General features: G+C 39.1%; 110 protein-coding genes and 1 tRNA gene (2 of these 111 running past the window's edge). 38 read left to right on the top strand and 73 right to left on the bottom strand.

Going from position 1 to position 115,343, the window contains the following annotated elements; translation table 11 throughout:
- The 7 genes from ACQK2H_RS03670 to ACQK2H_RS03640 all read right to left on the bottom strand — a co-directional run.
- Positions 1-976: the start of a response regulator gene (locus ACQK2H_RS03670; protein WP_425390118.1), read on the bottom strand. 1,364 nt of this gene lie to the left of the window's left edge; 976 of the gene's 2,340 nt are visible here — the first part of the coding sequence; its start codon is at positions 974-976; its stop codon lies beyond the left edge, outside the window.
- Between the two features lie 17 nt (positions 977-993).
- Positions 994-1,992, bottom strand: coding sequence for a bifunctional heptose 7-phosphate kinase/heptose 1-phosphate adenyltransferase (locus ACQK2H_RS03665; RefSeq protein WP_425390117.1), 999 nt, complete (start codon positions 1,990-1,992; stop codon positions 994-996).
- Between the two features lies 1 nt (position 1,993).
- Positions 1,994-3,190, bottom strand: coding sequence for a pyridoxal phosphate-dependent aminotransferase (locus tag ACQK2H_RS03660; RefSeq protein ID WP_425390116.1), 1,197 nt, complete (start codon positions 3,188-3,190; stop codon positions 1,994-1,996).
- Between the two features lie 85 nt (positions 3,191-3,275).
- Positions 3,276-4,487, bottom strand: a complete 1,212-nt coding sequence (gene porV / locus ACQK2H_RS03655) for a type IX secretion system outer membrane channel protein PorV (protein ID WP_425390115.1) — start codon at positions 4,485-4,487, stop codon at positions 3,276-3,278.
- A 100-nt stretch (positions 4,488-4,587) separates the two neighbouring features.
- A complete protein-coding gene (gene porU, locus ACQK2H_RS03650) occupies positions 4,588-7,914 on the bottom strand; it encodes a type IX secretion system sortase PorU (RefSeq protein ID WP_425390114.1) in 3,327 nt (1,108 codons plus the stop codon).
- A gap of 34 nt (positions 7,915-7,948) precedes the next feature.
- Complete coding sequence (gene pssA, locus ACQK2H_RS03645; protein WP_425390113.1) at positions 7,949-8,605, bottom strand: CDP-diacylglycerol--serine O-phosphatidyltransferase; 657 nt, start codon at positions 8,603-8,605, stop codon at positions 7,949-7,951.
- Positions 8,606-8,615: 10 nt separating this feature from the next.
- A complete protein-coding gene (locus ACQK2H_RS03640) occupies positions 8,616-9,254 on the bottom strand; it encodes an MBL fold metallo-hydrolase (protein ID WP_425390112.1) in 639 nt (212 codons plus the stop codon).
- Positions 9,255-9,293: 39 nt separating this feature from the next.
- Between ACQK2H_RS03640 and ACQK2H_RS03635 the strand changes: the two genes are divergently transcribed.
- The 3 genes from ACQK2H_RS03635 to ACQK2H_RS03625 are packed head-to-tail and all read left to right on the top strand — an operon-like array spanning position 9,294 to position 14,432.
- On the top strand, positions 9,294-10,334 hold the full coding sequence (locus tag ACQK2H_RS03635; protein ID WP_425390111.1) for an NAD(P)/FAD-dependent oxidoreductase: 1,041 nt from the start codon (positions 9,294-9,296) through the stop codon (positions 10,332-10,334).
- A complete protein-coding gene (locus ACQK2H_RS03630; protein ID WP_425390110.1) occupies positions 10,315-13,533 on the top strand; it encodes a translocation protein TolB in 3,219 nt (1,072 codons plus the stop codon). Before ACQK2H_RS03635 ends, ACQK2H_RS03630 begins: the two co-directional genes overlap by 20 nt.
- 23 nt (positions 13,534-13,556) lie before the next feature.
- Complete coding sequence (locus ACQK2H_RS03625) at positions 13,557-14,432, top strand: YicC/YloC family endoribonuclease (protein WP_425390109.1); 876 nt, start codon at positions 13,557-13,559, stop codon at positions 14,430-14,432.
- Positions 14,433-14,513: 81 nt separating this feature from the next.
- Here the strand turns inward: ACQK2H_RS03625 and ACQK2H_RS03620 are convergent, their stop codons facing one another.
- Positions 14,514-15,032 carry a DUF2911 domain-containing protein gene (locus tag ACQK2H_RS03620; protein ID WP_425390108.1) on the bottom strand — a complete coding sequence of 173 codons (519 nt, stop codon included), beginning with the start codon at positions 15,030-15,032 and terminating at the stop codon, positions 14,514-14,516.
- 239 nt (positions 15,033-15,271) lie between these two features.
- On the opposite strand from ACQK2H_RS03620, the gene ACQK2H_RS03615 reads away from it, so the two are divergent.
- From ACQK2H_RS03615 to ACQK2H_RS03605, 3 genes are all read left to right on the top strand, one after another.
- Positions 15,272-15,835 (top strand): hypothetical protein, encoded by a 564-nt coding sequence (locus ACQK2H_RS03615; RefSeq protein WP_425390107.1) that lies wholly within the window; start codon positions 15,272-15,274, stop codon positions 15,833-15,835.
- Positions 15,832-16,158, top strand: coding sequence for a nucleotide pyrophosphohydrolase (locus tag ACQK2H_RS03610; RefSeq protein ID WP_425390106.1), 327 nt, complete (start codon positions 15,832-15,834; stop codon positions 16,156-16,158). Before ACQK2H_RS03615 ends, ACQK2H_RS03610 begins: the two co-directional genes overlap by 4 nt.
- A 138-nt stretch (positions 16,159-16,296) precedes the next feature.
- On the top strand, positions 16,297-16,836 hold the full coding sequence (locus ACQK2H_RS03605; RefSeq protein ID WP_425390105.1) for a TlpA family protein disulfide reductase: 540 nt from the start codon (positions 16,297-16,299) through the stop codon (positions 16,834-16,836).
- Positions 16,837-17,000: 164 nt separating this feature from the next.
- On the opposite strand, the gene ACQK2H_RS03600 is transcribed toward ACQK2H_RS03605, so the two are convergent.
- The 13 genes from ACQK2H_RS03600 to ACQK2H_RS03540 all read right to left on the bottom strand — a co-directional run bounded on the left by ACQK2H_RS03600 (position 17,001) and on the right by ACQK2H_RS03540 (position 26,665).
- Complete coding sequence (locus ACQK2H_RS03600; protein ID WP_425390104.1) at positions 17,001-17,207, bottom strand: hypothetical protein; 207 nt, start codon at positions 17,205-17,207, stop codon at positions 17,001-17,003.
- A gap of 37 nt (positions 17,208-17,244) precedes the next feature.
- Positions 17,245-17,946, bottom strand: a complete 702-nt coding sequence (locus tag ACQK2H_RS03595) for a 2-phosphosulfolactate phosphatase (RefSeq protein WP_425390103.1) — start codon at positions 17,944-17,946, stop codon at positions 17,245-17,247.
- Positions 17,943-18,266: a type II toxin-antitoxin system PemK/MazF family toxin gene (locus tag ACQK2H_RS03590; protein ID WP_425390102.1), complete on the bottom strand. Its 324-nt coding sequence runs from the start codon at positions 18,264-18,266 to the stop codon at positions 17,943-17,945. The genes ACQK2H_RS03595 and ACQK2H_RS03590 overlap by 4 nt, the downstream gene beginning before the upstream one ends.
- On the bottom strand, positions 18,263-18,646 hold the full coding sequence (locus tag ACQK2H_RS03585; RefSeq protein ID WP_425390101.1) for a hypothetical protein: 384 nt from the start codon (positions 18,644-18,646) through the stop codon (positions 18,263-18,265). Before ACQK2H_RS03585 ends, ACQK2H_RS03590 begins: the two co-directional genes overlap by 4 nt.
- 61 nt (positions 18,647-18,707) lie before the next feature.
- Positions 18,708-19,790, bottom strand: coding sequence for a glycine cleavage system aminomethyltransferase GcvT (gene gcvT / locus ACQK2H_RS03580; protein ID WP_425390100.1), 1,083 nt, complete (start codon positions 19,788-19,790; stop codon positions 18,708-18,710).
- Between the two features lie 24 nt (positions 19,791-19,814).
- The gene (locus ACQK2H_RS03575; protein WP_425390099.1) at positions 19,815-20,264 is read right to left on the bottom strand and encodes an RES family NAD+ phosphorylase; all 450 of its coding nucleotides are present in this window, start codon (positions 20,262-20,264) and stop codon (positions 19,815-19,817) included.
- Positions 20,264-20,713 (bottom strand): antitoxin Xre/MbcA/ParS toxin-binding domain-containing protein, encoded by a 450-nt coding sequence (locus tag ACQK2H_RS03570; protein ID WP_425390098.1) that lies wholly within the window; start codon positions 20,711-20,713, stop codon positions 20,264-20,266. The genes ACQK2H_RS03575 and ACQK2H_RS03570 overlap by 1 nt, the downstream gene beginning before the upstream one ends.
- 33 nt (positions 20,714-20,746) lie before the next feature.
- Positions 20,747-21,523: an exodeoxyribonuclease III gene (locus tag ACQK2H_RS03565; RefSeq protein ID WP_425390097.1), complete on the bottom strand. Its 777-nt coding sequence runs from the start codon at positions 21,521-21,523 to the stop codon at positions 20,747-20,749.
- A gap of 73 nt (positions 21,524-21,596) precedes the next feature.
- Positions 21,597-21,929, bottom strand: coding sequence for a tRNA-binding protein (locus ACQK2H_RS03560; protein WP_349565303.1), 333 nt, complete (start codon positions 21,927-21,929; stop codon positions 21,597-21,599).
- A complete protein-coding gene (locus tag ACQK2H_RS03555) occupies positions 21,926-22,561 on the bottom strand; it encodes a hypothetical protein (RefSeq protein ID WP_425390096.1) in 636 nt (211 codons plus the stop codon). The genes ACQK2H_RS03560 and ACQK2H_RS03555 overlap by 4 nt, the downstream gene beginning before the upstream one ends.
- 70 nt (positions 22,562-22,631) lie before the next feature.
- Positions 22,632-23,504 carry an RNA polymerase sigma factor RpoD/SigA gene (locus ACQK2H_RS03550; RefSeq protein WP_348280047.1) on the bottom strand — a complete coding sequence of 291 codons (873 nt, stop codon included), beginning with the start codon at positions 23,502-23,504 and terminating at the stop codon, positions 22,632-22,634.
- A 194-nt stretch (positions 23,505-23,698) separates the two neighbouring features.
- Entirely contained in the window at positions 23,699-26,332 is a 2,634-nt protein-coding gene (locus ACQK2H_RS03545) for an FtsX-like permease family protein (protein WP_425390095.1), read from the bottom strand.
- Positions 26,333-26,335: 3 nt separating this feature from the next.
- Positions 26,336-26,665: a PadR family transcriptional regulator gene (locus ACQK2H_RS03540; RefSeq protein ID WP_425390094.1), complete on the bottom strand. Its 330-nt coding sequence runs from the start codon at positions 26,663-26,665 to the stop codon at positions 26,336-26,338.
- A gap of 249 nt (positions 26,666-26,914) precedes the next feature.
- Here ACQK2H_RS03540 and ACQK2H_RS03535 point away from each other — a divergent pair, with 249 nt between their 5' ends.
- Positions 26,915-27,259 carry a helix-turn-helix transcriptional regulator gene (locus ACQK2H_RS03535; RefSeq protein WP_425390093.1) on the top strand — a complete coding sequence of 115 codons (345 nt, stop codon included), beginning with the start codon at positions 26,915-26,917 and terminating at the stop codon, positions 27,257-27,259.
- On the top strand, positions 27,256-29,865 hold the full coding sequence (locus tag ACQK2H_RS03530; RefSeq protein WP_425390092.1) for an ABC transporter permease: 2,610 nt from the start codon (positions 27,256-27,258) through the stop codon (positions 29,863-29,865). The genes ACQK2H_RS03535 and ACQK2H_RS03530 overlap by 4 nt, the downstream gene beginning before the upstream one ends.
- Positions 29,866-30,124: 259 nt before the next feature.
- Here ACQK2H_RS03530 and ACQK2H_RS03525 read toward each other — a convergent pair whose 3' ends face one another.
- Both ACQK2H_RS03525 and ACQK2H_RS03520 read right to left on the bottom strand, forming a co-directional pair.
- Positions 30,125-30,499 carry a hypothetical protein gene (locus ACQK2H_RS03525; protein ID WP_425390091.1) on the bottom strand — a complete coding sequence of 125 codons (375 nt, stop codon included), beginning with the start codon at positions 30,497-30,499 and terminating at the stop codon, positions 30,125-30,127.
- Positions 30,500-30,504: 5 nt separating this feature from the next.
- The gene (locus ACQK2H_RS03520) at positions 30,505-31,149 is read right to left on the bottom strand and encodes a DUF6503 family protein (RefSeq protein WP_425390090.1); all 645 of its coding nucleotides are present in this window, start codon (positions 31,147-31,149) and stop codon (positions 30,505-30,507) included.
- Positions 31,150-31,328: 179 nt separating this feature from the next.
- Here ACQK2H_RS03520 and ACQK2H_RS03515 point away from each other — a divergent pair, with 179 nt between their 5' ends.
- Positions 31,329-31,688 (top strand): hypothetical protein, encoded by a 360-nt coding sequence (locus ACQK2H_RS03515; protein WP_425390089.1) that lies wholly within the window; start codon positions 31,329-31,331, stop codon positions 31,686-31,688.
- Here the strand turns inward: ACQK2H_RS03515 and ACQK2H_RS03510 are convergent.
- On the bottom strand, positions 31,669-32,889 hold the full coding sequence (locus ACQK2H_RS03510; RefSeq protein WP_425390088.1) for a TCR/Tet family MFS transporter: 1,221 nt from the start codon (positions 32,887-32,889) through the stop codon (positions 31,669-31,671). The two genes, ACQK2H_RS03515 and ACQK2H_RS03510, sit on opposite strands and share 20 nt — an antisense overlap.
- Positions 32,890-32,944: 55 nt before the next feature.
- Positions 32,945-34,255 (bottom strand): MATE family efflux transporter, encoded by a 1,311-nt coding sequence (locus tag ACQK2H_RS03505; protein ID WP_425390087.1) that lies wholly within the window; start codon positions 34,253-34,255, stop codon positions 32,945-32,947.
- Between the two features lie 57 nt (positions 34,256-34,312).
- On the opposite strand from ACQK2H_RS03505, the gene ACQK2H_RS03500 reads away from it, so the two are divergent.
- Complete coding sequence (locus tag ACQK2H_RS03500; protein ID WP_425390086.1) at positions 34,313-35,143, top strand: polysaccharide deacetylase family protein; 831 nt, start codon at positions 34,313-34,315, stop codon at positions 35,141-35,143.
- Here ACQK2H_RS03500 and ACQK2H_RS03495 read toward each other — a convergent pair.
- The 4 genes from ACQK2H_RS03495 to ACQK2H_RS03480 are packed head-to-tail and all read right to left on the bottom strand — an operon-like array spanning position 35,133 to position 37,153.
- On the bottom strand, positions 35,133-35,678 hold the full coding sequence (locus ACQK2H_RS03495; RefSeq protein WP_425390085.1) for an NUDIX domain-containing protein: 546 nt from the start codon (positions 35,676-35,678) through the stop codon (positions 35,133-35,135). The two genes, ACQK2H_RS03500 and ACQK2H_RS03495, sit on opposite strands and share 11 nt — an antisense overlap.
- A 1-nt stretch (position 35,679) precedes the next feature.
- Positions 35,680-35,931: a type II toxin-antitoxin system BrnA family antitoxin gene (gene brnA, locus ACQK2H_RS03490; RefSeq protein ID WP_425390084.1), complete on the bottom strand. Its 252-nt coding sequence runs from the start codon at positions 35,929-35,931 to the stop codon at positions 35,680-35,682.
- Positions 35,894-36,169, bottom strand: a complete 276-nt coding sequence (locus tag ACQK2H_RS03485; RefSeq protein WP_425390083.1) for a BrnT family toxin — start codon at positions 36,167-36,169, stop codon at positions 35,894-35,896. Before ACQK2H_RS03485 ends, brnA begins: the two co-directional genes overlap by 38 nt.
- Before the next feature lie 48 nt (positions 36,170-36,217).
- Positions 36,218-37,153: a hypothetical protein gene (locus tag ACQK2H_RS03480; RefSeq protein ID WP_425390082.1), complete on the bottom strand. Its 936-nt coding sequence runs from the start codon at positions 37,151-37,153 to the stop codon at positions 36,218-36,220.
- A 61-nt stretch (positions 37,154-37,214) separates the two neighbouring features.
- Between ACQK2H_RS03480 and ACQK2H_RS03475 the strand changes: the two genes are divergently transcribed.
- From ACQK2H_RS03475 to ACQK2H_RS03465, 3 genes are all read left to right on the top strand, one after another.
- Positions 37,215-39,086, top strand: a complete 1,872-nt coding sequence (locus tag ACQK2H_RS03475; RefSeq protein ID WP_425390081.1) for an ABC-F family ATP-binding cassette domain-containing protein — start codon at positions 37,215-37,217, stop codon at positions 39,084-39,086.
- Between the two features lie 229 nt (positions 39,087-39,315).
- Entirely contained in the window at positions 39,316-41,538 is a 2,223-nt protein-coding gene (locus tag ACQK2H_RS03470; RefSeq protein ID WP_425390080.1) for a TonB-dependent receptor, read from the top strand.
- A 67-nt stretch (positions 41,539-41,605) separates the two neighbouring features.
- On the top strand, positions 41,606-41,884 hold the full coding sequence (locus ACQK2H_RS03465; RefSeq protein WP_425390079.1) for a hypothetical protein: 279 nt from the start codon (positions 41,606-41,608) through the stop codon (positions 41,882-41,884).
- Between the two features lie 3 nt (positions 41,885-41,887).
- Here ACQK2H_RS03465 and ACQK2H_RS03460 read toward each other — a convergent pair whose 3' ends face one another.
- From ACQK2H_RS03460 to ACQK2H_RS03450, 3 genes are all read right to left on the bottom strand, one after another.
- Entirely contained in the window at positions 41,888-42,877 is a 990-nt protein-coding gene (locus ACQK2H_RS03460; protein WP_425390078.1) for an aldo/keto reductase, read from the bottom strand.
- 1 nt (position 42,878) lies between these two features.
- Positions 42,879-43,439: a hypothetical protein gene (locus tag ACQK2H_RS03455; RefSeq protein WP_425390077.1), complete on the bottom strand. Its 561-nt coding sequence runs from the start codon at positions 43,437-43,439 to the stop codon at positions 42,879-42,881.
- A 70-nt stretch (positions 43,440-43,509) separates the two neighbouring features.
- On the bottom strand, positions 43,510-45,339 hold the full coding sequence (locus tag ACQK2H_RS03450) for a YfbK domain-containing protein (protein ID WP_425390076.1): 1,830 nt from the start codon (positions 45,337-45,339) through the stop codon (positions 43,510-43,512).
- Positions 45,340-45,686: 347 nt separating this feature from the next.
- Here ACQK2H_RS03450 and ACQK2H_RS03445 point away from each other — a divergent pair, with 347 nt between their 5' ends.
- The 3 genes from ACQK2H_RS03445 (at position 45,687) to ACQK2H_RS03435 (ending at position 47,864) form a co-directional block, all read left to right on the top strand.
- Entirely contained in the window at positions 45,687-46,004 is a 318-nt protein-coding gene (locus tag ACQK2H_RS03445; protein WP_425390075.1) for a GIY-YIG nuclease family protein, read from the top strand.
- A 239-nt stretch (positions 46,005-46,243) separates the two neighbouring features.
- Positions 46,244-46,807, top strand: a complete 564-nt coding sequence (locus tag ACQK2H_RS03440) for an RNA polymerase sigma factor (RefSeq protein WP_425390074.1) — start codon at positions 46,244-46,246, stop codon at positions 46,805-46,807.
- Positions 46,794-47,864, top strand: a complete 1,071-nt coding sequence (locus tag ACQK2H_RS03435; RefSeq protein ID WP_425390073.1) for an energy transducer TonB — start codon at positions 46,794-46,796, stop codon at positions 47,862-47,864. The genes ACQK2H_RS03440 and ACQK2H_RS03435 overlap by 14 nt, the downstream gene beginning before the upstream one ends.
- Here ACQK2H_RS03435 and prmC read toward each other — a convergent pair.
- On the bottom strand, positions 47,854-48,690 hold the full coding sequence (gene prmC, locus ACQK2H_RS03430; RefSeq protein WP_425390072.1) for a peptide chain release factor N(5)-glutamine methyltransferase: 837 nt from the start codon (positions 48,688-48,690) through the stop codon (positions 47,854-47,856). The two genes, ACQK2H_RS03435 and prmC, sit on opposite strands and share 11 nt — an antisense overlap.
- 23 nt (positions 48,691-48,713) lie before the next feature.
- Here prmC and ribD point away from each other — a divergent pair, with 23 nt between their 5' ends.
- From ribD to ACQK2H_RS03390, 8 genes are all read left to right on the top strand, one after another.
- Positions 48,714-49,739, top strand: a complete 1,026-nt coding sequence (gene ribD / locus ACQK2H_RS03425) for a bifunctional diaminohydroxyphosphoribosylaminopyrimidine deaminase/5-amino-6-(5-phosphoribosylamino)uracil reductase RibD (RefSeq protein ID WP_425390071.1) — start codon at positions 48,714-48,716, stop codon at positions 49,737-49,739.
- Positions 49,732-50,208 carry a GAF domain-containing protein gene (locus tag ACQK2H_RS03420; protein ID WP_425390070.1) on the top strand — a complete coding sequence of 159 codons (477 nt, stop codon included), beginning with the start codon at positions 49,732-49,734 and terminating at the stop codon, positions 50,206-50,208. Before ribD ends, ACQK2H_RS03420 begins: the two co-directional genes overlap by 8 nt.
- 171 nt (positions 50,209-50,379) lie before the next feature.
- Positions 50,380-52,320, top strand: coding sequence for a GAF domain-containing SpoIIE family protein phosphatase (locus ACQK2H_RS03415; RefSeq protein ID WP_425390069.1), 1,941 nt, complete (start codon positions 50,380-50,382; stop codon positions 52,318-52,320).
- A 6-nt stretch (positions 52,321-52,326) separates the two neighbouring features.
- Positions 52,327-52,671 (top strand): STAS domain-containing protein, encoded by a 345-nt coding sequence (locus ACQK2H_RS03410; RefSeq protein ID WP_425390068.1) that lies wholly within the window; start codon positions 52,327-52,329, stop codon positions 52,669-52,671.
- Positions 52,661-53,071, top strand: a complete 411-nt coding sequence (locus tag ACQK2H_RS03405) for an ATP-binding protein (protein WP_425390067.1) — start codon at positions 52,661-52,663, stop codon at positions 53,069-53,071. The genes ACQK2H_RS03410 and ACQK2H_RS03405 overlap by 11 nt, the downstream gene beginning before the upstream one ends.
- Positions 53,072-53,923, top strand: a complete 852-nt coding sequence (locus ACQK2H_RS03400; protein ID WP_425390066.1) for a peptidyl-prolyl cis-trans isomerase — start codon at positions 53,072-53,074, stop codon at positions 53,921-53,923.
- Positions 53,877-55,226 (top strand): peptidylprolyl isomerase, encoded by a 1,350-nt coding sequence (locus ACQK2H_RS03395; RefSeq protein WP_425390065.1) that lies wholly within the window; start codon positions 53,877-53,879, stop codon positions 55,224-55,226. The genes ACQK2H_RS03400 and ACQK2H_RS03395 overlap by 47 nt, the downstream gene beginning before the upstream one ends.
- 41 nt (positions 55,227-55,267) lie before the next feature.
- Positions 55,268-56,230, top strand: a complete 963-nt coding sequence (locus ACQK2H_RS03390) for an AAA family ATPase (protein ID WP_425390064.1) — start codon at positions 55,268-55,270, stop codon at positions 56,228-56,230.
- Here the strand turns inward: ACQK2H_RS03390 and pheS are convergent.
- From pheS to ACQK2H_RS03250, 28 genes are all read right to left on the bottom strand, one after another.
- Complete coding sequence (pheS, locus tag ACQK2H_RS03385) at positions 56,227-57,237, bottom strand: phenylalanine--tRNA ligase subunit alpha (RefSeq protein ID WP_425393123.1); 1,011 nt, start codon at positions 57,235-57,237, stop codon at positions 56,227-56,229. The two genes, ACQK2H_RS03390 and pheS, sit on opposite strands and share 4 nt — an antisense overlap.
- 34 nt (positions 57,238-57,271) lie before the next feature.
- Positions 57,272-58,360, bottom strand: coding sequence for an MraY family glycosyltransferase (locus tag ACQK2H_RS03380; protein ID WP_425390063.1), 1,089 nt, complete (start codon positions 58,358-58,360; stop codon positions 57,272-57,274).
- Between the two features lie 122 nt (positions 58,361-58,482).
- Positions 58,483-59,490 (bottom strand): UDP-glucose 4-epimerase GalE, encoded by a 1,008-nt coding sequence (galE, locus tag ACQK2H_RS03375; RefSeq protein WP_425390062.1) that lies wholly within the window; start codon positions 59,488-59,490, stop codon positions 58,483-58,485.
- 753 nt (positions 59,491-60,243) lie between these two features.
- The gene (locus ACQK2H_RS03370; RefSeq protein WP_425390061.1) at positions 60,244-61,614 is read right to left on the bottom strand and encodes an undecaprenyl-phosphate glucose phosphotransferase; all 1,371 of its coding nucleotides are present in this window, start codon (positions 61,612-61,614) and stop codon (positions 60,244-60,246) included.
- Positions 61,615-61,618: 4 nt separating this feature from the next.
- Positions 61,619-61,966 (bottom strand): cupin domain-containing protein, encoded by a 348-nt coding sequence (locus ACQK2H_RS03365; protein ID WP_425390060.1) that lies wholly within the window; start codon positions 61,964-61,966, stop codon positions 61,619-61,621.
- On the bottom strand, positions 61,959-62,936 hold the full coding sequence (locus tag ACQK2H_RS03360; protein ID WP_425390059.1) for an NAD-dependent epimerase/dehydratase family protein: 978 nt from the start codon (positions 62,934-62,936) through the stop codon (positions 61,959-61,961). The genes ACQK2H_RS03365 and ACQK2H_RS03360 overlap by 8 nt, the downstream gene beginning before the upstream one ends.
- Before the next feature lie 2 nt (positions 62,937-62,938).
- Positions 62,939-63,697 carry a WecB/TagA/CpsF family glycosyltransferase gene (locus ACQK2H_RS03355; RefSeq protein ID WP_425390058.1) on the bottom strand — a complete coding sequence of 253 codons (759 nt, stop codon included), beginning with the start codon at positions 63,695-63,697 and terminating at the stop codon, positions 62,939-62,941.
- Positions 63,684-64,793 carry a glycosyltransferase family 4 protein gene (locus ACQK2H_RS03350; protein ID WP_425390057.1) on the bottom strand — a complete coding sequence of 370 codons (1,110 nt, stop codon included), beginning with the start codon at positions 64,791-64,793 and terminating at the stop codon, positions 63,684-63,686. Before ACQK2H_RS03350 ends, ACQK2H_RS03355 begins: the two co-directional genes overlap by 14 nt.
- Positions 64,780-66,093, bottom strand: coding sequence for an O-antigen ligase family protein (locus ACQK2H_RS03345; protein ID WP_425390056.1), 1,314 nt, complete (start codon positions 66,091-66,093; stop codon positions 64,780-64,782). Before ACQK2H_RS03345 ends, ACQK2H_RS03350 begins: the two co-directional genes overlap by 14 nt.
- Positions 66,094-66,098: 5 nt before the next feature.
- Positions 66,099-66,923, bottom strand: a complete 825-nt coding sequence (locus ACQK2H_RS03340) for a CDP-alcohol phosphatidyltransferase family protein (RefSeq protein WP_425390055.1) — start codon at positions 66,921-66,923, stop codon at positions 66,099-66,101.
- Positions 66,920-68,344, bottom strand: coding sequence for a flippase (locus ACQK2H_RS03335; RefSeq protein WP_425390054.1), 1,425 nt, complete (start codon positions 68,342-68,344; stop codon positions 66,920-66,922). The genes ACQK2H_RS03340 and ACQK2H_RS03335 overlap by 4 nt, the downstream gene beginning before the upstream one ends.
- A complete protein-coding gene (locus ACQK2H_RS03330) occupies positions 68,344-69,549 on the bottom strand; it encodes a CDP-glycerol glycerophosphotransferase family protein (RefSeq protein WP_425390053.1) in 1,206 nt (401 codons plus the stop codon). Before ACQK2H_RS03330 ends, ACQK2H_RS03335 begins: the two co-directional genes overlap by 1 nt.
- 24 nt (positions 69,550-69,573) lie before the next feature.
- Positions 69,574-70,287, bottom strand: a complete 714-nt coding sequence (locus ACQK2H_RS03325) for an NTP transferase domain-containing protein (RefSeq protein WP_425390052.1) — start codon at positions 70,285-70,287, stop codon at positions 69,574-69,576.
- Positions 70,284-71,366 carry an iron-containing alcohol dehydrogenase family protein gene (locus ACQK2H_RS03320; protein WP_425390051.1) on the bottom strand — a complete coding sequence of 361 codons (1,083 nt, stop codon included), beginning with the start codon at positions 71,364-71,366 and terminating at the stop codon, positions 70,284-70,286. The genes ACQK2H_RS03325 and ACQK2H_RS03320 overlap by 4 nt, the downstream gene beginning before the upstream one ends.
- Positions 71,363-72,886 carry a xylulokinase gene (locus ACQK2H_RS03315; protein WP_425390050.1) on the bottom strand — a complete coding sequence of 508 codons (1,524 nt, stop codon included), beginning with the start codon at positions 72,884-72,886 and terminating at the stop codon, positions 71,363-71,365. Before ACQK2H_RS03315 ends, ACQK2H_RS03320 begins: the two co-directional genes overlap by 4 nt.
- A 3-nt stretch (positions 72,887-72,889) precedes the next feature.
- Positions 72,890-73,714, bottom strand: coding sequence for a class II fructose-bisphosphate aldolase (locus ACQK2H_RS03310; RefSeq protein ID WP_425390049.1), 825 nt, complete (start codon positions 73,712-73,714; stop codon positions 72,890-72,892).
- 20 nt (positions 73,715-73,734) lie between these two features.
- A complete protein-coding gene (locus tag ACQK2H_RS03305) occupies positions 73,735-74,826 on the bottom strand; it encodes a Wzz/FepE/Etk N-terminal domain-containing protein (RefSeq protein WP_425390048.1) in 1,092 nt (363 codons plus the stop codon).
- Positions 74,826-77,270, bottom strand: coding sequence for an SLBB domain-containing protein (locus tag ACQK2H_RS03300; protein ID WP_425390047.1), 2,445 nt, complete (start codon positions 77,268-77,270; stop codon positions 74,826-74,828). The genes ACQK2H_RS03305 and ACQK2H_RS03300 overlap by 1 nt, the downstream gene beginning before the upstream one ends.
- 273 nt (positions 77,271-77,543) lie before the next feature.
- Positions 77,544-78,311: a 3'(2'),5'-bisphosphate nucleotidase CysQ gene (gene cysQ, locus ACQK2H_RS03295; RefSeq protein ID WP_425390046.1), complete on the bottom strand. Its 768-nt coding sequence runs from the start codon at positions 78,309-78,311 to the stop codon at positions 77,544-77,546.
- On the bottom strand, positions 78,308-79,549 hold the full coding sequence (gene cysN, locus ACQK2H_RS03290) for a sulfate adenylyltransferase subunit CysN (RefSeq protein ID WP_425393122.1): 1,242 nt from the start codon (positions 79,547-79,549) through the stop codon (positions 78,308-78,310). Before cysN ends, cysQ begins: the two co-directional genes overlap by 4 nt.
- A gap of 267 nt (positions 79,550-79,816) precedes the next feature.
- Positions 79,817-80,722 carry a sulfate adenylyltransferase subunit CysD gene (gene cysD / locus ACQK2H_RS03285; RefSeq protein WP_425390045.1) on the bottom strand — a complete coding sequence of 302 codons (906 nt, stop codon included), beginning with the start codon at positions 80,720-80,722 and terminating at the stop codon, positions 79,817-79,819.
- A complete protein-coding gene (gene cysC, locus ACQK2H_RS03280; RefSeq protein WP_425390044.1) occupies positions 80,719-81,321 on the bottom strand; it encodes an adenylyl-sulfate kinase in 603 nt (200 codons plus the stop codon). Before cysC ends, cysD begins: the two co-directional genes overlap by 4 nt.
- Complete coding sequence (locus ACQK2H_RS03275) at positions 81,308-82,561, bottom strand: nucleotide sugar dehydrogenase (protein WP_425390043.1); 1,254 nt, start codon at positions 82,559-82,561, stop codon at positions 81,308-81,310. Before ACQK2H_RS03275 ends, cysC begins: the two co-directional genes overlap by 14 nt.
- 104 nt (positions 82,562-82,665) lie before the next feature.
- A complete protein-coding gene (locus ACQK2H_RS03270) occupies positions 82,666-83,610 on the bottom strand; it encodes a UDP-glucuronic acid decarboxylase family protein (RefSeq protein WP_425390042.1) in 945 nt (314 codons plus the stop codon).
- Entirely contained in the window at positions 83,611-84,162 is a 552-nt protein-coding gene (gene rfbC / locus ACQK2H_RS03265) for a dTDP-4-dehydrorhamnose 3,5-epimerase (RefSeq protein ID WP_425390041.1), read from the bottom strand.
- Positions 84,159-85,022 (bottom strand): glucose-1-phosphate thymidylyltransferase RfbA, encoded by an 864-nt coding sequence (rfbA, locus tag ACQK2H_RS03260; RefSeq protein ID WP_425390040.1) that lies wholly within the window; start codon positions 85,020-85,022, stop codon positions 84,159-84,161. The genes rfbC and rfbA overlap by 4 nt, the downstream gene beginning before the upstream one ends.
- Positions 85,023-85,025: 3 nt before the next feature.
- Positions 85,026-86,075: a dTDP-glucose 4,6-dehydratase gene (gene rfbB, locus ACQK2H_RS03255; protein ID WP_425390039.1), complete on the bottom strand. Its 1,050-nt coding sequence runs from the start codon at positions 86,073-86,075 to the stop codon at positions 85,026-85,028.
- 10 nt (positions 86,076-86,085) lie between these two features.
- Entirely contained in the window at positions 86,086-87,033 is a 948-nt protein-coding gene (locus tag ACQK2H_RS03250; protein WP_425390038.1) for an SDR family oxidoreductase, read from the bottom strand.
- Positions 87,034-87,150: 117 nt separating this feature from the next.
- On the opposite strand from ACQK2H_RS03250, the gene ACQK2H_RS03245 reads away from it, so the two are divergent.
- The 9 genes from ACQK2H_RS03245 to ACQK2H_RS03205 all read left to right on the top strand — a co-directional run bounded on the left by ACQK2H_RS03245 (position 87,151) and on the right by ACQK2H_RS03205 (position 93,805).
- Positions 87,151-87,801 (top strand): heme exporter protein CcmB, encoded by a 651-nt coding sequence (locus ACQK2H_RS03245; RefSeq protein WP_425390037.1) that lies wholly within the window; start codon positions 87,151-87,153, stop codon positions 87,799-87,801.
- Between the two features lie 11 nt (positions 87,802-87,812).
- Complete coding sequence (ccsA, locus tag ACQK2H_RS03240) at positions 87,813-88,475, top strand: cytochrome c biogenesis protein CcsA (protein WP_425393121.1); 663 nt, start codon at positions 87,813-87,815, stop codon at positions 88,473-88,475.
- Positions 88,468-88,686, top strand: coding sequence for a CcmD family protein (locus tag ACQK2H_RS03235; protein ID WP_425390036.1), 219 nt, complete (start codon positions 88,468-88,470; stop codon positions 88,684-88,686). Before ccsA ends, ACQK2H_RS03235 begins: the two co-directional genes overlap by 8 nt.
- A 6-nt stretch (positions 88,687-88,692) precedes the next feature.
- Complete coding sequence (locus tag ACQK2H_RS03230) at positions 88,693-88,878, top strand: GxxExxY protein (RefSeq protein WP_425390035.1); 186 nt, start codon at positions 88,693-88,695, stop codon at positions 88,876-88,878.
- Positions 88,875-89,183 (top strand): GxxExxY protein, encoded by a 309-nt coding sequence (locus ACQK2H_RS03225; protein WP_425390034.1) that lies wholly within the window; start codon positions 88,875-88,877, stop codon positions 89,181-89,183. The genes ACQK2H_RS03230 and ACQK2H_RS03225 overlap by 4 nt, the downstream gene beginning before the upstream one ends.
- Positions 89,184-89,259: 76 nt before the next feature.
- Positions 89,260-89,667 carry a cytochrome c maturation protein CcmE gene (locus ACQK2H_RS03220; RefSeq protein ID WP_425390033.1) on the top strand — a complete coding sequence of 136 codons (408 nt, stop codon included), beginning with the start codon at positions 89,260-89,262 and terminating at the stop codon, positions 89,665-89,667.
- A gap of 25 nt (positions 89,668-89,692) precedes the next feature.
- On the top strand, positions 89,693-92,188 hold the full coding sequence (locus ACQK2H_RS03215) for a heme lyase CcmF/NrfE family subunit (RefSeq protein WP_425390032.1): 2,496 nt from the start codon (positions 89,693-89,695) through the stop codon (positions 92,186-92,188).
- Between the two features lie 43 nt (positions 92,189-92,231).
- Positions 92,232-92,957, top strand: coding sequence for a Rossmann-like and DUF2520 domain-containing protein (locus ACQK2H_RS03210; RefSeq protein WP_425390031.1), 726 nt, complete (start codon positions 92,232-92,234; stop codon positions 92,955-92,957).
- Positions 92,954-93,805, top strand: coding sequence for a geranylgeranylglycerol-phosphate geranylgeranyltransferase (locus ACQK2H_RS03205; RefSeq protein ID WP_425390030.1), 852 nt, complete (start codon positions 92,954-92,956; stop codon positions 93,803-93,805). Before ACQK2H_RS03210 ends, ACQK2H_RS03205 begins: the two co-directional genes overlap by 4 nt.
- Here ACQK2H_RS03205 and ACQK2H_RS03200 read toward each other — a convergent pair.
- The 7 genes from ACQK2H_RS03200 to ACQK2H_RS03170 all read right to left on the bottom strand — a co-directional run bounded on the left by ACQK2H_RS03200 (position 93,802) and on the right by ACQK2H_RS03170 (position 100,730).
- Entirely contained in the window at positions 93,802-94,314 is a 513-nt protein-coding gene (locus tag ACQK2H_RS03200) for a DUF456 domain-containing protein (protein WP_425390029.1), read from the bottom strand. The two genes, ACQK2H_RS03205 and ACQK2H_RS03200, sit on opposite strands and share 4 nt — an antisense overlap.
- Positions 94,314-94,892: a GNAT family N-acetyltransferase gene (locus ACQK2H_RS03195; RefSeq protein WP_425390028.1), complete on the bottom strand. Its 579-nt coding sequence runs from the start codon at positions 94,890-94,892 to the stop codon at positions 94,314-94,316. The genes ACQK2H_RS03200 and ACQK2H_RS03195 overlap by 1 nt, the downstream gene beginning before the upstream one ends.
- Positions 94,889-96,052, bottom strand: coding sequence for an AIR synthase related protein (locus ACQK2H_RS03190; RefSeq protein WP_425390027.1), 1,164 nt, complete (start codon positions 96,050-96,052; stop codon positions 94,889-94,891). Before ACQK2H_RS03190 ends, ACQK2H_RS03195 begins: the two co-directional genes overlap by 4 nt.
- Before the next feature lie 30 nt (positions 96,053-96,082).
- Positions 96,083-98,062, bottom strand: a complete 1,980-nt coding sequence (locus tag ACQK2H_RS03185) for an OmpA family protein (RefSeq protein WP_425390026.1) — start codon at positions 98,060-98,062, stop codon at positions 96,083-96,085.
- 79 nt (positions 98,063-98,141) lie between these two features.
- Positions 98,142-98,627 (bottom strand): hypothetical protein, encoded by a 486-nt coding sequence (locus tag ACQK2H_RS03180; RefSeq protein WP_425390025.1) that lies wholly within the window; start codon positions 98,625-98,627, stop codon positions 98,142-98,144.
- Position 98,628: 1 nt separating this feature from the next.
- Entirely contained in the window at positions 98,629-99,423 is a 795-nt protein-coding gene (locus ACQK2H_RS03175; RefSeq protein ID WP_425390024.1) for a (Fe-S)-binding protein, read from the bottom strand.
- Positions 99,420-100,730 (bottom strand): 4Fe-4S dicluster domain-containing protein, encoded by a 1,311-nt coding sequence (locus ACQK2H_RS03170; RefSeq protein ID WP_425390023.1) that lies wholly within the window; start codon positions 100,728-100,730, stop codon positions 99,420-99,422. The genes ACQK2H_RS03175 and ACQK2H_RS03170 overlap by 4 nt, the downstream gene beginning before the upstream one ends.
- An 82-nt stretch (positions 100,731-100,812) precedes the next feature.
- On the opposite strand from ACQK2H_RS03170, the gene ACQK2H_RS03165 reads away from it, so the two are divergent.
- From ACQK2H_RS03165 to ACQK2H_RS03155, 3 genes are all read left to right on the top strand, one after another.
- Positions 100,813-100,885: transfer RNA gene (locus ACQK2H_RS03165), tRNA-Phe, on the top strand.
- Between the two features lie 538 nt (positions 100,886-101,423).
- Positions 101,424-102,017: a TetR/AcrR family transcriptional regulator gene (locus tag ACQK2H_RS03160; RefSeq protein ID WP_425390022.1), complete on the top strand. Its 594-nt coding sequence runs from the start codon at positions 101,424-101,426 to the stop codon at positions 102,015-102,017.
- Between the two features lie 40 nt (positions 102,018-102,057).
- On the top strand, positions 102,058-102,957 hold the full coding sequence (locus ACQK2H_RS03155) for an alpha/beta fold hydrolase (RefSeq protein WP_425390021.1): 900 nt from the start codon (positions 102,058-102,060) through the stop codon (positions 102,955-102,957).
- Here ACQK2H_RS03155 and ACQK2H_RS03150 read toward each other — a convergent pair whose 3' ends face one another.
- From ACQK2H_RS03150 to ACQK2H_RS03135, 4 genes are all read right to left on the bottom strand, one after another.
- The gene (locus ACQK2H_RS03150) at positions 102,958-103,701 is read right to left on the bottom strand and encodes a pseudouridine synthase (protein ID WP_425390020.1); all 744 of its coding nucleotides are present in this window, start codon (positions 103,699-103,701) and stop codon (positions 102,958-102,960) included.
- Between the two features lie 19 nt (positions 103,702-103,720).
- The gene (gene scpB / locus ACQK2H_RS03145; RefSeq protein ID WP_425390019.1) at positions 103,721-104,284 is read right to left on the bottom strand and encodes an SMC-Scp complex subunit ScpB; all 564 of its coding nucleotides are present in this window, start codon (positions 104,282-104,284) and stop codon (positions 103,721-103,723) included.
- Positions 104,284-104,661, bottom strand: coding sequence for a TraR/DksA family transcriptional regulator (locus ACQK2H_RS03140; protein ID WP_425390018.1), 378 nt, complete (start codon positions 104,659-104,661; stop codon positions 104,284-104,286). Before ACQK2H_RS03140 ends, scpB begins: the two co-directional genes overlap by 1 nt.
- A 99-nt stretch (positions 104,662-104,760) precedes the next feature.
- The gene (locus ACQK2H_RS03135; protein WP_425390017.1) at positions 104,761-112,032 is read right to left on the bottom strand and encodes a lamin tail domain-containing protein; all 7,272 of its coding nucleotides are present in this window, start codon (positions 112,030-112,032) and stop codon (positions 104,761-104,763) included.
- Between the two features lie 55 nt (positions 112,033-112,087).
- Here ACQK2H_RS03135 and ACQK2H_RS03130 point away from each other — a divergent pair, with 55 nt between their 5' ends.
- Positions 112,088-113,080, top strand: coding sequence for an aspartate-semialdehyde dehydrogenase (locus ACQK2H_RS03130; protein WP_425390016.1), 993 nt, complete (start codon positions 112,088-112,090; stop codon positions 113,078-113,080).
- Positions 113,081-113,088: 8 nt separating this feature from the next.
- On the top strand, positions 113,089-114,282 hold the full coding sequence (locus ACQK2H_RS03125; protein WP_425390015.1) for a THUMP-like domain-containing protein: 1,194 nt from the start codon (positions 113,089-113,091) through the stop codon (positions 114,280-114,282).
- On the opposite strand, the gene ACQK2H_RS03120 is transcribed toward ACQK2H_RS03125, so the two are convergent.
- A protein-coding gene (locus ACQK2H_RS03120) for a tetratricopeptide repeat-containing sensor histidine kinase (RefSeq protein ID WP_425390014.1) crosses the window boundary here: on the bottom strand, positions 114,263-115,343 show its 3' portion. The gene runs 725 nt beyond the window's last position; only the last 1,081 of its 1,806 coding nucleotides appear in the window; its start codon lies off the right edge, out of view; the stop codon is at positions 114,263-114,265. The two genes, ACQK2H_RS03125 and ACQK2H_RS03120, sit on opposite strands and share 20 nt — an antisense overlap.

The raw sequence follows: 115,343 nt of genomic DNA, 5'->3' as shown, positions 1-115,343 counted from the left end.
AAATCGCAACGATTACAAGGATAAAAAATGGCTCTACCAATTTTGTAAATACGACTGTCGGGGCAAAAAGAGATAAAAGTGAGAAGATGGCCGATATGACTGAAAACCCTAGCAGTATGGTCTTTTTACTGTCTTCGGGATACAGTAGATAGCTGTAAATCGTGAAAATCCCACATGGTATAAATAGCGCCAGGTATTCTGCCCTGATGATCAGATCCCATGACATATTTGGATAAAGCGCGTGAATGGCGTACTCTCCACTACCGATCATTCGATAGCTGAATGTCAGACAAAACAATGCGAAAAAAAGCACTGAACGCTCATGCTGGCCGAACATGAAAAGACCTAGAAAAAACAGGCCTCCCATGATTAAACTTCCACTTAAGAGAAAGTCATAACTAAAGTCGAAATCTCTTTTGGCATTTAACACTTTCCGATCTCCGATCATGATAGGCTCACGTACTCCCCCTTTGGTATGCCGGAAGTTTGAAACCTGTATGATTAACTCAATGGAATTTTGAAATCGTGCAACCGGAATCACTTGTGGCATCCAGTCCGGAACCGATGTTTCGAGTGATTTTCCGACTTTTCCATTTTTTCCTATCTCAAACCCATCATAGTAGAGCAGGTATGCATTGTAGGACTCTCCCAATGATATTGCTAACTGTGGAATCTTGGGCGGTAGAATCACCTTCACCCTGTAAGTAGCGTATCCTTGTGCAGTAAGCTCCTGCCCATTTCGTGTGATGCCTCCATTCCACAGTTTTGGAAACCGGTAATAATCTTTCACATAGAAATCGACCGAGTCAGGGGTAACAAGCTCTTTCCAATAGAATTCCCATTCACCATTTAAGGCAACTGCATTGTTTTTTAAATCAACTTTGGATAGATCAATGACTCCATCAATTACTTCTTGAGCTGAAGTATTGAATAGAGTAGAAAGAAAAATGGTCAGGAATATTAGAGTCTTTTTCATGGCTGACAACAGCCAAATTAAAGATATTTTTTGAGTATAGGATTCTCTTTTGCTTCCTGAAACAATTTTTCCTTATCAATAGGTACTACTCCTGGTAATTCGCAGACCATACCTCCCCCGATATTGGCCATTTCAGCAATGAATTCCAATGGTAGCCCTAATGTCAAGCAAAGGCCGGCAATACTAATCACAGTATCTCCTGCACCCAATACTTCCACAATTTGTCTTGGGTGTGAATTGAGTTTTCCGGATTCTTTTCCAGAATCATAAAAAATACCATTCTTAGATAGCGTTATGAAATAATTATCCGCAGCAACATTTTCTTTTAACTGACCGGCAGCATTAGCGAGTTGCTTTTCATCAAGTGCGTCAAATTCAATATCCAGACCATCCTGCAGGTCAGCAACATTTACTTTGAATAATGATACCCCCTGGTATTTGGTGAAATTTCTTCGTTTTGGATCTACTGCAATAGGAATGTTTTTGCTCTTAGCTAATTTAATCGTCTCTTCAATTACTTCAGGATTTATCGTTCCTTTATCGTAATCTTCGAATATTACTAAATCACACTCATCAAGTAGATTTTTAATGTGATGAAGTAATGACTTTTGATCCAAATCAATCAATGGATGTACATCTTCATTATCCACACGGATCAAGTGTTGCAATCCAGAAGTGATCCTTAGCTTGGTTGTAGTTATTCGGTTCTGACTCCTAATAATTCCTTTGTTAGGCATGTTTTCATACTCCAGGAGCTGCTCAAAAGCTTCTCCATCAGGATCATCACCAACCACCGAACATAGGATAGGCGTGGCACCAAGTGCACGTAAGTTCATTGCCACATTGGCAGCACCTCCCAACCGGCTTTCCTTTTTCTCAAGTGCCAACACCGGTACCGGAGCTTCTTTGGATATTTTACTTGCCTTTCCGCGCATGTAGTAGTCAATAACTACATCTCCTACTACAAGTACCGTCTTATCTTTAAAACCTTCAAATACCTCTTCAATTGATTTCATATCAAGATAATTTAGCAAGAGAAACGGTTATTTGAGCAATCGCTTTCTTCAAATCTTCTTCGGAAGCTGCGTAAGAAAGTCTTAAGCATTCCGGGTCACCGAATGCTTCACCTGTAACCAATGAAACCTGCGCGTCTTCCAATAAGAACATACATAAATCGTTGACAGTATTAATCTTTATATCACCATGTGACATTCCGAGATAATGCCTCACATTCGGAAAGAAATAAAATGCTCCCTGAGGCATGTTCACTTCAAATCCAGGAATTTCTTTAAGGAGGTTATAAACCAAAGATCTTCTTTTCTCATAAGCTTTCGCCATTTCATTAGACGGCTCCATTGGTCCATTAAGCGCACTTAGAGCAGCACGCTGTGCGATCGAGCTATTCGCAGAAGTATATTGCCCTTGCATCTTGCTGGCAGCTTTTGCAATCCACTGAGGAGCACCAATATAACCCACTCTCCATCCCGTCATGGCGTACCCTTTCGAGAAACCATTTACAGTAACCGTACGGTCAATCATTCCATCAATCGTACCGATGCTCTCATGTTTTTCCCCGAAGTTTATTAACTCATATATCTCATCAGAGATGATCGTAATATCTTCTCTTTCTTTAAGCACACTTGCGATTGCCTCTAGCTCTGTTCGCGTAAAAACAGATCCTGTCGGGTTGCATGGTGAAGAAAAGATGATCGCTTTGGTTTTATCTGTGATGGCCTCTTTGATCTGATTCGCAGTGGCTTTAAAATCATTTTCGATCGTACCACGCACGAAGACAGGTGTGCCTTCGGCTAAAAGAATCATGGCAGAGTAGCTTACCCAGTATGGGGTAAGCACAATCACTTCGTCTCCAGGATTGAGTAATGCCATGAATACATTCGCAATGGATTGTTTTGCTCCATTAGAAACCACAATTTGATCCGGAGCATATTTCAAGCCATTATCCCTCTCGAATTTCTCAGAAATTGCTCTTCTCAAATCGAGGTAGCCATTAACCGGAGGATACGCAAAATACTCTTCAGTTTTTATTGCCTCTATGGCTCCATCCTGGATATGCTTGGGAGTTTTGAAATCCGGCTCACCTAAACTCAGGCTAATTACTTCAATACCCTTTTCCTTCATTTCTCTAGCCTTTGCCGCCATGGCAAGTGTTGCAGATTCAGGAATGCTTTTAATACGTTTTGAGAGTGCGTTCATTGTGAATGATTTTATGCCGCAAAAATAGAAAGAAGAGTCAACTAAAGGAGTCAACTCTTCTTTTTAAAGCTTTTTGAAAAATTAGTTATTCGCCGTTTTCACCAGCGCCTTTATCCAGGTTGAAAAGCAGAGAAATTCTAAGTGTATCTGCTAAAGGGTGATTTTGGCCTTGAGGGATTAAGTAAGAAAAGTCAAAACCAAAAATCTGATACCTAAACCCGGCACCAACGGTGAAATATTTTCTGTCGCCTTTATTTTCATGCTCTGAAAAATAGCCGGCACGCGCTGCAAAAATATCTCTGTACCAATATTCAGCTCCGACAGAGTAAGTCAACTCTTGTATTTCTTCTCTAAACCCGCGTGGTGCATCGCTAAATGATCCAAACGTACCTGATAATAATGGACGGTCCGGATCTTTTCCTTTTGCTATAACCGGATCTCCGTTGCTATTGGTTACCACATTTCCATCTTCATCTGTTTCATAAATGGGCGGAGAAGGCACCATTAACTTATTAATATCAAATGCCAGTGTAATTGTATTGTATGGATCCAGATTCGTTTTAAATGCGGAACCCAATCTGAAATTAGCCGGTATAAAATTTTCATTGATATCTGAACTATACGTAATCTTTTGGCCAATATTGGAAATATGTGCACCTAGAGAAAGCTCAGAATTCTTGCCAGAAAGCATGAAAGGCTTTGTGTAATACCATCCCAGGTCAACAGCAACACTCGTACCAGCTTTGGCGTCTGGTGCTCCTGTGATATTACCTGCAAGATTTGACCAAATGAATCGTAAAGTAACTCCCACTCCCATATTTTCAGAGAGCTTTCTGGAATATGTCCCGTCAACTGCCAACTCACTTGGGTTTTCAACTCCGTTAGGGTTTGCAAACTCATCATAAAGTGCAATTTCTCCCAAATCAAAATATCTGAAAGAAGCGCCGAAAGTCTGAGTCTGATCGATTTTCTTGTAGAATGACAGATAGTTGAGTGACATATCATCAACGATATTTCCTAACCATGGCGAATATGAAAATGCAAATCCCATATCCGTATCAATAAATGCATACTTGGCATTATTCCAGTGTGCACTGTTTGCATCGGGGGAAGTAGCAACACCTACATCACCCATCGCTGAGGCTCTACTGTCCGGCGCAAAACCTAAGAATGGAACTGCCACAGTAATTGGATTTCTTAAACTATCCTGTCCTGAAATAAATGAAGACTGTCCAAATGAAAGAACAGATACCAAAACAAGAAGAACGGTTAGAATCTTCTTAATAAATTGACTCATTCGTATGTTGTTATAAAAGGATGCCAAACTTAACATTATCAGGTGAATACAGGTTAAAAAATTAGATAAAAGTGGTGATTTTCAATGACTACTAACCATTTCAGTTTACTATAACGAGCTTTTGATTGATTTCTTTTACCGCTCCGTCCAATTTGCTTCTAATAATCAATTTTCCAAAATATATCCCACGGATCAATGACCGGCCAGAGTTGGTTTGCGCATTCCATGGAATTTCAATCGTGCGCTGACTGTTTTCGAAAACATAAGCATTACTGCTGACCACCTCTCCTTTAGAACTAAAAACCATCACCGACACTTCCAGATCTTCTTCCTCACGATCATGCTCAAAAGAAAACACTGTAGACCCGACAACCGGATTGGGATAGACCAATGAATTGTATACAAACAGCGTTGGCTCATTGGTAACCTCAAATTCTATGGTTGCTTCAGAAGCATTGTTATAAACATCCCACACTTTTAATGTGGCTGTATATTTTCCAGACTCCAGGTCTTGCAAGGGATAAACAATTGTACCCTTTTTGTAGGAATTCTTATCAGAAATATAAAAGTCATTGAGGTTAATTACTTCTCCCTCAAATGTTAGCGTAACTCCCTGCACCACTCCTGCACTGGTTGTTGTAATCCCGCTTTCATCCTCCAATCGAGCGATTAATAACGGAGAATTTCCAACTACATCACCATTAATGAAAGTTGAGTCATTTAAATAGGCCTTAATGCCTGGAGGAGTATCATCAGCACCGGGCTTAGTATTAGTCCCTCCAATCACAAAATCTCTTGACGCTCCTCCTGCATCTTGATTACTCTCCTTATCCCAAGCGTATAAACTGATCTTACCTTTTAAGTTTTGATAGGAAATGTTCTTCGGAACAATGAATGAAAAAGAAAATTCACCTTGAGTGACTGTTGCTTCCCCGCGAAACAATGCATTGCTTCGAAGAGAATACGTGTATGGCGAGCTCTCCTGACCTAAGGTCTTAAAGGTTTGCTCTACATCAAAAATGGAAGCAAGCAAATTTCCACTGAAATCCTCCTTTAAATCTCCGTTTGATTCGATTCGTCCAGTAATAGTTATTTCTTCAAGCGCCTTTAATGTATCCGGCAGATCATTCAGAATAATGTCCAATCCCGGATAAGCAGGAATCATCATCGGATCTCCAAGTAATGTGAAGTTGCGATTGACGGCTCCTTCCAGTCCTTCATTTTTAGTTAATCGTATTACATCACCTAACCTAAGGTGTTTATTTGATTCCTTTCTAAAGATGTTTTCATGAAACGCCTGATTCAAGCTGAAATTAGTACTGGCGAAAACAGGCCTACTGGTTGTCAGCAAGGCTATTCCTCCTCCTCGCTCTAACAACAATAATTCTTCAGCTCCTGAAACTCCTATTGGATCATCATACCGACCAAACTCACAGGTAGCCGTTACAAAAATCGGAAGCTTGTCAAGATTGGTCATCTCTTCAATGTCTGCTTTTGTGAAAATCTCTTCTTCCATCCAAAGCCTTTCATTTCCATGACCTATGAAGTTAACAGCAAAGGTTCCATTCTTTATTCGGGTTTTTAGTGCAGATCTTGCTTGAGGTGACTTTTCAGAAGACCCTGTTCCTTCCTGCACAAAAGCATCCAGCAACACCTTATTGATCTTGTATTGAGCATAGGTTGTATCGATGAGCTGAGATAAATCTTCTACGTGGCGGGCATGGATATTTGCATCTCCATCATCAGCAACATACGTGATTTCTGATCTCCATTTGCCTAAGGTATTTGGGCTGGTGCTGTAATAAATGATCTTATCGACCATCGCGCTGGCTTCTTCCGGGCTTTTTGCAGGTAACCGACCTACACCTATTTCCATCGTGTGATCTCCGGCATTATTTTCAATCCATAACCCTTCATCTTCTCCAAAAAACGCATAATAATCATCGGATGAATAGCTATAAATAGGGTGAAAGCTTTGCCTTGATTCATAAGTGGGAACGTAGTTGGTATTTCTGTTTATTCGGTCTTTGTAATCGTAAGAGCAATCGCCGAAAAGCGTTAAATACTTTAGTGAGCCACCATTTTGATATACATACCTGGCATAGTCTCTGATTGCCGATACATCCTGTCTGCCTGAGGAAAATTCATTATAAACCTCAATGGTTGTCACTACACCAACCTGAAGGCCATCATGCTCCTGATGAAACTGTGCCAGTTGTTTAGCGGCATTTAAAAATTGAGGATGAGTGACGATAATTCCATCGAGACTGATGTTTCCTCGAATATTTTGATTTGGCACACTTCCAAAAACAAATGGTGTGGGAAAGTCACTACCATTAAAGACCACAAATTCCTCTATACTATTTGACTGGCTCTGAAAGGCGATGGAATTGCTTTCAACAAGGTAGTCTTGTTTGAATGCATTCACAGGATCAGTCACATTCCAGATAGTGGCTCCAATGGCATCATCAATTCTATATTTAATAAGCTCATTGGAATTTTCTTTCCACCTAAATGTGGTAGCAGAGTTATATAGCCTTAAGTTCCTTTTAAATGTGATCGTATAGAAGTCAATAAATCCTCGCTCTCCAGATGAGCTTCCATCAAAAAGCACCTGAAGATCAAAGGAGGATGCACTAGAAATAGTGAAAGTATCAGTCGCTTGTCTTGCCTTGATACTATAAGTAGTTCCAGGACCATCTGGTACAGATGCAATTGACAATGATCCAACCGAAGATCCATTGACATTGACATTAAAAATCCCTCCCTCTGATGATTGACTAACTGCACTTAGTGTAAGCGACAGATCTGATGAAATGCCATCAATGGCGTATGAGAAATTCTGAGATTCCCCAGAATTCATTGTCTGACCGTACCAGCCTCTCCCGGAAGAAATCAGGTTATTCACATCTTCTTCATAGATCAGAGCATCATCAAAAGATGAAACAGTCACTGATGGAACCCCATCAATACTCGGTTCAGATGAAATTCTTTTTCCTAGAGCACCATCAATCCGTAGAAAATAATAGGCAGTATCTGAGTAGATGTTCTTTTCATATTCAAAGCCGGCTTCCATCCACAATTCTTTATCCGGACCTACACCATAGAATAAAATGAAGTCACTTTGATCAAATGTGCCGTCTGATTCACCTGATATATAAATAGCATTTTCTAACAAATCAGAAGGTCTATCTTCGGAGTTTAACTGTGGCAAAACTCCTTCCACACCGTTTCCATAAAGCTTTACTTGTCGTGGGTCGAATGAAGATGGGACACCCAGCACATCCAATGTATTTCTATCGATTTTATACAAGCCACTTTCAGTGATGCCAATTTTATACCAGGATCCACTTGATAATACAGAAGACTGACCCAAAGTAATCTGGCTCCAAATCATGCATACAATCAAAATGAATTTTACTCTCATCGATATGATAAACGTCCTGCCCCTAACAAAAATTCTATGACCTACTTCTTGCGACAAAAGAAATGATTGAAACCACTATGTAAAATGGGATTAGAAATGGTATGAATGTCAACCTAAAGACGATTATTAATGTTAGAACCCCTATCAACAAAATCCACCTTTCCTCATTTCCCTTCCATGAAAATGCTTTGAATTTTAAGGCAATCAATCGTACTGGTGAAACCAAAAGGATGGCTGAAAAAACACAAATACTAATAAGGGTGTATTCGTATAATTCAAAAGGAACAAAAGTTAATGACGTAAGCATTATTGCATTTGCTGGTGTTGGCAATCCTTTGAAGCTGTCCGATTGTGAGTCATCGACATTAAATACCGCAAGACGCACTGCGGAAAACACTGCGATGATCAATGCTACCCAATAATAGTCAGAAGTATTGCTAAGCCATTGAAGCATGAAAAATGAAGGAAGCAGCCCAAACGAAACCAGATCAGAAAGTGAATCCAGTTGCTTCCCAATTTCCGACTGAACGTTCAAAATCCGGGCAGCAAATCCATCCAGGAAGTCAAATAGTCCGGCAACCGCCACAAAATAAAATGCCTCCGGCATTTGATTGGTAATGGTATAATAAATACCTACGCATCCAATTACAAGGTTTAGGCAAGTCAGAATATTAGGAATCTGCTTTTTCATGCGTGTTTAATCATCCTTTTACAAATGGATTATGCGTCTTTTCATGTCCGATAGTAGTTGCTGGCCCATGACCAGGGAGCACTTCTACTTCATCCGGTAGTGTATAAACTTTATCCTGAATGTTTCTAAGCAAATCGTCATGATTGCCACCAGGTAAATCCGTTCTTCCAATACTTTCCCTAAACAGTACATCACCACCAATGATCACTCTTTCTTCTTCAATATAAAACATCAAATGTCCCGGAGAATGTCCCGGTACTTCTATCATCTTCATTGTGATTTCATCCAACTCAAGGTTTTGCCCTCCAATTAAATACTCATCCACTTCAGCATGTCGATAACCGGCCATTCCCCACTGCGGTGCATAAGCCGGAACCGAATCAAAAACTTCTTTTTCGTTTTTGGGAATTTTCAGGGGTACTTTATACTCCAATTTTAAGGCATCATTTCCAAGTACATGATCAATGTGGCAATGCGTATTAATGATTGCATCCACTTTCAAATCGTTCATGTGGATGTATTCTTTTAACTCTGCTATCTCATAATCTTCATAGCATCCCGGATCAAAAATCAAACAGTTTCCACTCTTGCTGGAGAGTACATATGTATTTTCATAGAAAGGGTTGAATACAAAAGATTTTATCTTCATCTGTTTAGTTTTATGTCCTTTTGAAAACGCAAAAGTAAAGTGGGATTAACAAAGGCAGACTATTTGATTGTGGGACAAGGGTTAGCAGGCACCTGGTTAGCGCATGAAATGCTAAACCGTGACCTTAAAGTGATCATCTTCGACGAAGATAAAGATGAAACGTCTTCCAAAAGAGCTGCCGGAATCTACAATCCAATTACAGGCAGGAAAATGGTGAAAACCTGGAGGGCTGACCAGTTGTTTCCTACTCTTGAAAACATGTACTCTCAATTAGAAAAAAAACTCAACCAGGCTTTTCTCCATAAAACCCCCATCTACCGTCCATTTAAATCTATAGAAGATCAAAATGACTGGGAAGTGAAAAGAGGAAACGAGATATATGATGAGTATATCAAGGAAATTCCTACCAACTCTATTGGTTATCAAAATATAGCAGATCCTTATGGAGGTATCATTCTAAACCATTCAGGATATGTAGATATTCCCACAATGCTTAAATCAAGTAAAACATTATTTGTGGATAAGGGAATATATCGTGGTGAGGTGTTTGTTTATGAGGAGATGGAACTCAATGCAGATTCTGTAAATTATCAGGGTATAGAAGCTAAAAAAGTGATTTTCTGCGAAGGAGTAAGTGACAATCCTTTCTGGGATTTGCCCTTTAAACCTGTCAGAGGTGAGATTATGGATATCGCCTGCGAATGGACTTCTGATCATATCATCAATCAAGGTGTATTCATGATCCCAAAAGGAGATAAATTTACAGTTGGCTCAACATATGATCATAACAATCTTACGTTTGAGCCACAGGAGTCTGGGATTAAGTCATTAGAGGAACGTTTAAAAAAGTTGTATTCAGGTTCATATAAAATACTGGATAAAAGAGCTGGTGTTCGACCGGCTACTCACGATAGAAAACCATATATTGGCTTTCATTCGAAGCATAAAACATTAGGAATTTTTAATGGTTTTGGCACGAAAGGTGTTTCTTTAACACCACATTTTGCGAAGCATTTCGTAGATGTATTGCTTGATCAAGACGAATTGGATGAAGAAGTAGATGTTCAAAGGGTTAATTAAATACATATTTCCACTTTTTATATTGGTTAATGTGGCATTTGGCCAGCATTACACGACTCCCTTTGGTCAAAATCGTATCCAGTATAAGAATTTTGATTGGTACTATTACAGCACTAATAACTTTGAAATTTATTACTATCCGGGAGGTCAGGAGTATGCACTAGAGGCGATTAATTTTTTAGAAGACGAGTTTGTGGAGCTTACTGATAAGCTTGGCTATGCTCCCTACAGTAAAACCAAAATTTTCATTTACAACTCTATCCATGACCTTCAGCAAAGCAATGTTGGCATTGATGGTGCGGTTTATACTATCGGTGGGCGAACAGAATTTGTAAAACTTCAATTAGAAGTAGCCTATCCGGGTCAAGCACATAAATTCAAAGAAGACCTAATTTATAAACTCTCTAGCACGCTCATCAACGATATGATGTATGGTGGAAGCCTTGCAGAGATTTTTCAAAACAGCTATTTATTAACACTTCCTGATTGGTTTATAGATGGAGCTGCCAGGTATCTTGCATATGGTTGGTCTAGGGAAATGGACGACTATTTGCGTGACTACATGGGCAGGAAAAAAATTAAAAAACTCAAACGAATTGATGGTGAATCTGCCTCTATCGTCGGACATAGTATTTGGAATTACATAGCTGTCAAATACGGTGAGGGCAATATTTCTAACATATTGAACCTGACTAGGATCATCAGAAAAGAGGAAAATAGTATTGCAAATACACTAGGCGTATCTTTTAAAAACTTCCTGAATGACTGGAAAAATTATTACCTCCTACAGAAAGTAGAAGTAGAAGAAAACTATATCAGTACCGGCGAAGAGCGACTATTAAAAGATATTAATAACTCAAAAGATCTCATTACCAGCACCATCAGCTTCAATAAAGATGCTGATAAGGTGGCTTATGCCATGCTAAAGAACGGAAAATATCAAGTGTATGTAACCGACCTGAATTCCGGAAAAACAAACAAAATTACCACAGGTGGTTACCGAATAAATGGCCAGGATGTTGACACTCATCTGCCACTGCTTGACTGGCAAGATGAATACACTCTCGGTGTGATTCTCTTTAAGAGAGGGTTTTTATATTTAAATACTTTCAATGTTGAAACCGGGGAAAAAGGACAGAAACCATTAACTCGTTTTCGACAAATCGAGAGCTTTTCCTTTAATGACAATGGAAGGCTTGCAGTTGTATCAGGTGACATTGATGGTCAGAATGATATCTTCCTCATTGCGATGAATCGAAATGCACTTCGTAGAATCACACGAGACACTTATGACGACTTAGATCCAACTTTTGTACCCGGAACTGCTGCAATCGTATTCAGCTCCAACAGAGTAAGTGATTCGGTTAATGTATCCGATGTGCCGCTTGAAACTCTTGATGAAAATTTCAACCTTTTTGTTTATGATCTGGACACCACCACAACGAATTTTTACAGATTGACCAACACGTATGGTGAAGACAGAAAGCCATACGTTAAGAACATAAATGAAATCTATTACATAAGCGATCAGCAGGGAATATCTAATCTTTATCGGTACGATTTATATGATTCGATTACCACACAGGTCACAAACTTTGATGGCAGTATCATTAGTTATGATTTGCATTTCGATCCCGATCGGTTGACATACATTATGCTTAACGAAGGAGAGAAAAGGGTGTACCTTGATACCCTCACCAACCTTACGAGCAGCCAGTTTACAACAGAAACCCCACGAAAAAGAAGAGAAAATGCCATCAGAGTCGTTTCCAGGGTCTTAAAAAATGCGCAAAACCAACCCCCTCCTGAGGAGGAAGAAGCCAAAGACGAAATAGACACGGATGACTTTGTTTTTGAAGATGAGATAGAGCAAGACTCTACTGAGGAAGACAATCCAAACTGGATAGATACTGATAATTATGTCTTTGAAGACGAAGGAGAGTCAACCTTTGAGACTGAATCATTCTTCAGTAAATATCAAAGCTTCGAACAAGACAATGAGCGAATAGGACCCATCCCGTATAACCCTAAGTTCAATTTCAACAATGTAATCACTTCATTTCTGTGGGATCCATATCGGAATTTTATGATGTTCATGGAAACCGAAATAAACGATGTACTGGAGAATTATAAGATTAAGGGTGGTGCGCTTGTAAAAACTGATTTTCAACAAGGAGATTTATTTGCAGAATTTCAGTACCTCAAGTATTGGATGGACTTTAAAGCTCGAATTGATCGTAAAACCTATATTCTTGAAAATCAATCACTGGATGATGCCTTGAGACACAAATACAAACTCAATAGATTTAAGCTTACCGCTGCACTTCCAATCACCCACACTTTCAGAGTGGAAGCATCGCCATTCTACACTGAGACCTCTTTCACTAACCTGAATTATTTGAGTGTAACCGGTCAAGCTTCCGAACAAGCTGATAATAATCGTGAGAGATATATCGGCGGTAGCATTGCATTTGTTTTCGATAATGCCATCGAACGATCCTTCAATCTTTATCAAGGCACACGTGCATTATTGGAATTTACTTCTCATGCCAATACCACTAACTCAAATCTAAATTTCAGTAACATCCGTTTTGATTTTAGGCATTATCAAAAAATCCACAAAGAAATCACCTGGGCGAACCGTATTCTATATGGCAAACAATTAGGGCCGGCCAAGAAAGACTATATGCTCGGAGGAATGGATAACTGGCTGTTTGCCTCACAAGATATACAGGGAGAGCAGGATCCACTTTTCATTGGAAACAATCAGAATAATAGCGACATTCTATTCAACGAATTTGTCACCAACCTGAGGGGACTGGACTATAACGAAGCACACGGCTCGGATGTATTGGTTTTCAATAGTGAGCTTCGAGTACCTCTATTCCAGTATCTCACGAATGGCCCTATAAAGTCAAACTTCTTGAGAAACTTCCAGCTCATTAGTTTCTTCGACATTGGCTCTGTTTGGACAGGATCTCCACCTTTTAAAGACGGTAGACCAATAACAAGGAGATTTGAAAGAGGCCCATTTGAGGCTGAGATTGTCAAATTTCAAAATCCATGGCTTGGAGGATTCGGATACGGTCTAAGAACCGTACTTCTGGGTTATTATATCAAGTTTGATGTGGCTCATCCCTACCTTGATGGCGAAGTACAAGACAGAAGATATTATTTCACCTTAGGGCTCGATTTTTAACCCAAAGCGTACCTTTGCAGACTATGCAACAATCCATGACCGGGTATGGACGTGATGAACGTGCCAGCCAAAACCTATTGATTAAATCTGAAGTAAAAGCCTTAAATAGCAAGTTTTTAGATTTTTCTCCACGGATTCCCAAAGAGCTCTCAGACAGAGAGTCGGAAATCAGAAACATCATCACTGACCAGCTAAAACGAGGTAAAATCATGCTTACATTGGAACTGGAGGTGAGTGCTGACAGCATCCTTGATGTTCAGGTGGATGAGGCGCGCTTCAATGCCTATTACTCAAAATTTGCCCAGCTTGCCAAGGACGTGAAAGGAGATTCCTCGGACTTAGTCAAGCTAGCCTTGCAGGCACCTGAAGTAATTAAGCAACAAGAATTGGATCCGGAATCACTCCCATGGAAAGACATAAAATCAAGCCTGGAAAAGGCCATTTCGAAGTGCATTGCTTTCCGAAAACAAGAAGGGGAAGCTCTTACCACAAAGCTATCTGATTACATTTCTAATATCAGAAACGGTCTAAAAACGGTAGAGGATAATGATGCAGACAGATCAGAAAATATCCGAACCAGAATTCAGAAAAATCTAGATGAAATTAAAGACCGGGTTCAAGTTGACGAAAATCGATTGGAACAAGAACTAATTTTTTATTTGGAGCGACTGGATATTTCTGAAGAGAAAGTTCGACTGAAGCAGCACCTGGATTACTTTGATGAAGTAATCAAAAAGGAAGAATGTGCCGGGAAAAAGTTAGGCTTTATTTCTCAGGAAATTGGAAGGGAAATCAATACCATCGGGTCAAAAGCTAATCATGCTGAAATCCAACGTACAGTGGTGATGATGAAAGACGAATTGGAAAAAATCAAAGAGCAGATTTTGAATATTGTTTAATGAAAAGTGTCTCAAAAATCTCCACCGTTTCAAATCTATAGGAGACGGTTTATCGCTTTTGAGACACTTAACTATTTCTTATCAGCGAATTGAAAATTCTACCTTGGTTTGATCCCAGGCAAAGATCACATCGCCGCTATCCTCAATATCAATGGTAAACATTTCCACTACTTCATCAGTGGAAGCTGAATTTACTTTGACTCTTAACACGTCATCGGCTTCCTTGTATTCGTAAGCTCCCCATCCATCCCATTTTGTATTAAAAATAATCGTCCATTCATCTTTGCCAGGCACAGTGAACAATCCATATTTTCCTGCTGGTAATTTTTCACCTTCAACTTCCACATCTTTAGACACTTCGATCCAGGTTGTTTCGTTCGCTCCTGTTCGCCACACTTTTCCGTATTGCTCCAAACCACCAAAAATTTCACGACCCTTTTTAGAAGGTCTACTGTAATCGATAGTGATTTTAGTTCCATTTACCTCCTTAGAGACTTGAGCCGGAGGACTAGGGCGTTTGCTTTTATCTTTTTGTGCACTTCCTGAAAAGGCAATCAACAAACCAAAGGCAAACAATGATGCTACTCTTAATACTTTCATTTGGGTTTTTATTTAATGGTTAAAGTTTTCATTATGCTATAGTGTCTGTATTTCCACGTTAAAACTCAGGTTTTGTTCATTTAATGAATAACAATTGTTTGATTCGAGCATGACATGTCGGCATGAATACATCGATAAAAATCAATCGTCTGTGGAAGTGCAACACTATTCGTCACTAGAATTAATTAACTTTTCAATAAAGAAGTTGTTCTGCACCTTGAAATAACTAACCTAACATTATGAAAAAATTAGCTTTCCTATCACTGATAATCGTCCTGTTTTCATGTGGATCTGAAGTGAAAAAAGAAAATCGACCGCTTGTAAAAGCTATCGACTATAAAGTGAAACACATTGATCAAAACCACCGGGTAAGTATCATTGAAGATGATTTCGTTCAAGCTGACTCAGCATATAAAGTACGTGGCTATTTCAATGAAGGTAGACTAATGAAGCTGGTGGGCATTATTAAAACGCCTCACTTTGAGCGTGATGATTATTTCTATTTTGAAAATGAGCAACCTATTTTTTCCGGTCATATGATGAACTTTAGAGATGATCGTCTGGCTGAAGAGTTTAAATATTATTACCAGGATGGCAAGATTGTCGAAAGCTTATTCTGGAAAGACCATTACAAACCCGGCAAAAGATTTCCCCATGAGACATTCAAGGAGTTTGAGCCTAACATGGACAGCTTAATGCAGGAAGAAAAATCTCGTATGGCCTTTTTCCTCTCTAAGCTAGAAGAGGAGGGCTTTGAACTGAAGCATATCAACGAAAACCTGGAGGCTAATAGCAATCGATGACCATAGAAGAAGCGCAAAAGGTTGTTGACGAATGGATAAAAACGAAAGGAGTTCGCTACTTCAATGAGCTCACCAATATGGCTATTCTAACCGAAGAAGTAGGTGAGCTGGCTCGTTTAATGGCTCGTACCTATGGAGAGCAATCCTTCAAAGAATCAGACAAAAACAGAGACCTTGGCGATGAGATGGCAGACGTACTTTGGGTACTCATCTGTCTGGCCAATCAAACGGGTGTTGATTTGACTGAAGCACTCAAGAAAAATCTAGAAAAAAAGGATAGCCGAGATGGTAGCCGGCATCAGAAGAATGAGAAGTTGAAGTGAATTAGGGATAACCCTGACAGGTTTAACTGTCAATGAGGATCAAATATTCTAAAGGTAGTTTTATCCAAAATAGAGTCTATCAAGTTTCTGTTTTCTTAATCTTTAGAGATTAAGACCCTAAGTTATTATTTTGGAGAAATGAAAAAATCGTTTGTTTTAATCCTTTGTTTATTCATGCTTCTTCCTTCATATGGGCAATGCGAGGATGTTGCTATAACAGAGGATTTCGAAAAATTACCAAAGCAGATAATAGAGCATTTTCAAAAACACTCAATTTCCAATTTCAATTTTATCGATTCGGATGGAAACACATTCTCTATGGGTTCCATGGAAGGCAAGATTATAGCAATAAATTACTGGTCATTCAGCTGTAAGCCTTGTATTGATGAGATACCCAAGCTTAACCTAATCGTCGAAAAGTATAAGAGCAAAGTACATTTTCTTTCCATTTTACCACCAGGAAAATTCAACATTCAAAGTGAAAGTCTTCAGAAAAAAATTGAAGCTCTTTCGTTTGATTATCAACATGTAGCAATGACGGAATGCTTTAGTGATGTTTTTAAAGTACCTATGATTTTTCCAACCCACATTATTATTGGAAGAGATGGAAGATTCCTTGACTTATTTTTTGGTACTGACCTTGATAGACTAGAAAAGCAAATAGTCAATAATATTTAATTTTATCAGGAATCATAATATTTAAAATCTGAAAGAAAGATGCGATGTTGTGAAAAGAAATCCACAGAATTAGAAGCTAACCCTGACAGGTTTAACTGTCAATGAGCATTAAAAAAATCTTAAATACTGCTTCTAATAAGTAGAAAACCTGTCAGGGTTTCTGATCAGGATGCATCATAATATTCCCTAATCTTCCTCTTATCGCCATCTGGAATGTCAGGATCAGCCAACAATTGCCAGGCCTTTTGCCTTGTTTTGATATTATATTTAAGAAGTACGTTGTTTTCTTTTTCCCGCTTGCGGATGCGACGCGCCATGATGAAAATAGCAATCTGAATGACAGCAACTATGGCAAGAAGGATGTAGATCACAGAGATTGGCATCTCAAACTATACGAATTGAATCCACTTAAGATACCAACTCCCCTTCAATAAACTTAGGAACCACCTGATACTTGCTCTCCTCCATGCAAAATTCCAGGTCCTTCTCAATTCCGAAACCTTTTAGTCGCTCGGCATGACTTGATTGTAAGGCCAGAGCTAACAGGTTTTCATGATTAGCGATGAATAGCTGGTGTGCGAGTAAAGCAGAGTCTCCGATGGGTTCCATCTCCTCTGCGCACTCGTCTATCAGTGCCCCCGCAAAAAGGGTGTCTTCAAGGTTGGGAGTTCCTTTCCATCCTGCACAGTGAATCACCACTCCAATAGGTAATTGCAAAATGTATTCAGTCAGTGCCTCCAGGTTCAGGAAAGAACCAATTAAAATCGCATCAGCACCTTCTGATTTTAAAATAGCTTGTGAACCATTCGTTGTGGAGATAGCTACTCTTTTTCCTTTGACGCTATCTTCAAGGTATTCAAAGGGTGAGTTGCCCATATCAAAGCCTTCCACTTTCTGCCCCCCTCGTTCGCCAGCCATGAGATAGCCTTCTTTGCCTAGCGCTTTGCATTCCTCTACTTCTCCAACAGGTTTAATTGATTCTACACCATTGGCTAGTCCGGTGACAATACAGGAAGTAGCGCGAAAAATATCAACCACTACCACAATCTTACCTGAAAGGTCGTGTTGATGGATGAGGTCAGGGGTTAAGCAAACTTCGATGGTTTTCATTTGAAGAGATCTCTTAAGGTCTTTAAAAGTAGGTTTAGTTGAGTGTCAGAAAGACTTCCTATTTTTTCGATTGCCCTTTCTTCTCTCAGCGTTGCGATTCGCTCCACTCTGATTATCGATTCGACTCTCAATCCATTGTTTGGATTTGGTTTGATCAAAATTTCATAATCTCCTAATGCTTTTGGAACTACAGAGCTAATAGCACATAGAATAATATCATTGTACTTTTCAGTTCTATGGATGACCACTGATGGCCTTACTTTTTGAACATCTAAATCTGCAAAAGGAAATGGTACAAGAATCAAATCTCCCGGATTCATTTTTTAGGTAGATAATCTTGATAAATATCTTCTCGGGGATCGTTCCAAAAATCCCATTGAGTTAAATACCCAAAATCACGAATCATATCATCTTCATTTGATATTTGATGAATTTTTTCGATTATTTGATGGATAAGAATTTTTTGCTTCTCCTCAGTAAAATTCTTCAATGCATTTTTGAGGCTCTCAAAATCCATCGTTGTATTTACAGGCTGATAATCTTTTGAAGCTTCCTTGGCCAGGCTCTTAAGCTCACCTTGAGAAGATTCAAACTTGGAAGACCATTTTATCTCGTCCAACCAATTATCCACCCATTCTTTCTGTTGTGCTTTTGGAAGCTTTTCAAGCTCTTTTTTCAAGTCTTCGAATTCCTTAATCATACTTAAAAGTACGTAAATGTTTCAAAAATGATCCTTCTGTTCTTCAGAATCACACTTTCTGTCATTTCAAAAATGGAGGCTTCACCACCTTCGCTTTCAAGCTTTTATTTCGAACCTGCACATAGATTTCAGTATCCGGAGCACTGTGTTCTTTCGTCACATACCCCATGCCGATTCCAATGTTCATCGATGGCGCCATCGTACCAGAGGTCACCTTGCCTATTATATTTCCGTCAGCATCTGCAAGCTCATAATCGTGACGTGGAATTCCTCTATCGATCATTTCAAATCCAACCAACTTACAAGTCACGCCGGCCTCTTTTTGTGCTTTCAGATTTTCACTATTCACAAAATCCTTCGTGAACTTGGTCACCCATCCTAAGCCTGCTTCAAGTGGAGAAGTATCATCTGTGATGTCATTGCCATACAGGCAGAAGCCCTTTTCTAATCGTAGTGTATCCCTTGCGCCAAGCCCTATAGGTTTGATGTCAAACTCCTCACCTGCTTCAAAGATCTTATTCCAAACTTCTTCTGCATCCTCTTTATTAATGTACAATTCAAAACCACCGGAACCAGTGTAGCCTGTCGCTGAAATAATCATTTCTCTGCCGGCCAGTTTATCTTGTACAAATCGGTAAAATTTCACTTCTGAAAGATCAACATCAGTAAGTTTTTGAAGTGTTTCTACTGCTTTAGGCCCTTGAACAGCCAAAAGCACGATATCATCCGAGATGTTTTCCATATCAACACCCCACTTATCCTGGCTCTTGATCCAGTTCCAGTCTTTTTCTATGTTGGATGCATTTACCACCAGCATGTATTCCTCTTCACTCATTCGGTAGATCAATAGATCATCTACAATACCGCCTTTATCATTCGGCAGACATGAATACTGTGCTTGACCATCGACAATCTTAGAAGCGTCATTACTACTCACCCATTGGATCAGGTCCAAAGCATGCGGTCCTCGAAGCATGAATTCTCCCATATGAGAGACATCAAAAACACCGACTGACTCACGAACAGTTAAATGCTCTTCCTTGTCAGAAGAATACCGAACAGGCATGTTGTATCCTGCAAATGGCACCATCTTGCCACCAAGTTTTTCGTGCAGGTCATTTAAGGGGATTTTCTTTATATCCATACGATCTATTTTTCTCTATAAAAATTACTTAAGCCTGACATCAAAGTAAGCACTAAATGATTCTCTGTGTCGTACAATATGTTTAAAATTTGGATGCTCCGGGAAAAGTAAAAAATTATACTCCAGTGGAGAGAGTACGGATGGCACTTTCATTCCAAGAAACCCTTCTTTCATTATCTCTTTTGTAACGAAACTTAAGTTTCTTTCTCTTCCTACATCATTCCAATTGGCAGGAAGTTCATCTTTCCTCACCTCTTTTATTTCTGAAATATCATCCAACTCTATCACTTTCAAAATTCGCTTATCCGGCAAAAAAGTTGATGAAGCCAGGCATTCAAGTTTGGCTAAAGCAATGGATTCTGAACAATAAACTACCCACATGCCTGCCACATGCCATCTACCATCAAAATGAAGCGAGCCTATTGGCGGAAATTGCTTCTCATATTTTTCTTTTTCTATTCGATAAAGGAGCATCAGCCATAAATACCGTGTTCAATCCTTCCAATTGCCTGATAAAGCCTTCTCCTGCCTTGCTCGGTCTTCAGAAAAAAGCGAGGAAGCCTGTTTCCAAAATGTAAATTTTCTTGAGATAGCCAACGATTAAAATCCTCCAGCCCATTGAAAGCTTCCTTCCCCTTTTGATATAGCCGAAGCAGGGAAGATAATTTATCAATGGTCTTGAGTTCGAGCTTAGGCTCATTTCGTTTGCGGTAATAATTGGGCTTACTTATTTCTAAGATCTCCGCAATTTCTAATACTGGAAGATTCGTGATCTTGGGAATTTCATCCAGTATGTCTCCAGAAACAATTAAAGAATCAGATCCATCGAATTGAAGCAATTCTTCGATTACATCTCGCTTTCCATAGGAGAGTGCAGGTTCACTGGCCAGACTTAATACATCACTTTCTTCATATCGTCTCATATTATACTAATGTACGTATATTTTGATACGAAGTTACATGTTTATCTTTAATCCGACCGGACAATGATCCGACCCCATGTATTCATTATAAATGTGCGCTTCAGCCACTTGATCTTTGAGTTTTTCACTCACCAAAAAGTAATCAATACGCCAACCCACGTTTCTCTCCCTGGCTCGATACTTATAGTTCCACCAGGAGTATTTCACTTCATCCGGATGCTTCAATCTGAAAGTATCAATATAACCTTCATTCAAAAGTGACTCAAGACCATCAATTTCCGTCTGCGTATATCCGGAAGCCTTGTTATAATTCTCTTTTGCTCTTGCAATATCAATTTCCGTGTGGGCCACATTCAAATCCCCACAGATAACCACCGGCTTTTTCTCTTCTAGGCTGATGATGTATTCACGAAAAGCTTCATCCCATGACGATCTGTAGTCCAATCGTTTCATACCTTCTCCGGAATTGGGTGTGTAGACAGTCACCACGAAAAAACTTTCAAACTCAGCAGCGATCACACGGCCTTCCTGATCATGCTCTTCTATTCCCATATCGTAGAAAACCTCCAGCGGCTTTTCTTTAGATAAGATGGCTGTTCCTGAGTATCCTTTTCGTGCTTTCGAGGAGTTTACAGCAACTTCATATTGTGGCAAAAGCTGCAATGCTGTCTTCACATCTTCCGGCTGACCTTTGGTTTCCTGCAGGCACAACACATCCGGATCCATCTCCTTGACGTCCTTAATGAAATCTTTCTTAATCATGGCGCGAATGCCATTGACATTCCAGGAAATAAGGTGTGTTTGAGACATATAAATTAGAGGATTGTAGAATTATTGATTTAAGATTCAATTTGAGTGCGCAAAGAAACACCACACCCGTTCATTATCCAACCTTACATCCATTCATCACCTCACGTTGTGGTCGGAGTAGTACCACGTCATTCTGCTCATTGTAAATACCCATTACCAGGCATTCACTGATAAATGGCCCAATTTGTTTAGGTGGGAAGTTGACAACTGCTATGACTTGTTCTCCTTTCAGACGCTTCTTATTGTAAAGTGCAGTGATTTGGGCGGAACTTTTCTTGATACCAATTTCTGGCCCAAAATCTATTGTCAGAATGTAAGCCGGTTTGTGAGCTTCCGGGAACTCCTCGGCTTTTTTTATGGTACCAACACGCATGTCAATTTTTTCAAAATCATTCCAACTTATCATAATTGTCTATAAAGCTTTTTAAGGTTCTTATTTAATCGTTTGATGTGATGTTCATTCGTGATGTCCGCTCTTCGTTCTTCCAATATTTCAATTAGAGGCTGCAAATGATTCTCATTCAAAACCTCAATCAACCGTTCTGCATACTGTCCCAATTGGTTGGATGGCGCTTTCATCAGCTGTTCCTGAATTAGGAGAAACATATCGTCCTGAAATCGCCTATCATTATATAGTGTGATCATGATTCGATAACCATGATCCCTTGTCACTACCGTTCCCTCATCCATTGAATCAATAATTTTAGGAAGAGCATCGAAAAGTTTTTCTCTCTGTAAATGTGCAATGTGGGCCAACGCAATCATACTTCCAAAAATCACCCGGTTGACCGAGCTATTCAATTGACTAATAAGAAAAGATGCTTCATCGGAGAGTAAGGCTGGAGCTTGCTCACCCACATAAGCCAATGCCAAAATAGCATCTGATTGAGCTCTTTGCTTGGGCTTACTTTTTATGAAAGAAATCAGCTCTTTAACTTCTTTAGTGCCACCCGCATCTACAATCTGTTTAGCCACCAGCCTATTTGGCTCCTGGTCATTTCGATCTAAGGCAAATGCAAGTTGGTCCTGAATAGGCATTTTGAAATTTTAGGCAAAAAAAATCCTGACACGATGGTCAGGATTTAAATTTATGCTTTTCCCAGATTAATTAGCTTGCGCAGAATTCTTTAAGTCTTCTGTTTTTGCCCGGCTCTCTCAATTTCTGAAGTGCCTTTTCTCTGATCTGTCGTACTCTTTCTCTGGTAAGACCCATGGCATCACCAATCTCTTCAAGAGTGAATGGGTTGTCGCAACCAATTCCGAAGCTCATCATCACAACTTCTCTTTCTCGAGCAGTAAGTGTAGATAAAGCTCGCATCGTTTCAACCTTCAATGAGTCGTTGAAAACCAAGTTTCCGTCGGTAGGACCTGTGGTTACGTTTTCAAGAACATCAAGTAATGAACCACTCTCATCCTCACCGAAAGGTGCATCCATAGACATTTGCTTCACCTCGGCTCCAAGCGTATTTCTTACTTCACTTGGCTTCATGTCAAGGATGTCAGCCAATTCTTCTTCTGTCGGCTCACGCTCAAACTGCTGCTCCAGCTCTGCGTATGCTCTTCTGATCTGGTTGATAGCACCAGATTTGTTCATCGGTAGACGAACGATTCGAGACTGCTCAGCTAATGCCTGCATAATGGACTGTCGAATCCACCATACCGCATACGAGATGAATTTAAATCCTTTTGTTTCGTCAAATTTCTTTGCTGCTTTGATCAACCCAAGGTTTCCTTCATTGATCAAGTCATTTAGTGGTAAACTTCTGTTCTGGTACTGCTTTGCTACAGATACTACGAACCTCAAGTTTGCTTTTACGAGTTTTTCCAATGCAAGATCATCGCCCTCTTTGATGCGCTTGGCAAGCGTCACCTCCTCATCCGGAGTAATCATTGGAACATTACTTACCTCAGTAAAATATTTTTCCAGGGTGTGGCTCTCTCTCCTGTTAGTAATTGACTGGGTAATCTTTAACTGTCGCATATTATCTCTTTAAAAACTAATTTGTTATGGGTATAAAAAAGCAATCTGCAAAGATAGCCTTTGACAGACATAATTTGCAATAATCAACTTCTTAATATACGACAAAACAACCAGAAATGGTATGTGTTAGTTTCCTATTCGCTGATTTTATCGACGAAATACACAAAAAATACCTTTCCAACTCACAGCTAAATTTATTCGTATCGAATGGACTGAACCGGATTGGCCTTAGCTATCTTATAAATCCTTGCCAAAACTGTTGTAAATGAAATAATGAGAACAAGTACAAATGCAATCACAAACAGATCCACACTCATATTGATTCTGTAAGCAAAATCAGCCAGCCAATCACCAAATAACCACCACGAAACTGGTGCAGCTATGATCAAAGAAATGATGAGCAGAATTAAATAGTCTTTAAGGATCAGAGTGGTAATGTTTTGAACATTCGCTCCCATCACTTTTCGTATTCCTATTTCCTTGGTCTTTCGCTCAACTGTGAAATTGATCAAACCAAATAACCCAAAAGCAGAAATGATAATTGAAACAATGGATGCAATTAAAATAATAGTACTCCTACTTTCCTCAGCTTCATAAAAACGCTCCCACTGCTGATCAAGAAAATTAATTTCAGCCGGCGTGTTCGGATCAAACGTTGCGTTGACTTCCTCGACATGTGCTATTGTCTCTTTCGGATTTTGAGCATACTTAATGGTGAAATAATCTATTGATCGAATGTGATTGTTCCAATGGGTAATTACCACCGGACCAATAGCTTCATAAAGTGATTCAAAATGAAAGTTTTCTACAACGCCCTTGATTCTCATTTTCACTGAATCATTATCCGACATTACCCACACACTTTCACCAATTGGTTGTTCCAGGTTTAGGGTTTTTACTGCCTCTTCGTTGATGAGGATATACAAACTATCTGATTGATCTGCTCCTGTGAAATTCTCCCCATCCAACAGATTGATATCATAGGTATCCAACCAATACTTATCTACAGCATAATGACTGAACTCCATGGCATCATCCGTCAAATTCTTGCACACATTGGCAATCGGAATATTTTTCCATTCTCCAGGTACCCGAGATGAAGTAGAAGCATTAATGACATTCGGATTATTCTTAATCCCTTCTACGATGTTTTTGAAATTACTTCGAGCTGCTCCAGAGTTGATGTCAAGCACAATCAAGTTTTGATTGGTGAAACCCAGGTCTTTTGACTGTACATAATTGAGTTGTCGATAAATCACTAAAGACCCAATGATGAGGAAGATGGATAGTGCATACTGAATCCCTACCAATCCTTTTCTAAGCAGATCTCCCTTACCTGAAAATGCGTTTTTCATGACAAGGAGTGAACGTTTTAGTTGCGAATAATACAGTGCAGGAAGCAATGCCGAAATGATCCATATAATAAGGATACTAATCACATGATAGAAAATGAAGTCAGTGGAGAACAGCAGTCCAATCCCAAAATCTTTGTTGGCAATCTGCAAGAAGAATGGAAACAGAACCATTATCAATAGCAGAGCAAGGACATAACTCAGGATTACGGTCAGGAATGTTTCAAAAAATAACTGTCCAAACAGGTGCTTATTTGTAGCACCATTGATCTTTCGCATACTTGCTTCCAGAGTTCGCTTGAGTGCCTGCACAGAGGAAAGGTTCACATAATTTAATGCTGCAATGAATATCACCAATATCCCCATGATTAGAATCATTGAAACGAATTCCCGATCACTGTAAGGAATTGCCAACAATGGTGCCGGACCACCATTTTCTACATGTGTTGATCCTAAATGCAGATCTGTTAGGGGGTGTAAATAAAAATCATAGTCATTTAGCGTTTCTTCATCAATGTATTTGCTCAGAAAATCATCTTTTGATTGATAAATGTCGGCTGGTGTCACTCCATCTTTTAATAGCACCCATGTCTGCATAAACTGAGTATCCCAATCACTCAAAAAAACCTGCCAGTTTTCATGCATCTGAGGTGGATCGAGGACATAAATTTCCTTGAACTGATAGCTTGAATTACGTGGCATATAATCCATGATCGCTATGACCTCACTGGGGCCAAAACGAGACTCATCAACGACCTCACCTACGGCATCTTTTTTGCCGAAAAGCGTCATTGCCACATCTTCTGTAATAACTAAACCAGCAGAGCCTTCAAATTGCCTTTTGGGATTTCCATCTATGATATCAATATCCAGAATATCGAACATACTCTTGGTGAAAATCACCCAATCGCGATCAGCTGTTCGTTTATCTCCCTTCGCCAGCACATGCGAACCGAAATAAGTGGTCCAACCCGCTGCTTCCACACTTGGGAAATCAGATTCGAGTGCTTTGGCCAATGGGTTTGGTCCGGCGAGGTAGTGATTGACACCATCCTCTTCCTGCACTTCGCCCACTACCCGATAAATTCGATCCTTTTTCGAGTGAAACGTGTCAATGTTTTGCTCGTCATACACGAACATGAGGATGAAGAACAAAATGGATAAGCCAAGTGATAAACCCAGGATATTTACCGCGTAATGTATTGTCTCTTTCCTGAATCTCCGGAAATAGATCTTGGTATAGTTTTTAAACATGTTCATAGTCCAATTATTTGAGAGTTGAGTTTTTTTAAGGTTAATCCACCGGAAGGATCGCAGCACATTCCACACAAAAAACAGGTTTGCCTTTCTTGTGGAGCTTTCTGCACGGAAACTGTAAAGTTCAAAGAGATCACCTTCGATCTCATCGAGATAGTCCTCTCTACAGTACCATCTGAGAAAGCGTTGTGCCCATTTCGGTGGTTTGTTCCCTGGCATCTGTTAGATTTTAGCAAATTGAAGTTGTGGAATCTTTTGATAGATGCTCGTTCGTAAGTCATGCGAAGCATCTAAAACTTTTTTACCAAGGGCAGTTACGATGTAGAACTTCTTTCTTCTGCCTCCTCGTTCCTCGGTTATCCCTCCAAAGCGAGAATCCACAAAGCCTTTCTTTTCCAATCGCTTCAATGCGACATGAATCGCGCTGATGTTGATCTTCTTTTTGGTTTCTTCGGTTAGAAATTCATGAATGGAGACGCCATACGCCTGATCATGCTGAGCAGCGACCGTGAGCAGTACCAGCTCTTCAAATTCACCTAATTGATATTCCATGGATTAAAATTTTGAATTCAAAAAGCTTCTAAGTGTCACTCTGAACTTGTTTCAGAGTATGTCAACAATATTCCTCTGAATCATAAAAAAGATGCTGAAACAAGTTCAGCATGACCAAATAGCTTTTGAATTATTTACTTAACAAACGTGAATGTAATACATAAGTTTCACATTTGTTAAGTAAATAACGAGTTGTTAAAACTGCCTGACTAAAAACATATTTTCTACATATACGTATTTAATCATTCTATGAAAGGAACACACCTGGGAGAATTTGAAGAATTGGTGCTTTTGGCCGTTTGCACGACCCATCCAGACACTTACGGCAATACAGTAAAAGATGAAATCAATCAAATAGCTAAACGAAACATCAACTTAAGTACAGCTCATGGCGCTCTGGCACGGCTGGAAGGCAAAGGATTTCTAGTAAGCAAAATGGGAGAAGCTACATCTGTTCGAGGTGGGAAGCGAAAGCGGATTTTTGAAATCACCTCACTGGGACTAAAAAAACTGGAAGAAGCAAAGGAACTCCGAACCAGCTTTTGGGAACGGATACCAGAAAAGGTTTTGCAAACGCAATTTTCCCCATCATGAAAGAACTTCCTCAAAGTGTAAAATTTCTAACCAAACTGCTCTTTAATAATCAGGTGCGGGAAGAAATCCATGGGGATCTACTGGAAGAAATGGATGCCTTTTCGAAAAATCACGGGAAGTTCAGGACCAACCTTCATCTCTTCCTAACCACTTTTTTATTTATCAGATATCGCTATACCTGGAAAAACATTAATCAAATCAACAATTCTACTATGTCGCTGAAACACACATTTAAACCCGCCTGGAGAAATCTTAAGAAAGATAAAGTCAGTGCGCTACTTAATGGTGTTGGACTCACTATTGGATTCACATTGACACTCATTATTTCCTTAATGCTGACTCGTGAACTTAGCTATGATCAGTGGCATGGTAAATCCGATCGGATTTTTCGAGTGACGCATGATGAGCGAAGTACGGGAAGAAGCGATCGGCATTTACCTACCGTAGGGCCTCCAGTGGGGCCGGCACTTGCCGATACCTATGGTGAGGTTGAGAATTTTGTTCGATTCAGAGACATCCCAACACAACCTGTCAGAGTTGGGAACAACAACTTTTACGAAAGCAACATTTTTTATGTGGACAGTACTCTGTTCAGTGTGTTTGATTTTACCTTGCAATCCGGCGATATTAAAACTGCTTTACAGAATGCTAGTTCTGTTGTTCTTTCTGCAGAAATGGGCAAGAAATATTTCGGAGATGAACCAGCCATCGGCAAACGAATTGAAATTTCAGATACTCCATACACGGTTACCGGCATTCTAAATCCACCTCCTTCAACCACTCATTTGTCACCGGATTTTATCATTCCTTTTCATGCTTTCAGGGTGCCGTTTGGCTATCCGGTTACGCTCAATGACTGGGGCTGGATTTCCTTTGATACCTATGTTCTGCTTAGGGATAAGGAAGAAAAAGACCTTCTTCAGGAGAAATTGGAAGACTTTATCAAAGTCCATTGGTCTGAAGAAAGAGTAGGAAGTTTCCGGTTTGTACTGCAACCTCTCGAAGACATCTATCTAGGTGATGTGGATAGCGACACGGTAGCTTCCGGTAGCTGGACAAACATTTATGCACTGAGTATTACAGGTTTTCTGTTGTTGTCATTAATCATCTTCAACTATACCAATATCTCCGTTGCACAGTCCCTCAACCGTTCAAAGGAGGTAGGTGTCCGAAAAGCATTGGGAGCAAGTAAATCGATGGTCATTGCACAGTTTTCAGCTGAGTCTATTCTATTGGCAATTCTGGCTTTTCTACTTTCCCTTATTCTAATTTTTCCAACCTTAAACTTCCTACGGTCTTTTATTGGAGTCAATATTGACCCAATGGAAGTACTGGGATTCAGTCAGTGGCTCATTGCAGTCTGGATTGCTCTTGTAATAGTTGTAGGTCTATTGGGTGGAGCTTATCCGGCTATCGTCATGTCGAAAGTGAAGGCACTAGTGGCTCTAAGCCGCAATATCTCCGGTGGACAGCTGGGCATCAACGTTCGTAAGGTTTTGGTGACGATGCAGTTCATCATCACGATCGGATTGCTAGCGGGAAGCATCATCATCTACCAGCAGATTTCATACATTCGTCAGAAAGATCTGGGTTATGATAAATCTTCACTGGCTGTACTACGAGTACCCGGCCCCACACTTTTACAAGAAGCAGATGTACTGAAAGAGCAATTGAAAACCATTCCAAATGTGAATGGTGTGGCGATCGGAGGGGGACGCATGGATGGTGACAATGGAAGTGTACCTGTGAAAACCCCGGACATGGAAGAGTCCAGGCCTATGTTTATCGAGGCGGTGGACTATGGTTATTACAAAACACTGGGCATTCCAATGGTGGCAGGTAGAGAATTTGATTCAACCTTTCCTACAGACAGTACCAGTGCTGTGATTGTAAATGAGACAGCAGCTGCTTTAATGGGTTATCAAACGCCACAGGATGCGATTGGCAAATCGATCCAGGTGAGTGATATCCGAAGAGATGCCAACATCATAGGCGTAGTGTCTGATTATCACTTTAGCTCACTGCACAATGAAATCGGGCCTCTGGCGATTGTGTATCCAAGAACACTTTTGGAAGATGTGTATATCCGTATTGAACCAGGCAATTTGCTCACCATTGTCGACAACATGGAAGCTAAATGGACTGAAATATTCCCCGATCTACCGTTTGACTTAGTTTTTCTGGAAAACTACCTTAACCAGCTTTATCAGGAGGATGTGGCTTTTGCAAAGATGTTTCAGGGACTAACCATCGTTACGCTGATCATTGCTTGTTTGGGATTATATGGTTTGATCTCTTTGATCACCACACAGAAAACCAAAGAGATCAGTGTGAGAAAAGTGTTGGGAGCCAACCTGAAAGACCTGATGGGGAATCTGTTCAGACCATTCGCATTGCGAATTGTAATTGCCATGTTGATCGTATCTCCGATTGCCTATGTGCTGCTCTCTGGGTGGCTGGATAACTATGCCTATAAAATCGACATTAGCTGGTGGCTCTTTTTAGCAGCAAGCTTGGTGGTCCTAATCACAGCCTTAGTAGCTACCGTCTTGCACTCTTTGAAAGTGTATCGGATCAATCCGGCAAGGACGTTGAAGGATGAGTAGGGATTTAGCTTTCCTTTTTTCTTGATAAAAAAGAAAGAAAAAATCAAGGCTGTAAATCCTTCACTGAAAAATTGAATTGTTCTTGTAAGCAAAATCAAACTCCCCTGACTGGATCGTCAGGGTCAAACAATGATTTTGCATATAGTTCTTCCGAAATTCAATTTTTCTACACTCATGATTTAAGGCCCTTTGATCGCTGCAGTAGCAGCGAAGTGCTAAAATTACTTGTTGGATTGTGGGGCGGCTGGATTGAATGGAATTATTTGTTAAAACTCGGCTTTACATCCCAACCTGTCAGAGGAGCTTCAGCTTCATCTGGAACGGGAGAGTCGAGAAGAATGATTCCTTCATCTTCATATCCTTCAGGAATAGTTACAAGATATTTTTCGCCAATCTTTACGCGGTTACTTCCTTCATATGATTCTATTGAATATTTATTAGTCCCGAGGGAGTATGTGTATTTAATTGAGGCCGATCCTTTAGAATGAAAATTTCGTTCTGTGATGACTCCAATAACAAATATTTGTTTTAATGAAAGTTTTTCTGATTCTCTAAAATGAAGGTATACGCCAATTCCAATTATTGTTATGACTATCATCAATAGTGGAACATTATTTTTTAGAAAATTATTCATCCATTTCACTCCATTCCCTCCAAAACATCCGTCCCCAAATACTCCATCTCTGGTAGTCGATACCAGTTTCTTTTTTGAGGGATTTTGATTCCTTTTACCATGATTTCATCTTCAAGCGTGATGAGCTCTCCTTTTCCTGCTGCTTCGTCTTTAAAAAACTTGTACTGTAGCATGCGCCCGGAAAAATCATCGATGTAGAAATACCATGTATCCTCCTCATAGGCTACACGAAGCACCTTACACAACTTATCGCCTATTTTTTCATCTTCTGAGCGTTTAATCTCTGGAGTAGATTGATCATAAAGCTTCATCGGCAAGCCCCATAGGTATAGGTAATAATTACGAAGAACAAGTGCTCGTGCTTTGTCTTTATCACCCTTGAGTACTTCGGCTACTTCCCCTTTGACTTCATACACTTCCTCATCATTCCGGTTAATTTTCATATAGCTCTCGGTATTATCAAGTTCTATGATTGTGAATCGATCCGGGCCGGAAGGACGGGTTTCCTTAAACTGCAAAGTTGCTTTTAATGAAGACCAATTGTCCTGAGGATCGTGGTATGAAACAGCCTTGGCCAGTACTTGTTCCGCTGAAGGTTGTGCGCTAAGAAACAGCGGGCAGACCAAAAGAAAGGGGAGCAATTTTCGCATAGTTTCAGTAGATTGAAAATGAGATTTAAAACAAATGGGAATTTATTCAAAAACCCGCAAACAGTCTTTTCCTGTCATTTCGAACTAAGTGAGAAATCCATCCTTATTCAGACATTTATTTTGGTACTGATTTTTCCTTTCAGTCGAAATGACAACCTTTGAAATTATTTAAAAATATTATGGATAAACCTGCGAAAACTGTCTGGGTATTTGGGATCTACTTAGTTGTAGAAGGGCTCTTCCTCATGTTGGCTCCTGCTTCAATCTTATCAACCATTGGTATTCCTGACCCAGAAAGTGTTTGGAGAATCGTTCTTGGATTTGTGGTGGCGGTGTTAGGCTATTACTACATCCGAAATGCTAAAGAGAACCTCACTCCATTTTTTGGTTTCACCGTGCAAGTGCGGATCATTCAATTTGTCTTCTTCATCTGGCTCTGTGTCTTTGACCGAGGAACCATGGCGCTGGTGGCCTTTTCATTCGTAGAATTTGCTGCTGGCATGTGGACATGGAATGCACTCAAGAGCTCTCAAGCTTAATTTTGACCAGAGAGGTTCTCGCTATGAAAATGCTAAGAATGGCAATGACTGTACCGACAATAAATGGAGCTCCCGGAAAATAGATTTCATTTTCCTGATTGGTATAATACCTGAAAATTCCCGTCATCAGTAATGGCCCTACTATGGACGTAAGTGTCATAATGCTGGTTATGCCTCCTTGCAACTCTCCTTGTGCATTTTTAGGCACCTCACTGGTCATTATAGATTGTAAGGACGGACCTGCTAAACCACCAAAAGCATAAGGGATAATGACCAGATACACCATCCACCCGTAGGGCACTAACCCCATTAGCAATAACCCCAAGGCATTAAAAACAAATCCGGTATAGACTGCATTCACCTCACCAATCTTTTTTACAATCGGACCAACTAGTCCACCCTGAACGATCGAAACCATGATACCAACAAACCCAAGTGACATTCCAATATCCAATGGTGTCCATCCAAATTTTTCATCCGTGAAATAAGCCCAGTTGGTGTGCGTGGCATGTGCCGCCACATAGATGAAGAAAAGACTGATCACCAGTCCGACAATTTTCTTATAGCTAAAAATCTGCTTCAGTGTTCCAAACGGATTTGCTCTTTTCCATGAAAATGCACGTCGATCCTCCTGATGAAGTGATTCGGGAATGGCAACCATTCCATAAAACATATTTAAAAATGCGAGCCCAGCAGCAATCATGAACGGTATGCGTGTACCTATTTCTCCAAGAAAGCCGCCAAGCGTAGGTCCAACAACAAATCCCAGACCGAATGCAGCCCCAATCATTCCAAAATTCTTGGCTTTATTCTCTGGTGTACTAATGTCGGCGATGTAAGCATTCGCGACCGTTATGCTACTACCACAAATTCCAGAAATAACGCGAGCTATATATAGCCAGATCAAACTTGGAGCAAAAACGATGATGAGATAATCGAGACCTAACCCGAAAAGGGCCATGAGCAATAGGGGGCGTCTTCCAAACTGATCACTGAGTCCGCCCAGAACAGGTGCAAAAAAGAATTGCATAACAGCGTAGGTGGCAATCAGTGTTCCCCCAATGAATGAGCTTTCGCTAGTGTTGAGACCGGAAACTTCCATAAGAAGCTGTGGCAATACCGGAATGATCAATCCAATCCCAATAATATCAATGAGGACGGTTGCAAAGATGAAAATGAGTGCAGCTTGTTTTTTTCTCACTTGAGGTGCTATTTATCAGCGGCCAAATATCGAAAAATATTTTTGGGTATTGGTGTCATGCGAACTGAATCTTCTTGGACAACCGATTGAACCTCCAAATATGTAAAACCCCGGAAATCGTGAGGCCGATGGATAATCCATACCACACGCCCTGTACACCATGACCACCGTGAAATGCCAGCCAATAACCCACAGGGATTGCGATTAACCAGTACGCAACAAATGTGACAATAGTTGGAATTTTAACATCTGTTAAGCCTCTGAGGACACCTAGCCCGACCGCCTGAATACCGTCTGATATTTGAAAGGCTGCTGCTATGATCAGTAGTGAGGCGGCTGTCGCCTGCACCATTTTATCTTCGATGTAAAGGGCAGGTAATACATTTCTCAATAAGATAAATGTGAGTCCGCAACCAGCCATGAAAATGGTGACCAATCCAAAAGATGAGAATCCGGCGATTCGTAGGTTTCTTCTGTCCTTCAATCCCATCTGATTACCTATACGAATGGTAGAAGCTGCTGCAAGTCCGGTTGCAGCCATATAGCTAATGGCAGCTAGATTTAAAGCGATGTTATGTGCAGCTAATGCTTCCGCTCCAATCCAGCCAACCATAATAGCTGCTGTTGCAAATGCACCTACTTCAAATACATATTGCATTCCTGATGGCAGTCCTATTCGAAGTAATTCCTTTATCCCTGACCAACTATATTTCCATTCAAATCCTGTAATCTTATTTCTAACCCACCATATCATCACTGAAAACATGATGATTCGTGCAAGAAGCGTGGCATAGCCGGCACCATTCAAACCAAGCGCTGGAGACCCTAGCTTTCCGTAAATAAGCATGTAATTGAAAAGTACATTTAGCAGGTTAGCAAAGACAGAAACTGCCATTGGGCTAAATGTATCCGAGAGACCTTCTGCATATTGTCTGAATGTTTGAAAGATCATAAGTGGAATGAGTGAACCACACATAATAATAAGGTATGGACCTGCAGCCTTTGCAACCGGTACCTCCTGACCAAAGTATTGAAGGAAATGACTGGCAAAATATCCCATTGCAAACAGGATAAGACCCAAGCCCAAATTCATAAAGAATCCGTTTTGTAAGAATCCCTGCAGTTTGGTTTTATCCTGAATATCAGTAGCAGCTACTTTCGGAGTGATTGCATAGCTAACCCCAATGCCAAACAACATTAGAATATGATAGATCGTACCTGCAAAAGTGGCTGCTGCCAAAGGGATAACACCTAAACGACCCACCATCACGCTATCTGCAACTCCCACCATGATGTGACCCAACTGGCCGATCACTACAGGTAGCGATAACACAATATTTTTTCTTAAATGTTCTTTTAGTGTCATCCTAAATCAATTGCAGCCGCAAGGTAGTATCTTAGGCAGAAGATCATAAACCAGAATATGAAAAAGGCTTTCCTTTTATCTTTTTTAGCACCGCTACTATGTTTCTCGCAGGAGGTGGCTATAACACTTGATGATTTACCATTTGGCTATTCTGCAGGCATGTCAGACAGTATGAAAATCGTTTCCACCAAAAGAATGCTTGCCATTCTCAAAGAGTTTGATGCAAAGGCGACAGGGTTTGTGACTCCCGGCAATATGTCAGAAGATAATCAGGTGATCCTTGATCTATGGCTAGAAAGTGGACATGACCTGGGAAATCACACCCATCGTCACTACAATTTCACTGAAGTATCCGCTTCTAAATACATCGCTGATATCGATTCTTGTAAGCAGCTTGCAGGTGAATGGATTAATACTGATTACTTCAGGTACAGCATGTTACGTAGAGGCAACACCGAAGCAAAGCGAGATTCGGTTTATGCATTTCTCGAAAAAGAGGGCTACACCATAGCGCCCGTTTCTATTGATAATAATGAATGGATTTATAATCGGGATTACAGTCGTGCACTCAGAGAAGATGACACGGAGAAGATGATCCAATTGGGAAATGAATACATCGAACACATGAAAGAGATTTCCCTCAAATATGAAAAAATGGGTATAGAACTCACCGGAAGAAGTGTGAAGCATATCCTTCTGTTGCATGCAAATCCAATCAATGCTGAATATTTACACGCACTACTCGGGTGGTATAAAAGTAAAGGGTGGAAGTTTATTACTTTAGATGAGGCTATGACAGACCCAATCTATTTAATCAATGGAGATTTGGTGAGTGACTTTGGGTGGTCACAATTAGATAAGTTGAAAAAGATCCAATCTACAGACTAAGCATCCGAGCCAAACGGTATATTGCCGCAATGCTAAGGCTATCTGTAATTTCACCTCTATCACACATAGCTACAGCTTCTGAAAAAGGAAGCTTCTTGATTTGTAAGTCTTCGGTTTCTTCGAATTCTGGTTCTCCTTCAGTCAAATTCTCAGCAAGGAAAGCAATACCGGTTTCATCCGTTACGGAGTTGGACGTATGAATCTTGCATATCTCCGTCCACTTTTCTGCTGTCAACCCGGTTTCTTCTTTAAGCTCTCTTTTGGCTGACTCTAATATGGGAATATTCAGCGGCCCTCCTCCCATGGGTATTTCCCAGGAGTATTCATCCAGCGTATATCGATGCTGCCCCACCAGCCAAGTGTTTTGCTCTTTATCTAAAGGGATAATTCCTAAGGCCCAGTTCTTATAATGTACTTTTCCATAAAGGCTTTTACCACCTCCCGGATTGGTCACATCATGCTCGGTCAGTGTGATCCAGGGATTATCATATATGGTCTTTGAAGAGTGGGTGATCCAGGGGTTTTTGTCTGACATTTTATGAAGCCTTTTCTCTTTGCTCCAGTTTATCCGCCAACCACATCTTAATCAAAGATTGACGTGTAACACCAATTCGTTTTGATTCACGATCTAGTGAATTAATCATCCACTGTGGAATATCCACATTGACCCGCTTTTGCTCCCAATTTGGATGGCGTACATTTTCAGTATCAAAAAAATGTAAGACATCTTCTTTCCCTTCATCAAAAATTCTATCGATCTCGCTTTCGTATTCTTCTTTCTTTTTCATAAAGCTCTATTTCTTTTCGCCGTGATCTCCTTGCGCTTATCACTCTAATTTTTCCATCCCTTAGAGTAAATACTCCTGACCAAAATTTAGAATCAACTTTCCCGATTACCATATACCTTTTCTCATTTTCATCTCTCGCATCAATAATGGTCAAATCCTCATCCTTCCACAGATCCTGAGCTTCCTCAAAATCAATTCCATGTTTTTCTTTATTAGAATTGCTTTTTTTCAGAATCAAACTCAAAAATCATACAATAAAGGTATATTAATCATACCTAAATAACCATTATTCTATTGAAAGACCCAACTCCACTCTTATCTCGCGATCCTTGTTACCATTCTTACCCCAATAAGCAGATTTAATGGTATTTATTCGCTTCGCTTTAGTAGTTAGCCTTTCAGGATTACCAAAGCCACTCATATACGTTTCCTCCCAACCAAGAATAGTAAATGGGAACTCTTTTTCATAATAAATTGACAGCTTGCGGTTTTCATACTCCAGTGTATAAATACTATGAGGATTACCTGAGAACTCAGAAGTGTGTACGTCCAGTTTTGAAGCATTTGCGGTTTGAGACTTGGTTTCCTGATGTCTCAAACGCAGGTAAAAAGTGGATGGAAAAACATTGATTTTTCCAGTCGGCAAATTTTCCGGGTTAAACCTTAACCTCGTCCAGAGCTCGTCTTCCAATATCACATTCGGAACCGAAACATCCACATCACCTTCAGATTCAAAGTAAGAAAAACCTCTCAAGCGATAATTATCATCTTGTAAATTGAGCTGCATCCAGGTATGTCCACACCATTCCTGGGATGAAGTGGTCACTTTAAACGGGTCAGGATATTGATCAAAAGATACTGGTGTGAATGTGCTCATCATCATGGAGTATGGGTAAATTCCAGTCAGGAATTTCTTCGTCATGTTTAGCTTCATCACACTGACATTATCTTCACTCGCATCCCGCCAGTCATCCAGTTTCACCTGCTTGCTTTTCGAGAAAGGTTCTGTAACGAACACCATAACAGCCTCTCCGGAATGAATTTCACCATAACGCGCCTGTTCCAGTTTGTAGCTCGTGATTTCAGCTTCACCAGCATACCAGTAGTCATTGAAATCACCTGGTTTTTCAACGGTCTGTTTTTCATCTTTTGTCTCCTGCGAGTTTGATGGAGCGCAGGCTACCAGTGAAAGGATCAGTACAGAAAATATTAATTGCTTCATAACCTATATAAAACCAAAGATGGTTGATTTGTTCCAATCATGGAGTAGCTACTTTTGCGGCATGAACTATCTATCGGTTGAGGAGCTAAGCAAGAGTTACGATGAAAAGAAGCTCTTTGAAAACATTACGTTCGGACTGGATCAGGGGCAAAAAGCCGCTTTGGTTGGGGTGAATGGTACTGGTAAGTCTACCTTGATGAAGGTAATCGCCGGTATTGAGCCTCCCGACAAAGGAATCGTATCCTTTCGAAAAGGTCTTACTGTATCCATGCTACGACAACATCCGGATTTTAATCCTGAAGATTCTATTCTTGAAGCTGTCTTTTCTGAAGACAAGGAAGAGCTCAATGTTATTCGGGACTATGAGCTGGCGATGTACAAAACTGAGACAGATCCGGATAATGCACCTGACCTATCGCCCATTCTTGAAAAAATGGATGCACTCAATGCCTGGGAGTATGAGCATCAAATCAAAGGGCTACTTGGAAAACTGGGCATCCACAATCTGGATCAAAAAATGAAAGACCTGTCCGGAGGTCAAAAGAAACGTGTGGCTCTTGCACAGGCACTGGTTGTAAATCCTGACTTTCTAATCCTGGATGAGCCTACCAACCACCTGGATCTGGCGTTGATAGAGTGGCTGGAAAACTACCTAGCAACTGCCAATCTTACACTCCTCATGGTCACGCACGATCGGTACTTTTTGGATCGGGTGACCAATGAAATCCTGGAAATTGATCAGGGAAAAATCTACCGATACAAAGGCAACTACAGCCAGTTTTTGGAAAAAAAAGCTGAGCGAATGGAGATGGAAGCTTCCAGCATCGATAAAGCCAAAAACTTATTCAAAACAGAGCTGGAATGGATGCGCAGACAGCCTAAAGCCAGAGGCACCAAAGCGAAATATCGGGTGGATGCCTTTCAGGATGTGAAAGCGAAGGCACATAGTGCCGTTCAAACACAAAAGATGGAGGTAAACCTAAAAGGTGAACGTCAAGGAAAGAAGATTTTGGAGTTGGAGCATGTGGGAAAATCGTATGGTGATTTAAATCTGATCCGAGACTTTAGCTATGTGTTTAAGCGCAGGGAAAAAATCGGTATTATAGGACCAAATGGGGTTGGTAAATCCACTTTCCTTAACATCCTTTCCCAGCAAATCAAACCAGATACAGGAAAAATCGATGTAGGTCAAACCACGAAATTTGGATATTACACGCAGGATGAAACCATCTTCGATCCTTCTAAAAAGGTTTTGGATATTGTAAAAGAAGTAGCCGAATACATCCAACTGGATAATGGTAGTCAGGTTACTGCCTCTCAGCTTTTAAATCAATTTCTTTTTCCTCCGAAGATGCAGCACAACTTTGTTGGGAAGCTAAGTGGTGGAGAAAAACGAAGATTACAGCTTCTTAGAGTCTTAATGGCTAATCCAAACTTCCTGATCCTGGATGAGCCGACCAATGATTTAGACATCACCACCCTGAATGTATTGGAAGATTATCTGCAAAATTTCGCCGGCTGCCTGATGATCGTTTCTCACGATAGGTACTTTATGGATCGATTAGTAGACCATTTGTTTGTCTTTGAAGGTCAGGGGAAAATTCGTGATTTTCCTGGCAATTATACCGACTATCGGGAGAAAGAAGGAGTTCCGGTAGCAGACTTGACACCTGAGAGGAAGGAGCAACCGAAAGTTGAACCAGCAAAAGAAAAGGAGAAAAGCACACGTAAGCTTAGCTATAATGAGCAGCGAGAATTGGATCAGTTGGACAAGGAGATTCCTGCACTGGAGCAAAAGAAAAAGGAACTTCAAGATGCAATGAATACCGAAACCGAATACGAAAAGCTACAGGAAATAAGCAAAGAGATCAAAGCAATCGAAGGTGAGCTGGAAGAGAAAGAGATGCGATGGCTAGAGTTGAGTGAGGTTTGATTGAGATTTTAGATGCAAGAAATTAGACATTAGACTTATTCCATTCTAAATTTGCGTTTACAAGGGGTGCTGATTGCCAAGACGCTAAAAGTCTTGACAGGGCTGAGATCATACCCATGACCTGATCCGGGTAATGCCGGCGTAGGGAGCGGCTTTACAGCCAGTATGATAACCAATGGTGGGGAGTCCCCGCTTCCCGTATGGTTAAATGTTTTAATTTTTTATCAACATGAGAGCTTTATTGTTGTCAGCTGTAATACTGCTGACAGGTTTTGCGTATTCGCAGGACAGTTTAAAAACACAGGAGTTGGACGATGTGATCGTTTATGCCACACGAGCAAATGAAAACACACCAACGACCTATTCCGAGATTTCAAAAAAAGAAATTGAGGACGTAAATCTGGGACAAGACTTACCCATTTTATTGAACCTATCACCGTCTCTGGTCACCACCTCTGATGCTGGAGCTGGCGTAGGATACACCGGCTTGAGAATTCGCGGTAGTGATGCTACACGTATTAATGTCACCATAAATGGCATTCCGGTGAATGACTCGGAATCCCATGGCGTCTTTTGGGTAAATATGCCGGATCTTGCCTCCTCCGTAGACAATATACAAATCCAACGAGGAGTAGGAACATCCACAAACGGTGCTGCGGCTTTTGGAGCTACTGTAAACCTCCAGACCAATGTACCATCGAGGGATGCGTATGCAGAAGTGAACAACAGCTTTGGATCCTTCAACACACGCAAGCATACACTGATGTACAACACTGGATTGCTAAACGACAAATGGTCGTTTGAGTCCAGACTATCAAAAATTTCATCGGATGGGTACATCGATCGTGCAGAATCTGACTTGCAATCCTATTTCTTATCAGGCGGATATTATGGCGATAAGACGATCATCAAAGCTTTGGTTTTTGGCGGTCATGAGATCACCTATCAGAGCTGGTGGGGTACCCCACAGGCTGTGTTGGAAAACGATCGAGATGGTATTGAGGAAGTAATCGCTAATAATGGCTATACACCAGAGCAAGCAGAAAACATTCGTACAGCAGGGCGAACCTTCAATTACTATCTATATGAAAATGAGGTAGATAACTACAAGCAAGATCATTACCAGTTGCATTTATCACATCAGTTGAATGATGAGCTGACTGTGAATATAGCCGGCCACTATACCTATGGACGAGGTTATTTTGAGCAGTACAGAAACGAAGATGATTTCTCTGACTATGGATTGGAAAATGTAGAGTTAGGCGATACAACCATTTCCTCCACTGACCTGATCAGAAGAAGATGGCTGGATAATGATTTCTATGGCACCACTTTCTCATTCAACTATCTGAAGGGTGATCTGGACATCACATTAGGTGGAGCATGGAATAAATACGATGGTGATCATTTTGGTGAAATCATCTGGGCAGAATATTCCAGCAATAGCGATATTCGAGAACGATACTATGACAATGTTGGCCTGAAAACAGATTTCAATGTTTACCTGAAAACCAATTATCAATTAAATGATTTGAATCTTTTTGCTGACCTGCAGGTAAGAAAGATCGATTATGAAACAGTAGGCATTGATAGTGATTTACGAGCAATTGATACAGGGGATGATTATACTTTTTTCAACCCAAAAGTTGGAGCTACCTACACACTAAATGAGAGTTCCAATATATATGCCTCGTTTGCAATCGGTAATCGTGAGCCGGTTCGAAATGACTTCATTGATGCACCGGGAGGAGTTACACCAAAGCATGAGACGCTCAGAAATCTAGAAGTAGGATACCGAAAATTCGGTCAGGATTTTAGTTTCCAAGCAAACTATTACCTGATGGACTATGAGAATCAATTAGTACTTACCGGCGAGCTCAATGATGTCGGATCGAGCGTGCGACAGAACGTTCCCAATAGCTACCGGATGGGGATTGAGCTGGTCGGCGCTTATCAGTTTACAGAGCAACTTAGATGGGATGCAAATCTTACCTTGAGTAGAAACAAGATTGAGAATTTTACTGAAGTAATTTACAATTATGGTACAAACTTCGATGAGTTTAACATAGAGGAAACCCAGTACCAGGATACCGATATTTCATTCTCTCCCAATGTGATCGGAGGTAGCCAGTTGGTTTATTCTCCATTTGACGGTTTTGAAACTGCATTGCGTAGCAAATATGTAGGTAAACAATACCTGGACAATACAAGCAGTGAGAATCGAAGCATTGATCCCTACTTTGTCAATGATTTGAGACTTAGCTATAATTTCACCGTTTCCTCTATTGAAAATGTGAACATCAGCTTGTTGGTAAATAACATTTTGGATGTTGAGTACTCCTCAAATGGTTACACATTTGGATATGCAGGTGGAGATTATATCGTACGTGAGAATTACTTCTATCCACAGGCTGGAAGGAATTTCCTGATGGCCCTGAATCTCCGATTCTAAAAAAAATCATACGGTGCGATGCTTAATATCATAGGTATCGTACCGTATGAAATCTTACTTTGGGTACATGAAAAAGTTATCAGTACTCAAGGTTGTGTCCATCATTCATCTTTTATTGACAGTTACCTGGACTATATGGTATTACGGTGAATTGAATGACGGTAAGGGCTGGGGGTTATTGTTCAGCCTAGGGCTGGCTTCTTTCGGTATTATTGGACTTATTGTCAGCTGGGTCGTAGGATACATTTGTAAAAAAACGATACAAGAACAGCCTCTAAGGATTCAAAACACCATCGAAGCGGCGTTTGTTGTTGGATTCCTTGTGTTTGTTGGTCTCTATTACTAACCACTATACATCATGATCAATCACAACCTTTTCCATCTCTGAATTAATCGTCTTGATTTCCTCCTCTGAAAGCGTGAAACTCAATGATTTGGCATTCTCCTCAGCTTGCTTGGCATTTCGAGCACCAACCAAAGCTGCTGTGATGCCTTCTAGCTGTACCGTCCAGTTAATCACCAATTGAGCCAGTGTAACGCCATGCTCCTCGGCTATTGGTTTAATTTCTTCCAGAAAAGCATTGGTTCGTGAACGATTTGGCTCCTTAAAGAACTTATTCTCGGCCCGGTGATCATCGCCTTTAAACTCATAGTCTGAAGTGACCTTGCCTGTTAGCAATCCTCTCTGAAGAGGGCTGTAGGCCAATATCCCCACATTTTCTTCCAGACAGTACGGAATGATATCTTTTTCAATCTTTCGGTAGACCATACTGTATGGTGATTGTGTAGAGGCTAAATCGATGACTTGACCTGCACGCTTCATGAGCTCCACCGTGTGATTTGATACCCCTATCTCACGAATTTTTCCTTGCTGCTGAAGCTCTTTTAACACTTCCATCGTTTCTTCAATCGGTGTTGTGGCATCCGGTCGATGTATTTGGTACAGATCGATGTAATCCGTGCCTAATCTTTTTAAACTATCTTCTACTTCTTGAATAATGCCATCTCTCCCCGCATAGGCATAGGTTTTACCACCATCGGTAGTTGGAAATTGATACTCTCCTTTTTCAGTTTTCCAATTGAAGCCAAACTTGGTCAAAATTTCAAGATTATCTCTGCCGATTTCTTTAATAGCCTTTCCTACTAGTGATTCACTATGTCCAAAACCATAAACAGGGGCAGTATCGATAGATGAAACACCCATTTCAAAGCTCTTTTTAATTGCCTCCAACGCCAGTTGGTCATCGTTTCCTCCCCACGCAGCACCTCCTATTGCCCATGCTCCAAAAACGATAGGTGATACATTCAAATCTGATTTGCCTAGCTGTACTTTTTCCACTCTAGTCGTTATTTAAATTCAACCTTATTCCAAAGAACACATTTGAGCTATTCAAGTTCAAAGAAAGGATATTTGATGTGCTTTTACCTGTTGCTCCTTCAACGACTTTATTAGAAAGCTGAACTGCTCCCACACTCGCAACAAGCGACCATTTGCTATTCATGAAATAATGAATTCTGGGTCTAAAAGTCAATGAGAGATTATTTATATCCTCTTTTGTAAATCCATCATCAGATTTTCCAATTCCATAGGATCCAGAAAAAAATGGTGCAAAATAAACGCTAGAATTGAGCTCCATTAACTTCTCATACCCAATGATTAAAGAAGTCAGGTTTTCAGTATCACCTGAAAAATCAAAGTATTGATGTGAATAGGCAAAACCAGCATAAAGTAGTTTGTTTTCATTTACCCCAAATCCAATCAAAGGTTGGGCAAAAAAGAACGTATTGCCATTCGAATTGGTATATGAAAGACTTAAGTCGACAACTTTTGCTCCATCTTTTATCTGTGAAAAGGACGCTAATGAGCCGAATAGAAGAAAGATCACAAATAGATTTCTCATAAGGGTTTTTTATTACAAGAATACGGAAAAGGCGAGAAAAATCCTCGCCTTTATTACTACTCAACGCCTACTACTGCCTCGCATTCATTCGGCTAGCCAAATCCACCAACTCTATGAACTCCGCCCGATAACCAAAACCATCTTCACCTTTCGAAGATTTTGCAAGTCTCAACACATCTGCATACGTCAAGTCATTCTTATACTCTGAATCTCGAAGCAACATACCAAAGCCAGCTACCGCCATTGACCAATCCAGGTTATTGCTTGACTTTCGTATTTCATTTTCAACCACTTTAGTGATAAGCTTACTCTTTGATCCATCCGGTTCTTTGTATCGGAATTTCACGGTTAGTAACTCATCCGTAGAGCTGGTCACTTTTTGTTCATTCGATTGATATTTCAAAGGGTCAATGTCTTTAATGAACTCACTTTCTACTCCTACCGGAATGATTTCATAAAGAGCAGTCACCGTATGGCCACTCCCTAGTTCGCCAGCATCCTTTTTATCGTCATTGAAATCCTCATCGTTAAGCAATCGGTTTTCATACCCAATCAATCGGTAGGCCTGAACCACCGCCGGATTGAACTCCACCTGAATTTTTACATCTTTTGCGATTGTGAACATGGTGCCACCAAACTCATTCACCAACACCTTCTTCGCTTCCTTCATGTTATCGATGTAGGCATAATTTCCATTTCCTTTGTCCGCAAGAATCTCCATCTTGGAATCCTTGTAATTGCCCATTCCAAAACCAAGCACGGTGAGGAATACTCCCTCGTTTCTTTTCTCTTCTATCAATCGTTCCATAGATGCATTGCTACTTGCTCCCACATTAAAATCTCCATCTGTTGCTAGCACCACTCGATTGTTTCCACCTTCTACAAATTGCTCTTTAGCCAGTTTGTATGCCAGTTGGATACCAGCACCTCCAGCCGTAGAACCTCCGGCCTGTAGCTTATCCAGCGCTTCCATGATCTTCTTTTTGTCATTCCCATCGGTGGGTTCGAGTACCACTCCGGCTGCTCCTGCGTAAACGACAATAGAAACCTTGTCTTGAGGGCGAAGTTCATTTACCAACAGCTTGAATGCCGACTTTAGTAGTGGCAGCTTATTCGGCGCACTCATGGAGCCTGAGACATCAAGCAAAAACACAATGTTTGAAGCAGGAAGATTCTCCAATTCTATTTTCTTACCCTGCAATCCAATCTGGGCAATCAAATGTTGCTCATTCCACGGAGCTCTTGCAAGCTCAGTGTTGATTGAGAAAGGATTCCTTCCAGTCGGATTCTCATATTCATAGTCGAAATAGTTGATCATTTCTTCAATGCGAACCGCATCCTTCGGAGGCAGTTGACCATTATTGATAAATCTTCTCATGTTGCTATAAGAAGCCGCATCCACATCGATGGAGAATGTTGATAGTGCATTGTCCAATACTTTTTTAAATCCATTTTCATGGATGGTCGCATAATCTTCTGTATTATGGTATTGTCCCTGATCGTAATAAGCCGGAGTGTAACTCATTGACATGTTACCAGCTCCTTTGGCTAGTTTGCTTCGCTGCATAATCGGTCGGCTTACAGCATCCTCAGCTACGACAATCTCTTCAAACTCCAACTTAGCCGCCTTAAGTGTAATGTCCAGCACTTTGCTTTTCCCAACTTTCACCTCTTTGGTTTCATAACCAATGAATGAAAATACAAGTACGGACTTTTCGCTTTCCACCTCAATCGAGTAAAAGCCATTTACATCTGTAGTGGTGCCAGTACTTTTCCCCTTGATTAAAACATTTACTCCAGAGAGGGTCTGGCCGTTTTCATTATACACGGTTCCGTTTACATATCTGGCATTAACATTGAGTGCCAGTATCATTGAGATGAAGATTATTAGATTTTTCATGTCATTTTAATTTATGCTTTAAAAGGAGACATGGAATTCGCCGATATAAGAATAATTGTTCATAATTGTTATTCGCGCATTTTCGGCTCATTTCATGCCATTTTTCGTTTGATTTAACATTGAGATGCATGCATGATTTAGATTCCATAAAAAAAGATTAATTTTTTTCTGAGACGTTGGAATTCTGATGAACTTCTATTCAATGTCATCTCGAACGAAGTGAGAGATATTTACCTCCTGGGTTTTTCAGCACGAGTAAAGATTTCTCGCTGTGCTCGAAATGACAGAGGAAGAGACATTAACAGCACATTTGTCATCTCGAACGAAGTGAGAGATATTTACTAGAGATGAGAGATCACAACTATTTCGTTTACATCACCACTAACCCAGCCCGATCTGTCATTTATGTTGGAATGACTAATGACCTACCTACCAGGCTTCTCCAACATTATAAAAACAGAGGCAAAAGCAAAACATGGGCAGGCAAATACTATTGTTATAACCTGGTTTGGTATGAGAGACACCAATATGTTACCAACGCAATAGATCGGGAACATGAAATAAAAAAGTGGCGAAGAGAAAAAAAGAATAATCTTATTGAAGCTATGAATCCTGACTGGAAATTCCTGAATAAAGAGATTGGAGCTTGGGATTATTTAGAGTGAAGGGTATAGATTTCTCCTTCGTTTAAATGACAGAAAACGTCACTTGCTTCATTCTTGTCATCTCGAACGAAAGTGAGAGATATTTACCTACTGGGTTTTTCAGCACGAGTAAAGATTTCTCGCTGCGCTCGAAATGACAAAAAAGTATGAACAACTGTATTCTTGTCATCTCGACTGAAAGAAGAGATATTTACCCTAATGCATCGAATCAACTCAGTTAGGATTTCTACTTCATTGAAATGAAAGAAAAGGGGGAAATATCGCCCACAGACGAATTACAGCTTCGTTTTTACCGGAATACGAGAAATCAGGAGGTATTAGGTGAGCTCTATAACAAATACATGCATCTTGTATATGGACTTTGCCTGAAATATTTGAAAAACAGGGGTGATGCACAGGATGCCGTAATGTCGATCTACGAGCAGATTTCAGATAAACTCTTATCCACAGAGGTGCAACACTTCAAAAGCTGGCTATATATGGTGAGTAAAAACCACTGCCTGATGACGCTCCGTAAAAAGAATCCTGAAGTTCATACAGAAATATTTATGGAATCCGGAGAGGAGATGCATCTCAATAATGAGAAAGCAGAGTTGGAAGAAGACCTGCTCGCACTCGAAGCTTGCATTGAAGAATTAAAAGCAGAACAGCAACGATGTGTAAAACTCTTTTTCATTGAAAAGAAAAGCTATCAGCAGGTGAATGAAGAAACAGGGCTTGAGCTTAAAAAAGTGAAAAGCCACATACAAAATGGAAAACGTAATTTGAAAATGTGTTTGGAAAGCAAGAATGTCAACAGATAAAAACCATAGCGAACAATTTGAGCGATATCTAAAGGGCCAAATGAGTCCGGAAGAGGCGCATGCCTTTGAGCGTGATGTTTTGGACGATCCATTTGCTCTGGAAGCACTAGAAGGTTTATCCGCCAACGATCCAAGAACAGTTGTTGAGGACATCAAGTCTCTTAAAAATAGTGTATTAAGAAAGAAAAAAGGTAGTCCTGTTTGGTTGCGTGCTGCTGCAATGATAGCCATGCTTATTGTTGGCTCGATAGCTGTTTTCTATCTGTTTAGCAATGTTGAGCAATCTCAGCTTGCTTCAAAAGAAGCATTACCAATGGATTCAGGTTCACTGGAAGCTGACATTGAACAAGAAACTATTGCAGAAGTGACCAATGAAGTCAAAACTGATTTTGACTCAGATGGATTGAAAGTAGAAAATGAGGATAGAGAAGTAGTTGAAAGCTTTCTGACAGAAAATGAAACAGTACTATCAGAAGAAGAGTTCGAAATAAACACTGACACAGAATTAGCATTATCGCATTCAGAAAATGCTAAACAAAATGACCGGCTTGAAGGAAAAAGTGAAGTTATCCAGCTTGCTGATGTAGAAGCTATGGAAGAAGTGGTGATTGAACCAACTTCAGATGAAATGATTGTGATGGAAGAGGTAGCAGTGCCTGCTCAAGCCTTTTCTGGTAAAAAGAAAGTTGCTAAGGAAGCTGAAGCGGCGATTGCTCGATCTGCTGCAAGAAGTGGGGGTGCCTTTGAAACGAATAATCAAATGGATGTCTCACCCAAACCAATAATTGGTGACAGCCTATATCAGCAATACTTAAAAGAAGAATTAATATATCCTGATGCAGCTAGAGAAAATGGTATTGAAGGAGAAGTGTTATTGAGTTTGACAATTAGTGAATTCGGGGAAATCCTTGATATTAAAATAGAAAAAAGTCTTGGATATGGATGTGATGAGGAAGCTGTGAGACTGATAAATGAAGGACCTGAATGGACTTTTGCCTATAGCGGTGATGAGCCAGTTAAAGCTAAAGTTGAAGTCAAGGTTAAATTCAAACTTTAACAGCACTCACCATCCTCTCTTTTCCCTGCATATCCTGATGGATCACCACATTTGAATACCCAGCATTTTGAAGGTATGCTTTTACTTCTTCACCAAAATCCTCGTGAATTTCAAAGTAGAGCTTTCCTCCTTTCTTTAATGTATTCAAGCCTTCCTCAGCGATTCGCTTGTAAAAAATGAGCGGGTCATCATCAGGGACAAATAATGCCAATTCAGGTTCAAAATCGGTCACGTTTTTAGCCATCTTATCAAACTCCATTTGAGGAATATAAGGTGGGTTACTTACCAAAATATCCAGTTCAGACTCAGGCAAGTTCTCTGTTAATATATTGGAATGATAGAACCTCACATTAGCATTTAGTTCTCGAGCATTCTTCTCTGCAATTGCAATGGCTTCTTTCGAAACATCCGTCCCAAAAACACTGGCATTAAGTTCTAGTGCTAGCGTAATTGCAATACATCCCGAACCTACCCCGACATCTAAGATCTTGGGATTTTGAACCTTGTTTTCTTTAATGATCAAACTGACTAACTCCTCAGTCTCAGGTCTTGGTATCAATGCACCGGGAGCAATATGAAATTTTCTACCAAAGAAATCGGCAATTCCTATGACATACTGAATTGGCTCATATAGAAGTAGCCTTTGAATGTAACCACTCAGTTGATCTGAGTCAATTTCTTTCTCTTCTTCAAAAAGAATAGCGGTCTTCGAAAGGCCAAATGCATCCTCCAGCAAAAGATAGGAGATATTCTCTGCCTCCCGCCGATCATAAACTTTTTCCAGCTGTTTCACTGTTTCTTGCCAGATTTGCTTCACATTCTTCATTCAAAAGCGAAATTACACACTCAGTGAATGATAGCCGATATATGCAACGGGCACTCGAACTTGCCGAATTAGGCAGAGGAAGTGTTTCTCCCAATCCAATGGTAGGTTGCGTCATTGTACATCAAGTTAAAATCATTGGTGAAGGCTATCATAAGAAATATGGAGAAGCTCATGCAGAAGTCAATGCCATTCATTCGGTGAATGATCACTCAATCTTCCCTGAATCTACTGTATATGTCACATTGGAACCTTGTGCCCATCATGGAAAAACACCTCCATGTGCGGACTTACTGATTGAGAAAAAGATTAAACGTATCGTAGTTGCTTGTCGTGATCCCTTTGATCAGGTAGATGGAAAAGGCATTGAAAAACTACAGAAAGCTGGCTTAGAGGTTGAATTAGGGGTTCTAGAGAAAGAATCGATTGAATTGAATAAACGATTCTTTACTTCGGTTCAAAAGGAACGACCATATGTCATACTAAAGTGGGCGCAAACATCGGATGGGTTTGTAGCAAGAGAAAATTATGATTCCAAATGGATCAGTAATTCATACTCACGGCAGTTAGTACACAAATGGCGAACTGATGAAGATGCCATCCTTGTGGGAAAAAATACGGCAATTCATGATAATCCTTCATTAACTGCCAGGGAGTGGACAGGTAGAAACCCAGTGAGGGTTTTATTGGATAGTAACCTGGAAGTACCTAAAAACGCCAACCTCTTTAAAAACGAAGCTCCAACCTTAGTTTTGAATTCGATCAAAGAAGAAAAAACCGAAAATATCGAATGGCTCAAAACAGACCTGAATAACCCCTGGAGCGTGCTTCGAAAACTATATGAGCGTAACATTCAGTCCGTAATCATTGAAGGCGGCTCGCAAGTATTGAACTCATTCATCAACGAAAATTGTTGGGATGAAGCACGAGTATTCACTTCTGAAACAACTTTTGGTAAAGGAATAGCTGCACCAGAGGTAGAAGGAAAAGTGGAGAAAGAAGAAACTATTTTTGCCGATCAATTAACGATTTACAGAAACAACCATGGCTGAGGATTTAACATTAATCAAAGAAGGAACGAAAGAGGAGAAATACGAAGCATTGATTCCACAGATCAATGGGCTGCTCTATGGTGAGAAAAACCTAATTGCTAATCTGGCCAATATCGCTGCTGCCTTAAAAGAAGGAATGGACTTTTTCTGGGTCGGGTTTTACCTGGTTGACTCAGAAGATGAATTGGTGCTAGGACCATTTCAAGGTCCGGTTGCTTGTACCCGAATCAAAAAAGGAAAAGGTGTCTGCGGTTCCAGCTGGCAAAGAGATCAAACTCTGATCGTTCCCAATGTAGATGAGTTTCCTGGTCATATCGCCTGTGCATCAGCATCAAAATCTGAAATTGTTATACCGATCAAAAAGGACGGTAAAACAATCGGAGTTTTGGACGTGGACAGTGATCAACTAAATGACTTTGATCATACAGATCAACAATACTTGCAGCAGATCCTAAATCTCCTTCCTTAACATAGTTTAACCACTCCAAGGTACTCATTGACCATTTTGTAGGCTAAGCTCTGTATTTTTGTCGCCGTGTCAGACAAGGTGAAAATAAGGCTGAGCTTCCTAGGGGCAATTATTTGCTGGCTGTTATATGCAGGCTCCAGTATTTATTTGCTTTTCGTACAGAGCTATGATATGAAAGTCGATTTCTCCAACTTCTTTCCTCAGCTCTGTTTTACCGGATTTGTCCTTTCCACATTTGCCTATTATCGATACATGATCACAAAGGCAGACACTCTGAATTTTACAGATCTGCTATGGAAAGTGTTCATAACCGGGCTTATCACCACACTGATATCTTTAGCTATCCGATTGTTCTTTACAATTTTTGCTCAAAGCACCCTGGTAGAAAGTCCTCTTACAGTAAACTTCTTTTACAGCATTTTGGTGGGGCTTGTTGTAATATTTATGGTTTCAACGCTGGTCGTTTGGAAACGACTTATTCTATACCAAAAATCAAAAAATTTACTCCAACTATGGAGCTTTTTTGAAATAGCGCTTGTCGGGAGTTTACTCTTTGACTTCTTTGGCTTGACCTATTTTGATGCAAATTTCAGAGTCGCTCTTGTAATCCTTGGCTGTTTTTCTATCATATTAGTTTTTAACCTGAAATGGGTCGCATATTTAAATTTCAAGCAAAAGTGGAAGGGAATACTATTCATTCTACTATCGGCTATTTATCTATATCACTTTTTATTTAGCCTACTCAATTTTTCAGAAACGGATGTATTAGTCATTGACCTGTTTGATCGGGTCTTTATCTGGGGACTATTTATTTTCTTGTTCTTGTACGCTGTTATCTCCATACTGGTAACCTTATTTAACCTACCTACCTCTTCCGTCTTTGAGCAAAAACTCAAGGAAGCATTAGATTTTCAAAAACTAAGCCAGTCAATACCAAGAGGTGAAACAAGGGATCAGACGTATGAAATATTGCTAGAAAGCTCAATGAGTGCAGTTTTTGCTGATGCCGCCTGGTTGGAAGTCAAAGAAGAAAATGGAACTAATCAGGTAATAAGAAACCTGAAAGCTGAAGAGATCAAAGAGATCAAATCTGCTATAAAAAGTGATACAATTACCTCAATTATCGATTTAAAGTTAAAAAGTGAGGTAAGTCCAGGTAAGATGGCAGATGACCTAAAGCACACGAAGTTTAAATCAATCATCGCACTCCCAATCCTCGTTCAGAATGAACAGGTAGGCTACATCGTTCTTCTAAATGAAGTGTCAGAGGCATTCAACCGTGAAATGGTTAATATCATTACCACGTTTGTAAACCAGGCAAGTATATCACTTGAGAACCTTTCTCTCATCAAGGAATCTATTGAAAATGAACGATACAAAGAGCAGCTAAAAATTGCCAAGAATGTCCAAAAAAGTCTATTGCCAACCTCATTAATCAATAATAATCACCTGGTTATGGCTGCTTTTAGTATGGCTGCTGATGAGGTAGGCGGTGATTACTATGATATTTTGGAATATCAAGACAATCGATTCGGATTGATTATTGGAGATGTTTCGGGCAAGGGAACGAGTGCAGCATTTCAAATGGCACAGATGAAAGGAATCTTTCATAGTCTGGCAAATCAAGGACTTACACCTGAAGATTTCAACATAAAGGCAAACATTGCGTTAAGCCAGTGTCTGGAGAAAACTTCATTCATTACGGTTACCTATTTCGATATTAATACAGAGAAAAGCATTCTTCATTTTTCTAGAGCCGGACATTGTCCAAGTTTATTTTATTGTAAAAGTGAGGATACCGTTGACTATTTAAAATGCGATGGAATGGGTCTGGGGATTGTAAGAAACTCAAGCTATTCAGATTACGTTCATAGGAATACTGTGAGCTATCATGCAGGGGATACATTGTTACTCTATACTGATGGTATCACCGAGGCAAAAAACAGTGACGGAGAACAATTTGGAGATGGACGATTGAAAAAATCATTCACCACACACGCCTCAAAAACACCCGACCAGGTAAAAGAAGGAATTAAAAGAGATCTCGCTGATTTTATAGGAGAGATGATAATAGATGATGATTACACATTAGTAGTCGTACAGTTTAAATAGAAAAAAATGGCTGAAATAACGACTGAAAAAATAGATGATATCCATTTGATTAGTGTCAAAGGAGAAATTGATGCAGGATCCAGTATTTACCTGGATGATGCACTTAAATCTGCCATGGAGCAAGGAGAAAAGAAAATCATTGCCGATTTGTCGGGACTGGACTATATCTCTTCGGCGGGTTTAGGCGTATTTATTTCTCATTTAGATGAATTCAAATTGAAAGAGATTCAATTGACATTATTTGGTATTAACGAAACAGTTAAACAAGTTTTTGACATACTTGGATTGGAAAAATTATTAACAATCGTAGAAAATAAAGAAGCGGCGATAAGCACGTTTGATGATAAATAAATTAACGATAGGGTGCAGTAAGGAAGAATTGGTGAAAATTCGCCAGTTCACCTCTGATATGCTTGAGGAGCAGAAAGTTCCTGATTTGCAAGCCCATAAGTTAGTGCTTGCAGTGGATGAAGTGTGTGCCAATCTCATCATTCATGCGAACAACTGTAATCCTGAAAATCAGATCGAGTTTAACATCGATTTCAGGCCAAAACAAATCGTCTTCACATTCAAAGACAAAGGCGTAGGATTTGACATCAACGAATATCAATCGCCATCTATGGAGGAGATTGTCTCATCCAGAAGACAGGGCGGGCTTGGCTTAATGCTTGTAAAAAGAATAATGGACAAAATTGAGTTCTCTACTGAAAAGAATCACAATATTTGCAGGCTCATTAAAATGTATCCATAAGTGAGAAAATACCTCATTATCAACATATTATTTTTAGCAGGATGCCAATATTTTCAACCGAAAGAGGTATCCACAGGCAAGGTAATTGCGAGAGTAGGAGATAAAGAGTTGGAAGAATCGAGCATCATTGAACTCATCCCCGCTAACCTTTCTTCTGCTGATAGTGCAGTTTTTGTAGAAAAGTTTGTGACTGACTGGGTAAAAAAGCAATTGATGATCAGTAGGGCAGAAGAAGCAATTGATTTCAATGAAGCAAGAATTCAAAAAAAAGTGCTTGATTATCAGTATGCGTTGATGGTACATGAGCTAGAGCAAAAGTATATTGACGCAAACCTTAGTGATAATGTAAGTGATCGTGAGATTGAAGACTACTATGAGGAAAAATCTGAAAACTTTGTTTTGAGGCAAAACCTGGCAAAGTGCATTTATTTCAAAATTCCGTCAAAGGCACCTGATGTCTGGAGGTTTAGAAGAAGCCTAAGAAACTACCCCCAGGACACCACTCAAATATGGTCGTATGCCAATGAGCATGCTGTCAAAGCATTTATAGAGGATTCAGTTTGGGTAAAATTCGATGAAGTCCTTTTAGAAACACCGCTGAAGGATATTAGTGACAAAACCAACTTCCTTAAGTCAAATTCAAGCATTGAAGTTTCAGATGAAGACTATATCTATTTCTTAAAAATATTTGAATATAAACTCATAGGAGAAATAGCTCCATTGGAATTTATAAAAGAAAGCGTTGCTGATATTATAATCAACAAACGAAAAATTGCTCTGAAGAAGGAGCTGGAAAAGAAAATTTATGAAGAAGCAGAACAGACAAATGCGTTTGAGGTTTTTAACAATTAGTGTTGCATTACTATTTTCATCTTTATCAATTGCTCAGACCAAAGAGGTAGTGATTGATAAGATTATTGCCAAGGTGGATGACTACATCCTCTTAAAATCTGAATTGGAAAGAGCATATCTGGACTTTTTGTCAAGAGGTCAAATGCGGGGAAGCAATGCAAAATGTGAAATCTTACAACAACTGGTTGTGAATAAGATGCTGATGGCTCAGTCAGAAATTGACTCTATTTATGTTTTGGATGCAGAGGTCAACAATAATCTCGACAGAAGAATGTCTGTAATGGCACAGCAGTTTGGAGGCGAGGAAGCCATTGAAAAGGCTTACGGAAAAAGTATTGATCAAATACGAGAAGAGATCTTTGATAACATAAAAGAGCAATTAACTATTCAGCGTATGCAGTCTGAGCTAACTGCCGGGCTCAAGGTGACACCAGCAGAGGTTAAAAAATTCTTTAAAAATATTCCGCAAGATTCACTACCCTATTTCTCTACCGAAGTTTCAGTAGCTCAAATCGTAAAAGAGGCAGAGCCTGGAAAAGATCAAAAAGAAAAGGTCCGAAAATTATTACTTGACATAAGAAGTCAGATTGAAAGCGGAATTTCATTTGAAGTGCTCGCCAAAAAGTATTCGCAAGATCCAGGATCTGCTGCCAATGGTGGGCAGCTTGGGTTTTATAGTCGTGGCGAATTAGCTCCGGAATATGAAGCAACTGCCCTTTCGCTAAAGCCAGGCGAGACATCAATGCCGGTTGAAACACAATTTGGATTTCACCTCATTCAATTGCAGGAGAAAAGAGGGAATACATATAGGTCGCGCCATATTTTGATCACTCCACAACCAAATCAGAAAGATTATGAAAGAACTGAAAAGTATTTGGATAGTTTAAGAAATGTGATTTTGCTTGATAGCATGTCGTTTCAAGCAGCCGCGAAGGAATACTCAGATGATCAGACCACTTCCTCTGCCGGAGGCTTTTTCCAAGATGAGACCGGCGCACTTCGAGTTTCTGCGGAGCAATTAGATCCAAATATCTTCTTCACGATTGATACTATGAAAATTGGAAATATTACAAAACCAATTCGATATCAAAAAGAGGATGGTAGCTATGCATTCAGAATCATTTATTATAAAAATAAAATTGCTCCGCATCAGGCTAATTTAGATGTCGACTATCAGAAAATTGCCGCAGCAGCGCTAGCTCAGAAAAAGAACAAAAAAATTTCCGATTGGTTTGAAAAAGCCAGAGGCAATGTATACATCGAAATTGACCCTGAATACGATTATTGTAACCTCACCAACTAGGATACGATTAACAACCAGAGTAAGACTAAATAAATAAATGTATGGCCGAAAGTAAGGATGTTAAATTAGCTGACGATTTAGCTAACGATTTTAAAAAATTAGAGGAAGAAATTTCCAAAAAGATCATAGGTCAAAAAGATGTTGTCAAACTGCTGATAACCTCCTTATTCTGCAATGGACATTCACTTCTTGTTGGAGTCCCTGGTCTTGCAAAGACACTTTTGGTGCAGACAGTATCTAAATGTTTAGGCCTAGATTTCAACAGAATCCAGTTTACCCCGGACTTGATGCCTTCAGATATCTTGGGTGCTGAAACCCTCGACAAAGAACGAAATCTACGTTTCCTTCAGGGACCGATTTTCTCTAACGTTATCCTTGCTGATGAAATTAACCGAACACCTCCTAAAACACAGTCTGCACTTTTGGAAGCAATGCAGGAAGGTGCAGTTACCATTGCCGGAAAAAATTACATGCTAGATAAACCATTCTTTGTTTTGGCTACCCAAAACCCAATAGAACAAGAAGGTACTTACCCATTACCCGAGGCTCAGCTGGATCGATTCATGTTTATGATAAAACTGGATTACCCTGAATATGAAGAAGAGGTTGAAGTAATCAAGCGAACGACTTCCGAGGCTACTGATGAGGTGTCTGAAGTCGTGAGTAAAGAAATCATTCTTAATTATCAACAGCTTGTTCGCAAGGTACCCGTAGCTGATAATGTATTTGATTATACAGTAAACCTGGTAGCCAAAACCCGACCTAATGGCAAAAAGGCTGATGAAATAGCTAGAGAGTATTTGGAGTGGGGAGCTGGTCCTAGGGCAGGTCAATTCTTGATTCTTGCGGCCAAATGCAATGCGCTTATAAATGGAAAATATTCTCCTGACATAGAAGACATCAAAGAGGTAGCGGCTCCTGTTTTAAGGCATAGAATAGTCAGAAACTTTAAAGCAGAAGCAGAAGGAATCACCGAAGAGAAAATAATTGCTGACCTACTCTAGAACTGCTTTAGAAAACGAATATCGTTTTCAGAGAACAATCTTAAATCATCAATTTGATATTTAAGCATAGTGATTCTTTCTATGCCCATTCCGAATGCAAAACCACTGTATTTTGAGGAATCTATTCCGCAATTCTCAAGAACATTCGGATCAACCATTCCCGAACCTGCAATTTCCACCCATCCTGTTTGCTTGCATATCTTGCATCCTTCTCCTCCACATATAAAACAGCTGATGTCGATCTCTGCACTTGGCTCTGTAAAGGGAAAGTAAGAAGGTCTCAACCTAATTTTAGTATTCTTCCCAAACATCTCTTTAGAGAAGTGATACAACGTATTCTTTAGATCTTTGAAGCTAATATTCTCACCGACTACTAACCCTTCGACTTGGTGAAAGAAACAGTGAGCACGCGCTGATATAGCTTCATTTCTATATACTCGGCCAGGCATGATCGATCGAATCGGGGGCTTCTTTTTATTCATCAAGCGTATCTGCACATTGGAAGTGTGTGTTCTGAGTAAAATGTCCGGATTTTTCTCAACGAAGTACGTATCCTGCATCTCTCTGGCAGGGTGATTTTCAGGGAAATTTAGCGCTGTGAAATTGTTCCAATCATTATCAATCTCCGGCCCGTCTTCCACGTTGAATCCCTGACGTTCAAAAATTTCAATGATCCGACTTTTTGTTTGTGAAATTGGATGGATTGATCCCTCCACACCATATGCTCCCGGAAGAGTCACATCCACATCTGAAGTTGAAGAATTGAGTGCTGATAATGCATTGGATAGCTCTTTTAGCTTAATCTGTGCACGCTTTTTTAGTTCGTTTAAAGCAGGGCCTAGCTCCCTTTTTTGTTCTGAGGGCACACTTTTAAATTCATCAAAAAGGTCATTAATGATATTGTTTCTCCCAATGAATTTTAAGCGGAATTCTTCTAGCTCCTGCTCTGATTTAGCAGAGGCATTCTCAACTTCATTAATGAGTTCTTTGACTTTTTCAAGCATGATTTAGCAATTCAGATTTGAATCGCAAAAATACTAATTATGCAGAGGTATGCTCCTTGCTTAGTTTAATTTCTGGTGGGATTATTTGTGCCAACCTTGCCGCTTCACGCCTGGTTAGTTTTCGATCTAAGACAGCTCCAATAAAAATCGTAACTGAGGTCATTATTAACATCAGCCATAATTCTCCAATCGATTGAAAAATGACAGCCATAGTAACCACACAAATATTGTAGCCGACAAGCATCAAAGTAGAACTAGCATGATTAAAGCCAAACTTTAGAAGGACATGATGGATGTGATTTCTATCTGGAGCAAGAGGTGGTTTCCCGGACACAAGTCTTATAATCATCACCCGTAATGTATCGTATACGGGTAATACAAACAAAGCCAAGCTAGTTGCTACAGGCGCCTCAATTACTGACGGAGGTACCGGTACCGCAAGAAATTTGACCATTAAGATGGTTAACATAAACCCGAAGACCATGGAGCCAGTATCACCCATAAATACTTTGGATGGATACCAGTTGTAAAGCAGAAAACCCAAAGAAGCTCCAACAATTGTAAAAGCAAATGCTGCATCAACATAGTAGCCACTTTGCATGGCCGCCCATCCGAGGAAAGCGGAAATTACCAAGGCAATACTCCCTGCAAGACCGTCGATCCCATCAATCAGGTTAAAAGCGTTCGTCATCACAACAATCACAAAGACTGTGAACAACTCATCTAACACCCAAGGAAAATTTTCTATACCAAACAACCCGTGAAGTCCTTCAATTTTGATTCCACCAAAATAAACGACCAATAAAGCGGAGAAAATCTGCACAACTAATTTGTGGTGTGCTAGTAGACTTGATAAGTCATCCCTCACTCCCAGTAAGAAGATTAAGATGGCTCCACCTAAAAAGTACTTTTCTGAAGCCAGATCATTCATTGAAATGGCCATCAAAACAGCCATCAAGATTCCTGCAAAGATTGCAATTCCTCCAAGTGATGGTGTACTGATACTATGAACCTTTCGTTTATCTGGTCTATCTAAAAGATCAATAGATCTGAAAACCCTGATAACTACCGGCATCAGTGTAAGAGTTACAAGAAAAGAAGTTGCTATGGCAAGCGGCAGACTCATTAATTATACAGTGATTAGATCCTTTCGGACTTTAACAGACTTAAAAATGTCAATTTTTTAAGGGAATATTTAACTATTTCGGCAAAATGATTGATTTCTTAGTTGAAATGTACGAGGAAAGTCTATGAAAGAGATTTCTGCCACTCCCAGGCAGTTTTCATCATGTTATCCAGGTCTCGCTCAGACTTCCACCCTAAGACAGTATTCACCTTTTTAGTATCCGCGTATATCTTTTCAACATCTCCGGGCCTTCTATCTACAATTTCATAGTTTAGCTTAACGCCAGTTACCTTTTCAAAAGACGTAATCACCTCCAAAACGGAATTTCCTTTTCCTGTTCCCACGTTAAACATATCATAGTTGGTATCCATTTTTTCAGCATGCTCTAGTGCTGCAATATGTGCATTGGCTAAGTCTACCACATGGATGTAATCTCGTATACATGTGCCATCCGGTGTATTATAATCACCACCGAAAACATTGAGTTTTTCTCGAATACCTGCAGCAGTTTGTGTGATGAAAGGAACCAAATTATTTGGAATACCTAGAGGTAATTCTCCAATGAGTGCAGACTCATGCGCACCTGTGGGATTGAAGTAACGCAAGGAGATAGCCTTAAAATCAGGATTCGATTTGCAATAATCCTCGATGATTTCCTCACAAACCTGTTTTGTATTTCCATAAGGTGATTCAGCTTGTTGTTTTGGGAAAGATTCATCAACAGGTAGCTTTTCCGGTTCACCATATACCGTACAGGATGAAGAGAATATAAAATTTGATACATCAAACTCTTGTGAGAGCTTTAACAAATTGATAAGTGAAACCAAGTTGTTTTCGTAATAGGCCAAAGGTTTTTCCACAGACTCCCCAACTGCCTTATAAGCAGCAAAATGTATGACCCCATCAATGGTGTGATCATTAAATATTTGTTTGGTTTTTTCATAATTAACCAAGTCTATATTAATGAATGAAAAATCTGTATCAGTTATTTGTTTAAGTCGATCGAGGACACCTTCTTGAGAATTTGAAAGGTTATCAACAATGATTGGATTGTATCCCTTATTATGAAGCTCTACTACTGTATGGGATCCGATAAAGCCTAGGCCACCTGTTACAAGAATGTTTTTCATTCAGCAAAAGTACAAAATGGTTGTGGCTGGGTCTTCATGATTCTAAGATTTGAATTACGTGATAATCAATTTGACTACCCCGGCCCTAAAGGGAGTTCAAATTGATTTCATACTTTCCTAATAGAACAAAAATGAAAGATTTGTAGAGTAGAGATATTCATGGAAATGAAGTCGATTCGCTTACCGTAGAAAGACGAAAATTCATTCCAATTGAGATAAAAGCGGTAATGACTTTCCATAACCGTTTCGCCAATGCGAAAAATAAGTTCAGAGTATTATCTAAAAGTGCAGAAAAAGGATGTATTGTATATGCGTGAGAATTAGAGTTTGAATCCGAAAATTATTCTGTGATTAATTTTCAAAACACCAACTTTCTGAGATCTTCACTGGTGAAACATAGCTTTTTGTTATTTATTAATAAGGAATCAATTTGATTTACCCCGGCCCTAAAGGGAGTTCAAATTGGTTCTACTTATCCTAGAATAAACAACAACTAAAATCCAACTAATCTTTTCAGAACAAAAGGCTTGTTTAAAATATCTGAGGTAAGATTTTTATTTAGGTTTTAAATACTATTCCTTCTTGAAAAGTTTTGCGAAGAACTGCCCTTTAGGGAATTAAAAGGGTAATATTTAGATTGGTTATTCCTAAAAATCTTTCTCAGATATAAGCAAAGATTAATCACATAAGAATAAACGAAATGTAAACCACAGGGAATTAAAACAGCCAATAGCTAAAGGCTAAAGCCAACAGCTAATACGCGTTTTGATCTCCTTTAATGATTGCCATGGCAGTCAAAATGATAATCTTAAGATCCAGGATTAACGACCAATTTTTTACGTAGAATCGGTCCAGCTTCACACGACCACTCATGTCGCTTAACTCGGATGTCTCTCCTCTAAAACCCCTTGCTTGTGCTAAACCTGTAATCCCAGGCTTCACAGCATGTCTCTGCCAAAACCGATCGATTTTAGGTTGAAACTCTTCATTAAGTTTAATAGGGTGTGGTCGCGGACCCACTACTGACATATCCCCTAAGAATACATTAATGAATTGTGGTAGTTCGTCAATAGAAGTTTTTCTGAGGATCGCTCCAATCTTAGTGATTCGATTATCGTTTTTGGTTGCCTGTTTGAATTCGGCATTTTTCTGGAAGGTCATTGTTCGAAACTTCCAGCATAGGAAATCTTTGTTATCCTTACCATGTCTTTTTTGCTTAAAGAAGATCGGCCCTTTTGATTCCATTTTGATAAGAAGACCAATAATAGGAACCAACCAAGAAAAAATGAGGATTATAAATATTGAGGAAAAAACAATATCAAATGAACGTTTGATAAAGCGATTGACCAGACTATCTAATGGGATTGTATTAACGTTTATTATTGGTATACTCCCAAATTGCTCAATGGAAAGGTTATAATTTGAAAGTCTGGAGAACTGAGAAATTAGATTAACTTTTATCAGGTTATTCTCTGCAAAGTCAATCACATCTTTAACCTGCTCATCACTCAACTGTGGTAGGCAGCAAAAAACAATATCTGCACCTTTCTCAATTGTATAGTCTTCGAATTTATTTAGTGAAGCATCAGCAGTTTCTTTATCATCTACCACACCAACAAGCTGATAGCCTAACTCAGGCGTTTCTTTGAAGTATTGTGATAAAGAATCAGATAAATCTCCTTTTCCAATAATCACCACCTTTCTGATGTTATAGCCCTTGATTCTATAGTACCTGATCAAATAATGCCAAATGCTCCTCCATCCAAGAATCAAAACCGTGAAAACTAGATAGGTAACAAACAGATACTTTCTTGAATAATCAACTGGCTGCAACGCAAACCAGAGGGCAAAAACAATAGAGAGGTTAATAACCAGGCCCGTCAGCACCTTATTCAGGTGATCTAGGAGCCGAGAGTTTCGGTTAATCCTTTGTAGGTTAGAACTAAAGAAAACACCTATCCAAACTACATTTAGAATTAACTGTAGCAGTTGATAATCCCTAGAAGGGATTAAATTTCCAAATCGATATTCATTTGCTACAAATACTCCAATATTCAGGCAAGCCAAATCCACCAAGAGGAATATGATTGGGAAATATGGAGAATACCGATGATGAGAAGGCATATTTTTATCTTAATGCAATGCCAAAATAAACAAATTCAAGGTCGGTATCACCATTGTTAATCAATTCATGCTCAGTAGCGGATGGTATTCTTAAAAAAGTTCCAGGTCTTAGCTCAACTTTAGTTTCACCAACAGTATATTCACCTGAGCCACTAATAAAAAAAAACAGTTCCTCCATTGTTGGATGAGAATGTCTTTCACAAATTTCATCTGGTTTAAAAATGCCATATGCAAATTGCGTCATAGTTGTTGGACAATCCTCATTCTTAAGAAAAACTTTCTTTAAGCCAGAAAGGTGAGCCGTTGGCTCACCTTTTATTTCTTCTAAATACGCAAATAATCTATCAGGCATTTTCCAATTTCTTCTTTTCTATTTGCTCTGAAATCCATCGGTAGGTTATCTCAGTACTTTTACGTAATGGCATTGAGGGTTCCCAATCTAATTTTTGACGTATCAATGTATTATCTGAGTTACGCCCTGCAACACCAGTAGGACCTTCAATGTTTTTCAATGTCAATTTTTTCCCAGAAATATCAATTATCATTTTTGCATAGTCATTGATTGATATCATTTCCTCAGAACCGATATTTACTGGCCCAGTAAAGTCTGATTCCATTAACCTCCTTACTCCCTCAACACATTCATCTACAAGTAAAAAAGATCTTGTTTGTTTACCATCTCCCCAAACCTCAATAACGTCATTTTCCTGAGCCATTGCAACCTTACGACATAATGCTGCAGGAGCTTTTTCTCTTCCTCCATCCCAAGTACCTTGAGGTCCAAAAATATTGTGGAACCTTGCTACTCGAACTTCAATCCCGTGATTCCTATTATAGGTTAAATACAATCTTTCACTAAAAAGCTTTTCCCACCCATACTCGCTATCTGGAGCTGCCGGATATGCTGAATCCTCTGAACACTTGGGATTATCTGGATCCATTTGATTGTACTCAGGATACATGCAGGCCGAAGAAGAATAAAATATTTTTTTTATTCCTTTAGTTTTTACCTCATCAAGAACATTGAGATTACATAAAGCAGAGTTATGCATTATGTCAGAGTCATTATCTCCAGTAAATACAAATCCGGCTCCACCCATATCTGCAGCTAATTGATAAACCTCATCTAAATCTGAGGTCACTACTTCTGCAACAGTCTTCATGTCTCTTAAATCCCCAATAATAAACTCATCAGAAGCAATATTACCATATTCATTTTCCTTTAAATCCACCCCGCGAACCCAGTATCCCTCTTCTTTCAACCGCTTCACGAGGTGACCACCAATAAACCCCCCAGCTCCACAAACTAATGCCTTTTTCATATTTAATCCTTAAAAAAATTTCCTTTTATTAATTCCGCAAAATTATAATAAATAAACAGAGGAACAATTTCTATATATCTTTTCCATAATCTTTTTGGTTCCATTAGCAATCGGAAAAACCACTCCATTCCAATTTTCTGAATCCAATTTGGTGCCTGCTTAACATTTCCGATATGGAAATCAAATGCAGCTCCAACACAACAGATGTAACTTACGCTAGTGAATTTTGAAAGATTTGAAGCAAAAGCTTCCTGTTTTGGACTGCTCAAACCAATCCAAACTATATCTGCATTACTTTGATTTATTTGTTCAGCTATTTCTTCGTAATCATAATCCTTGACTTGAAGAAATGGTGGACAAAATGTCCCAACGATATTCGCTCCAAACTTATTTTCACAGACTTCCTTTAGTGAGTCTGCAACACCTTCATTCCCCCCACATAAGTAATGCGTCAAATTTGAATTTGCTGAGGCTCTCATAGTTTCCTCAAAAAAGTCAGGTCCGTAGCATCGCTTCATTTCTTTTGCTCCTTTTAAACGACCTACCCATACGCCTGGCATACCATCTGGAAGATTTGTATTAAAAGAAAGGAGAATTTCTCTAAATCTATTGTCTCGAACTGATGTTACAAGACCATGTGCTCCGGTTGCACTAATGCATTTGTTTTCTTTAGACTTATTGTCAATATTCTTGATAAATGTAGATATCGAATACCTATACAAGGGGATTCCCAAAATATTTACAGTATCATTTTTGTTCATTTTGAATAATTTCAGTCAAGACATTACAAATATTATTTTTATAAATTTCTTCTCTAAACCTCTTATCATACTTTATTCTAGATTGTTCTCCAAGCTTAAGCCTTAGTGATTTGTTTTCAATCAGTTTTTCCAAATTGGAATTTAACTCAGATTGATCTTTTGGTTTAATTAAGAATCCATTTGAATTATCCACCATGCTTGGTATACCTCTCCATTTCGTCGATACAATTGGTAAAGAAAACATCATTGCTTCCAGTATAACCACTGGGAAATTTTCATTTTCATAGAAAGTTGGAAAGCAAAAGATATCTGCCTTTTTAAAAAGTTTTTCCTTTTCATCACCCACTTTTATGCCTAAAAATTTTGCAATCCCTTTCGTAACTGATGGGTGACTTCTTATTTTTTCTTCAAGAGATTTGGAAGTCATTCCTCCTACAAACTCTGCGTTGATTTTTAGTCCTTTTTGCGTCAGTGACTCTACTGAATCTAAGAGCTTTAATACCCCCTTTGATTCAATAATATTACCAACATAAAGAATGGTTACCATTTCTTCCGAAACCTCTTCTTTCTTTACACTTTCATTACCTACTCCATAAGGTACTATCTCAATCTTCTTAGCTTGTAAGAACGATAATTCTCTTACATTGAATTCAGAAAGACCAATACATGCCTCAACTCCAAAGAAAGCCTTTTTAAAAAGAAATTTTAAAATGCTCATTTTTCTGTAGGATTCCTCGAGACCCATTGCATGGAAATGCAACACAAATGAACAGTTAAACCTTCGCAGATAAATCAATGAAATAATATCACGAATTATTGGCACCATACCGGTACCTGCTGGTGGGTAATAAACCAAATCAATATTTTCTTTTAATATTATCTTCCGAGCATTATTTAAAAGCTTAATTATTAGCCATATCTTTCTAAAACTAAAACGACCAACCTGATCAATCTCAGATGAATAATTCATTCTTAGAAAATGCATTTCTAATGAATTACATCGAGCCTCAGTGATTTTCTGAATCATTACAGATTGTCCATGGTAAGGGGGTGGCGTCTGACCAATAATTAGTACTTGCCCTTTAGATTGATTCATACTTTTTCTTCATTTGATAAAAGTTTTCAACTTTATGTGCAGATATAAAAAATAATAGACTATAACAGATATTTTTTGCAATATGATCTAGTGCATTATCAAATATTCCATTTAGCGGTGTAATAACGAAAACCCCTACAGAGATAAAAAATAGACATGTCGCTAACCTATTTTTTGATTTTATAGCTCCTCTTGAAGCTCCTAATATGAAAACTGAGATAAAGACAGCATAGAGTGTCACACCGATGTATCCTGTCTCTACATATAACTTCAAGTAATCATTATGCATTTCCCAATATTCACCAATAGCTTTTTCAACCATGAAACCTGATGTACCAAAACCGTTTCCTTTGTATGGTGATTGATTGTTTTCAGCTGCTAACCAGAAATTCTCTCGTCCTTTTTTTTGAATCAAATCATAGATTTGGAAAATCTTACCACTAAAAAGTAGGGTTTCAGCCACTTGAGCATGCTTATCCGTATAGAACATTCTGTTCTTAATCGGGTCAAATCGAAAAACTAAAAAGAAAGCTAGAAATATTAAAAAACAGCCTAGAATTAATGATGCAATTAGTATTCTGAATTTCCTTTCACGAATCAAATAAATCAAAAAGATTAAACCAATAGATGTAATTAGTCCTGCAATCAACGCCCGCTGAAGAGATAATAGAGCAATGGTAAAGCATAGAAGAAAGGAGAAAAGTAAAAGTTTCTTTCGAAAGAACAGGAAGAAAACAAGAAAGTATATTGATCCAACTGACATCAAATATTTTGTCGAATGAATCCCTCCAAACCCTACAAATCTTGGATCAGTTTGGAACCTCGGATGCAGGTATTCCACAAGAAATAGTTCTCCGAATACGCTAAGTAATGCATATGCAATAATGATAAAATTAAGGCTACTTACGGTTCTTGAAATATCTTCACCGTTTTGCGACAAAAAAATTAAGGTGAGGGTAAGAGAGAGCCATACTTTGTTTATATACCTCAAAGAATTAATCAGCGAAACTGACCACAATAAAGTAAGACTGAAATAAAGCACCATTAAGATGAAACAAGAAATAACTAGATAAAAGCTTATTGATCTTGTCATTTTGGGATGTTTCCATATAACAATCAAAGCGCCAACACCAATTATAAAAAGCTGCTTGGAGTACTCAAGGCTAATACCTATTCCAGGAATTTCACCAGGTATTGTAAAAAAACTAAGGAACAAAAGGAAAATAACAACCTTGTAGTGTTCTACTGTGAGTCTAGATTTTAATATAGCTTCTTGGTAAGTATGGTTTTGCTCATCCATCAAATCTATTCTGGAATTTCAGAAAGAATATTAAGGTATTTTTTGGTTGCAAATATTGTGTTTATGAAAAGAACTAAACCATAGAAAAGGAGGTATAACATATATATCTCATTTCCAATAGGAATCAAATTAGATGCAATCACTACCAAGAAATAAATAGTTATGTTACCCGGAAACCCAATTAACTGCCTAGCGATCAAAACTAAATCACCAATATTTTTCGGAAATGAAAGTTTCTTGGTGAGCACCCCTTCTTCTGAAAAATGCACAACATTAAACTTTGAGTATTTATCAATGTAGTCAAAATATTCCTTTGATCTGGCTTTATCTATCGTATTTAACATATCAAAACAAGCTGTAAATCGAGGGAATCCACTACTCCCAATACTTCCAAGTAATCCTAAAATAAACCAGTAGATATCACCTTCTGAGAAAAATAAAGAAGCACCCAAACAAACATAAAATGATGATCCCTGAAAATAGTGAACAACTCTGTCAAAATACTTTCCCGCAACGTTAATTTTACCGGATTTAGAAGGAAAAACATGGCTGTAATATCTTGCTAATTCCCCATCTACATGATCTAAAAAATAGAATCCGAAAATTAATAATGCTGAAATTAAATACTTATGTTCAATTTCAAATAGTAAAATAATAGACCCTGCTATGGATAATATTAAACTGGATAAAGTAACTAAATTGGGTTTTATGGACACTTTTACACATAAATATGTAAAATAAATGCTCCCCTTTCTTATCAAATATCTTGAAATCCAATAAGGTTCGTTAGCATTTTTCTGGGCAATTTTTTTAAACTCACTAATGCTCATACAATCAAATTCTTAATAAATTTCACATCGGCATTTTTAATCCCTATCAACGATATAACAACTAGTATACCAATTGTTATCAAACAAAAAACAGTCAAACTAAGGCCGATATAACTATAAAATAATGATCCTCCAATAATTAAAAACATTATAGCTAAATATGCAATTACTGAAAAAGTAATCTCACGATCCCGTTGATGCGAAATAAATAATAAAAAGCACATAATAACAATTAAGAACTCTGAAATCACGTATGCTTTGGCCAAACCAACAGCCCCTGCTGCATTGATTAAAAGAACTGATCCTGCTATATTGAATAACATGCCAGAACCAGATATCACCGCCATCAATCTTTGATTGCCTCCTGCTCTAAAATAATTGGCCCAGAAAGTTGAAATTGTAAAAAGAGGGAATACCCAAATTAAAACCCTAAGGATTGGGATGCTTGATTTAAGCTCTTCTCCGTAAAATACTAAGATCAAACTATCACTAAAATAGAAGAGTATTAATGTTGAGAGAAAAAGAATGGGAAATATTATTTTGAATACTTTAAAAGCAGATTTACCTATCGAATTCTTGTTTTTTTGCGCCCTAGATAATTTAGGAAAAATTGCCTGCATCAAAGTACTTACACCCATCTGTAAAGCAAATAAGACAAAAAATGCACTGTTATAATATGCGACAACATCACGACTCTTCATATTTTCAAGAAATACAACTCCGATTCTATTGTAAGAGAGTGAAAAGAACATATTTAATGCAACGGGCCATGACTCTCTAATAAAGAATTTCAAAATTGAGTTATCAATTCTTAAGGAGAAACTAAATGCTCTTCTAAATACTTTATATGATATAATTACTGATATAATTCCTCCTAAAATATAACCAAAGGCAAATCCCCATATATCAGAAAATACAATCAACAACAAGATTGCGAGGATACTTATCACAGCTCGTTCCACAATTATCAATCTGGCAGTAATGTGCATTTTTTCAATTCCAATAAATGGGATATGAAAGAATTCAGCTAAGCTTATTAGAATTGCATATACCGAGAAGCAAAAAAGCAAGATTAATTGGTCACCTGAGTATTCAAAAAAAATCCCCGATACCATCAATAAAACTCCCGCCAGGACAACCACTAAAATTTTTAGTGAAATAACCTTGGAAATGAAATCCTCGGCACTAATATTTCCCTGAGCTATCTCTCTCACTCCAACAATTCCCAATCCAAAATTGAATAGAGGAGCCCATAGCCCAACATAAAGCAAAAAGTATGATGCCAGTCCATAGTCATTCAAGGGTACAATTCTTGCAAGTAATGCAATGGTTACAAAATAGGCCACCCTATAAAATATTTGACCTAAAGCAAGCCATGAAAAGTTTTTTAAAAATGTACTACTTGCAAGTTTTCTATACATTAATCCATGTTTGAGAAAAAATTATATATTCTTTCAGAGCTTTTTCCATCATGGAATTTCCAAAACATTTCTTTTACCTCTTCATGATTATATTTTTCAAGATATTCAGCCTCAGTCCTTCCAAGTCTAGATATCTCTTTCATTAACTGCTGACTATTTGTGGCTTTGGGACCAGGAGTTACAGAACTGTAATCAAAGTACAAATCACGATCTTGTGTAGAATATTTCTCTAGGTCAAAAGGGTAGAATATAATTGGCTTATTTGTTAATAAAAAGTCTATGTAAATGGAGGAATAATCAGTGATTAAGCAATGAACTTCATTTAAAAAAGGATAGACATCTAAATTATTTGGCAGTAAATGAATGTGTGAGAACTTTTCAAAAATGGAAGTGTCAATACTAGTTAACGGATGTAGTTTTATGAAATATTTATATTTTTCTTTCACGCAAATTTTGTTCAACTCAGAAAAATCTATCTTTGAATCCGTTAAAAAATCATTCCCTGAATCTCTCCAAGTTGGCATATAGATAATTAGCTTCTCATCACTATTATACTTTGATTGTATGTACTGAGGAAGTGCATCATTTTCTGAAGTAAAAAAGGAATCATTTCGTGGATAACCGCATATTATGCATTTTTCTTTCTCAACTTTAAAAGATCGAGAAAACATTTCCTTGGTCATTTCGGAAGTAGCTAAAAAATAATGCGAGGATTTAAGTCTTAAGATAAATAACGACATAAACCATCTTGGCAAATACTTTGGATTAAACAATTTCGCAGAAGGTCCACTTTTTATATCATAATTTAGTTTTTTTAGAGGAACTCCATGCCATAGGTTGGTTATAATACTACCACCAGATAACCAATAATTTATATCAAATACATAGGAGTTTAAAAATTGATATTTTGCCTTTAAAGACAGTTTGATCCCATTTAACGACCATTGATAATATGCCTCAAAGCCATCTTTCCTGATTTTATTAATATCAATATTTCTCCTAACAAGCCATACTATTCTTATACCCTTATTCTGTTTTCTTATGTACTTAGCCAGATATTTTCCATTACTAAATGAATTGTAATCTCCACCAAAAGACCATATTGAAACATCCCTTTTTGACAAAAAAGAAAATAAATATAGGAGATACAAAATAGGCCTAAATACCTTTAGTCCAGAATTGAAAATGCTTCGAATCTTCTTCATGTTTGTACTAAAAACTGGAATTACCTATCCGAATATCTCTCTGGCCTTTTGCAGATCTTCATTGAAGTCAACCTCTATAAATTTAGCATCTTCGATATCAAAGGTTGAAACTTTTTGATCAAGTTCAATTGCTGCTTGAACAGCTTCCTCCATATAAAGCTGAAGTCCTTTTTTATAGAATAAATATTTAGATTGATGTTTTAAAAACTCAATCATATGACTGGAAAATTTTGCAATTCCTAAAAACTCCCCATCAGCTTGATCATGTTCTATTTCCTTTGAGATTTTAATTAATGAACCATGTTCATTATGCTGAACTTTCATTTCTTCTGATCCACATTTCTTTTTTTCAAATGGAAGTACGATATCTTCTCCTGACCTAATAAGCCTTCGCCAAACTTTTTCCTCTACTAAAGTATCTGCATGTAGAAAAAGAAAGTTATCCTTTAAATGCGGTAAAGCCATATATAACGACCCTAGTACATTACATTGATCCCAAAATGGATTATGGATTGTTGTTATATGCAATTGAGAATACTCCTTGACTTTTTCTTCAATTTTACCAAATTGGAATCCCGTTACAATCAAAATCTCCTTAACTCCCAATTTTGACAGCATTTGAAGATTAAAATCCAAAAGTGTGTTGCCTTTTGATAATTCTAAAAGTGATTTTGGGGTATCTTCTGTCAATTCTCCTAGTCGACTTCCTTTTCCCGCTGCTAAAATTACACCTGTCATAGTGAGTTACTTATAATGTCTTTAATTGTATTTATATCTGAATAACACGGATCCATCTCTACATTACCTGTTACCTCCATTGCAAGATTAGAAACTTCTGATTCCTTAATTCCAAAATCAGATAGGCTTATATCAATCCCAAGACGGACTTTAAACTCAAGTATTTTATTAACAAGGCTATTAGGTTGATAACCTAATAGCCTTGATAGACTCATAAATTTTTCTGTTTTACTAATGATCGGTAACCATCCGTTATATAACATAATCAATCCTTGAGCATGAGATGTATTCGTTCGAGGACCGATTACATATTGGATTCTGTGTGGTAAACAGGTTGAACTGAGAGCCAAGTTGACTCCCATTAAAGAACTTGTTATAGCCATACATTCAATATCTTTTTCAGATCTTGTCGCTACTGCCTCAGGTAAAGAGTTAAAAACATTTCTTATTGCATTTATTGACTGATATTCAACTAGAGGAGTTGAAGCAACAGAAAGAAATGTTTCAATTGCATGAGTCAGGCAATCAAATCCAGACTCAGCCATCAATTGGTCTGGTGCGCTCTTATACAATTGAAAATCTATTAAAACAGTGCTTGGTTGAATCAATTCACCACGCAGACCTCCTTTTTTTTTATTCTTGGTATCCTCTAAGATTGCTCCGTATGAGAGTTCTGCTCCTGTCCCAGCTGTTGTTGGTACTGCAATCAAATTGATCTTATAACCTTCAAGGCTTTTTCTTTTATAAAAAAAGTCTTCCATATGCTGGGACCATGCTACTGATAATGCCTTTCCTGAATCAATAGTAGAACCGCCACCGACCGCAATAATGCAGTCAGGTTTCTTGCATTTGCTCACTATTTCATTAAGCATATTTAGAGGGGCATTGGGCAAAACTTCAGAGTAAACCGACAGATTATGATCCCTTCTTATTTCAGTAAGCACATTTGATTGATTCAGATGAGCAAGAATCGAGGGACTTGTGAGTAGCAATATCTCTCTATGACTATCGTCAATTAAGTCTTTAATTTTATTGACATTTCCAAAGTGGACATTGGGCAAAATCTTATAGCCTTTCATAAATTTCTTACTGTCTCATTTTCGTGTACAACCTGCATCTTCTGAATATCATTATGAGCTTTGTAGATTGGAGTTAAGCTCTCAATTAGCTTTTTGTAGAGAGAAAAATATTCATAATAAATTTTATGATTATCAGTAGATGGATTGATTATCTTCCTTATGCGAACAACCTTCTTAAGGGCTTCTTCAATCGAATTGAATTGATTATTTGAAATTGCCATTAATATGAATGCACCGATTGAGGTACTTTCAAAGTTCTCAACAACATAAACTGGCTTATTACAAACATCAGCTTTAATTTGATTGATCAAGTCAAACCTTGCCAAACCTCCACTAACGGTAATTGAATTAACATCTATAGAACCATCTTCAATGAGCTCCATCAAATGTCTTGTAACATATGCAGTTGATTCAAAAACCGCCCTAGAGAAATCCTTACTTTTATGACTTCTTTGCACACCAAAAAAACAAGCTGATGCGTCCGGCGCTACAACTGGTGCTCGTTCACCTAACAGATAAGGGATAAAGAGAAGTCCATTTGCTCCAACTTTGGAACTCTGTGCATCATTCTCCATCTTAAAATACACTGACTGATTGCCCTTTTTAAAAAAAGCTTGTTTATACCATTCAATTATACCGCCACCCAAATTATTAGACGCACCAATTAAGTATTTATCGAGAAGATCAACTCTTTGATTTAAGAGTACACTTTTGGATGCATTACTAGGTTTGTCATTTAATAAGCGCAATGAAGTTACTGTTCCTGAGACATCACATGCATTATAATTTTCTCCATTACTTGAGCCAATTACAGCACATATAGCGTCATAAGTTGTCAATATAAACTTGCAATCTTGAGATAAATTAAACCTTGACTTAAGCGTATTATCCAATGACAAGGTAGTCCCTATTGGTGTCACTTTTGGAAGAGTGGAAATATCAATTCCTAAATCTTCAATAATTTCGTTACAATAATCACTTCCATTATGAAATGCTTTTGAAGCATTGAGTGGATCCGTGAAAACTTCTCCAGTGAAGTAATAATTCAAATATTCAGCTGCACCAAGCCAGTATTTCACATTCTCGAATGTTTGAGGCTCATTGTTTTTAAACCAAAGAGCTTTGGGTATTAAGGATGCAGTAGCACATGTTAAATTATCTTGCTTTTCATACTTCCTGAATAATGATGTGCTTTTAATTGATTTAACTTCATTTAAAGATCTTTTATCTGATACCATCAAGACCTTAGTGATTGGATTCATCAATTTATCCACCCCAACAATGCATGAAGAACTTGTAGTTACAGATACAAATTTTATCTCTCGCGATAAGTTTGTGTTCTCTGAAATGTCGTTCATTATCTTATCTAAAAGATCGACCCATTCATTTACATCTTGCTCTACTTTAACATCGAATAAAGTAGTGTGAACTGGAAATGACTTGGAATATAACTGATGACCAAGCTCATTGAATAATATACCTCTTATTGACTTAAGGCCTAGATTAATTATTAAGTACATAATTTATAAAGTGAATTTTTTTATGTAATCCGAAAAAAGTGTTGATAAGTCATTACCAAGATATTGATGGTACTTACTTTCATTGAATTCTTTTTCGCTGTGTAAGTATTTTTTCATCGATTCCATATTAGCAACTTTTAGCGCAGTAGAAACATTTATTTTAATGACGCCATAAGAGATTGCTTTTGCTATCATCTTATCAGGCATACCGGTACCTCCATGTAAAACAAAAAACTGATCACCAGAAAGGTCTCTCGCTTTTTTTAATAAATCAATATCTATTGATTTGGTACTTTTATAAAAACCATGGGCGTTTCCAATGGCAAGAGCTAGCATATCATACTTCGTTTTACTAGTAAAGTCCAAAAGCTCAGATTCTGAATAAACGTCTGATTCTTCAGTTCCAAAACCATCTTCAACGCCTCCAATTGAACCCAGTTCAACTTCAAGAAGACAGTCATTATCATTGGCTATTTTAAATATTTCATTTGAATTTTTAATATTCTCTGAGAGTGGCGTATGAGATCCATCAAACATTACAGAAGCAAAGCCTGAATGGATGCATGTCTCAATAATTTCTTTATCAGAACAATGATCAAGATGAAAGAAAAGCAAATCTGATTGATATCGATCAACAATATGTTTCAGTCCAATAATGTTATCGAAGAATTTAATATACTTCTGTGAAATTTGAGCAATAACTGGTGCATCATATTTTCGTGAAACTTCTTCGAGAATCGCCAAATGAGATATATTTTGAATATTAAATGCTAGAAGTGATTTGCCATCACTAAAACATTGGGATATTACACTTTTTAAGTTTGACATAATACTTAATTCAATCGGGATTAATTAGATGTTTTAATGAAAATGGTACTCCAATTCCTCCAAACCACATTAATCAATGCGGTAATTATTCCAAGAAATGTAAAAACTGCAACAATAATTGCTCTTTTTGGCTTACTTTTTTTCTCAGGAATTCTGACTGGCTCCAATACAGTAAAAACCGGAGTTTCTTCTTCAATCTTTATTTTAGCTTGCTCAAGTTGAGTTGCAAGTCCTTTATACACTTCGAAAGAAATATTTAATTCATTTTGGAGTCTTTCGTATTCCGTATTAACAATAGAGTTTGATATATTCCTGTTCCTATCGGCAAATCTTGCTAATTCTTCTTGTTTTGATTCGTATTCTTTTTTTGCCTCTGTAAACCGTTCTTCTATAAAAGATAAATTGGTCGTTAACTTCTCAATCTTATAATCGATAATACTTTGTGTTAATTCATTCACTAATAGATCCGTCACCATCGCAGAGGCTACTGGATCGGGCATTTCAACTGTCACACTTATGGTACCTGTATTGGTGTCGATAAAAACTGTTAAACGATCTTTAAATTTCTCAATTAATTCCCAATCATTTTTTGAAAACCTGACCAAACCGTATTCATTTAACTTAAAATCCTCTGTACCATTGATAACATTCCTTATTTTGCTTGGTAGACCAATGGTGTAATTGGTCATAAGTTCGAATAGTGAAGGTCTATCTATTTCTTTGATATAATTAAAGCTTGATATGGTTGTATCTAGCTTCTCGAAATAAACAGGGGTGTTAATAAGCTTTCTCATAAATGGAGTGCTCTTCACTATTTCTGGAAATAATTCTGGTGATAATTCACCTGAAGCACCTAGACCGGATAGGTCAAAACCTGCTAATCCTGCTAATCCCCCTAATCCTCCTAAATTAGCAGATACTCCATCTTGGTTTTCTGGAATTAATTTACATGAGGCCTTAAACTCAACCTTTGAAATTAAGGCTATCAAAATCCCAAAAAACAGAAAAATTGAGGAAATTTTTAAAATAAAGACCCTATTGGATAGGATTAAACGTATCAGTTGGAAAAAGTCAATTGCATCTTCCTGAACTATTGATTTTTCCTTCTCCATTAGTTCGTCAATCTATCAATGATTAATGCTATCGTTGCTAAAGAAGAAGTTATCCCAAGTACCTCTTGTACGGATAATTTTTGCTTTACTTCTTGCTGCGGAACAAAAATATCTGACCCTGGCTCAATATTAGGATACAACTTAATCCATAAAAAGCTTTTCGTCCTTCTAGCACGCCCATTCGGATAAACCACATATGCTTTTGATTTTTTTGCTTTGTCGCTAAATCCTCCGGATAAGGAAATATAATTCTTGAAGTTGGTAGATTTATCATACTTAACTCTAGTAGGATATAAAACCTCTCCTCTAACACGAACAGTTTGCAACTGCTTGGGCAAGCTAATCACATCACCATCTTGCAAAATGATGTTATGCTTTGAATCAGGGTCACTCAATGCTTTATCCAATTCAATACCAACACCTTCTCTATCCACGTATTCTTCGCCTATCTCATCCAAAGAATCTCGTTTGATTAAGCCCTCTAGCTGCTGTCTCCTGTAAGTATTACCAATGCTTGTTTCGGTAGTCACATCATCATTAATAGATAAATCCCTTATCAATGAAGCTCCTTTGGGATATGCGTAGGTGGTGAGTCCTCCGGCTCTTGCTATTAAATCCGTTATTTTATCTTCTTCTGTTTCCAAAGCATAAACCCCAGGCTTCATCACCTCACCTTCAATCTTCACCGTCTTTTGTGTCCTGAATAGTGCCGTCGCTTTGATGGTTACAACATCAAAGGGCTCCAGAACAAATGTAGAAGCCGAAGTATCCGTTTCTAGATTTTCCGCAATAGAAAAATCAAAAAGAAAAGCGGTTCTGAATTCTTTTGAATCCTTTGAAACTCTTCGAGCGACCTCAACGGAAGAAGTGTTAGCTGAAGATAATAATCCTCCTGAGATAGTAACCAAATCTTCAACCGTCATTCCTTCCACAAAAGGATATTTTCCTCCGTTCTTAACTTCTCCTAGTATAGTTACATTCTTTCGTTCTTCTACATCAAAGATTGAGGCGACTCGTATTAAGTCATCTTCTAAAAGTTCATGATCTTCTTTCCCTTCAAGCACGTTGCTTACATTGAATGTTACATTAGAGAAAGAAAGATCATTATTTAGCCTAATAATATTTCCACGTTCTTTAAAGGCATTCCTACTAACCTCCACTACTTTGAGTATTTCACTTAAGGTAAGATTTTCAGTTAGTTCATAATAGCCCGGATAATGAACGGCTCCTTCTACTTTAATACGACCTGAATAATATGAAGGGATTGGTGCTACATAAATCGAATCTCCTCCTACCAGTGAGGAAGAGTCAAATTCATTTTTAATGACCGTTTTTACAGTTTTTCTCCCATTTCCCAACCTAAATATATTCAGATAATCTTTCTTTCCTTCCGGTGTAAACCCTCCAGATACTTTTAAGAGATCATCGACTGACTCACCATCCATAAACTCATATATTGCAGGTTGCTTTACACTTCCGGCAAACTTTACCCTATTTTGATACGGTCGGACTACAATGATGTCCTCGTCTCTTAACTGAGGATTACCTCCAGATTCTCCAAAGTAGAAGTACTTATATATATCTAATGTTGCAATCTTTTCATTATTCCTAATCACTTCAATATTTCTCATGGATCCATCCTCATTTGGACCTCCTGCTGCATACAGCGCATTAAAGGCAGATGAAAAAGATGATAGTGAATAAGTTCCCGGACGCTTAACATTACCAACGACATTTACCTTTATCGTACGAATATTTCCAATGGAGAACTGTAAATAAGTATTTGGATTTCTTCCTTTAAGACCTGAATAAATAGTTGACAGTCTATTAAAGGTTCGATTTTTTGCTTCTTCTACACTTAGTCCTGATAGGCTAATTGGTCCCACCCCGCTAACTAAAATATTACCATCGGGAGAGATCACTTGTTGATAGGTGATTTCTGATGCACCATATACATCAATAATCACCTCGTCTCCGGGACCTAACACATAATTCTTAGGTGTAGCAGCATTAGGTGAGGGTTCAAATGTGAATGAAGATTCAAAAATTTCTGACCCGAAAATTTTCAACCCTTTTTTCTTGAGTGAATCAGTTTCGATTAAGTCATCGAAAAAACCAACCTTTTCTTGATTAGAATAATCGTCTCGTAAGCGAGAGTCACTACCTGTAAGTCCAGCATCACCACCTCCGGCTGATTGAAGTTTTGCTATTCGACTCCTTAGTTTTGAAATCTGCATAGAGGACATTCCTCTTTGTTGAGCAAGCAACTCAAGCTGCTGCATGGTCAATCCTGAACTCTCCGCTCGATCAACAAATGCTTGTACTTGTTTGTCTGACAGATCATCGACATTCACAGAGCTTAAGTCATTGATGTCTTGTGCATTACTTATGGATGCAACGACTATTGCTAATAACAAAAATATCCTTTTAATAAAGGTTTGCATAGTGGCTTTTCTAATGAAACGGCAAAACTATAAAGGATGGATTTAATATGTTGTCTTTATTCTGGGATAAATCTGATTTTTACTTTTGGCGCAAAAAAAAACTTTACTTATTAAATAAAATTTTCAAAGCGTTCAAGTATAACCCACCCCTATCCCAGAAGCGTCTGACCGCCCCCAAGGAGGGGACTGATCCTACTGAGGAAGGATAAAAGTTTTTTAATATTTTGATTTATCCATCATTTCATCCTCTATCCCGCTCTGAAGAGGGGATCTTTAATATGGTAATACAATAAAATTCGGATTCAATAAATTGGGTTTATTGTATTCCAATGGAGTGACTTCATCTTCCTGAACAACACTACCACCTGCCTCAGATACTATAGCGTGTGCAGCAGCGGTATCCCATTCCATTGTAGGGCCAAAACGTGGATAAACATCAGCATCTCCTGATGCTACCAATAGAAATTTCAAAGAACTACCTTTCGAGACGACTTCTGGATCTTTTAAAGAGTTAACAAACTCCTGTGTCTGATCGCTCATATGTGATCGCGATGCTACTACCTTGAGTCCTATATCGGTTAATGAACGGTTTGAGACTTTGAGATTATCAACGCTACCATTCATTTCTTTAAAAGCTCCTTTGTCTTTCAGTCCCCAATAAAGCTCACCAAGAACTGGTGGGTAAACCACTCCCATTATTGGGATTCCTTTATTTATCAAGGCTATATTGACAGTGAATTCGCCATTTCTTTTAATAAACTCTTTAGTCCCATCTAGTGGATCTACCATCCAAAAATATTCCCATTTCGATCGTTCTTCGTATGGAATATTCCTGCCCTCTTCACTCAATATTGGAATATTTGTTTCTTTCAAAAAGGAAACGATTTTGTTGTGAGCTGCCTTGTCAGCTCTGGTTAAGGGCGAATCATCTGCTTTGGATTCCACATTGAAATCACCTGACTCATAAATCTTCAGTATTTCAGCTCCGGCTGCAATCGAAGCTTTTTTTGCTGTTTCTATTAAGCTTTCTAAATCAATCATATGATCATGCCTGCAGCCACAGTTTCATTGGTTCCTTCATCAACTAAAATGATACTGCCTGTATTTCTGTTCTTTCTATATGAATCAACTAGCAAAGGACGTGTAGTTCTTAATTGCGCACGGCAAATATCATTAGCCGTGATATTTTTATCTTCTTCATTTCGATGAAGTGTATTAATATCCATTTTATATCTAATCTCTTTAATCATCGCCTTCGCATCTGCTGTAGTATGTCGGATGGCATATTTTGCCCGAGGCTGTGGTCCTTTTATGTTTAGCCAACATAGCATCACATCAATATCTTGCTTAGGTTCGGGTTGATTGTTAGTTCTTACAATCATATCACCACGACTAATGTCAATATCATCATCCAAAGTCATTGTAACTGACATTGGCGCAAATGCTTCTTCTACAGAGCCATCATAGGTATCAATTGTTTTGATCTTAGAAGTAAACCCTGATGGGAGAACAATTACCTCATCACCCGGCTTAAAAACTCCTCCAGCAATTCTTCCAGCATATCCTCGATAGTCATGATATTCATCCGTTTGTGGACGTATGACTGTTTGAACTGGGAAGCGACAATCAATATGGTTATGATCACTACCAATATGAATGTTTTCTAAAGTATAGAGAAGCGTAGATCCCTCATACCAATCCATTTTCTCACTCCGGTTGACAACATTGTCACCCTTCAATGCGCTAATAGGAATAAATTGAACGTCTTGCACATCCAGTTTTGAAGCAAAGTTTTCAAAGTCCTCCTTTATCTTGTTGAATTGATCTTCATTGTAGTCAACCAAATCCATTTTATTTACACAAACAATTACATGTGGAATTTGAAGAAGTGAAGCAATGATTGAATGGCGGCAGGTTTGCTCAACCACTCCATTTCTAGCATCAATCAATATTAAAGCAACATTGGCTGTTGAAGCACCAGTCACCATGTTTCTTGTATACTGAATATGTCCTGGTGTATCAGCGATGATGAATTTTCTTCTTGGAGTTGCAAAATACCTGTAAGCCACATCTATAGTGATTCCTTGCTCTCTTTCATCTTTCAGCCCATCAGTTAGCAATGCTAAATCCACTTCAGTCGCTCCCCTTCGTTCACTGGTTTGCTTCACCTGATCAAGCTGATCCTCAAATATTGATTTTGAATCAAATAATAATCGACCAATTAATGTGCTTTTTCCATCGTCTACGCTACCAGCAGTAGTGAAGCGTAATAGTTCCATATCTAGGTAGCTATTGGCCTTTGGCTGTTGGCTATTTGCTGTTTGCTCTTGGCTGTTGGCTGTTGGCTTTTTGCTCATTTTAGTTTATTTCGTAAGGTGTTCAACTGTTTTGAGGTCTTATCCAATCTCAATAAGAAATCCAATATTTCTTTTTCTTTGAGGAAACCATCATTCCATATATCATATTTCGTAAAATCTCTCATAATCATTTCTTTTCTTATACTGATGCCATGTGCCAATGGCTAATGGCTAGACGCTAAAGCCAAACTAAAAATATCCTTCCTTTTTACGATCTTCCATTGCTGTTTCGGAGCGCTTATCATCTGCTCTATTGCCTCGTTCAGTATGACGTGCAGCGGCAACCTCCTCCACAATTTTATCTAGTGTATCAGCATCAGATTCTACTCCACCAGTAATTGTAATGTCCCCTAATGTTCTGAATCTCAATTTCTTATTTACAACTTCTTCTGAATCATCAATTTGAATGAATTCAGAAACAGGTAACCAGGTGTTATTTCTCCAAATAACATCTCTGATATGAGCAAAGTATAAAGAAGGAATATCAATTTTTTCGGCAAGAATATATTGCCAAACATCCATTTCTGTCCAGTTACTCAGTGGAAATACTCTAAAATGTTCTCCGAACTGGTGTTTACCATTAAATATATTCCATAGTTCTGGACGCTGATTCTTGGGATCCCACTGTCCAAATTCATCTCTGTGTGAGAAGAAACGTTCTTTCGCACGTGCTTTCTCTTCGTCTCTCCTGGCACCACCAATACATGCATCAAATCCATACTCTTCAATGGTATCTAAAAGCGTAATAGTTTGAAGTGCATTCCTGCTTGCATTTTTTCCTCTTTCTTCGGATGCTCTACCATCATCAATCGATTTTTGCACAGATCCAACGATTAGCTTAGCACCTAATTCGTTGATGAGATTGTCTCTAAACTCCATCGTTTCAGGGAAATTATGTCCAGTATCAATATGCACAAGTGGAAATGGAATTTTGGCTGGATGAAATGCTTTCTTTGCCAAATGAGTTATACAAATTGAATCTTTCCCTCCTGAAAACAGAATAGCTGGATTTTGAAACTGAGCAGCTACTTCACGTAGAATAAAAATAGACTCTGCCTCAAGTTCTTTTAAGTGAGTAAGATTATATTTTTTCATATTCTAATCTGCGGTTCTAAATTTTTAATTAATTCACTTAAACATTCATCTAAAGAGTTGAGAGCTGTATTTACTCTTATATCTGGATGCTCTGGTTCCTCAAATGGTGAGTCAATTCCAGTAAATGACTTAATCTCACCTGCGCGAGCTTTTTTGTATAGACCCTTTACATCTCTTTTTTCACAAACATGTAATGGACAATCAACATGTATTTCAATAAAGTCATCATCTCCAACTAATTCTCTTGCAAATGCACGATCTTCTTTAAATGGTGATATAAAGGCAGTCAAAACAATTACGCCGGCATCAACAAAAAGCTTAGAAACTTCTGATATCCTTCTTATATTCTCTTTCCTGCTTTCATCTGAAAAATCTAAATCTCGATTTAGGCCTTTTCTTATGTTATCACCATCCAAAATATAAGTATTATAACCTTTACCATAAAGGTAAGTCTCAAGTTTTCCAGCTAATGTTGATTTTCCGGAACCTGAAAGGCCTGTAAACCATAAAATTTTTGCTTTATGTTTTTTCAGCGCCTGTCTTTCTTCACGACCTATATTGTGTATATGTGGTATTATATTTTGTCTAAAGTCTCCCATCTACAAGCTGTTTAGGTAGTATACTTTTAACATCATATATAATTGGAGTTTCTTCCCTTATTTTTTCCCAATTCAATGCCAGAAATTCTTTGTGTGAAACGGCTAAAATTAATGCATCAAACTTACCTGTAGGTGTTTCTGAAAGACGAATTCCGTACTCCTTTATTACTTGTTCAGAATCAGCCTGGGGATCATAAACACTAACCTCAACTCCAAATGACATCAGCTCTTGATAGATGTCTATGACTCTAGTATTTCTAGTATCCGGACAGTTTTCTTTAAACGTGAACCCTAAGATTAAGACTTTGGTATCGCTTCCCAGCCTTTTCTTTTTCCCAAGCATTTTAATGATCTTTTGGGCCACATATTGTCCCATCTGATCATTTATCTTTCTTCCTGAAAGTATCACTTGAGGATGATACCCAACAGACTCAGCTTTTTGAGTCAAATAAAAAGGGTCAACACTGATGCAGTGGCCTCCAACTAAACCGGGTCTAAATGGAAGAAAATTCCATTTCGTACCTGCTGCCTCCAAAACTTCGTTGGTATCGACACCCAATCGATCAAAAATCAATGCCAACTCATTAACAAAGGCAATATTGATATCCCTCTGTGAATTCTCAATGACCTTAGCAGCCTCCGCCACTTTAATAGAAGACGTTTTATGAGTACCTGCCGTAATAAAGGATCTGTAAAATTCATCGATCCTATCACCAACTTCCGGCGTACTACCACTTGTTACTTTTAGAATATTTGTTATTCTATGTTGTTTGTCCCCAGGATTAATGCGTTCTGGAGAATAACCACAATAAAACTCCCTATTATACTTTAGTCCACTTTCTTGTTCCAAGATTGGCACACAGACTTCTTCTGTACATCCTGGAAACACTGTTGACTCATAAACCACAATATTACCGTCGGTTAATAGTGGGCCAATCAGTGCAGAGGCTTTTTTTAAAGGATCAAGGTCAGGGTTCTTATTCTCATCGATTGGAGTAGGTACTGTAACTATGTAAAAATTACAGCTTTGCAATGCTTGAGGCGTTGATGAGAATTTTAGATTTTTAGATTGCTCTAATTCATTTGTTGTTACTTCTAATGTACGATCTATTCCAGATTCGAGTTCATCAATCCGCTTTTCATTGATATCAAAACCAATAGTGGGATACAGCTTTCCACTCTCAACGGCAAGAGGGAGACCTACATAGCCAAGACCGATAATGCCAACTCTAAATTCCAACGTTCAATGATTTTAATCCCAAAAATATTAACACACTCTTACTCCTCTGATCGGTAATTGTTTCTTTTTAGAGACTTCCAATTCTCCATAGTTAGATAATTAAACTAATTCAATACTTTTTTTTGAAAGTATTCCAAGGTTGGCTTTAGTCCCATAGCCCTTGTGTATTGTGGCTCCCAATTTAGAATCTCCTTTGCAAGTGATATATCTGGCTTCCTCTGTTTGGGATCATCCTTTGGTAAGTCTTTATAAATAATCTTTGACTTGCTCCCTGTTATTTTAATGATTTCCTCACCGAATTCCTTAACGGTGATTTCTTCCGTATTTCCAATATTTACCGGCTGAGCATAATCGCTTTTCAATAATCGATAGATGCCTTCCACTAAATCATCTACATAAGTAAATGATCGTGTTTGGGAACCATCTCCAAAAGCTGTCAAATCCTGATTCTTAAGTGCTTGAGAGATGAAAGTTGGTAAGACTCGTCCGTCATCCAGTCTCATCCGAGGACCAAACGTATTAAAGATTCTCACGATTCTTGTTTCTAATCCATGAAACGTGTGATAAGCCATAGTCAGTGCCTCTTGGAATCTTTTGGCCTCATCGTATACTCCTCTAGGCCCAACCGGATTTACATTACCCCAATAATCTTCTTTCTGAGGGTGCACCAGCGGATCTCCATATACCTCTGAGGTAGAGGCAATCAACATTCGTGCACCTTTATCTTTTGCTAGTCCTAAGCAATTTAAAGTCCCTAATGATCCTACCTTCATTGTTTGAATAGGCATTTTTAGGTAATCGATAGGACTAGCTGGCGAGGCAAAGTGAAGGATGTATTCCAGGTCTCCTGATACGTGGACATATTTTGAAACGTCATGATGTTGAAACTCAAAATCAGGATGACCCATAAGATGAGAAATGTTTTCTATATCCCCGGTTAACAGGTTGTCCATTGCGATTACCCTGTAACCTTCTTTAATGAATCTATCGCATAAATGAGAACCTAGAAATCCGGCTCCTCCGGTGATAAGTACTTTTTTCTTAGACATTTAAAAATTAAGGTTAGTGTTTTTCAATGATGGTAAATTCTGATCCTTTTCCGAAAGAATAATCTGATCCTCGGACATACCCCAGCTAATATTTAAATCAGGGTCATTATATATAATTCCGCTATCGTGCTCTTTGGAGTACAGCTCGTCTACCTGATACATTAGCTTCGCATGATCCGTTAGCACTAGGAAACCGTGAGCCATTCCTTTGGGCATGTAAAAATGCTTCTTATTATGAGCTGAAAGTCTTACCATGGCGTATTTCCCATACGTTTCAGAACCTTTCCGTAGATCAACGGCAACATCCAACACCTCTCCCTCAATGCATGAAACAAACTTTGCTTGTGCTTTTTCACCGGTTTGAAAATGAAGACCTCTTAAAACGCCTTTCGATGACCTGGATTGATTGATTTGTTTTACATCAAAATCAAATCCGGTAGCATCATTAAATTTCTTCCTATTAAATCCCTCATAAAAATATCCTCGTTCGTCTTCAAAAACATCTGGTTCTAGGATCCAGCAATCGTTTACGTTCGTTTCTTCAGCTTTCATTTTGATAATACATTTAGCAGATAAGTTCCATACCCGCTTTTTTCTAAAGGTTTAGCTAGCTTTTCTAATTGTTCTCTTGAGATGAAATTCATTTTATACGCAACCTCTTCAATACACCCCACTTTTAAGCCTTGTCTTTCTTCTATCACTTGGACAAAATTTCCTGCCTGCATTAAGGATGCAAATGTACCGGTATCTAACCAAGCTGTACCTCTGTCAAATACTTGAACGTTTAATTTTCCTTCTTTCAGGTAATGGTTATTGATATCGGTAATCTCCAATTCACCCCTAGGGCTTGGCTTTACATTTTTTGCTATCTCAACAACATTGTTATCATAATAATAGAGTCCCGGAACTGCAAAATTTGATTTTGGATTTTGTGGTTTCTCTTCAATCGAAATTGCTTTTTTCTCATCATTAAATTCAACCACACCGTAGCGTTCAGGATCATGGACATGATAGGCAAAAACAACACCTCCATCAGGATCGATGCACGATTGTAGTTTTTTCGACAGACCAGAAGCATAAAATATGTTATCTCCGAGAATGAGAGCTGCACTATCATTTCCTATGAAGTTTGCACCAATAATGAAGGCTTCAGCTAACCCTTTTGGTTCTTCTTGAACTGCATACGAAAAAGAACATCCTAACGAAGATCCATCACCCAGCAAATCTTTGAAAATTGGTAAGTCTCGTGGCGTACTAATAATAAGTATTTCGTTTATACCTGATAGCATTAACGTAGACAAGGGGTAGTAAATCATCGGCTTGTCATACACAGGTAAAATCTGCTTACTCACTGAATAAGTCAATGGATGCAATCTGGTTCCAGAACCTCCAGCTAAAATTATTCCCTTCATACTTTATTGTCGATTTGTATAATGCTCATCATAATAATTCATATAATCTCCAGATGTTACATCATTCAACCACTGCTCATTATCAAAAAACCAATCAACGGTTTTTTCAAGCCCTTCTTTGAACTGCAAAGATGGCTCCCAACCTAATTCCTCATTTAATTTTGAAGCATCAATGGCATACCTTAAGTCATGCCCTGCCCGATCTTTTACAAAGGTGATGAGTTTTCTGGAAGTTCCTTGCTCATTTCCAAGCTTTCGATCCATGATGTCACAAAGCAAATGAACCAGATCAATGTTTTTCCATTCGTTGAAGCCACCAATATTATAGGTTTCCCCGTCTTTACCCTTTTCAAAAATAAGTTCAATGGCTCTGGCATGATCTTCCACATATAGCCAATCACGAATATTTTCTCCCTTACCATAAACCGGAAGTGGCTTCTCATTCCTGATATTATGAATCATCAGTGGAATCAACTTTTCAGGGAAGTGGTTGGGTCCGTAATTATTTGAGCAGTTTGATATTACATATGGTAAATTATAGGTGTTCCCATATGCTCGGACGAAATGATCAGATGACGCCTTGGATGCAGAATAAGGAGATTTAGGATCATACGGAGTAGATTCCTTAAATAGCCCTTCCTCTCCTAGTGATCCATATACCTCATCCGTTGATACGTGGTAAAACCTTTTATTTTCCTTTGCTTTCCATGCCTCTTTAGCGGCATTCAAGAGACTTACTGTTCCCACGACATTGGTTTGGATGAACTCCATAGGGTTAGTAATTGAACGATCTACATGTGATTCCGCTGCAAGATGAATGACTCCCTGAAAATCGTGCTTCCGGAAGAGTTCATTTATAAAGTCAAAATCACATATATCTCCCTTTATAAACTCATAATTCGGATCATTCTCAATGTCTCTCAAATTTTCCAGATTTCCTGCATAAGTAAGTTTATCAAGATTTACAATCTGATAATTACCAGATTTAATAAACCTTCTCACCACGTGTGATCCAATAAATCCTGCTCCTCCAGTAATTAATATTTTCCCCATAATGTCCATACTATTTTTCTTGTTTCTTGTACCAATCGACTGTAGCAGCTAACCCTTCCTTAACCGGATAACCTGGCTGATAACCCAACAGGCTTTTGGCCTTCGAAATATCTGCTAAACTATGCTGCACATCTCCTTCTCTTTCTTTTCCAAACATCGGTGATATATCTGCACCCACAACTTCATTGATATAGGTTACTAACTCTTTAAGATTAGTTCTTTGTCCACAAGCAACATTATAAACGGTGTTGTAATTATTTATTGAAGCTTCAAGAGCTTTGATGTTTGCCTGAACTGCATTATTTACAAAGGTAAAGTCTCTACTATGACTACCATCCCCATTGATAACCGGGTTTTTTCCTGACAAAATCGCTTTAATAAATAGGGGAATTACAGCAGCATAAGGTCCTTCCGGGTTTTGCTTCGGGCCAAACACATTAAAATACCTCAATCCGATAGTATTCAGACCATAAACTTTATGAAAAACATTGGCATACAACTCATTCACTAGTTTGGTCACAGCATATGGTGATAATGGCTTACCAATTTTTTCTTCCCTTTTTGGAAGTTCTTGAGAATCTCCATAAGTGGAAGACGAAGCAGCATAAACGACCCTTGATACATTATTGTCAACGGAAGCTTTATAAACATTCAGAGTCCCCTCTATATTTACCCGATTGGAAGTAAGAGGATCTTTAATAGATCTAGGTACAGATCCTAGTGCCGCCTGATGAGAAACAGCAAAAGCATCTTTTGAAAGTTTTGAAACCAATTTAAAATCAAGAATATCACCCTCGATAAATTCGAAATTTTTATGTCCAACGAATTCTTGAATATTGCTCAAGGATCCTGTTGACAGATTGTCTAAACAGACTACCAGATATTCTCTATCCAGTAACGATTCAATTAAGTTTGAACCAATAAATCCTGCTCCACCTGTTACCAGAATCTTTTTCATCTTATGAATAATATAAAGGGATGTAGAGCACTTTGCATCATTTAAATTTTATGCAATGCTAAAGGGATTAAAAAGTATATCCAAGGTTGGTAGGCCGATTGAATCTATCTTTGCGACGTGCAACGCATTATTTCCCTTATAAACAAAGATTTTGTCGTTGACTGGAGGCAGCAAAATCCAATTTCAGGAATTCTTCTGTATCTGGCATCAACCATTTTTGCCACCTACATGGCATTTAAAGGGTTTGTCTCTGTGGAAGTTTGGAACGCCCTTTTTTGGATTATTTTATTGTTCACTAGTATCAATGCCATTTCAAAAAGCTTTATTCAAGAGGAAAGACGAACCCACTATTACTTCTTTTTGTGCAGGCCATCTGAAATAATTTTGGCTAAGTTGATTTATTCATTCCTCTATTTATTAAGTATCTCTTTTGTTTCGCTCCTCATCTATGTCGTTTTAATGGGAAATCCTATCATCAACTACCCGCTTTTCCTGCTTAACATTTTTTTAGGATGCATAGGTTTAAGTTCTGCTTTTACAATGGTTTCCTCTATTGCATTTCGCACAAGCAATCGATCGATTATGATGGCTGTGCTAGGGTTTCCAGTGATCATCCCTGTACTTATCTTATCCATTAGTAATAGTTTCAAAATACTTGATAGTTACGTTTTTACACAGATTCAAGGCAACATTATCACCCTGTTTTCAGTCGATGTGATTATCATTGCGCTCACATTCGTATTGTTCCCTTTTACCTGGAAATCGTGATGGGTTATTTACTGAAAAAAGACTGGTGGAAATGGCTGTGTGTAGTGCTCTTAACCTATACCGTAATTGGTGGATTGCTTTTTCCTGTACCTAAGCTTCCAATACTAAACGAGACCATCCGCTCCCTTCACTTCCATGTGCCTATGTGGTTTGGAATGATCTTGCTTTTCCTGGGGTCTGTGATCCATGCAATCAAGCATCTTAGAACCGGGGAGATTAAATATGATATCTACAGTTTTCAGCTTGCGAATATGGGAATCGCTTTTGGCGTACTCGGTATCTTGACCGGGATGATCTGGGCCAACTTCACCTGGGGTGAACCATGGAGCAATGACCCTAAGCAGAATGCGTCTGCCATTTCACTACTTATCTATCTGGCGTATTTTGTACTGAGAGGATCGATTCAGGACGAGCAACAGCGAAATAGAATTTCTGCAGTGTTTAACATTTTCGCTTTCTTTTTAATGATCCCACTTCTTTTCATCCTACCGAGAATGTCAGACAGCTTACATCCGGGTAACGGAGGCAATCCGGGATTCAATGCCTACGATTTGGATAGCAACCTGAGAAAAGTCTTTTACCTCGCAGTTATTGGGTGGACACTACTTGGTTACTGGTTTGCAACCATCGCTATCAGGCTTTCACTAACAAAACAAAAACTTGAAGATGCTTAAATATATTTTCGGAATATTGATGTTCATCGGAACTCAATTTGCTCATGCACAGGTTGAAATGGCAGATGACTTTAGGGGCGAAGGAAAAATCTATGTGGTGATTGCTATTATTTTGATCATCCTTGCAGGATTTTTCTTTTTGCTCTTCAAAGTGGACAAACGTTCAAAGAGGTTGGAAAATGATCTCTCGCAGAGGCGCAAAGAATCATAAGTCAAGATGAGTGAAAACGAACTCTCGAAAATCATTGTTGATGCGTCTTATCAAATTCACACCAAACTTGGAGCTGGATTATTTGAATCAGTGTACGAAGAAGTTTTAAACTATGAGCTCATTTCTCGAGGTTTAAGCATTGAACACCAAAAGGGTATCCCGGTATTTTGGAATGAAATTAAACCCGAATGACGAAAAATTTCCTTTTCAGAAACTTTTGTCATGGTAACCCAGACAAAGCAAAGCTTTCGTCTGCCCTTTGGGCAAATTATGCTTATTGCATAATTTGGGTTAAAATGGATCAAGGATTTCGAGCCGATTTGATTATAGAAAATAAAGTCCTCATCGAAATAAAATCAGTAGAGAATATCCTCCCTGTTCATCAAAAACAAGTTTTGACATACTTGAAACTTACGAAGTTGAAGCTTGGTTTACTTATTAATTTTAATGAATCACTAATCAAAAACGGAATACAAAGAATCGTTAACGGACTTTGATAATTCTTAGCGAAATTTGCAATTCTAGTTTAATGAAAATCAGATCAAAACTTAGCGATCTTAGCGACTTAGCGTGATGAAGAAGAAATACATAGCAGCAATAGTCATTATTGCAGTAGCCATTACAATGATTATATCTATGGCTGGAGATGCCAGTACTTATGTTTCCTTTAAGGAAGCAAAAGAACTTTCTGAAAAGGGTTTCAAGAAGAGCATTCATGTGGTGGGAGAATTACCAAAAACTGCATCAGGAGAAGTGGTCGGTATTCAGGAAAGCCCGGACAAACTCTCGTTCAAGTTTGAAATGATCGATGAAAATGGGGTGAAACAGCAAGTATTATTTGCAGAGCCAATACCTACAGACTTTACCAGATCCGAACAAGTGGTCATTGTTGGGGCTTATCAGGGTGATAAGTTCGTAGCAGATAAGATTTTATTAAAGTGTCCTTCGAAATACCAGGAGGATCCAGAATTCACCAGCTAAAATCGGCTAAATCCAGAGCCAGTTTATGATACATTATTTCGAGGGACAATTAGGTCATGTTTTTGTAATCGTCGCATTTGTCACAAGCTTGCTTTCTGCGTATGCTTATTTCAAAGGAAGAAATCAAGACGAGCAGTGGACTTCATTTGGTTCTAAGATATTCTACGTGCACTCGATTGCCATATTAGGAATCATAGGTACGCTCTTCTATCTGATTACCAACCACTATTTTGAATACCACTACGTATTTAGCCATAGTTCAAAATTACTTCCGGTCTACTATCAAATTTCCTGCTTTTGGGAAGGTCAGGAAGGCTCATTCCTGCTTTGGATGTTTTGGAATGCTGTATTAGGCGTCATCCTTATTAACACCAACAAATTCTGGAAAGCACCGGTCATGCTGATCATGTCACTGACACAGGTTTTTCTTGCTTCGATGATTTTAGGTGTGGTGATTTTTGAAGTGAAACTGGGGAGTTCACCATTTATGCTACTAAGGGATGTCATTGATGCACCAATCTTCAAGACCAATCCAAACTTCATCCCTGAGGACGGAAATGGTTTGAACCCACTTCTACAGAATTATTGGATGGTGATCCACCCGCCAACGTTGTTCCTTGGATTCGCTACTACCGTGATTCCATTTGCTTATTGCATTGGAGGATTGATGATTGGAAAAAATAAGGAGTGGATACGACCGGCTTTGCCATGGGCACAGTTCTCAGCAATGATCCTCGGTGTAGGGATTTTAATGGGAGCCTATTGGGCGTATGAAACATTGAACTTCGGTGGATATTGGAACTGGGATCCTGTGGAAAATGCCATCTACGTGCCGTGGCTGGTATTAGTCGCATCCATTCATGTGATGATCGCCTATAAAAAGAGTGGTTCCGCACTTAAGCTCTCGATGATCCTTGTAGTGGCTAGTTTCCTATTGGTACTCTACGCCACTTTCTTGACCAGAAGTGGAATTCTTGGGAATTCATCCGTTCACTCTTTCACGGATTTAGGGCTTTCCGGTCAGCTGCTAGTTTATCTACTGGCATTTCTGGCCATCTCTGTTTTCTTTATCGTGAAGCGATGGAAAGAAGTTCCAAACACGAAGGAGGAGACTTCCACCTATTCCAGGGAGTTCTGGATTTTCATGGGTGCGGCTATTCTTTGCTTGATGGCATTTCAGGTGTTGATATATACCTCAATGCCTGTATACAACAGCATAGCCGGCAGCCTGGGATTCGACCTAAACCTGGCACCCCCAACAGACATCTATGATGCCTACTCATTACCACAAATGATACTGGCAATTTTTCTCGCCATACTATCCGGCACAGGACAATTTTTCTGGTGGAAGAAAATGGACGGTAAAAAACTAAGAGCTGAGCTAACCACTCCGTTCATTATTTCTTTGGTTATTTCCGGGCTAATAATTGTTTTGGGGAAAATCACGAATCCCTATTACCTGGTGTTATTGGTAGCTAGTGTTTACTCAATCGTAGCAAATGCGAAGATTTTTATTGGAGTAGCGAAAGCAAACATTAAACTATCAGGAGGTGCGATTACCCATATAGGTGTCGCATTGATGTTAGTAGGAATTCTATTTTCCAGTGGGTATTCCACAATCCTTTCTACCAATTATACCTCCATGGTCTGGAGCACGGAGTTCCCTGAAGAAGTGAATAGAGACAATCTGCTTTTATTCATCAACGAGCCGAGACAGATGAAGGAATACTCAATGATCTATCGTGGTGTTCGTAAAATGACTCGAGAAGAAGGATATGTGGATCAAAATGAGCTAGTGCCTACACCAGACCCACTGAAGGTAATTCGCTCTGGAAGCAACGAGAAAGATACACTTACATTGATCAATCCTGAGAACAGCTACTTCGAGGTAGAATACCACAAAGAAGGAGAGAAACAATTTACCCTCTTCCCAAGGGTACAGATCAATGAGACGATGGACATGATTGTTTATTCACCAGATATCAAAAGAAACCTCAGCGCTGACATGTATACACATGTTCGGACTTTCCCTGACCCAGAGCAGGAACCGGACTGGAGCGATCCCAAAGAAGTGAAAGTGCAAATAGGTGACCAGTTTTTTATCAATGATTATGTCGCAACACTCACTAAAATGGAACCTATTTCAGAAATCGAAGGAACTCCATTATCAAGTGGTGATGTGGCGGTAAAGGCCGTTATTGAGGTGCAAGGTGAATATGAGACTTATCTTTCAGAACCGATTTTCGTAATCCGAGACAAAAAATATATCGGTAGAATTAATGACCAGGTCAATGATCTGGCTTTTAGAATCTCAATCCAAAATATTGTTCCGCAGGAAAATGCCGTCGTGCTTGCCTTTCAAACCACTCAAAAAGATTGGATCATCATGGAAGCAGTGAAAAAGCCATGGATCAATCTGCTATGGCTTGGTACGTTCCTATTAGTGATTGGCTTTATCGTGGCTATCAATAGGCGATACTCCGAATTCATGAAGATGAGAGATAAAGGAGTGGAAGCTTGAAACTCTGTTAGGGTTGTAACTTTAACAACGTTAAATTTACTTAATGAGCAAGATAGCAATCATTGGGTATGGAAATGTTGGCTATCACATGGCCAACAGAATTTCTTCCAAAAGACACGAAGTAACCATCTTTTCGCGGACTCCTTTTGAAGATTTTATTCTTTCGATGGATGACCTGGAGCCAAGTGCCTTTGATTTTATTATTCTTACCGTTCCGGACGATAAGATTAAAGAAGTTTCTGACAGCTTGGACGTTTCAGAAGCAATCGTCCTTCATACTTCTGGAGCCAACGCAATTTCAGATTTAAATAAGCATCCTAAGCATGGGGTGGTTTACCCGCTACAAACCTTTAGTAAAACCAAGGAGGTAGACTTCAATACCATTCCAATTTTTGTAGAGGGGTCTGAGGAAGGGGAAAAAGACATATTCACTTTTGTTAGAACATTTAGTAATGACGTAAGGCTACTTACATCAACGAATCGATCGAAGCTCCATCTGGCGGCTGTGTTTGCCTGCAATTTCAGCAATCACATGTTTCATCTGTCTGAAAAGCTACTTGCCGATTTAGAGATGACGTTTCAAGACATCTTGCCACTTGTGGAAGAAACATTCAGAAAAGCAATTGAGCTTAACCCATCCCGATCACAAACCGGTCCTGCGGTTCGGGAAGATGATGACACCATCAACAGGCATTTGGAAATGCTCAAGGACGAACAAATGAAAACCCTGTATCGTATGATCACAGATAGCATTCGCCAACACCAGTGAAAATAACCACCAAAGATGTAGTCGGATTCCTGATAGCAAGTAGAATCCCTAACCTGATTATCATTGGTCTCACACAGTTTATAACTGCTTATTTTCTACTTGACATGCCTTTATGGATGTTGATGAAAGCAAAATTTATTTTGTTCATTCTCAGCACGGGAATGATTGGTGCAGCCGGATACATTATCAATGATTATTTCGATCAAAAGATTGATATGGTGAATCGGCCTGGTAGTGTTGTGATAGGAACTACCTTTAGAAGGCGATTGGCTCTTTTTTCTCACATCCTGTTAACCCTTTCAGCTATTGGTATCGGTTTTATAATCGATCCAATCATAGGAGCGGTGCATATCTTTTCCGCGGGAGCGCTATGGACCTATAGTGCTATTCTGAAACGATGGATTCTTTTAGGAACATTAACCATCGCATTCCTAACAAGTCTTACGCTTTTACTTGTGATGATTTATTTCAGAGAGTTTAGCCTGCTTGTAGTGGCATACGCCATGTTTGGGTGTGTCACGATTTTTATACGTGAGAGCATTAAAGACATTATCAGCGCGAAAGGGGAGGGCCAATTTGGATATCAATCTGTACCCATCGTCTGGGGAATTAGGGGTGCCAAAACGTTTATTTATTTAGCTGGATTAGCAGGCGTGGGTATGCTCACCTTCTATTTGATTTCAATACCAAATTGGAACATTCGATATTTCTTTTTCAGTGTGCTGGTCATTATTCTTTGGATGGCTTATAAACTTAGCAAAGCGGACAAAATCCGGGATTTTAAGATATTGAAAAAATATGTGGATGTAATCATACTAGCCGGATTAGCCAGCGTGATTTTGATCTAAAGCATTTCAATCACAGCATTTACAGTAAATCCTCCCACCTTCCAGGCAATGATTCCTCCCAAAATAAGGGAATAGAGTAATTTGAGTCCGGTTGCAGCTAAAAACCCAAGAAATGAGCCAAAACCAGATTTAAAAGCTGATTTGATCCTATTTCCTCCATAAAGATCTCCAATAATAGCTCCCAAAAGTGGTCCCAGTATGATTCCAAAAGGAATTGGTAAAAGAACACCTGCAATCATTCCGATCATACCTCCAATAACACCTGCCTTTGTCCCTCCAAATTTCTTAGTAGCAGCTACAGGCAACACGTAATCAGTCACTAGTATAATTGCTCCAATAATCGCCCAAACAACAAACGAAGTAGTACTAAACTCAGTGTCATTTGAAACCGCATGGGTGCAGATCATAGCTCCGTAAGTAAGCAATGGACCTGGTAATGGAGGAAGAATAGAAAATATAATTCCACCGGCGATAAGAATGATTGAAAGTATTATCAGGAAAGTCTCCATCAGAATTCTTTAAAAATCGTTTTGCGGATAACAGGCCATTCAGATTTCAAAATGCTGTAAACGACCGTGTTTCTTCGTTTCCCCCCTTGTGTAGCCCGGTGACTTCTTAATGTGCCGTCATGTTTTGCGCCTATTTTCTCCATGGCTTTTCTGGAGCGTACATTTAGCTCGTCCGTTCTTAGTTCCAGACGCTCTATCTCCATTTTATCAAACGCATGACTCAGCATCAAAAACTTCATGTTTTTGTTGATCCCCGATCCTATATATTTTTTACCCAGCCAAGTCCAGCCGATCTCAATGCCTTTTTCCTGCCAGTCGATATGACCATAGCTGGAAGACCCAATGATCTCACCAGTTTCATTCAACTTGACTGCATAAGCCATTTTATCCCCAAGCTTTGATTCTGCCAGTCGCTTTGTCATCCACTTTTCCAAGGCATCCGGATGAGTTAAGTCTTCCGTATACCATGTCCAGACATCTGAATCACTGCTAAGCTTACGCATCTCTTGAATATGATCTGCTGTAATTGGAATCAACGTGATTTTTTTATCGCTTAGCTCCTTGTAATACTTTTTCATTGGTATTCAAAAACACCATGCGCTGATCGAATAATTAGTTCTTTCTTATCAGAAGGTTCTACTCTTCCGATTACCTGAGCGTCCACGTTGAATGAACGTGCAATCTCTACAATCTCATCTGCAGACTCCTCAGCAGCATAAATCTCCATTCGGTGGCCCATGTTAAACACCTTGTACATTTCCTTCCAGTCTGTCCCACTTTCTTCATGGATCATCTGGAACAATGGAGGTATGGGTAACATGTTGTCTTTGACTACCCGAACATTATCAACGAAATGAAGAATCTTTGTCTGTGCTCCACCACTGCAGTGAACCATTCCATGTATTTCAGATCGCAATTCTTTTAGAATCGATTGAATGATCGGGCCATATGTCCTGGTTGGAGAAAGCACCAATTTACCGGCATCCAAAGGAGAGCCGTCAACCGGATCAGTTAGCTTTTTTGAACCACTGTAGACCAATTCTGAAGGAACACCTGAATCAAATGACTCAGGGTATTTTTCAGCATAAAATTTATTGAAAACATCATGACGAGCAGAGGTTAATCCATTGCTCCCCATCCCACCATTGTATTCCTTTTCATAGGATGCCTGACCATAGGAAGAAATGCCAATGATGAAATCACCAGCCTGGATGTCCTCATTATTGATTACATCCATTCGCTTCATACGAGCTGTAACGGTACTGTCTACAATGATGGTTTTTACCAGATCCCCCACATCTGCAGTTTCGCCACCGGTAGACTTAATGTTGATTCCATTATCACGAAGCATCTGAAGCACTTCTTCTGTGCCATTAATGATCTCCGCAATCACCTCTCCGGGAATGAGGTTTTTGTTTCTACCGATAGTAGAGGACAGAAGAATATTGTCTGTACACCCCACGCATAGCAGATCATCAACATTCATGATAATTGCATCCTGAGCGATTCCTTTCCAGACACTTAAATCTCCAGTTTCTTTCCAATATAGGTAGGCCAAGGATGATTTAGTGCCGGCCCCATCCGCATGCATGATGGTACAATATTCCGGATCACCGGTGATATCTTCCACAATCTTGCAAAATGCTTTCGGAAACAGCCCCTTATCAATATTCTTGATTGCCGAGTGAACATCCTCTTTGTCTGCAGAAACGCCTCTTTGTGCGTACCGATCAATCATACTTCTGTTTTTATTTGCAAAGAAAACCGTTTATCCGTTTCCATCGCCCGAATCTTTAAAGAATCGGTCATATTCATCTACAGATTCATCCGGTGGTAAGTCATCATTTCTATCTCGGGGATTGTAACGGAGGACTTTAAATTCAGTTCTTCTATTTTTCTGATGCTGTTCCTCTGTCTGGGCATTTTTAATCAAAAGCTGTGTTTCACCGTACCCTTTGGCAGTGATTCTTTCTGCTTTAACCCCTTCATTGATTATATACCTAACTGCAGACTGTGCCCTTTGACGTGAAAGTCTCATGTTATATTCATCAGGTGCCCGACTATCTGTATGAGATCCTAGTTCAATATATATATCCGGATTATCATTCATGATTTGTACCAATGAATCCAGAACTAAAGCAGCATCAGGCCTGATATCGAACTTATCTAAGTCGTAATAAATGTTTTCAAGTACGATTGGTTTTTCCAACACAATCGGGTCCATCATGATTTTAGTTTCGAATGTGATGTTAGTAACCGCCTCGGTTAGTGTTGATTTATCTACCGATTTGCCAACAGTAGTGAAATCTTTTCTTACAGTGAAGTAATCTGTTTTTTCACTGATTAAATCGTAATGCTCTTCGGGATAAACCCTAAAATTGAATTTCCCGTCTGCACCTGTAAATGCTTCATCGAGCACATCACCATTGTCAGCAGTTAACGAAATTTTTGTATTGGGAAGAATAATTTCCTCTCCACCATCATCAGTCGTCACTGTAGTTCCTGTCAGGAAGTAGTTCACAACTTTAAGGTTCGGATCATCATTGACGAATGTGTAAATATCATCGTCTCCTTTTCCTCCTCTTCTATTTGATGTAAAAAAGCCTCGAGTGAGGTTGAATTGGAAAAGCCCAAAATCATCTGCTGATGAGTTCATTGGCTTGCCTAGGTTTTTAACATTGACATGACCCCCTTCACGAACTGCTCTGAACATATCCAGCTTACCAAATCCCGGATGACCATCGGAGGCAAAATACAAGCTACCATCCTCGCTAATGAATGGAAAAACATCATCACCAGGAGTGTTGATTTCAGGTCCTAAATTTCGAACGTCAACCCATCTGCCTCGCCTATTTACTTTCGCTTGATACAGGTCCGCACCACCATAGCCCCCTTCACGAGTAGAAGAGAAGTAAAGCGTTGATCCATCCGGGCTAAATGCAGGGGTTGAGTCCCATGCATCGGCTACATTTATGGATAGTGGAACCGGCTCAGACCATTTACCATTCCTAAATCGCGTAAAAAATAAGTTTACCTCGCTATACCCCTTTGCTTTCCCGTCATTCCCTTTTGCAAAAATCATCGAATTTCCATCAGGAGAAATAGCTACCGAGCCTTCATTGGTATCAATGTGATTTATGATTGGATCTAATGACCTCAAAGTGCCCAAATCTACATTGGCACCACGGGTGGCAACACGGTATATATCGGTGAATGGTGTACCTGTTGTCCGGTATATTTTTCCTCCATCTCTATTCGAAGTGAAATAAAGAAAGTTTCGACTGTACACAGGTGAATACTCCGCTCTTTCAGTATTAATGTCTTCTAAATTCTTAACACGGTAGTAACTTTCTTTTTCCTTTAATTCTTCAATTTTTCTAAGGTTCTCTAGTTCCTTTTCAGCCAGCTTTTTTGCTTTTTCATCTCGTGCCCGTGGGATATAATTATTCAATATGCGCTCCGCTTCCGCATAGTTTTGTTCGACCTTCAATCCTTGAGCAACATATAAATTGGCAGCCTCATCTGCTTCTCCTTGTTCAATTGCTTTTTGATAGAAAGGAACTGCTTCTACCAGCCTGTTTGACTTGCGATACGCATCGCCAACCATCATATTTTCCTCAGCAGTATTTTTATTCGGAGAATTCCCCAGCTTGGCTATGACTGCATCAAACTCTGCATTATCCATGCTTTTTTCTACCGAGCAGCTCGCTATAAAGAATACAAGAATTATGTATTGAAATGATCGCATATATGAAATAACGAAATTCTTATTCAGATGATTGCTCCGAATTTAGTTAAAGCTAGAACAAAGAGCGAACCAAAAAGCCCTATTGAAAAAAACGTTTAACCCATGTTTCATGACTTGGCTTGATCCATCTGGATCGAAATTCAGCCATGTTTTGGACAGTGTTATCAAAAACAAGCGTATCCGGACGTATCACTGATTCCTTCGCATGCTTTTTAAGCTCATTAAAAGGATAAAGATTAACTTCCTCGCCCTCTTTGAATGCAACCTGGCTGGTTGTCATAAATGAGAGGCTCAATTCATTCTCAAGAGCTTTAATCAAATGCACAGAAGCATCGATACTGCATCCACTGGCCTGACTGAATGATTCGTCAACTGAAATAATCAAAAACTGATTAAACTTGGTATCAAAAGATGCTTTAAGATCCTGACCATGCGCTTGCCATTGATCCAGGAATCTCTCCGTGTTGGCTTTTACAAGTTCGGTTTCCTGATCTGTCAATTTACGCTCGGCCTGATATATCCAGAGCCTCGCATTGTCCGGCATTTCTTCAAATGGAATTAACATATCAATCCAAACCTTCTGACTCAGCAATGAGTTCCGCAAGGTCTTTTACTTTGACTGAATCCTCCTTTTCTTTGTTTTTAACGCCATCAGACATCATAGTCATGCAAAAAGGGCATGCCACAGCTATCGTATCTGCCTTCGTCTCTAATGCTTCTTCCGTCCTTTCAATATTGACTTCTTTGTTGCCAGCCTCAGCATCTTTAAACATCTGAGCTCCACCGGCACCACAGCAAAGACCTTTGGTCTTGCACCGCTTCATTTCTACCAGCTCTGCATCTAATGCTTCAAGCACTGCACGTGGAGCTGAGTATACATTATTGGCACGGCCAAGGAAACACGAATCATGATAGGTTATCTTTTTACCTTTAAATTCACCTCCACCTTTCAGCTCTACTTTGCCCTCATTGATGAGTTCTTGTAAAAATTGAGAGTGATGAATGACGTCATAATTTCCGCCCAACTCAGGATACTCATTTTTGATGGTATTGAAACAGTGGGGACATGCAGTTACAATTTTTTTGATCTCATAGCCATTTAACACCTGAATATTCGACATGGCCTGCATTTGAAACAAGAATTCATTGCCCGCCCTTCTTGCAGGATCGCCGGTACAGGTTTCCTCAGGACCAAGCACGGCGAATTTTACACCTACTTTATTCAGAATTTTAACGAATGCTTTGGTTACACTCTTATATCGATCATCATAAGAACCAGCACAGCCTACCCAAAAAAGAACTTCCGGTTTTTCTCCTTTAGCTGCTAAATCCGCTACGGTTGGTATTTGTATTTCGCTCATTTTCCTTCTTTTAATTCATTAGACCAATTGAACCTGTCCTGCACACCAAATTTCCATGGCGCAAAGTTTGTCTCCACATTTTGGAACATCATGTTCCATGATTCAGGAGCAGCAGACTCTTCCATTGCTACATATCTGCGCGTTTGCAGGATGATATCCAGTGGATTAATATTCACCGGGCATGCTTCCACACATGCATTGCAACTGGTGCATGCGTTAATTTCTTCTTTCGTTATGTAATCACCAAGAAGCGACTTTCCATCCTCTAATCCATTTTTACCTACATCCTCCAGACGATCTCGGGTATCCATCATAATCTTTCGAGGGGATAATTTTTTACCAGTAAGGTTGGCGGGGCACTCAGAGGTACATCGGCCACACTCGGTGCAGGCATAGGCATCCATCAAGTTCTTCCAGGTAAGGTCGTTTACGTCTTTTGCACCAAAACGCATGCCTTCTGGTGGTGGAGATTGATCTCCTTCTACCGGCATTCCCAGCATCATCTTTACCTCATTCGTGATTTCATCCATATTGGTCATCTTGCCCTTTGGATCCAATCGACTATAATAGGTATTAGGGAAAGCCATAAAAATATGCAGATGTTTCGAATAGGTCACATATAGTGCAAAAGCAAAAATTCCAACAATATGAAACCACCAGGCTGCTCGTTCAATAACAATTAAAGTTGATGTTTCAAATTGATCCAGCCATCCAAACATAAATGAGCTGAAGAAAAAATCACCGGTCTGAACATAATGATCGGCTCCTCGATCTTGTAAAATCTGATCAGCACCATTCATTCCTAAGATAGCAACCATCAAGACGATTTCTATGATCAAAATAAGGTTGGCGTCTAATGACGGCCAGCCTACCATCTCAATCTTTTTAAATCGGTTGATTCGGAGCACATTTCTTCTGATTAAGAATACAACACATGAAAACAGTACTCCTACAGCCAAAAACTCGAAGAAATTAATCATTGATGAATAAAAACTCCCCAAAACCAGCGCAGCTACCCTGTGAGTTCCGAATATGCCATCAATTACTATTTCTAAGACTTCTATGTTTATGAGGACAAATCCTACATAGATCAATAAATGTAGAAATGCAGGAACAACTCGCTTGAACATCTTTTTCTGACCAAATGCTACCAAAAGCATTGTTTTAAGCCGTTCTCCTTTATTGTCGGAAAGATTGGCTGCTTTACCTAGTTTTATATTTTTTGTAATGCGAGAAACTCTTCTTGAGATGAGATATCCAAAGAATCCAGCTACCAGCAAAAACGCTATTTGAGGGATATATTCCATAATTCTAAAAAATTCCTGCTACGAACTTCAATTTAAATTTTGCCTTTTCAAAGAAATACCTACTTTTGCCAACCCAAATTTTGGTGCTGTAGCTCAGTTGGTAGAGCATCGGACTGAAAATCCGTGAGTCGGTGGTTCGAATCCACTCAGCACCACTTAAAGACCCAACTTCGGTTGGGTTTTTTTGTGCATCTACTTTTCCGGAACTCTTAAAATCCGTGAGTCGGTGGGTGGTACGCCACTCCGATCGAATCCACTCAGCACCACTTAAAGACCCAACTTCGGTTGGGTTTTTTTGTGCATCTACTTTTCCGGAACTTTTAAAATCCGTGAGTCGGTGGGTGGTACGCCACTCCGATCGAATCCACTCAGCACCACTTAAAGACCCAACTTCGGTTGGGGCTCTTACTTTATATGATTTTTTCAAAATACCTGAATCGATAGCTGAAACATCCCATCGGTGCGCTGCAGCGATCGACCCACTGAGTAAACCCAGTGTCATTCCTTTTTTAAGGATGACTTCTTTTGTTTTCATAATCTTCACCGTCTTGGTAATAAAGCTACCAATTTCAGCTTTCTTTTAATTGAACCCGAAGATAAAATCAATTTAGGAATTTAGTATGCATGCATACCTTTTTTAAAACTTATTTAAATAAGCTTTCGTTTTAATATACCGTTCGGTATCTTTGTATTATGGCGAGGAATCCAGAGCATACTAAGAAACTTATCATTGAAAAGGCCTTGCCTATTTTCAATACTAAGGGTTATAATGCTGCTTCTATTTCTGACATCACTGCTGCAACAGGTATAACTAAGGGTGCTATCTATGGTAACTTTAAGAATAAAGATGAAGTAGCCACTGCAGCATTTGAGCGAGGCGTGGAAATTGTAGCAGGCGCAATTGCTAAGAGAGTACGCGCACAGAATACTGCGCCAAGTAAGTTGGTTGCCATTATGGAATTCTATGAAGAATATTTAAACAATCCCCCAATTCCGGGTGGATGTCCAGTTTTAAACTCCTCAATAGAAGCGGACGACAGCCTTCCTTTTTTAAGATCCAGAGTCATTCGCTCCATTGCTCTACTGAAAGATTCAGTCATAAAAATTATTAATCGTGGAATCCTTGAGGGTCAAATCAAGCGTGACGTAGATGCTGAAGAATTTACAAACTTCTTTTATGCGACCATCGAAGGCGCCATATCAGTATCCAGAATAGAAGGGGATGGCAGATCCTATGAATTTGTAAAACGATTTGTCTTAAAGCAGATTAAAGAAATTAGTAGTTAAAAAAATTTATACGTTAAAATACCAATTGGTATATTAAATTATGGTTACTCACATAGAAATAAAAGGTGAAGATATCAGTCGTCCAGCTGAACGACCACCCAAAACAAACTGGAAAATTGAAATTATAAAGAAGGGACTAAGTCTCCTTCAGCATGCATCCGCCAAGAAATCTGCATCGATCATATGGCACTACTTTACCATGCCAGGCAGAGTAGGATATACCGAACCACAGCGGCAAATCATCAAAGATGCCCATGTCTCTCAATCTAGCTATAAAGGTGATTTAATTAAGCATTACAAATGGGGCACTTCCGGACCAAAAATTTTGCTTTGTCATGGATGGAGATCAAAAGCAGCCGATTTTAGGCGCATGATCAAAAAATTTGTTGCTGAAGGATACCAGGTCGAAGCAATTGATATGCGGGGGCATGGAAACTCGCAGGGAAGACATACGGCTATGCCGGAGTTTAGAGACATTATAAAAAATCATATTTCTAAAAATGGCCCTTATCAAACAGTAGTTGGTCACTCCATTGGTGCGCTGGCTTCCGGAATTGCATTGAGTGAGCTAGGACCTGCATTTCAACCTAAACACTTTTTTATGATAGCGGCTCCTCCTTACATAAGGTACTTTTTTAAAGATATCGTCAATGATGTTGGTTGCAATGAGTCTGTTTATCTGGCCATGTGTGGCTTGGTGAAAGAGCATTATCACCACTCCATAGATTATTTCGATCTGCGGATCAAAGCCAATGATTTAAAGAACATTGATACGCATCTTTTTTACTGTGAGGATGACCAGATAATCCCCTTTTCAAAAGGAGAAGAACTGGAAGATGCCTGGCCGCATGCATCATTTGTGCATGTGAAAGGATTGGGACATTACAAGATCATGGCTAATGATTCCATCATCAGCTATATTGAAAATGTAATGAAGTAACTATTTAATGCCTTTGAGGCCCATTACTTCCTTAGGACTGAGGTGTCTGAATTTTCCCCGGGGTAGATTTTTCTTTGTAAGAGAGGCAAACATCACTCTGTCTAGTTTTTTGACATCATAGCCAAGGTGTTCGAAAATTCTCCTTACAATTCGATTTCGGCCAATATGGATTTCTACACCCAAGATTGTGTTATCATCGCCCAAAACTGCCATCTCGTTGACAACCGCTAGTCCATCGTCCAACTCAACTCCTTTTAAAATTGAGTCAAAGTCCGCCTTTGTAATGGGTTTATCCAGCTCTACTTGATAGATCTTTTTGACTTTATGAGATGGATGAGTGAGTTTTTTGGCCGTCTCTCCATCATTTGTAAACAGTAATAATCCTGTTGTTTCCTTATCCAGCCTACCCACAGGATAGATCCGCTCTTCACAGGCTTTTTCTACCAACTCCATCACTGTTCTTTTCGCGTGCGGATCTTTGGTAGTGGTGACAAAACCTCGTGGTTTATTCAGTAGAATGTATTGATGTGTCTCAGACTTAAGCTTTCTTCCCTTGTACTCGACCGTATCAGTTCGCTTAACCTTATAACCCATCTCGGTCTTCACTTTGCCATTGACTTTGATCTTACCTTCAGCAATCAGGTTATCCGCCTCTCGCCTGGAGCACACGCCTGCATTTGCGATGTATCGATTCAATCGAATTTCCGCAGGCTTTTTTATTTCCTTTTTATTGGGGCGTTTCATAAAGTCTTACGACAATTTTTTATTCCTTTTCGTCACCGATGGTGTTCTCTTCCTCAGAGACAAAGTCTTTTGGAGTAGGGAGCTCTTTTAGGTCATTGATTCCGAAATAATCCATGAATTTTTGGCTTGTACCATATAATAATGGCCGACCAACTCCTTCAGATTTTCCTTTAATCTCAACCAATTCCTTTTCTAGCAATTTTTGAATAGCATAATCACAATTGACTCCTCTAATCTGCTCAGTCTCACTTTTAGTGATCGGCTGTTTGTAAGCAATGATTGATAGCGTTTCCAACGCTGAATTTGAAAGCCTTTTTTTCGATTGTTGCTTCAGCAAAATGCCAATACTGGCCTGATAAGCAGGTTTGGTCAGGAATTGATATCCCCCTCCTGATTTCACTAGTTCCATAGCAAAATCATCATTTTGAAACCTTTCCTCTACCAATTTAATTCCTGATGCAATGTCGTCCACAGGCACATCTGCATCGAACATTTCCTTAAGGCACTCTTGAATTTCGCTTTCCGTAATGGGTTTTGGTGAACAAAATACCAGGGCCTGAATATGATTAGCCAGGTAATCCATTATGAACTTCTATTGAGCTTAGCATCAATGCTTTGAGTGGTATGAGGCACTGCTCTCAAGCGCTCTTTAGATATTAACTTGCCCGTATCTACACAGATGCCGTAAGTTCCATTTTTGATTCTTACTAAAGCGTTTTCCAGATTATTGATAAACTTTTGTTGACGTCCTGCCAGCTGGCTCAATTGCTCCTTTTCTGCAGTATCCGCTCCATCCTCAAGTGTTTTAACAGAAGAAAAATTATCTCCGCTATCATCTGATTCTCTGGTTAAAGATGCTTTCAATGTGTTCAACTCTGCTTTTGCTTTTTCCAGTTTTTGAAGAATCAACTCTTCAAATTCCTTAAGCTCCTCGTCTGAATATCTTGTCTTTTCGCTCATGACAGGTGAAGTTTATAGTACTAACAACGTAAAATCAAGCGAAAATACTCAGCTTATAGCACAAAAAATAATGGGATAAATCCAAACCCCCATCTGAAACTAAAAATCTCTACCTACCACCACCGTTTCTTTGATGACCTCAGAATTTCCGCTACTATCATAAATCTCAAAAATGATAAGATAGTAACCCATTCGTGCCATGCTTCCATTGTTGGTGTCTCCATCCCATCTCAAAAACCCTTGTGTTGATAGCAAAACCCCTTGCGCAAGGTTTTTAACTAATCTGCCGGACTGATCATAAATATTGACGTTTGCAAACTGACCAGGTGTTTCCATTTGATAGTTTATGGTGGTGAAGTCTCTTCCTGACCCTGCGTTCCCAGGGATAAAAACTTCGGGAGTTGCAGAAATTCTACCGGAAGAAGTTTCTGCCGAAGATTGCTGTGAATTTTCATATCCCGGAGTAGCAAAACCAACGGTGCTAGCAGCAGATCTCCAGTTATTTGCGTCATTGGGTTGCTCAAAAGAAACACGCTCCAATGAAACCCCATCAACACTTTCAAGTAAATTATCGTGATAATCTTCATTGTAAATGAATGAGTCAGCAACATTATTGAAGTTATTGAGTATCACAACACTTCCCTCAGTGTTTGGAAATGATGGCATTGAACTTACCTGGATGAAATTTGATTCGACTCCCTGAGGATAGTTTGTAAGTAATATGTCTGAGTCAGTAGTGAATACCAAATATGCATGCGGGTCGATCACAAGCGCTTCTGAAGTAATCACTCTTTTGTTTTCAATGTCTCCTTCTTCATCAAACGAACCTAATTGCCATCCTTTTAGGCTTATATATTTTTCCGATGAGTTATACACTTCAACAAAGTCGACACCATTGGATCTTGGATTGAATAAAATTTCGCTAAGCTTGATGTCGCCCTCTTCAGCATCCACCGGAAGTGTAAAAGTTGCCAATGCTTCATCGATTGAATTCCCGGCACAATCCTGTATTCCTGTAATGGTTAATTCGTATAAGATGCTTTCTGTAAGTGGTTCTTCCAATTGGATGAAAAGCGAATTTGGATAAAATCCATTAAAACTCAACGCACTAATTGCCATACCGGATGAAACCTCAACGGTGGCCAAGTCATAACTTATCGGGCTAATTTTCTCATTGAAATCTACCCTGACTGAATCCGTATCGACTGCTAAAACATTTACTATTTCAGGACTGAAATTATCAGTGAAATCATCAGAAATAGAGTTCATCATTCCGGGTGTTCCACCTGAATTATCCTGTGAACTCCCCCAATTAGTATCTTCAAGGCATGGATAGTTTATATCCTTCATTTCAAGCGAATATCCACCAGAGGACTTATCTTGATCATGCCAATCGGGATCATAATCAATCGTGAAAATCACTCTATTCTCTCGACTTATAATTAGCTGTTCACCATTATTGCTGAGTGTTGGGAAGTTTGCAACGCCTATCGCATTGCCTTCATATGCTGATGCCGTAGAAGTCGAAGTAAGTATATAATAAGCTCCTGGGTTAAGCATTCTGGAAGGAATTTCTACCTGCCCGGTTGCATCATTTAGTTTAAGCCCTTCGGTGCTCAGGATATCATTGGTGCTGTTATAAATTTCAAGGTATTCACTAGATGGCAATTCAACTTGAGGGTCTGGATCAAACATAATTTCTGTAATGATCAGGTCATTAAAGGCGGGAGGTCGACCAATTCCAAATGTGATGATTGAAGACTCAATGGTATTACCCCAACAGTCCGAAACTCCGGAAACGGCTAGCTCATAGATTACTCCTTGCTCAAGACTACTTTCGAACGATATACTTACCGATTCAGGAAACTGATCTTTAACCAAAATAGATGAGATATTGAGATCATTACTCACCTCATATGTTCCGGCAATCAAACTCAAAGAATCCATCACTTCAGAAAAGATGATGGTCAAATCGTCTTCAAAACTATAAGACTGAATGGACGGGTTTTGAGTGTCAGGTGTTTCATTAAAAATAGCATTTTGAAAACCTGGAGTACCTCCTGAAGCATTTACAGATGGTGAATAGCTAGCTATTGAAAGACATGGATCATTTGGATTGATTAACTCAGTCGATATACCGGAAATACTTTCCTGGTATGAAATGACGTTAATGATATTTCCCGTACTGTCCTCAAGAATTATTTGATCCTCATCATTAGATAAACTCAAACTAGCTATCGAAATCACATTTTCATATGCCTCAAACTTTATTAAGTTGGAGTCATCCACCAGCACTACATAATCCTCTGGTTTAAGTACAAAAGATTCAATAAGTGATCCATCAAGTCTCCAGTTCTTCAAATTGATATTCTTGGTAGATCGATTGTACAGCTCTACAAACTCTCCTTCAGGTAGTCCTATAGATGGTATCGGATCTGCTAAAAACTCATTGATCACCACATCATTGACTGCCGCCAATTCCGTTTCGATGTACTCAAAGTCGATGGTCTCATTACTGGTTGCGTTTCCTGATAGGTCTTCCACTCCATTAACAGTCAGCGTACGGGTTTCTCCGGAAGGAAGTGTGCCTACCGTCAGGTGAACCAGTTGATTGTTCGTTTCATCCAGGCTGGCTGTGATTATCGTAATCCCCCCTTCGATGCTGTAGTTTCCTGTAGCCTCAGCTGTGGTTTCATCTAATGGTTCATCAAAAGCCACATCCAGTTCGGTATCTGAGATTACACTGATTGAACTGATCGACGGTGGGGTTGTATCCGGAGTATCATCAAAAATGGCGTTTTGCTCTCCCGGTGTGCCGCCATCAGGGTCTGTACTGGTACCGTAATTGTTTGCTGAGTAATCAGGCCCATTCGGATTGATCAGCTCAGTAGATATGCCACTCGATGAGCTGGTGTAAGCGGTCTCATGGATAATCGTCGAGGATGCATTCGTAAGTATAATACTGTCACCTCCGTTGTTCAGGCTAGGAAAATTATCTATCTCAAGTACATCGCCATAAGTGGTGAATAATGACCCATTGTCCGTTTCTGCAAGAATAAGGAAAGAGTCTGGTCGTAAGATGAACGTACCAAATGCTGATGAGCTGCCTGCTGCATCACTCAATGTCCAGCCATTCAGGTCGATGAACTTATCAGATCGATTGAATACTTCTACATACTCCGCATTAGGAATCGTACTCGTTGTGCTTGGAGCTGCTAAAAACTCATTGATCACCACATCATTAACTGCCGCCATTTCCGTCTCGATGTACTCAAAGTCGATGGCCGCATTACTGGTAGCATTTCCTGATAGGTCTTCTACTCCATTAACCGTCAGCGTTCGGGTTTCTCCTGAAGGAAGTGTACTAACCGTCAGGTGAACCAATTCATTGTTCGTTTCATCCAGGCTGGCTGTGTTTATCGTAATCCCTCCATCAATCGTGTAGTTTCCTGTCGTCTCAGCTGTGGTTTCATCGAGTGGCTCATCAAAAGTCACATCCAGTTCGGTATCTGAGATTACACTGATTGAACTAATCGATGGTGCAGTAGTATCAGGCGTGTCATCAAAAATAGCATTTTGCGCTCCCGGTGTGCCGCCATCAGCGTCTGTACTGGTACCGTAATTGTTTGCTGAATAATCAGGCCCATTCGAATTGATCAGCTCTGTGGATACTCCACTGGAGGAACTAGTGTAAGCCGTCTCATGAATGATCGTGGAAGAAGCATTCGTAAGTATGATACTGTCGCCCCCGTTGTTTAAGGATGGGAAGTTGTTTACCTCCAGCACATCTCCGTAGCTTGTAAATAGTGATCCATTATCTGTTTCTGTCAAGATAAGGAAAGAGTCTGGTCGTAAGATGAACGTACCAAATGCTGATGAGCTACCTGCTGCATCACTCAACGTCCAGCCATTCAGATCAATGAACTTTGAAGATCGATTGTATACTTCTACATACTCCGCATTGGGAATCGTGCTCGATGAACTTGGTGAAGCTAAAAACTCATTGATTACCACATCATTAACTGCCGCCGTTTCTGTTTCGATGTACTCAAAGTCGATGGTCGCATTACTGGTAGCATTTCCTGATAGGTCTTCCACTCCATTAACCGACAGGGTTTGCGTTTCTCCCGAGGGAAGCATGCTGACCGTCAGGTGGACCAGTTTATTATCCGAGTCATCAAGCGTGGCGGTGTTAACCGAATTGCCTCCATCAATCGTGTAGTTTCCTGTCGTCTCAGCTGTGGTTTCATCGAGTGACTCATCAAAACTCACATCAAGTTCGGTATCTGAGATTACACTGATAGAACTGATCGACGGTGGAGTTGTATCAGGCGTGTCATCAAAAATGGAGTTTTGCGCTCCCGGTGTGCCGCCATCAGCGTCTGTACTGGTACCGTAATTGTTTGCTGAATAATCAGGCCCATTCGGATTGATCAGCTCTGTGGATACTCCACTGGAGGAACTAGTGTAAGCGGTCTCATGAATAATCGTTGAGGAGGCATTCGTAAGTATGATGCTGTCTCCTCCATTGTTCAGGCTAGGAAAATTATCTATCTCAAGTACATCGCCATAAGCATTGAATAATGACCCATTGTCCGTTTCTGCAAGAATAAGGAAGGAGTCTGGTCGCAGAATAAATGTTCCAAATGCTGATGAGCTACCTGCTGCATCACTCAACGTCCAGCCATTCAGATCAATAAACTTTGAAGATCGATTGTATAACTCAACATATTCTTCGTTCGGAATCGAGCTTGAAGAGCTTGGTGAAGCTAAAAACTCATTGATCACCACATCATTGACTGCTGCCGGTTCCGTTTCGATGTACTCAAAATCGATGGTCGCATTACTGGTTGCGTTTCCTGATAGATCTTCCACTCCATTAACCGTCAGCGTTCGGGTTTCTCCTGAAGGAAGTGTACTAACCGTCAGGTGAACCAATTCATTGTTCGTTTCATCCAGGCTGGCTGTGTTTATCGTAATTCCTCCATCAATCGTGTAGTTTCCTGTCGTCTCAGCTGTGGTTTCATCGAGTGACTCATCAAAGCTCACATCCAGTTCGGTATCTGAGATTACACTGATTGAACTGATCGATGGCGCAGTAGTATCAGGCGTGTCATCAAAAATAGCGTTTTGCGCTCCCGGTGTACCGCCATCAGGGTCTGTGCTGTTTCCGTAATTGTTTGCCGAATAATCAGGACCATTCGGATTGATCAGCTCTGTGGATACTCCACTGGAGGAACTAGTGTAAGCCGTCTTATGAATGATCGTGGAAGAAGCATTCGTAAGGATGATACTGTCGCCCCCGTTGTTTAAGGATGGGAAGTTGTTTACCTCCAGCACATCTCCGTAGCTTGTAAATAGTGATCCATTGTCTGTTTCTGTCAAGATAAGGAAAGAGTCTGGTCGTAGAATAAATGTTCCAAATGCTGCTGAGCTACCCGCCGCATCACTCAATGTCCAGCCATTCAGATCAATAAACCTTGAAGATCGATTGTATAACTCAACATATTCTTCGTTCGGAATCGAGCTTGAAGAGCTTGGTGAAGCTAAAAACTCATTGATCACCACATCATTGACTGCTGCCGGTTCCGTTTCGATGTACTCAAAGTCGATGGCCGCATTATTGGTAGCGTTTCCTGATAGGTCTTCTACACCATTAACAGTCAGCGTGCGGATTTCTCCCGAAGGAAGTGTGCCTACCGTCAGGTGAACCAGTTGATTGTCCGTTTCACCCAGGATGGCCGTGTTTATCGTTATTCCTCCATCAATCGTGTAGTTTCCTGTCGTCTCAGCTGTGGTTTCATCGAGCGGTTCGTCAAAAGTCACATCCAGTTCGGTTGCTGAGATTACACTGATAGAGCTAATCGATGGTGCCGTAGTATCCGGCGTGTCATCAAAAATGGCGTTTTGCTCTCCTGGTGTGCCGCCATCAGGGTCTGTGCTGTTTCCGTAATTGTTTGCTGAATAGTCAGGATCATTCGGATTGATCAGCTCTGTAGATACTCCACTCGATGAACTGGTGTAAGCGGTCTCATGAATAATTGTTGAGGAGGCATTCGTAAGTATGATACTGTCACCTCCGTTGTTTAAGGAGGGAAATCCGCTTATTTCTAAAACATCTCCATACAATTCAAATAATGAGCCATTTCCGGTATTTGTGAGAATAAGATATTCGCCTGGCCTCAGTGTATCTAAACCAAATGCCGCAGATGACCCGGTTTTATCACTTAACTGCCAGTTTTCAAGACTAATAAACTTGTTCGATCGATTATATAACTCAACAAACTCTTCATTGGGTATTACACTGGAAGCACTTGGCGCAGCGTTAAATTCATTAATTACTACATCGTTTTCTTCTGCACTTTCAAGTATAAGGTATTCAAAGCTGTCCTGGCTATCAGGTTCGATCACATTTGAATTTTCATCTGCCACATTATTAATGGTTAACGTGTAAGTAGTTCCGTTTGTGAGAGGATCGATTGTAAGATGAACGACTGAATTGTCTGTTGCATCTCTAACTGCATCACTAACCGCTATACCTCCATCCAAAGAATAATTCCCCACGGTTTCTGCTGTTGATTCATCTACATTTTCATTGAATTGCACATCTATTTGTGTGTCAGAAATTACAGATACAGATTGAATTTCAGGAGGATCAGAATCAGTGGGGGTAGGTCCAACAAAAAAATCATCAAAGAAGTGACTATTGGCAGGACTGGCAGCCGTTGACTGCCTGACTAAAAACCCAAAAATTGAGCTTGCAACCACATCGGTATCTAAAACTGTTCCTACTGAACTAAAGGTACCACTTACTCCTTGGTCTGTAAACAACTCCCAATTTCCACTATCATCACGAGTAACCTGTACTTTATAAGGCTTACTTGAGCTGCTATTTAAAATATCTTCTGCTGTACTAATCAGCGCCGAGGAAGTACTACCACTGACAACTTTGTGAAGAGCTATCCAATCCTCAGTATCACCAATTCGTACAAAATATCCGTTTTGAACACTTGTCAAGTCACTTTGATCTGCCACCAAAAAAACATCTACATAATTGGCGCCTGAAGGGTTAAATTTTAGATCAATAAAAAACTCCCAGGTAGTATTGGAGACTTGTGTGGATGGAATTGATAGATAGTAAGAATCTGAAGAAGGCAGCTGCCCCGCATTGGTTCTAAGCTGTTTATCCCCACCCTCATCCACAAGGATAAAGTTGCTTACATCACCGGATAATGAGGGTGAAAACTGATTTGGTGTGTTTCCAAGTGTCTCATCTTCGTAATCATCCTGATACTGAGCATTAAGAAATAACCCACCTGAATAGAATACCACAGAAAGTAATATTCGAAAGTATTGAAGATTCCAACTCACAGGTTAAATGTAGTAGTTTTGCTCCAGAATCATTATTTAGACTGTTTAAGGAATTATGAAAATAGCGGTTGTAGGAGCTAGCGGTTTAGTTGGTCAAAAAATGCTCCAAATCATGGCAGAAAGGAATTTTCCGGTAGGTGAGCTTATACCTGTTGCATCAGAGAGGTCTGTAGGTAAAAAGATATCCTATCTAGATAAGGAATATTCCATTGTTTCCATGCAAGATGCTATTGCTGCTAAACCGGATATCGCACTTTTCTCAGCAGGCGGATCAGTTTCTCTGGAGTATGCTCCAAAATTTGCTGAAGCTGGAACTGTGGTTATAGACAACTCGTCTGCCTGGAGAATGGATGTCAGCAAAAAGTTGGTAGTCCCGGAAGTAAATGGGAATGTGCTAAGGATAGATGACAGAATCATAGCTAATCCAAACTGCTCTACTATTCAGATGGTAGTCGCTCTAAAGCCGCTACATGATGCATTTAAGATTAAACGAATCGTAGTTTCAACATATCAATCTGTAACCGGATCCGGTAAAGGGGCGGTTGACCAGTTAGAAGCTGAGCGTGCAGGAACAGAGGCAACAATGGTATATCCGCATAAAATTGACATGAATGCACTCCCTCACATTGATGTGTTTCAGGAAAACGGATATACAAAAGAGGAGATGAAGATGATTCAGGAAACCATGAAAATCATGGGGGATGACTCAATAAAAGTCACAGCAACCTGTGTGAGAATACCGACTGTTGGAGGCCACTCAGAATCGGTTAATCTTGAATTTGAAGAAGAGTTTGAGCTTAAAATGGTTCATGATATCCTTAAAAAAGCTCCAGGGGTAACAATTGTGGACGATCCTTCCAATAACGAGTATCCCATGCCTTTGACTGCTCATGATAAGGATGATGTGTTTGTTGGAAGAATCAGGAGGGACGAAACACAACCTAAGACCTTAAACATGTGGATTGTGTCGGACAACCTAAGAAAAGGAGCAGCAACCAACGCAATTCAAATTGCTGAATACATGCTGGAACACAGCTTGGTTTATTAATTCATGACATGAATGCACAGATAGATTTTTTGAACCGTAGTGAGGTAAAGAAATTTATTAGTGAGCATGTTGATTCTGATCCAAATGAACTGATTTTAAACCCGCCATCCAGTCTTAAGGATCACATTAAGCTAGTAGCTAGCCAGATATTGGCTAGACAGAAAGCTAAAGGCAAGTTAGATGCTTGGGCAAAGAATTATGATTTAATAATGCCCCCTCCGCTATCTATCGAACAAGCTTCATCAGAAGCAACTTGCCAATACAAATCCAGTCTGATTTCCGGTAGAAGTCTGATTGATCTGACCGGCGGTATGGGTATTGACTGTCTGGCACTTAGTGAGTCATTTAAAAACACAACGTATGTTGAACGTCAAGATAACTTATGTGAATTATTTGATCACAATGCTACTGCTCTGGGGAAGTCAGTAAAAATCGTTCATGCGGATTGCTTAGATTATCTCCAAAGTGTGAATTCTGATTTGGAAAACACCTGCTGTTATTTAGATCCGGCAAGAAGGGATAGCACCCAAAACCGAGTTTTTAGAATAGAAGATTGCTCACCTAACTTAATTGAATTGATGCCATTACTAAAGCAAAAAGCAAAAAAGGTATTGGTTAAATTCTCACCCATGCTGGACATAAAAGCTGCAATCACAAGTATTTCAAACATTGCGGAAATTCATGTTGTGTCAGTAAAAAATGAATGTAAAGAAGTACTACTGCTTGTAGATTTTAGGGAACAAAAAGAGCCATCCGTCAAATGTGTGAACCTGCAATCTAAGCACCAGCCATATGCTTTTACAATTCAGCATGAACATACAAGCTCAGCACAATTTGGCCACTTAAAATCATATATATATGAGCCAAATAGCTCGATTATGAAAGCAGGAGCGTTCAATAAAATCTCTACTGACTATAATTTATTGAAGCTTGGTGAAAACACTCATTTATATACTTCTGATGAGTTGATTCGTTCTTTTCCTGGTAGAATATTCAACATTATCAGCGCTGTAAACAGGAAAACTATTGGAGAATTTGTATCGAAAGGAAGGATTAATGTGATCACCAGAAATTATCCTCTAAGCGCACCAGAGCTTAAGAAAAAATGGAAGTTAAAGGATGGTGGAGATCATTTTCTAATTGGATATAAAGGCATGGATAATCGTCCTCAGACCGTAATTGCTATTCGGGCTGATCTGTAAGGAGTATTCTGAATACTGAACCTTCACCGACCACACTTTCAACTTCTATCTTCCCTCCCAGACTTTTTGCAAAATCAAAGCATAAAGCAAGACCAAGCCCGTTACCTTTTTCACCTGCTGTTCCCTCTTTACTATCAAGGCCACCTGTAAAAATTTTTTGCTGCATCTCCTCAGACATTCCGATACCCTTATCAATGACTTCAATGATCTTGGTTTTATCTCCAGACACACAATTAATCTCGATGGCTGAATTGGGGTGTGAGTATTTGATCGCATTTACGACCAGGTTTCTCAATAAAATTCTTAGAATTCCCCGATTGGAATGGATAATGAAGCCAAAGGCTGATTCGTAATTTAAAGTGATATGCTTATCCGTCAGTCTTTCATTCAACTCTTTGTTTAAATCATCAACTACCTGATGTACAGAGAAATTTTCTTTCTGAAGGTTTTCACCTTCCATTTGACCTTCTGCCCACAGAAATATATTGTTGAGAAGGTTCATCAAGTTGGATGTTTTCTCTTTTACCTCAGGCAAAAGTGGCTCTATCTCTTCCTTGCTAATCAACTTTTCGTTGAACATCTCAATCACGGATGATACAGACTGAATTGGTGACTTTAAATCATGAGAAACAATTGCAAATATTTTTGATTTAAACTTGTTAAGATCTTCCAGCTTTCTTTTTCTTATCCCAAGTTCACGTACTACCATAAAAATTATTGAAATTAATATGGCTGCAATAACCAGAGCTACGACCAATCCTTGAATGATAAATTGTCTTTGTTCTGCCAGCTGTTTGTTTAACTTATTCTTCGACTCCAGCACCCGCATCCTAAATAGTCGCTGATAATAAGAAAGAAGTTCAAGTTCATTTATTGTAGAAATGCTTTGAACACTATCCAAGTATTGCTCATAAAGCAACTCCTTTTCATATGCTTCTTCAAAGCGATTTACTGCTCCATAACATCTTGAAAGTGTTTTGCTAGTTATATAAATAAGCTCTTTAACCTCACTTTCCATAGCCATATTAAACGCTAATTCTGCCTGGGCCAATGCTTCTTTT

The organism is Ekhidna sp. (assembly GCF_965228795.1).
Taxonomy (GTDB): Bacteria; Bacteroidota; Bacteroidia; order Cytophagales; family Cyclobacteriaceae; genus Ekhidna.
This window is presented reverse-complemented; position numbering and strand designations above follow the sequence as displayed.

Coding starts and splice junctions, on each gene's coding strand:
- ACQK2H_RS03665 (WP_425390117.1), bottom strand. CDS start 1,992: ATGAAATCAATTGAAGAGGTATTTGAAGGTTTTAAAGATAAGACGGTA.
- ACQK2H_RS03660 (WP_425390116.1), bottom strand. CDS start 3,190: ATGAACGCACTCTCAAAACGTATTAAAAGCATTCCTGAATCTGCAACA.
- porV (WP_425390115.1), bottom strand. CDS start 4,487: ATGAGTCAATTTATTAAGAAGATTCTAACCGTTCTTCTTGTTTTGGTA.
- porU (WP_425390114.1), bottom strand. CDS start 7,914: ATGAGAGTAAAATTCATTTTGATTGTATGCATGATTTGGAGCCAGATT.
- pssA (WP_425390113.1), bottom strand. CDS start 8,605: ATGAAAAAGCAGATTCCTAATATTCTGACTTGCCTAAACCTTGTAATT.
- ACQK2H_RS03640 (WP_425390112.1), bottom strand. CDS start 9,254: ATGAAGATAAAATCTTTTGTATTCAACCCTTTCTATGAAAATACATAT.
- ACQK2H_RS03630 (WP_425390110.1), top strand. CDS start 10,315: ATGTTCAAAGGGTTAATTAAATACATATTTCCACTTTTTATATTGGTT.
- ACQK2H_RS03625 (WP_425390109.1), top strand. CDS start 13,557: ATGCAACAATCCATGACCGGGTATGGACGTGATGAACGTGCCAGCCAA.
- ACQK2H_RS03620 (WP_425390108.1), bottom strand. CDS start 15,032: ATGAAAGTATTAAGAGTAGCATCATTGTTTGCCTTTGGTTTGTTGATT.
- ACQK2H_RS03615 (WP_425390107.1), top strand. CDS start 15,272: ATGAAAAAATTAGCTTTCCTATCACTGATAATCGTCCTGTTTTCATGT.
- ACQK2H_RS03610 (WP_425390106.1), top strand. CDS start 15,832: ATGACCATAGAAGAAGCGCAAAAGGTTGTTGACGAATGGATAAAAACG.
- ACQK2H_RS03605 (WP_425390105.1), top strand. CDS start 16,297: ATGAAAAAATCGTTTGTTTTAATCCTTTGTTTATTCATGCTTCTTCCT.
- ACQK2H_RS03595 (WP_425390103.1), bottom strand. CDS start 17,946: ATGAAAACCATCGAAGTTTGCTTAACCCCTGACCTCATCCATCAACAC.
- ACQK2H_RS03590 (WP_425390102.1), bottom strand. CDS start 18,266: ATGAATCCGGGAGATTTGATTCTTGTACCATTTCCTTTTGCAGATTTA.
- ACQK2H_RS03585 (WP_425390101.1), bottom strand. CDS start 18,646: ATGATTAAGGAATTCGAAGACTTGAAAAAAGAGCTTGAAAAGCTTCCA.
- gcvT (WP_425390100.1), bottom strand. CDS start 19,790: ATGGATATAAAGAAAATCCCCTTAAATGACCTGCACGAAAAACTTGGT.
- ACQK2H_RS03575 (WP_425390099.1), bottom strand. CDS start 20,264: ATGCTCCTTTATCGAATAGAAAAAGAAAAATATGAGAAGCAATTTCCG.
- ACQK2H_RS03570 (WP_425390098.1), bottom strand. CDS start 20,713: ATGAGACGATATGAAGAAAGTGATGTATTAAGTCTGGCCAGTGAACCT.
- ACQK2H_RS03565 (WP_425390097.1), bottom strand. CDS start 21,523: ATGTCTCAAACACACCTTATTTCCTGGAATGTCAATGGCATTCGCGCC.
- ACQK2H_RS03560 (WP_349565303.1), bottom strand. CDS start 21,929: ATGATAAGTTGGAATGATTTTGAAAAAATTGACATGCGTGTTGGTACC.
- ACQK2H_RS03555 (WP_425390096.1), bottom strand. CDS start 22,561: ATGCCTATTCAGGACCAACTTGCATTTGCCTTAGATCGAAATGACCAG.
- ACQK2H_RS03550 (WP_348280047.1), bottom strand. CDS start 23,504: ATGCGACAGTTAAAGATTACCCAGTCAATTACTAACAGGAGAGAGAGC.
- ACQK2H_RS03545 (WP_425390095.1), bottom strand. CDS start 26,332: ATGCCAGGGAACAAACCACCGAAATGGGCACAACGCTTTCTCAGATGG.
- ACQK2H_RS03540 (WP_425390094.1), bottom strand. CDS start 26,665: ATGGAATATCAATTAGGTGAATTTGAAGAGCTGGTACTGCTCACGGTC.
- ACQK2H_RS03535 (WP_425390093.1), top strand. CDS start 26,915: ATGAAAGGAACACACCTGGGAGAATTTGAAGAATTGGTGCTTTTGGCC.
- ACQK2H_RS03530 (WP_425390092.1), top strand. CDS start 27,256: ATGAAAGAACTTCCTCAAAGTGTAAAATTTCTAACCAAACTGCTCTTT.
- ACQK2H_RS03525 (WP_425390091.1), bottom strand. CDS start 30,499: ATGAATAATTTTCTAAAAAATAATGTTCCACTATTGATGATAGTCATA.
- ACQK2H_RS03520 (WP_425390090.1), bottom strand. CDS start 31,149: ATGCGAAAATTGCTCCCCTTTCTTTTGGTCTGCCCGCTGTTTCTTAGC.
- ACQK2H_RS03515 (WP_425390089.1), top strand. CDS start 31,329: ATGGATAAACCTGCGAAAACTGTCTGGGTATTTGGGATCTACTTAGTT.
- ACQK2H_RS03505 (WP_425390087.1), bottom strand. CDS start 34,255: ATGACACTAAAAGAACATTTAAGAAAAAATATTGTGTTATCGCTACCT.
- ACQK2H_RS03500 (WP_425390086.1), top strand. CDS start 34,313: ATGAAAAAGGCTTTCCTTTTATCTTTTTTAGCACCGCTACTATGTTTC.
- ACQK2H_RS03495 (WP_425390085.1), bottom strand. CDS start 35,678: ATGTCAGACAAAAACCCCTGGATCACCCACTCTTCAAAGACCATATAT.
- brnA (WP_425390084.1), bottom strand. CDS start 35,931: ATGAAAAAGAAAGAAGAATACGAAAGCGAGATCGATAGAATTTTTGAT.
- ACQK2H_RS03480 (WP_425390082.1), bottom strand. CDS start 37,153: ATGAAGCAATTAATATTTTCTGTACTGATCCTTTCACTGGTAGCCTGC.
- ACQK2H_RS03475 (WP_425390081.1), top strand. CDS start 37,215: ATGAACTATCTATCGGTTGAGGAGCTAAGCAAGAGTTACGATGAAAAG.
- ACQK2H_RS03470 (WP_425390080.1), top strand. CDS start 39,316: ATGAGAGCTTTATTGTTGTCAGCTGTAATACTGCTGACAGGTTTTGCG.
- ACQK2H_RS03465 (WP_425390079.1), top strand. CDS start 41,606: ATGAAAAAGTTATCAGTACTCAAGGTTGTGTCCATCATTCATCTTTTA.
- ACQK2H_RS03455 (WP_425390077.1), bottom strand. CDS start 43,439: ATGAGAAATCTATTTGTGATCTTTCTTCTATTCGGCTCATTAGCGTCC.
- ACQK2H_RS03450 (WP_425390076.1), bottom strand. CDS start 45,339: ATGAAAAATCTAATAATCTTCATCTCAATGATACTGGCACTCAATGTT.
- ACQK2H_RS03445 (WP_425390075.1), top strand. CDS start 45,687: ATGAGAGATCACAACTATTTCGTTTACATCACCACTAACCCAGCCCGA.
- ACQK2H_RS03440 (WP_425390074.1), top strand. CDS start 46,244: ATGAAAGAAAAGGGGGAAATATCGCCCACAGACGAATTACAGCTTCGT.
- ACQK2H_RS03435 (WP_425390073.1), top strand. CDS start 46,794: ATGTCAACAGATAAAAACCATAGCGAACAATTTGAGCGATATCTAAAG.
- prmC (WP_425390072.1), bottom strand. CDS start 48,690: ATGAAGAATGTGAAGCAAATCTGGCAAGAAACAGTGAAACAGCTGGAA.
- ACQK2H_RS03420 (WP_425390070.1), top strand. CDS start 49,732: ATGGCTGAGGATTTAACATTAATCAAAGAAGGAACGAAAGAGGAGAAA.
- ACQK2H_RS03415 (WP_425390069.1), top strand. CDS start 50,380: ATGAAAGTCGATTTCTCCAACTTCTTTCCTCAGCTCTGTTTTACCGGA.
- ACQK2H_RS03410 (WP_425390068.1), top strand. CDS start 52,327: ATGGCTGAAATAACGACTGAAAAAATAGATGATATCCATTTGATTAGT.
- ACQK2H_RS03405 (WP_425390067.1), top strand. CDS start 52,661: ATGATAAATAAATTAACGATAGGGTGCAGTAAGGAAGAATTGGTGAAA.
- ACQK2H_RS03395 (WP_425390065.1), top strand. CDS start 53,877: ATGAAGAAGCAGAACAGACAAATGCGTTTGAGGTTTTTAACAATTAGT.
- ACQK2H_RS03390 (WP_425390064.1), top strand. CDS start 55,268: ATGGCCGAAAGTAAGGATGTTAAATTAGCTGACGATTTAGCTAACGAT.
- ACQK2H_RS03380 (WP_425390063.1), bottom strand. CDS start 58,360: ATGAGTCTGCCGCTTGCCATAGCAACTTCTTTTCTTGTAACTCTTACA.
- galE (WP_425390062.1), bottom strand. CDS start 59,490: ATGAAAAACATTCTTGTAACAGGTGGCCTAGGCTTTATCGGATCCCAT.
- ACQK2H_RS03370 (WP_425390061.1), bottom strand. CDS start 61,614: ATGCCTTCTCATCATCGGTATTCTCCATATTTCCCAATCATATTCCTC.
- ACQK2H_RS03365 (WP_425390060.1), bottom strand. CDS start 61,966: ATGCCTGATAGATTATTTGCGTATTTAGAAGAAATAAAAGGTGAGCCA.
- ACQK2H_RS03360 (WP_425390059.1), bottom strand. CDS start 62,936: ATGAAAAAGGCATTAGTTTGTGGAGCTGGGGGGTTTATTGGTGGTCAC.
- ACQK2H_RS03355 (WP_425390058.1), bottom strand. CDS start 63,697: ATGAACAAAAATGATACTGTAAATATTTTGGGAATCCCCTTGTATAGG.
- ACQK2H_RS03350 (WP_425390057.1), bottom strand. CDS start 64,793: ATGAATCAATCTAAAGGGCAAGTACTAATTATTGGTCAGACGCCACCC.
- ACQK2H_RS03345 (WP_425390056.1), bottom strand. CDS start 66,093: ATGGATGAGCAAAACCATACTTACCAAGAAGCTATATTAAAATCTAGA.
- ACQK2H_RS03340 (WP_425390055.1), bottom strand. CDS start 66,923: ATGAGCATTAGTGAGTTTAAAAAAATTGCCCAGAAAAATGCTAACGAA.
- ACQK2H_RS03335 (WP_425390054.1), bottom strand. CDS start 68,344: ATGTATAGAAAACTTGCAAGTAGTACATTTTTAAAAAACTTTTCATGG.
- ACQK2H_RS03330 (WP_425390053.1), bottom strand. CDS start 69,549: ATGAAGAAGATTCGAAGCATTTTCAATTCTGGACTAAAGGTATTTAGG.
- ACQK2H_RS03325 (WP_425390052.1), bottom strand. CDS start 70,287: ATGACAGGTGTAATTTTAGCAGCGGGAAAAGGAAGTCGACTAGGAGAA.
- ACQK2H_RS03320 (WP_425390051.1), bottom strand. CDS start 71,366: ATGAAAGGCTATAAGATTTTGCCCAATGTCCACTTTGGAAATGTCAAT.
- ACQK2H_RS03315 (WP_425390050.1), bottom strand. CDS start 72,886: ATGTACTTAATAATTAATCTAGGCCTTAAGTCAATAAGAGGTATATTA.
- ACQK2H_RS03310 (WP_425390049.1), bottom strand. CDS start 73,714: ATGTCAAACTTAAAAAGTGTAATATCCCAATGTTTTAGTGATGGCAAA.
- ACQK2H_RS03305 (WP_425390048.1), bottom strand. CDS start 74,826: ATGGAGAAGGAAAAATCAATAGTTCAGGAAGATGCAATTGACTTTTTC.
- ACQK2H_RS03300 (WP_425390047.1), bottom strand. CDS start 77,270: ATGCAAACCTTTATTAAAAGGATATTTTTGTTATTAGCAATAGTCGTT.
- cysQ (WP_425390046.1), bottom strand. CDS start 78,311: ATGATTGATTTAGAAAGCTTAATAGAAACAGCAAAAAAAGCTTCGATT.
- cysN (WP_425393122.1), bottom strand. CDS start 79,549: ATGGAACTATTACGCTTCACTACTGCTGGTAGCGTAGACGATGGAAAA.
- cysD (WP_425390045.1), bottom strand. CDS start 80,722: ATGAAAAAATATAATCTTACTCACTTAAAAGAACTTGAGGCAGAGTCT.
- cysC (WP_425390044.1), bottom strand. CDS start 81,321: ATGGGAGACTTTAGACAAAATATAATACCACATATACACAATATAGGT.
- ACQK2H_RS03270 (WP_425390042.1), bottom strand. CDS start 83,610: ATGTCTAAGAAAAAAGTACTTATCACCGGAGGAGCCGGATTTCTAGGT.
- rfbC (WP_425390041.1), bottom strand. CDS start 84,162: ATGAAAGCTGAAGAAACGAACGTAAACGATTGCTGGATCCTAGAACCA.
- rfbA (WP_425390040.1), bottom strand. CDS start 85,022: ATGAAGGGAATAATTTTAGCTGGAGGTTCTGGAACCAGATTGCATCCA.
- rfbB (WP_425390039.1), bottom strand. CDS start 86,075: ATGGGGAAAATATTAATTACTGGAGGAGCAGGATTTATTGGATCACAC.
- ACQK2H_RS03250 (WP_425390038.1), bottom strand. CDS start 87,033: ATGAAAAAGATTCTGGTAACAGGTGGAGCAGGATTTATTGGTTCAAAC.
- ACQK2H_RS03235 (WP_425390036.1), top strand. CDS start 88,468: ATGCTTAAATATATTTTCGGAATATTGATGTTCATCGGAACTCAATTT.
- ACQK2H_RS03230 (WP_425390035.1), top strand. CDS start 88,693: ATGAGTGAAAACGAACTCTCGAAAATCATTGTTGATGCGTCTTATCAA.
- ACQK2H_RS03225 (WP_425390034.1), top strand. CDS start 88,875: ATGACGAAAAATTTCCTTTTCAGAAACTTTTGTCATGGTAACCCAGAC.
- ACQK2H_RS03220 (WP_425390033.1), top strand. CDS start 89,260: ATGAAGAAGAAATACATAGCAGCAATAGTCATTATTGCAGTAGCCATT.
- ACQK2H_RS03215 (WP_425390032.1), top strand. CDS start 89,693: ATGATACATTATTTCGAGGGACAATTAGGTCATGTTTTTGTAATCGTC.
- ACQK2H_RS03210 (WP_425390031.1), top strand. CDS start 92,232: ATGAGCAAGATAGCAATCATTGGGTATGGAAATGTTGGCTATCACATG.
- ACQK2H_RS03200 (WP_425390029.1), bottom strand. CDS start 94,314: ATGGAGACTTTCCTGATAATACTTTCAATCATTCTTATCGCCGGTGGA.
- ACQK2H_RS03195 (WP_425390028.1), bottom strand. CDS start 94,892: ATGAAAAAGTATTACAAGGAGCTAAGCGATAAAAAAATCACGTTGATT.
- ACQK2H_RS03190 (WP_425390027.1), bottom strand. CDS start 96,052: ATGATTGATCGGTACGCACAAAGAGGCGTTTCTGCAGACAAAGAGGAT.
- ACQK2H_RS03185 (WP_425390026.1), bottom strand. CDS start 98,062: ATGCGATCATTTCAATACATAATTCTTGTATTCTTTATAGCGAGCTGC.
- ACQK2H_RS03180 (WP_425390025.1), bottom strand. CDS start 98,627: ATGTTAATTCCATTTGAAGAAATGCCGGACAATGCGAGGCTCTGGATA.
- ACQK2H_RS03175 (WP_425390024.1), bottom strand. CDS start 99,423: ATGAGCGAAATACAAATACCAACCGTAGCGGATTTAGCAGCTAAAGGA.
- ACQK2H_RS03170 (WP_425390023.1), bottom strand. CDS start 100,730: ATGGAATATATCCCTCAAATAGCGTTTTTGCTGGTAGCTGGATTCTTT.
- ACQK2H_RS03160 (WP_425390022.1), top strand. CDS start 101,424: ATGGCGAGGAATCCAGAGCATACTAAGAAACTTATCATTGAAAAGGCC.
- ACQK2H_RS03155 (WP_425390021.1), top strand. CDS start 102,058: ATGGTTACTCACATAGAAATAAAAGGTGAAGATATCAGTCGTCCAGCT.
- ACQK2H_RS03150 (WP_425390020.1), bottom strand. CDS start 103,701: ATGAAACGCCCCAATAAAAAGGAAATAAAAAAGCCTGCGGAAATTCGA.
- scpB (WP_425390019.1), bottom strand. CDS start 104,284: ATGGATTACCTGGCTAATCATATTCAGGCCCTGGTATTTTGTTCACCA.
- ACQK2H_RS03140 (WP_425390018.1), bottom strand. CDS start 104,661: ATGAGCGAAAAGACAAGATATTCAGACGAGGAGCTTAAGGAATTTGAA.
- ACQK2H_RS03130 (WP_425390016.1), top strand. CDS start 112,088: ATGAAAATAGCGGTTGTAGGAGCTAGCGGTTTAGTTGGTCAAAAAATG.
- ACQK2H_RS03125 (WP_425390015.1), top strand. CDS start 113,089: ATGAATGCACAGATAGATTTTTTGAACCGTAGTGAGGTAAAGAAATTT.